The following is a 111519-nucleotide window of genomic DNA, read 5'->3' on the forward strand; positions in this document are numbered from 1 at the left end:
GGCGATGGCCAGCAACGCCGACAACGTCGAACCGGACGGCAGCACCGCCGACATCGCCTTGTCCATGCCGTTGACCATCACCGCCCGCACGACCACGCCCAGCGCGAGCACGAACACCAGGAACGACACGTGGGCCGACCGCGCGATGTCGATCACCGAGGTATGCCGACGGCTCAGACTGCGCACCGCCAGCACCGCCGCGCCGGCGAGAGCCACCCAGGCCGGGTCCACACCGACAGACTGGGCCACGGCGAAGCCGGCCAGTGTCAGCCCCACGACCACCAGCACGAGCACCGGCGGCCGCGGCGCGGGCCCCGGCTGCTCCGGATGGGGCTGCTCACGCAGGTCAGCTGCGAAGAACTGACGGAATACCGCGTACAACGTGACCACCGCGACCACCCACGGCAACGCCATCAGCAGGGTGAACCGGACGAACGAAAGGTTGGCGGTGTGAAAGGCGAGCAGGTTGGTCAGATTGGACACCGGCAGCAGTAGGGAGGCGCCGTTGGCCAGGTGCGCGGTGGCGTAGGCGTACGGCCGCACCGGCGTCCGCAGGCGGCGGACGGCGGCCAGCACCACCGGGGTCAGCAACACCACCGCGGTGTCCAGGCTCAGCACCGCGGTGATCAAGGAGGCGATGACGAACACCCGCAGCAGCAGGCCGCCCGACCCGACGCTCCCGCGTGTGATCGCCGCACCCGCCGCCTCGAACAGGCCCTCGTCATCGCACAGCTTGGCGAGCACCAGCACCGCGCCCAGGAACCCGACCACGCCCGAAAGCCCGCCCACCTCCTCGACCGCCTGACGCACCGATATCGCACCGACGGCGATCAGGATGAGGGCCGCGGGAACCGCAGCCACCGCCTCCGGCAAGCCCCGCGGGCGCACGACGGCGAAGGCGAGGACGGCAGCGAGCAGCAGCAGCGCAAGGGTCAACGTCAATGTATTGAAACCGTTTCAGGCCCAGGGGTTTTCGCGTCGCCATACCGTCGGCAGGTGCAGCGCCACACCGTCCTGTGCGGCCAACTCGTTGAGGATGCGGATGGAGAGGTCCAGGTCATCCGCCGCGTAGGGCAAGGCCCGCAGCGGTTTTGACAGCGGGCGGAAGAAATCGTCCCAGTGGATCAGGATCACCCGGCGTGCCCCCACCGCGCGCACGGTCTCGGTCCAGTAGTCGGTCAGGTATGACCTCGGCTGTAGTCCCAACTGCCCGACGGACAGGTAGGCGGCCTCGGCGCGGTGTCCGGCCAGCGCGCCCTTGACGAATCCGGCGCTGCCCTGGATCAGCAGCCGCCGGCCCGTCGGCCGGTGATGGATCAGCGTCGACCAGGACTCCCCGCAGCGGTAGGCGGACGCCCTGACCGGCGGGCTCAGCGGCGCCTCGATCGCGCCGGGAAACCGGTCCGGCGGGCAATGGTGGGATTCCACGAGCGTCACGTCGTACGCGCCCAACGTGATCGGCTGGCCGCTGGCCGTGATCACGAGCCGGTCCTCGGGCAGCCCGTAGCCGCGCCCGACATTGGCCGCCGACCGTCCGCCCACCAGTCGCGCGCCGGTGCGGTCGGCGACGAGCGCGGAATCCAGCGCGTGGTCGAAGTGGGTGTGCACCGGGACGACCGCCTCCAGCGCTGACACCTTGGCCCGCGCCAGGCAGCCGTCCACGTGGGCCGGCGACGGCGCGACCTTGCCGGCGGCCACCCGCGCCAGGCTCGGCCGGGAGAAGTAGCCGTCGGTCAGCAGCGCCGACGAGCCGTCGTCGATCAACAGCGTCGCCACGCCCATCCACGTCGCCGACAGGGCCCCGGCTTCGGCGGGGGGCGCATCGAACCGATCCGCGTACCGCGCGATGTCGGGTCGACCGGGCTTGAGCCGCATCAGCCGAACGCCCCGATCTCGACACCCGCGGCCGCGAGCCCGTCGCGCACGGCCGTCGCGGTCTGCACCGCGCCGGGCGAATCGCCATGCACGCACACCGATTCCGCGGTGACGGTGACCGGTGTGCCGTCGATGGCGCTGACCCGGCCGGAGGTCACCATGGCCACCACCCGGTCGGCGATCGCCGCCGGGTCTTCCAGCACCGCGCCGGGCTCGCGGCGGGAGACCAACCGGCCGTCCGCCCGGTATGCGCGGTCGGCGAACGCCTCTGCCACCGTGCGCAGGCCGCGTTGTGAGGCCTCGTCGAAGAACGCCGAACCCGCCATGCCCAGGACCGGCAGCGCCGGGTCCACCATGCGCACCGCCTCGGCGACCGCGGCCGCCTGGTCGCGGTTGGTCACAATCGTGTTGTAAAGCGCGCCATGGGGTTTGACGTAGGACACCGCGGAGCCGGCCGCGCCGGCGATCGCCTGCAGCGCGCCAATCTGATACACCACGTCGGCGATCAGGTCCTCGGCGGCGACGTCGATGAAGCGCCTGCCGAACCCGGCCAGGTCGCGATAGCTCACCTGCGCCCCGATGCGGACACCGCGCTCGGCGGCCGACCGGCAGACCCGCAACAGGACGGCGGGGTCCCCGGCGTGAAACCCGCACGCCACGTTGGCGCTGGTGACGATCCGCAGCATGGCGTCGTCGTCCCCCAGACGCCAGACACCGAAGCTCTCGCCCAGGTCGGCGTTGAGGTCGATGCGGGCCACCCGCCCAGCTTATGGGGCGGGGCGGGCGCCGTTGTTCAGAGGCGGTCGCCTTCGGCGTCGCTACCGGGTGACGATCGCGGCCGCGATCTGCTGGGCGACGTCTACCGCGGCCGCGCCGGGCAGGAAGGACCCGCAGGCGGCCACGTCGATGACGACGTTGTTGCGCGCGGTCAACGCGCGCTGGCATCGCCAGCCGTCTTCGCTGCCTTCCTGCTCTTCGGAGGTGCTGAGCGTGCCGCCGACCTTGTGGGAATCGGCCACCGACCACGCCGTCTCGGGCTGCCCCGGGGGATGGTCGACGAATCGGCGGTTGGCGCAGGCGGACCACCTGCGGACCGACGCTTCGTAGAAGGCGTTGGCCTGCCGGGCCGTCGGGTAGGCGATCACGGCCTGGTTGACCGAGTTGTTGCGCACGTTCGGGTTGTCATAACTGTCGTCGAGGCGCTCGCCGCGCACCGCGGTCCAGCCGGTGTCCGCATATACGGCCCGCTGGGCGGGCCCGGCCATGGCCAGGCAGCTCTTCTCGCTGAACGTCTGGCTGGAGTCCCACATGTCCTGCGTGCGGTACCGGATCCGCATTCCCGCACCCAGGATGTCGTTGATCTTCCTGTCGTCGAGCAGCAGCCCGTCCAGGGCGGTGCCGGCCACCGGGGCCTGCGACAGCGGGCCGCGAGTGTCCGCGGGCGCGGCGCTTCCGCCGACGATGGTGGTGCAGCCGGCCGTGAGGGCGCACACCGCCGCCTGCAGGACGATCGCGATTTGCCTCCGCACCAGAGCCTTTCGGACGCGGGCCCGTCTGTGCCGACCAGCTTAGGCGGCGAACTCGTGTCGGCGGCCCAGCAACCAGCAGACCAGGTAGATCAGGAAGGAAATTCCCGCAACGAAGACGGACACCGGCACGCCAGGCGCCAGCGACAGCACGATGCCACCGACGGCGGCAACCTCGGCGAAGGCGACCGAGGTCACCATCGCCGCCGCCGGCGAGGCCACCACTCGGGCGGCCGCCGCCGCGGGCGTGATCAGCAGGGACATCACCAGCAGGGCACCGACGATCTGCACGGCCTGCGCGGCCACCACGCCGACCAGCGCGGCGAACACGATGCCCAGCGCCCGAACCGGCACGCCGCGGGCCGCCGCGACGTCGGGGTCGACGGTGGCGAACAACAGCGGGCGATAGCACGCCGCGATGACGGCCATGACCAGCAGGCACACCAGCGCCAGCATGCCCAGCCCGTTGTAACCGACGCCGACGATCTGCCCGGTGAGCAAGGCGAAGCTGGTCGCGGTCCGGCCCGGGTAAAGGTAGATGAACAGCACCGCCAGGCCCAGCCCGAAGGCCAGCACCACACCGATGACCGAGTCGCGTTCGCGGGCCCGCCGGCCCAGCACGCCGAACAGCGCGGCCGCCAAAGCGCTGCCGACCAAGGCGCCCACCCCCACCTCGACGCCGACCAGCAGCGCGAAAGCCGCTCCGGTCAAAGACAATTCGCTGGAGCCGTGCACGGCGAACGACATCTGCCGCATCACGATGAACGGCCCGATGAGGCCGGCCACCAGGCCCAGCAGCGCGGCGGCGAGCAGGGCTTGCTGGACGAAGTCGTGGCGCAGTAGGTGGGCGGTGACGTCGAAGTCGAGCAGGTGGGCCAGCACGCCGGTGAGCCGGTGGTTCACTGGGGGACCCAGTCGGTCGGTTCGCCGACCACCACGTAGCGGTCTTTGACCTTCACCACCGCGATGTCGGCTTGGTAGAGCGTCGAGAGGGTCTCGGTGGTCATCACCTCCTCGACGGTGCCGATCCGGAATCGTCCGTCGACCAGATACACCAGCCGGTCCACATACGGCAGGATCGCGTTGAGGTCATGGGTGACGACGATGACGGCGGTCGCGGCATCCCGGCGGCGGCGGTCGATCAGCGCAGAGACCAGCTTGGCGTTCGCCGGGTCCAGGGCCAGCAGCGGCTCGTCGCACAGCAGCAGCATGGGGTCGCTGACCAGTGCCTGCGCGACGCGGATCCGCTGCAGCTCGCCGCCGGACATCACGCCCACGCGGACGTCCGCCAGATGTCCGGCGTTGACCTGTCGCAGGGCCTCGGCCACCAACGCCCGGCGGCGGGCGCGACCGGCGGGCCTGCGCGGCATGCCGCCCCAGCGGTGCCCGTCGACGCCCAGCCGAACCAGGTCGCGTCCCCGAAGCATCACGTCGTGGTCCATCGGCCGGTGTTGCGGCACGTAGCCGATGCGTCCGCTGCCGGAGTCCGTCGGCTGTCCGGCCACCAACGCGACGCCGGCGGACAGCGGCAACTGCCCCAGCAGCACCTTCAGCAACGACGTCTTGCCGCTGCCGTTGGGGCCGAGGACGGCGACGAATTCGCCGGGCGACACCGACAGGTCGAGATGGTCCCACAGCACCCGGTCACCGAACGCCAGCCGCGCACCGCGCAGCGAGACGGTGTCCGGTTGGCTGCCGACGGTGCGGACCGCGTCGAGGCTCACGGTTGCGCTGACCGACGCGACCGGAGCGCGGCCAACAGCTGGTTGACCGTGTTGCGTTGCCACGTCAGGTAATCCGTGCCGTCGGGCAGCGTCTCGCTCACTTCCGTCACCGGCACGCCCGCGCGCCGCGCGGCGTCCCGCACGCCGTTGATCGCGGGGGTGGACGTCTGCGGGTTGACCAGCACCGCGGACACCTGGTGGTGGTCGATCAGGTCGAGGACGAACGCCATGTCGGCGGGCGAGGGGTCCGTCTCGTTCTCGTTGGCCGCGGTGAAGGCGGCCGGGGTGCGGTTGACCAGACCGGACGCCGCCAGCAGGTAGTAGCCGACGGGTTCGGTCGCGATGACCGGGGTGCCGGGGAAGGCGGTGGCGATGGCGTGTTCGGAGATGGCGATCGCGTCGGCCCCGCGGCAGAACCCGGCGGCGTTGGCCCGGTAGTCGGCGGCGTGGGCGGGGTCGATGGCGGCGACCCGGTCCGCGACGGCGAAGGCGACCGATTTGGCGACGTCCAGGTCGTAGAAGACGTGCTCGTTGGCCGGCTGCTCCGCCGAGTCCTTGTGGAAGGAATAGGCGCCGATCGCCTTCACGCCGGGGTGGCCGGCCAGCACCTGGTCCACCCAGGGGTCGTAACCGCCGCCGTTGTACACCACCAGGGTGGCGTCGGTGATGGCCGCGGCGTCCGCGGGACTGGCTTGATAGGAGTGCGGGTCGGCGTCGGCCCTGGTGAGGATGGAGTCGACCGCGAGGTGGCTGCCGGTGACGGCGCCCGCCACGCTGCCCCAGACTCCGGTGGAGGCCACGACGGCGGCCGCCCGCGGGTGGGCCGGGGCGCCGCAGCCGGTCACGGCGGCCAGCAGGACCAGCACGGCGGGCAGCCAACGCGGCTCGCCGGTCACCGCGATTCGTCCCCGCGTCAGCGCCATGCGTACGTCCGATGTCCTCTCGCCGGCCGGTCGGCCGACCCATGATACTAATGAAAATCGTTTCCATTACAAAGTCGCGGGTGGAAGCCGCTTAGGCGCGCATGCGGATTCGCTGTAGCGTCACCGAGTGTGGGTCCCGCACCGCGCCGGCGTGCGACTCTGGCATCGTTGGCGGACGAACTGAAGGTTTCGCGCACCACGATCTCGAACGCCTTCAATAGGCCGGATCAACTGTCCGCCGACCTCCGCGAACGCGTGCTCGCTACCGCCAAGCGGCTGGGGTACGCGGGTCCCGACCCGGTGGCGCGCTCCCTGCGCACCCGCAAGGCCGGCGCGGTCGGCCTGGTGATGGCCGAGCCGCTGACCTATTTCTTCAGCGACCCGGCCGCGCGGGATTTCGTCGCCGGAGTCGCGCAGTCCTGCGAACAGCTTGGGCAGGGCCTGTTACTGGTGGCCGTCGGGCCGGGCCGCAGCATCCAGGACGGGACGGGCGCGGTGCTCGGCGCCGGTGTGGACGGCTTCGTCGTGTATTCGGTGTGCGACGACGACCCATACCTACAGGTCGTGCTGCAACGACGGTTGCCGGTCGTGGTCGTCGACCAGCCGAAGGGCCTCTCCGGTGTGTCCCGGGTGGGCATCGACGATCGGGCCGCGATGCGGGAGCTGGCCGATTACGTGCTCGGGCTGGGGCACCGCGAGATCGGGCTGCTGACGATGCGGCTGGGCCGGGACCGCCGGCAGGGACTGGTGGACGCCGAGCGCCTGCGGTCGCCGGCGTTCGACGTCCAACGCGAACGCATCATCGGCGTGTGGGAGGCGATGTCGGCCGCCGGAGTGGACCCCGATGCGCTGACCGTGGTGGAGAGCTACGAGCACCTCCCGGAGTCCGGCGGAACCGCCGCCAAGGTGGCCCTCGAGGCCAATCCCCGGATCACCGCGTTGATGTGCACGGCGGACATCTTGGCCCTGTCCGCCATGGATTACCTTCGCGCACATGGCATTTATGTGCCCGGTCAGATGACTGTCACCGGTTTCGACGGCGTGCCCGATGCGATCGGCCGGGGATTGACCACGGTGGCGCAGCCAAGCCTGCAAAAGGGCCGCCGGGCGGGGGAGTTGTTGCTGCGTCCGCCGCGGTCGGGCTTGCCGGTGGTCGAGGTGCTCGAGACCGAGCTGATCCGCGGCCGCACCGCCGGTCCGCCGGCTTAGTCCTGTCTTCGACTACGAGTCCTGGTCGCCGATCAGCAACCGCACCGCCAGGTCCAACCGCTTGCTGACGTCGGTGGCCGAGGCTCGCCGGGTGAGCCAGGCGAGCAGGTTGGACAGCCACACATCCGAGATCACCCGGGCGATGTGGTACTGGTCCTCGGTGGGTTCGCCGTCGGCCATCGCGCGGGCGAACATGGAGTCGATGAGCTTCTCGACCTGGTCGACCTCGCTGGCCGCCGACGCGTCGGCGAACACGTAGGCGCGCGTCATGGCCTCGGTCAGCAGGGGATTGCGCTGCATCGCGCGGTTGAGCTTGCTGACCATGAAGTTCAGCCGCTGAAACGGCGTGCCCCCGGCGACCGACGACCGGTCGGTCTTGGCGTCGATGCGGCTGAACTCACGGCCCAGCGCCGACACCAGCAGGTGCACTTTCGACGGGAAGTACCGATACAACGTGCCCACCGCCACGTCGGCGCGGTCCGCGACGGCGCGCATCTGGACCGCCTCGTAGCCGCCCTTGGACGCGATCGCCATGGTGGCGTCCAGGATGCGCTTGCGGCGTTCCCGCTGTGCTTCCGAGCCCAGTTCGGACTCCGCCAGTACAGCCACGTTCATCACCTCGCGCGGCTGCGAGTCTGAAGCGCGGCTCGCGTTGGCCCTCGAGTTGGCACTGGCTGGCATATGGCGGGTTGCTCCTGTTCCTGGCGGTTCGCTTGCAAACGATACGCATGCTGAGTGTGAATTTCCCACCTCCGTACCGCCGGGACAACCGTGTGTGCTGCTGTGATGGCGTTCGACTTGACGGTCGATCGCTGGCACTATTAGAACACGTTCTAGTCAGTGACGAGGCCGGTTGCGCAGCGACCCGAGCCGAGCAGGAGAATCGAGAGCTAGGGGTCGTAGGCCCCGAGTCACGTCGAGTCGAAGGACGCGGAGGTCCCGAGGGTGGTAGCGACCGTCACAGACGAGCAGTTCGCCGCGCGTGCCCTGGTGCGCGACTGGGCCCGCAATTCGGCGTCGGGGCCGGGCGGGACGACGGCAATCCGCGCGGTCGAGCAGGGGGACGCCGACGCGTGGCGCCCGGTCTTCGCCCGCCTCGCCGAGCTGGGCATCTTCGGCGTCGCGATCGCGGAGGAGCACGGGGGCGCCGGGGGCAGCGTGGAGGACCTGTGCGCCATGGTCGAGGAGGCGGCCAAGGCGCTGGTTCCCGGCCCGGTCGCGACCACCGCGCTGGCGACGCTCGTCGTCACCGATCCGGAACTGTTGGCGGCGCTGGCGGCCGGCGAACGCTTCGCCGGGTTGGCGCTGGAAGGCGACGCCCGGTTCGACGGTGAGCGGGCCTCCGGCACGCTGCCGCTCGCACTGGGCGCAGCCGACGGCGGTGTGGTGCTGGTGCCGGCGGACGGGAAGTGGCTGCTGGTCGACACCCAAGGCGACGGCGTGCAGTTGGAGCCGCTGGAGGCCACCGACTTCTCCCGCCCCTTGGCCAGGGTGGTGCTGACGTCGGCGCCGGCCACGGCCGTCTCCGATTCGCGGCGCGTCGACGAAGTGGCGGCCACCGTGCTGGCGGCCGAGGCGGCCGGCCTGACCCGCTGGGCACTGGACACCGCCGTCGACTACGCCAAGGTCCGCGAGCAGTTCGGCAAGCCGATCGGCAGCTTCCAGGCCGTCAAGCATTTGTGCGCCGAGATGCTGTGCCGCGCCGAGCAAACCGAGGTGGCCGCCGCCGACGCCGCCCGAGCCGCGGCCGAGCCCGATTCAGACCAGTTCTCCATCGCGGCCGCGTTGGCCGCGAGCATCGGCATCACGGCCGCCAAGGCCAACCTCAAGGACTGCATCCAGGTGCTCGGCGGCATCGGCTGCACCTGGGAGCACGACGCCCATCTGTACCTGCGGCGGGCGCACGCCATCGGCCGGTTCCTCGGCGGCGCCGAGCGCTGGTTGCGCCGGGTCACCGAACTGACCCAGGGCGGTGTGCGGCGCCGCCTCGGCATCGACCTCACCGACGTCGAGGGCCAGCGCGCGGAGATCGCCGCGACCGTAGCCGAAATCGCCGCGCTGCCGCGAGAGAAGCGGCAGGCGGCGCTCGCCGAGGCCGGACTGCAGGCGCCGCACTGGCCGGCGCCGCACGGGCGTGGCGCTGCACCGGCCGAACAGTTACTGATCGATCAGGAGCTGGCGGCCGCGGGCGTGGCCCGCCCGGATCTGGTCATCGGTTGGTGGGCGGCGCCGACCATCCTCGAGCACGGCACGCCAGAGCAGATCGAACGCTTCGTGCCAGGCACCCTGCGTGGTGAATTCCTTTGGTGCCAGCTGTTTTCCGAGCCGGGAGCAGGATCCGACCTGGCGTCGCTGCGCACCAAGGCGGTTCGTGGTGAGGGCGGCTGGCTGCTCACCGGGCAGAAGGTGTGGACCTCGGCGGCCCATAAGGCCCGCTGGGGCGTGTGCCTGGCGCGCACCGACCCCGACGCCCCCAAGCACAAGGGGATCACCTACTTCCTGGTGGACATGCGCTCGCCGGGCATTGAGATCCGCCCGCTGCGCGAGATCACCGGTGACTCACTGTTCAACGAGGTCTTCCTGGACAACGTGTTCGTGCCCGACGAGCTGGTGGTCGGCGCGGTGAACGACGGCTGGCGGCTGGCCCGGACCACGCTGGCCAACGAGCGGGTCGCGATGGCCACCGGCACCGCGCTGGGCAACCCGATGGAGGAGCTGCTCAAGGTCCTGGGCGAGCTCGACCTCGATGCAGCGCAGCAGGACCGGCTCGGGCGGTTGATCGTCATCGCCCAGACCGGCGCGCTGCTGGACCAGCGGATCGCCCAGCTCGCGGTTGGCGGGCAGGACCCGGGGGCCCAGTCGAGCGTCCGCAAGCTGATCGGCGTGCGCTACCGGCAGGCGCTGGCCGAGTACATGATGGACGTCTCCGAGGGCGGCGGGCTGGTCCGCAACCACGCGGTGTACGACTTCCTGAACACCCGCTGCCTCACCATCGCCGGCGGCACCGAGCAGATCCTGCTCACCGTGGCCGCCGAGCGGCTCCTCGGCCTGCCGCGCTGACTCACTTTCGTCGAGCCTGTAATTTTGCAGTCCCTTACCCGCACTTTGTCTGCAGATTTACAGGCTCGCACAGCTGTCGGTGCCCTAGGTCACCATTCACCCCATGGCTGGGATATTGATCGGTGCTGAAGCCGTCGCGCGGGGAGTCGTGACGCGGCACGAATTGCGCCGCTCGTATAGGACCGTCTTCCCCGGGGTGTATGCCCCTCGGAATCAACAGCTTTCGCTGCGGCACCGAACGGAAGGTGCCTGGTTGTGGTCCCGGCGCAGGGCGACGATAGCGGGCGTCGCGGCTTCGGCCTTGCACGGCGCCCGTTGGGTTGACGACGACGTCCCCATCGAGTTGGTCTGGTCAAATACGCGGCCGCCGCGCGGGGTGGTCGCACGCGCGCAGCTACTGGCCGACGACGAGACCACGTGTATCGCAGGGTTACCGGTGACCACGTCCACGCGAACGGCGTACGACCTGAGCCGGTATCTGCCGCGCGGGCAGGCGGTCGCCCGCCTCGACGCATTGATGCGGGCGAAACCGTACTCCAGCAACGATGTGCTGCTGCTCGCCGAGCGATATCCCGCTGCCCGTGGGTTGCGCCGGCTGCGCTCGGTCCTGCCCCTTGTCGACCGCGGTGCCGCCTCGCCGAAGGAGACCTGGCTGAGGCTCCTACTCAACGATGCCGGCTTGCCCGCCGTGATCACCCAAATACCGGTGGTGGACGGGTACCGTCCTCTGGCCGTGCTCGACATGGGCTGGCCCGAGTTCGGCGTGGCCGTCGAGTATGACGGCGACCACCACCGCAGCGATCGTCGTAAATACGTGAAGGATCAGTGGCGGCTACGAAAGCTTGCGGACATGGGCTGGGTCGTCATCCGGGTGATCGCCGAGGACACGCCACCGGACATCATCGCGCGCGTCAGGCGGGCGCTCATCGCTCGAGGCTGGCGGCTCGAAGGAGTGGCCCAAGCCCCGTTAGCGGGATGACCGCAGGTGGCCGATCATCGAGCCTGTAATTGCGGAGCCGCTTACTCGCACTTTGTCTGCAGATTTACAGGCTCGGCGTTCTGAGCGCCTCAGGAGAACGTCGTCTGCGCACAGGTGCTGGGCGAGGTGATGTTGACCCCGGGATAGACCACCTGGATGTGGGTGCAGACGATGACGTTGTTGTCCGTCTTGGGCTGACCGGTCTGCCAATCGGTGGAGTCGATGCGCCCGTTCGTCTGGTACTTCTCCGGCGGACCCTCGCCGAAGTAGACCGTGGTGATCTCGTCGGATCCCATCGACTTCATCACCCGCTCGTGCTCACCGTTGGCGTGCGCGTCCAGGTAGGCCAGGCGGTTGGACGACCGGATCTCGGTGGTCTGCCGGGCCCAGAGGCCGTTCGGGAAGCCGGTCACCCCGTCGGGCGTCAGCATGTCCGCCCCGGCGGTGAAATCGCAGTGGCCGTCGGCCTTGAAGCAGTTCAGGATGGTGCGCGTCTCGAGCTGGTTGGGCCCGTCGAGGGGGAACAACGTGGTGGCGGTGTTGCTGGCCGCGACCGCGGCCGGGTTCGGCAGGAACGTCAACGCCGATCCGATGACCGCAAACCCGGTGATCAGTCGCTTCATGCTGCTCCCCTTTCGGTTCGCCAACCCTGAAGGTGAACCTAACCCCGCGACTATTCGTCGTAGGTGACCTCTACCGAATCAGATTCCGGGTGAGATTGACAGGCCAGGATCAGCCCGTCGTCGAGGTCTTGCTGCTCGAGGACGTCGTTGACCTCCATGCTGACCTTGCCGCCCTTCAGCGTGCAGGCGCATGCGCCGCAGTGGCCCTCGCGGCAGGAGAACGGCGCGTCGAGGCCCTTCGCCAGCAGGACGTCCAGCAACTTGGCGTTGCGCGGCCACGACACGGTGTGGGTCTCACCGTCCAGCTGCACCACCGCGGTGGCCGGAGGCGAGTCGCCCGGGGCGGTGTCGTCGATCTTCACCGCCGCGAACGGGTCGGAGTCCAGCGACTTGAACACCTCGATATGCACCTGCGCCGCAGGCACTTTCAGCGATTCAAGCGCGTTGCGGGCCGCGTCCATGAAGGGTCCGGGCCCGCAGATGTACACCGGCCGGCCGGTATAGGGGGCGGCGAGGCGCGCCAGGGCGGCCACGCTCGGCATCCCCTGCAGCGATTCCAGCCAGTGCACCACGGTGAGCCGGTCGGGGTACTTGGCGGACAGTTCGCGCAGCGCGTCGGCGAAGATCACCGACTTGTCGTCACGGTTGGCGTAGAGCAGGGTCACCTGGCCGCCGCCCTCGGCGAGGGCCGACTTGGCGATCGACATGATCGGGGTGATACCGCTACCCGCGGCCATCAGCAGGAAGTCGTCGTCGAGCGTCTTGGGCACGAAGTTGCCCGACGGGGCCAGCACGTGGATGCGCATGCCCGCCCGCGCGTGCTCGCACAGCCAGTTGGACGCGTAGCCGTCGCTGGTCCGCTTGATCGTGACGGTCAGCGCGTCGTCGGTGAACGGCGAGCTGCACAGCGAGTAGCAGCGGGCCACCGACCCGGTGCGCTCGCTGGGAACCCGCAGCGTCAAGAACTGCCCGGGCGCGTAGCGCAGCCGTTCGGGCGGGATCTCGGGGTCGCCCGGCTCGTCGGGTACCGCGAACACCAGCGACCGCGCGTCATCCGTCTCGGCGACGACCTCGGCGATCTGCAGTTCAAGGACATGGTCACCGAGCGGCTCGTCGAGGTTGGCCTCGGCCAAGACCCCATCCTTCCTCTCGTTGCAACTAGAACATGTTATAGAAAAGCGGATTCGTATCGCTACCAGCCGCAGGAATACCCTGCTCGACACAAATCGGAACGTGTTCTAGTCTCTGGTGTAAGCCCGCTGAGTAAGTCTGGCCCAGGAGGCAAACTTAAGTGACGTCCATTCAACAACGCGACGCGCAGTCGGTGTTGGCCGGCATCGACGATCTGCTGCCGCGGATTCGGGAGCGTGCGCAGGCGACGGAGGATTTGCGGCGGCTGCCCGACGAGACCGTTCAGGAACTGCAGGACATCGGCTTCTTCACCCTGCTGCAGCCCGAGCAATGGGGCGGCCTGCAGTGCGATCCGGGCCTGTTCTACGAGGCGGTGCGGCGGCTGGCCAGCGCGTGCGGGTCCACCGGCTGGGTGAGCTCGATCATCGGCGTGCACAACTGGCATCTGGCGCTGTTCGACCAGCAGGCCCAGGAGGAAGTGTGGGGCGACGACCCGAACGTGCGGGTCTCGTCGTCCTACGCGCCGATGGGCGCAGGCGTGGTGACCGACGGCGGTTATCTGGTCAACGGTTCCTGGAACTGGTCATCGGGATGTGACCACGCCACGTGGGCCTTCCTCGGCGGTCCGGTGATCAAGGACGGCCGCCCGGTCGACTTCGGCAGCTTCTTGATCCCGCGCAGTGAGTACCGCATCGACGACGTGTGGCATGTCGTGGGCCTGCGCGGCACCGGCAGTAACACGGTGGTGGTCAAGGACGTCTTCGTGCCCCGGCACCGGTTCCTGTCCTACAAGGCGATGAACGACGGCACCGCCGGCGGGTACCAGACCAACACCGCGCCGGTCTACAAAATGCCTTGGGGCACAATGCATCCCACCACCATCTCCGCGCCGATCGTCGGCATGGCCTACGGCGCGTACGACGCGCACGTGGAGCACCAGGGCAAGCGGGTGCGCGCGGCGTTCGCCGGGGAGAAGGCCAAGGACGACCCGTTCGCCAAGGTGCGCATCGCCGAGGCGGCCAGCGACATCGACGCGGCGTGGCGCCAGCTGAGCGGCAACGTCGCCGACGAATACGCGTTGCTGTCGGCCGGCAAGGAGATCCCGTTCGAGCTGCGTGCCCGCGCCCGCCGCGACCAGGTGCGCGCCACCGGGCGGGCGATCGCTTCCATCGACCGGCTGTTCGAGGCGTCGGGCGCGACCGCGCTGGCCAACGACCAACCGGTGCAACGGTTCTGGCGGGACGCGCACGCGGGCCGGGTGCACGCGGCCAATGACCCCGAGCGGGCTTACCAGATCTTCGGAAACAACGAGTTCGGGTTGCCGCCGGGCGACACGATGGTCTGATGACCACTGCCACGGGGGAGCTGACGTTCGAGTCGACCTCGCGCTTCGCCGAAGTCGACGTCGACGGACCGCTGAAGCTGCATTATCACGAGGCCGGGGTCGGCAACGACCGGACCGTCGTCCTGCTGCACGGCGGGGGACCCGGCGCGGCTAGCTGGACGAACTTCGCGCGCAATATTCCGGTGCTGGCGCAGCGATTCCACGTGCTGGCCGTCGATCAGCCCGGCTACGGGCTCTCCGACAAGCGCGCCGAACACGGGCAGTTCAACCACTACGCCGCGCGGGCGCTCAAGGGGCTCTTCGACCAACTCGGGCTGGGACGCGTTCCGCTGGTGGGCAATTCGCTCGGCGGGGGCACCGCGGTCCGGTTCGCTCTCGACTACCCGGACCGGGCCGGCCGGCTGGTCTTGATGGGGCCCGGCGGGCTGAGCATCAACCTGTTCGCCCCCGACCCGACCGAGGGCGTCAAGCGGCTGGGCAAGTTCTCCGTCGAACCCACCCGGGAAAACCTCGAGGCGTTCCTGCGGGTCATGGTCTACGACCAAAAGCTGATCACCCCCGAGCTGATCGACGAGCGGTTCGCGCTGGCCAGCACGCCGGAGTCCCTGACCGCGACCCGGGCGATGGGAATGTCCTTCGCGGGGGCCGATTTCGAGCTCGGCATGATGTGGCGCGAGGTGCACCGGCTGCGCCAGCCCGTGCTGTTGATCTGGGGCCGCGAGGACCGGGTCAACCCGCTGGACGGCGCGTTGGTCGCGCTGAAGACCATTCCGCGTGCGCAGCTCCACGTTTTCGGGCAATGTGGGCACTGGGCGCAGGTGGAGAAGTTCGACGAGTTCAACAAGTTGACCGTTGATTTCCTGGGAGGCGCGTGATGAGCATCCGTTCGCTGGGCTATCTGCGCATCGAGGCCACCGACATGGCGGCCTGGCGCGACTACGGGCTGAAGGTGCTCGGCATGGTCGAGGGCAAAGGCGACACCGAGGGCGCGCTCTACCTGCGCATGGATGACTTCCCGGCCCGGCTGGTGATCGTGCCGGGCGAGCGGGACCACCTCATGGAGGCGGGCTGGGAATGCGCCAACGCCGAAGGGCTGCAAGAAATTAGGAAGCGGCTCGACGTCGAGGGCGTGCCCTACAAGGAGGCCACCGCCGCCGAGCTGGCGGACCGGCGGGTCGCCGAGATGATCCGGTTCGCCGACCCGTCCGGCAACTGCCTCGAGGTGTTCCACGGCGTCGCGCTGGAGCACCGGCGCGTGGTCAGCCCCTACGGGCACAAGTTCGTCACCGGCGAACAGGGCCTGGGACACGTGGTGCTGTCCACCCGCGACGACGACGAGGCGCTGCACTTCTACCGTAACGTGCTCGGCTTCAAGCTACGTGACTCGATGCGGATGCCGCCGCAGTTGGTGGGCCGGCCCGCGGATGGCGCGCCCGCGTGGCTGCGGTTCTTCGGCTGCAACCCGCGCCACCACAGCCTGGCGTTCCTGCCGCTGCCGACGCCCAGTGGCATCGTGCACCTGATGATGGAGGTCGAGAACGCCGACGACGTGGGTCTGTGCCTGGACCGGGCGCTGCGCCGCAAGGTGCCCATGTCGGCCACCCTGGGTCGCCACGTCAACGACCTGATGCTGTCCTTCTACATGAAGACACCCGGCGGGTTCGACGTCGAATTCGGTTGTGAGGGAAGGCAAGTGGAGGACGACGACTGGGTCGCCCGGGAAAGCACCGCCGTGAGTTTGTGGGGCCACGACTTCACGGTCGGCGCCGGCGGGTAATCATGTCGGCGCCGATCGATCCGCGGGCCTTCCGGCAGGTGCTGGGCCAGTTTTGCACCGGCATCACGATCATCACCACGGTGCACGACGAGGTCCCGATCGGCTTCGCCTGCCAGTCGTTCGCTGCCCTGTCGCTGGACCCGCCGCTGGTGCTGTTCTGCCCCACCAAGGTGTCGCGATCCTGGCAGGCCATCGAGGCCAGCGGCCGGTTCTGCGTCAACGTGCTGACCGAGAAACAGAAGCACGTTTCCGCGCGCTTCGGTTCGAAGGAACCGGACAAGTTCGCCGGAATTGACTGGCACGCTTCGGAACTCGGCTCGCCGATCATCGACGGGTCGCTGGCCTACATCGACTGCACGGTGGCATCCGTGCACGACGGGGGCGACCATTTCGTGGTGTTCGGCGCGGTGCGGTCGCTATCGGAGGCACCCAAGATCAAGCCGCGCCCGCTGCTGTTCTATCGCGGGGAGTACACCGGGATTGAACCGGACAAGACGACGCCGGCGCAGTGGCGCGACGACCTGGAGGCGTTTCTCACCGCCACCACTCAGGACACCTGGCTCTAGGGCGTCCCGCGGTACGTCTCGTGCCGTGTGGCTTGGGCGTCGGTCGCCGGTTCGTGCGCCTCCGAGGACCACGCCGTGTTGGGGTCGTCCTGCTCACCCGCCGGCTTCGCCTCGGCGTCGGGGTGCAGTTCGTCGGCGCGCTTCAACTGCTCCTGCAGTTGTTCGCGCGACGCGGCGACCTCGCTGTGGTGGTTGGCCGCCCGCTCCTGCAGCCGAGCGGCCTCCGCCGCTTTGGCCTCCGCCTCGGCCTGGGCGGCGCGGGCCTTGGCGGCCGTCTCTTGTGCGAGGGCTTCGCGGCGTTCGACCTTCGCGGTCTCCAGCCTGGCCTGTTCGCGAATCTCCTCGGCCTGCCGCTGCCGCCGCCGGCTTCTTGACCTGCTGACCGCGAAGAGCAGCGCGGCGATCACCAGGGCTGCCGCAATCACGGCGATCACGATCCAGATGGTGTTGTTGTTCATATCGGGCTCCGGTCATTTTCAGGGATGCTGCTGCAGCCGGGTCTGAATCGGATCCCCATATTCGACAGAGATAAAACAACTACGTCGAGCGGGCTTACCTGAAGTCCAGCGCCTCGACCGTCGCGATCGGCCCCTCGTGGGTCGGCCGGTTCGCGCCGCCGATGCAGTAGACGGTGTTGCCGACCGTCGCCACCACCTCGGCATGCCGCGCGGTGGGCATCGGGGCCAAGGTGCTCCACTTGGCGTCGGCGATGTCGTACATCTCGACCACGTTCAAGACCCTCGTCGGTTCCTCGCCGCCGGCCACCACGATGCGGCCGTCGATGTAGGTCGCGCCGTAGCTTCCGCGCGGGGTCGGCATGCCCACCAACTTGGTCCAGGTGCCCGACTGGGGATCGAACCGCTCGTTCGCCGCGGAGTTCTTGTCCGAGGACAGGAACCGGCCGCCGATCGCGTACACGTAGGTGCCGTCCGACGCCGCCGCCAGGTGCTCGCGGGGCGTCGGCATGTCGGCGGCGTCCGTCCACGAACTGCCGTCGAAGACCTCGGTCTGCGGGACGAGCTGTTTGGCGTTCTGCCCGCCCACCGCGACGAGTTTGTCGCCCACCACGGCGGCGGCCGGGGCGGCACGGGGATGGGTGAGATGCGGTAGCTCAACCCAGTTACCGCCGCGCAGCGCGAACACCTTGTCGGACGCGTCGGCGAGCTGATCGCTGGCCCCGCCGAGCACCACCACCTCGCCGCGGTAGGTCGCCGCGGCCGCGTGGTGCAGCGGGATGGGCAATGAGGGCCCGGTCTGCCATGCGCCGGTGTGCGGGTCGTAGCTCTCGACGGTCTGCAACGCGGTGCCGTTCCGCAGGCCCCCGAGAATCCAGATCTTGTCGTCCAGCACGGCCCAGGCCATCATCAGGCGCGGGGTCGGCGCGTCCGGCAGCGAGCGCCACTGCGACGCCGGCTGGATCCGGCGGGCGGGCAGCTTCAGCGCTTCCGCCGACGAGGTGAGCTGGCCGTCGCCGACGGCGGTCGACCCGCCGACGGCGTATACGGACTTCTCCACCGCGTCGACGGCCATGCCGTGCCGCGCGGTGGTCATGTCGGGCAATCCGGACCACACCTTGGTCATCAGGTCGAACGCCGAAACGCTCTTGAGCACCTGGCCCGCGGATACGCCGCCCGCGGCGACCAGGCGCCCGTCGACGATCGCCACGCCGAGGTCGCTGCGCGGCTGGCTCAGCGGGGGCAGCGGCGACCAGCTCTTCGCGGCCGGGTCGTAGGCCTCGACCGTCGGCAGGTCGGCGGTGCCGTTGGTGCCGCCGGCCGCGTACACCAGCTTCCCGTCCGAGGCGGCCGCCAGCATCTGCCGCGGGGTCGGGATCGGCACACCGAGGGTCCAGGTGTTGCCGTCGAACACCTCGGTGGTGTTCAGCAGCGCGCCGGACGCGTCGACGCCGCCCGTGACGATCAGCCGGTCACCGACCACGGCCGCCGCCGCGGCCGCGCGGGGCTGCAGCAGGTGCGGAAGCTCCACCCAGCGGCTGTTGATGACCCGCCAAACCTGGTCGGACGCAACGTTTTTGCCGCCTTCGGATTTCCACCCGCCGAGCACGACGGGGTTGCCCTGCCACGTCACCGCCATGGCGTGCGAGACCGGCACGGGGAGATCGTCGCCGCCCTTCCAGCTGTCGATGACGGGGTCGTAGCCCTCTTGCAGTCCGGTGAGGGCGCCGTCGCTGCGGATCCCGCCGAAGATCCAGATCGTGCCGTCGGCCTGCGTGGTGGCCGCGGCGTCCCGCGAAATCCGGGCGTTGGTGATCGGCTTCCACTGCATGGGCGGCTGCGCGGTCGGCTGGCCGGAGGCGCCGTTGGAACCGGCCTTGTTGTCGGGGGAAAGCGCGAACCAGACACCGCCGACGACCAACAGCAGGACCGCCGCCAGCGCGCCGGCCGTCAGCGCGATGCGGTTCCGCTTCTTACCCGGCTCCGCGAACCACCCGGCCGCCCGGGCCCGGGGGCCCCGCGGCGGCCCCTGGGCGCCGCCGTCCGGACCCGACGGCGCGGCTGCTTGCGGTGGCCGGGCCCTGGGCTGCCTCGACGACGATTGTGCGGCGCGCAGCAGGCTGGCCGCCTCCGGCAACTCGGCGGGGCCCGACTGCGGAAACGCCGCGGTTTCCAGCGCGTGTTCGCTCGCGATGGGGGCGCTGATCGCGGAGGTTGGGTCGTCGTGCCCGGCCGGTCCCCGCGTCGGTGCCGGCATGCTCGCGGTGTGCAGGCCGGACGGCCGCGCCACCTCGCTGTGCCCCCCGGGTGGCGCCGCGAACGGGGCGTCGGCCGCGACGGCCGACGGGCGCCCGGTGATGGCCATCGCGTCGGGTTTCAGACCGTTGGTGCGCTGGGCGGCCTGCAGTTCGCGGCCGAACTCCTCGGCCGAAGCGGGCCGCTCGGCCGGGTCGATCGACATCGCCCTCTCGATCGCCGTGCACACCGCATTTGGGATGCCGTCGGGACGCATGTCCGGAATCCCGGTGGTGCTGATCCGCAGATACTGCGCGATCAGGTCCTCGCCCTTCTTGCGCTCGTGGGCGGCGTTGCCGGCGATGAGCGCGTAGAGCGTGGCACCCAACGAGTACATGTCGGAGGCCACCGTGGCGGGGTTGCCCGTCATCACCTCGGGCGCGGTGAAGTCGATGGTGCCCGAGAAGAACCCGGTCGCCGTCTCGTATCCGCCTTCGATGTGGGCGATCCCGAAATCACTGAGCTGCGGCTCGCCGTAGTCGTTCACGAGGATGTTGGCGGGCTTGATGTCGCGGTGCAGCGTGCCGGTTCGATGCGCGGTTTCCAGTGCGCCGCAGAGCTTTACGCCGATACGCAACGCCTCGGGCCAGGCCACCGGGCCCTCCCGCCGCAGCCGGACCGCCAGCGAATCCGCTGAGTGGTAAGGCATCACGATGTACGGCTTGCCGCTCGGCGTGACGCCAACCCGCAGAATGTTGACGATGTTCGGATGCCCGGAAAGTCCGCCCATCGCATACCCCTCGCGAAGGAACCGTTCGCGGCTGTCGTCGTCGATGTGCGACGGCAACACCTTCACCGCAACACTGCGCCCCAGAGCCGTCTCGTAGCAACAGTAAATGACCCCGGCCCCGCCCCGGGCCACTTGCCGGGCGTCCTCGAATCCCGCGGCCGCCAGCTCCGCGGCGATGCCGCTCGGGACCGGTGCGACATGGTCGGGCCGGGGCTCTTCAGGCATTTGCTGGCGCTCAACCCTCCGCGAAATATGTTCTTGGCGAGCTCAACATTAGCGCTCAGCAACCTCACGGATGTGCTTTTCTGGCAACCTTGTGTTCGCCGCCGTGATCCGTGGCGATGGCCGTGGCTCAGGCCTCGATGGCCGGGGGGCCGTCATACGGTCGTTGCAGCGCGGAGAATTCGGGAATGGCGGCCATGGTGAGCACGGCGTCCAGCAGCCGAACGCCGTCCGGTGTCTTGAGCGTTCGGGTCAGGACCGGTCCGGAGAACGCACGGCCGTCGACCGCGATGATCGGGCTGCCGGCCTCGTCGCCCAGTGCGTCCTGGCTGGCTTGGTGCGCCTGCTTGACCGCCTCGTCCAAGCGGGGATCGTCCTGCGCTTCGGCGAGGCCTTCCGCCAGGCCGTTCTCGGCCAGGGCTGCGCGGATCGCGGGTGTGGTCAGGTCCTGCCCGTCGACGTGGATACGGCGGCCGATCGAGGCGTAGAGGCCCGCGAATGCCGCCGGTCCCCGCTCGTCGACGGCGGCGGCGAACAGGCGTCCCAGCCGCGTCGACCGCTCCATCATGTGTTGCTCTTTCCCATCGGTGTCCTTCCCCGCGTTGAGGACCGCCAGGCTCATCTGCCGCAGGGTGACCGGTGTGCCCGTCACCCGCCCGGCGTCCAGCAGCCAGCGCGCGGTCACCCAGGAGAACGGACAGACGGGGTCGAGATACAGGTCGACGTCGGCCATGGGTTTCTCCTTCGGTCCAAGGCTTGGGCTACCGGGCGGCATACCCGTTGCCGGCCGTCGCACGCCTGCCGATCACGTGGCAGCAGAATGGCCTCATGACGCTGAAGCTGGGCGACTACTTCGAACGGATCGGTTACGGCGGCGCCACGGCCCCCGGCCTCGAGGTCCTGCAGGCGTTGGTGAGCGCGCACACCAAGGCGATTCCCTTCGAGAACCTCGATCCGCTGATGGGCGTGCCGGTCGACGACCTGGGCCCGGAGGCCCTCGCCCGCAAGCTCGTTCGGCGGGGCCGCGGCGGCTTCTGCTACGAGCACAACGGGCTGATGGGCTACGCGCTCACCGAACTCGGCTTCCGGGTGCGGCGCCTGGCCGGCCGGGTCGTGTGGATGCGTCCGCCCGACGCGCCGTCACCGCCGCCGCAGACACACACGGCGTTGGCGGTGACGTTCCCCGGCTCCCACGGTTCCTACCTGGTCGACGTCGGCTTCGGCGGGCAGACACCCACCTCGCCGCTGCGGATCGAGACCGGCACCGTGCAGCAGACGACGCACGAGCCCTACCGGCTAGAGGACCGCGGCGACGGCCTGGTCCTGCAGGCCCAGATTCGCGGCGAGTGGCAGCCGCTCTACGAGTTCAGCACCCGGACCGCGCCGGACATCGACCTGGCGGTGGGCAGCTGGTACGTCTCGACGCACCCGTCGTCGCATTTCGTCACGGGGCTGACCGCCGCGCGCGTCACCGACGACGCCCGGTTGAACCTGGCCGGCCGGAACCTGGCCATTCACCGCGCCGACGGCAGCGAGAAGATCCGCCTCGACGGCGCCGCGGCGGTCGTGGACACCCTCAGGGACCGGTTCGGCATCAACGTGTCCGACGTCGGCGAGCGCGGCGCGCTCGAGGCTCGCCTCGACAAAATCCTGGACGCCTAGATCCAGGACCCGATCCGCCGCACGGCCTCTTCGATGTCACCCGTAGGCCCGGCGAACGACAGCCGGACGAACGAATTGCCGTGCGTGGTGTCGAAATCGATACCCGGCGCGATGGCAACGCCGGTGTCGCTCAACAGTTTCGCGCAGAACTCTGTCGAGTCCTTGGTGAGTTCGCAGACGTCGGCATACACGTAGAACGCTCCGTCGGTGGGCGCGAGCCGGTCGATGCCGATTCGGCGCAGCCCGTCGAGCAGCAGCGCCCGGTTGGTCGCGTAGTGGTGCAGGTTGCCGTCGGCCTCGGCCCTCGCCTCCGGCGTGAACGCCGCCACCGCGGCGAGCTGCGAGAGCACCGGCGGGCAGATGGTGAAGTTGCCGGTCAGGCGATCCACGGCGCGCAGCAGTGCGGGCGGCACCAGCATCCAGCCCAGCCGCCAGCCCGTCATCGCGTAGTACTTGGAAAAGCTGTTGACCACCACGGCGTCTCGCGATGTCTGCCAGGCGCAGCTGGTCTGCGGTGCCCCCTCGTAGACCAGGCCGTGGTAAACCTCGTCGCTGATCAGCCGCACCCCCGACGCCTCGCACCACGAGGCGATCGCGGCCAGCTCCGCCGGCGCTATCACGGTCCCGGTGGGATTGGCCGGGCTGGCGACGATCACGCCGTGGGGCGGCGGATCGAGTTCTTCGAGCATCCGCACGGTCGGCTGGAAGCGGGTCTGCGGGCCGCACGGGATCTCGACGACCTCACACCCCAAGGCCGACAGGATGTTTCGGTAGCACGGGTAACCGGGACTGGCCAGCGCCACCCGGTCGCCCGCGTCGAAGCACGCCAGGAACGCGAGCAGGAATCCGCCGGACGAGCCAGTGGTCAGCACCACGTCGTCGGGCTCGACCCGAAGCCCGTGCTGCCGTTGGTAATCGGCGGCGATCGCCGCGCGCAGCTCCGGAATGCCCAGCGTCACGGTGTAACCCAGCTCGTTGGAATGCAGGGCGGCGGCCGCCGCGGCGCGCACCGGCTCGGGTGCCCCGACGCTCGGCTGACCGGCCGACAGGTTCACCAGATCACCGTGGCTGCGCTGGCGCTCGGCGGCCGCCAGCCACACGTCCATCACATAGAACGGGGGGATGGCGGCGCGCCGCGCGACATGGTCGTTCACGACGGTTCGAGCACCTCGGATTCCAGTCGGGCGAGGACCTCCTGCGTTGTGCCGAGCAGGTGGGCGCTGCCGTGCGCGCGCTTGAAATACAGGTGCATGTCGTGCTCCCAGGTGATCGCGATTCCGCCGTGCAGTTGGATGCCTTCGGCGGCCGCGCTGCACAGCGCCTCGGTGGCGGCCAGCCGCGCGGTGCCCGCATTCGTCGGGATGGGGTCGGCGCAGGCCTCCGCCACCACCGCCTTTGCCGCGGCGATCATGACGTACAGATCAGCCATCCGGTGTTTGAGCGCCTGGAAGCTGCCGATTGGTCGGCCGAATTGCACTCTGTTCTTGGCGTATTCGACGGTCAACTCGAGGCAGCGTTCGGCGGCGCCGATCTGCTCGGCCGCGAGCAGGATGGCCGCGGTGTCGGCGAGGCCGGGGTCGGCGCCGATCGTCGCGGTGTCCCCGGGCGTGACCCGCGCGAGCCGACGGGTCGGGTCCATGGTGACGGCCGGCTCCGCGGTGAAGCGGGTCCACCGGGTCAGCCGACCGTCGGTGGCGGCGACGACGACGTCGGCGGTGTCGCCGTTGACCACGTAGTCGGGGTCGAAAACCAGCGCGCCGATCGAGGTGCCCTCGGCGAGGCCGCCCAGCGTCTCGGCATCGGGCTCGGGCGCACTCAGCAGCGCCAGCTCCGCCAGCGTGGTGCCCAGCAGCGGGGACGGCACCAACGCCCGGCCCAACTCCTGCAAAACCGTTGCGGCGTCGGCCAACTCGCCGCCCGCGCCGCCCAGCTCCTCGGGGATGACCAGAGCGGCGGCCCCCACCTGCTCACACAGCAGCTGCCACAGCGACTCGTCGTAGCCGCGCTCGGAGTCCATCGCGGCGCGCACCGCCGCCGGGTTGGCGTGCTTGGCCACCAGGGCCGCGACGGTCTCCCGCAGCATCTCCCGTTCTTCACTCATGAGCGCCGCTCCTGTTCATCACTGCGCGGCTCACAGCGCCTCCAGCACTCGCCGCCGATGCGCCTCGGGAGTACCCCAGGCCGAACGCAATGCTTGCACGCGCAGTAGCCAAAGCGACAAGTCATTTTCCTGGGTGAAGCCGATCGCGCCATGGGTCTGCAGCGCCGACCGCGCCGCCAGCAGGCCCGCCTCCGACGCCGCCGCCTTGGCCGCGCTGACGTCGCGGGGCTCCAGCGACAGCGCCGCGCCGTAGAGCAGCGGCCGGGCGAGTTCGATCGCGATGTGCACGTCGGCGAGCTTGTGCTTGATCGCCTGATAGGAACCGATCACCCGGCCGAACTGCGCGCGCTGCTTGGCGTAGTCGACGGTGTCGCGCAAAAGCGCCTCGGCGGCGCCGACCAACTGTGCGGCGGTGGCCAGCGCCCCGAACTCGAAGGCGCGCCGGAGGTCTGACTGCCATGGTTGGCCGGTGGCGGTCACGTCGTAGAGGGGTCGGCTCGGATCGACCGACTCGTGCCGGTCACCGGGCGCGGCCTCGCTCACCCCGTCGTCGGCGGCCAGCAGCACCAGCCCGGCCGAGTCGGCGTCCACCGCGCGCGGTGTGTGCGGCGGGAACGCGACGGTGGCGACCAGCTCACCGGAGGCCAGAGCCGCGCACCTCTCGTCGGAGGCGAGCAAAACCGGTGCGACGGCAATGGATTCGGCCACCGGTCCGGGCACACACCAGCGTCCCAGGCGTTCGATCGCGACCACCAGGTCGACCGGGTGCGCCTCGATGCCGTCAAACTTTTCGGGAACCGCCAGGGCGGTGACGCCGAGTTCGGCCAGCCGCTCCCACACCTTGCGGCCGGGCGCGGTGTCGCCGGCGGCCCAGGCGCGGATCGCGCCGGGCAGGTCGGCCGCGCCGAGCGCGGCGTCGATGCTGGCCGCGAAGTCGCGTTGCTGTTCGTCTAGCGCGAATTTCACTTCTTGCCCCCGGACTTCTCGCGGGGCAGGCCCAGCAACCGCTCCGAGATGATGTTGCGCTGAATCTCGTTGGTGCCGGCGTAGATCGGGCCACCCAGGGCGAACAGCAGGCCATCCGTCCAGCCGCCGGCGAGCTCGCCGTCGGCAGCCAGGATGTCCAGCGCGGTCTGGTGCAGGTCCACGTCGAGGTCGGACCAGAACACCTTGGTCACCGACGATTCGGCGCCCAGCTCACCGCCGTCGGCCAGCCGGGTCACCGTGCCGAAGGTTTGCAGCCGGTAGGCCTGCGCCTTGATCCAGCCATCGGCCACCCGGTCGGCAAACGCGGGCGGTGAGCCGCTGTCCTGCCACAGTCGCACCAGTCGCTCGGCGGTCGCCAGGAACCGCGCCGGGCTGCGCAGCGACATGCCCCGCTCGTTGCTCGATGTGCTCATGGCCGCCCGCCACCCCTCGTTCGGGGTGCCGATCACGTCGCGATCGGGCACGAACACGTCGTCGAGGAAGATCTCGCCGAAGCCGGTGTCGCCGCCCAACTGCACGATGGGCCGCACGGTGACGCCCTCGGCCTTCAGGTCGAACATGAAGTACGTCAGGCCGTTGTGCCGCTCGGCTTCCGGGTCCGAGCGGAACAGCCCGAAGCCCATCTCGGCGAACGGCGCCCGCGAACTCCAGATCTTCTGCCCGTTGAGCAGCCAGCCGCCGTCGGTCCTGGTCGCGGTGGAACGCAGTGATGCCAGGTCGCTGCCGGATTCGGGCTCCGACCAGGCCTGCGCCCAGATCTGTTCGCCGCTGGCCATTTTCGGCAGGATGCGGTCCAGCTGCTCTTCGGTGCCGTGCGCGAACAGCGTGGGCGCCAGCATCGAGGTGCCGTTGGCGCTGGCCCGGCCCGGGGCGCCGGCGCGGAAATACTCCTCCTCGAACACCACCCAGTGCAACAGCGGCGCGTCGCGACCACCGTATTTCTTCGGCCAGGTGATCACCGACAGCCCGGCGTCGAACAGCACACGGTCCCAGTGCCGGTGCTGCGCGAAACCTTCGGCGTTGTCGTAGGACTTCGTCGGGATCGACTCGGCGTTGGCGGACAAGAACTCACGGACCTCGGCCGCAAACGCCAGGGTCTCCTCGTCTAACTCCAGATCCATTCAGGCCAGCTCTCGCAGTTGTGGTTTGACCACCTTGCCGCCCGGGTTGCGCGGCAACGCGTCGACGAACCGCACCGAACGCGGCGCCTTGAAGTTCGCCAAATGTTCACGGGTGTAAGCGATCACGGATTGCTCGTCTATGTGGGCGCCGGGCCTGGCCACCACGAAGGCCCGCCCGACTTCACCGAGGCGCTCGTCGGGGACACCGATCACCGCGGCGTCGGCAATCCCCGTCATCCGGGCGAGCACCTGTTCGATTTCGGCGGGGTAGACATTGAAGCCGCCGCAGATGTACATGTCCTTGAGCCGGTCGGTGATGCGCAGGTTGCCGGCCGCGTCGACGGCGCCGATGTCGCCGGTGTGCAGCCAACCGTCGGCGTCGATGGCCGCCGCCGTGGCAGCCGGGTCGTCGAGGTAGCCCAGCATCACGTTCGGACCGCGCAGCAAGACCTCGCCCGCCTCGCCGGGAGCGCTTGAGTCGATACGCAATTCGAAGTCGGCGAACGGGCGCCCGCAGGTGGTGGCGACGGTGACCGCGTCGTCGTCGGCGCGGCACATCGTGCCCATCCCGTTGGCCTCGGTGAGCCCGTAGGCCGTCAGCACGATGTCGATGTCGAGCTCGGACTGCATGCGCTCCACCAGCACGACGGGCACGGTGGCCGCCCCGGTCACCGCGAACCGCAGCGAACTAAGGTCGTAGTCGTTGCGCCGCGGATGGTCCAGCAGGGTCTGGTAGATGGTGGGCGGCCCCGGCAACACGGTGATGCGGTGCCGCTCGATCGCCTCCAGTGCGCGCAACGGGTCGAACGTCAGGTGCGGGATCAGCGTCGCGCCGGTCTGTAGGCAGGCCAGGATGCCCGCCTTGTAGCCGAAGTTGTGGAAGAACGGGTTGATGCACAGGTAGCGGTCGTCGCTGGTGATCTTGCCGTTGGCCGCCCACGCCGCCGAGGCCGAGAGCGACTGCCGGTGCGCGCACAGCACCCCTTTGCTGCGACCGGTGGTGCCCGAGGTGAACAGGATGTCGCTGACGTCGTCGGGCGCGACGGCGGCGGCGCGGGTGGCGACCGCCTCGGGATCGGTGCCGCGCGCGACGAAGTCGTCCCACGTCCCGTCGTTGGCCTCGATCGGAATGCGGACGATGTGCCGCAGCGCGGGCAAGGCTGCCAGATCCAAATCGGCGACGCGATCGTGGCCCAGGAAGGTGCCCATCCCGAACAGCAGGGGCGCCGCGGTGCGGGCCAGGATGTCGCAGGCCTCCTCGGCGGTATAGCGGGTGTTCAGGGGCACCATCGCGGCGCCGGCGTGGTGGATGGCCAGGCAGGCGACCACCCAGTGCCAGGTGTTGGGCGACCAGATGGCCACCCGGTCTCCGGCCCGCACGCCGAGGCTGATCAAGGCAGCCGCCGCGCGGCGCACCTCGTCGCGCAGGGCGGCCGCCGTGAACGACCGGTCGTCGGTGATCAGGGCGTCATGGTCGGGAAACCGGCTCGCGAAACGGTCCAGCGCCGCGGGGATGGTGCGGACATCGCCGGTCATCGAGACTGCTCCTACCTGGATTGCTCGGTTCCTCCTGACGCCGCTGCGCGGCGCGCATCGTCACCGAGCCGACAAAGCAAGTGCTTGGTAGGTTAGCCTACAGGGCATGCAGGACGTCGAGGAGTTCCGGGCGGAGGTCCGGCAGTGGCTCGCCGACAATCTGGTCGGCGAATTCGCAGCTCTCAAGGGTCTTGGCGGGCCGGGTCGGGAGCACGAGGCGTTCGAAGAGCGCCGGGCGTGGAACCAGCATCTCGCCAAGGCCGGTCTGACCTGCCTGGGCTGGCCCGTCGAGCACGGCGGCCGCGGGCTCTCGACCGCGCACCGGGTGGCGTTCTACGAGGAGTACGCCAAAGCCGACGCGCCCGACAAGGTCAACCACTTCGGCGAGGAGCTGCTCGGCCCGACGCTGATCGCCTTCGGAACGCCCGAGCAGCAAGAGCGGTTCCTGCCCAAGATCCTCGACGTCAGCGAGCTGTGGTGCCAGGGCTATTCCGAGCCCGGGGCGGGCAGCGATTTGGCCAACGTGTCCACCACCGCCGAGCTGGACGGCGACCAGTGGGTGATCAACGGCCAGAAGGTGTGGACGTCGCTGGCGCACTGGGCGCAATGGTGCTTCGTGGTCGCTCGCACGGAGAAGGGTTCCAAGCGGCACGCCGGGCTGTCCTACCTCCTGGTGCCGCTGGATCAGCCCGGGGTGCAGGTCCGCCCGATCATCCAGCTGACCGGCGACTCGGAATTCAACGAGGTCTTCTTCGACGACGCCCGCACCGACGCCAATCTGGTGGTCGGCGCGCCCGGCGACGGCTGGCGGGTGGCCATGGGCACCCTGACGTTCGAACGCGGCGTGTCGACGCTGGGGCAGCAGATCCGCTACGCCCGTGAGCTTTCCAACCTCGCCGACCTGGCGCGCCGCAACGGCGCCGCCGACGACCCGTTCATCCGCGAGCGGCTGACCCGCGCGTGGGCCGGGTTGCGCGCGATGCGGAGCTACGCGCTGGCCACCATGGACGTCGAAGGAGGCGGCCAGGCCGCCGGGAAAGATAACGTGTCGAAGTTGTTGTGGGCCAATTGGCATCGCGCGTTGGGGGAGCTGGCGATGGATGTGGTCGGCAAGCCGGGGCTGACCCTGTCCGACGGCGAATTCGACCAGTGGCAGCGGTTGTTCCTGTTCACCCGCGCCGACACCATTTACGGCGGATCCAACGAGATTCAGCGCAACATCATCGCCGAGCGTGTGCTCGGCCTGCCCCGGGAGGTAAAGGGATGAGCCTGTCCGAAGCTCCGAAAGAGGTTGCCGGGCACGGGCTTTTGCAGGGAAAGGTGGTCGTCGTCACCGCGGCGGCGGGCACCGGAATCGGCTCGGCGACCGCCAAGCGCGCGCTGGCCGAGGGTGCTGACGTGGTGGTGTCCGACCACCACGAACGCCGGCTGGGGGAGACGGCCGAGGAGCTGTCCGCGCTGGGGTCGGGCCGGGTCGAGAGCGTGCTGTGCGACGTGACGTCCACCGCGCAGGTGGACGCGCTGATCGCGTCCACCACCGCACGGATGGGTCGGCTCGACGTGCTGGTCAACAACGCCGGCCTGGGCGGCCAGACCCCGGTGGTGGACATGACTGACGACGAGTGGGACCGCGTCCTGGACGTGACCTTGTCGTCGGTGTTCCGGGCCACCCGGGCGGCGCTGCGGTACTTCCGCGAGGCCGCCCATGGGGGCGTGATCGTCAATAACGCAAGCGTTTTGGGCTGGCGGGCACAGCACTCGCAGTCGCACTACGCTGCCGCCAAGGCGGGCGTGATGGCGTTAACCCGTTGCAGCGCAATGGAAGCGGTCGAATACGGGGTGCGGATCAACGCGGTGTCACCCAGCATCGCCCGGCACAAGTTCCTCGACAAGACCAGCTCGCCCGACCTGCTCGACCGGCTGTCCGCCGGCGAGGCGTTCGGGCGGGCCGCCGAGCCGTGGGAGGTGGCGGCCACCATCGCGTTCCTGGCCAGCGACTACTCCAGCTACCTGACCGGCGAGGTCATCTCGGTGTCCAGCCAGCACCCATGAGCGCACAGCTGGCCAAGCAAGCGCTTGGTTGATATCCTGGCCCGGTGGATCGAGTGGCCGGTCAGGCGAACAGCCGCCGCGACGAGTTGTTGGACCTCGCCGCGACGATGTTCGCGGAGCGCGGCCTGCGCGCCACCACCGTGCGCGACATCGCCGACAGTGCGGGCATCCTGTCCGGCAGCCTGTATCACCACTTCTCCTCCAAGGAGGAGATGGTCGACGAGCTGCTGCGCAGCTTCCTGGAGTGGTTGTTCGCCCGTTATCGCGAGATCGTGGACAGCGAGGCCAACCCGCTCGAGCGGCTCAAGGGATTGTTCATGGCGTCATTCGAGGCGATCGAGCACCGGCACGCGCAGGTCGTCATCTATCAGGACGAAGCCCAGCGGCTGTTGTCGCAGCCCCGGTTCTCCTACATCGAGGATATGAACCGGCAGCAGCGCAAGATGTGGGTCGAGGTGATCAACCAGGGCATCGACGAGGGCTACTTCCAGCCCGACCTCAATGTCGACCTCGTCTACCGTTTCATCCGTGACACCACCTGGGTGTCGGTGCGCTGGTATCAGCCCGGTGGACCGCTGACCGCTCATCAGGTGGGCCAGCAATATCTCGCCATCGTTCTCGGTGGGATTACCAAAGAAGGAGTCTGAAGATGGCTCGTGTCGGCGACGATGCAGTGCGGGTACCTCCCGCTTGCGGGGGAGAGGAGCGACACCATGGCTGAGGCGTACGTCATCGACGCTGTGCGCACGGCGGTTGGCAAGCGGGGCGGCGCGCTGTCCGGCATACACCCCGTGGACCTCGGCGCGCTGGGATGGCGCGGACTGCTGGACCGGGTCGACGTCGATCCCGCCGCCGTCGAGGACGTGATCGCGGGCTGCGTCGACGCGATCGGCGCGCAGGCGGGCAACATCGCCCGGCTCTCGTGGCTGGCCGCGGGCTATCCCGAGGAGGTTCCCGGCGTCACCGTGGACCGGCAGTGCGGGTCCAGCCAGCAGGCGATTTCCTTTGGCGCGCAGGCGATCATGGCCGGCACCGCCGACCTCATCGTGGCCGGCGGCGTGCAGAACATGAGCCAGATCCCGATCTCGTCGGCCATGACCGTGGGCGAGCAGTTCGGGTTCACTTCGCCGACCAACGAGTCCAAGCAGTGGCTGCACCGGTACGGCGACCAGGAGATCTCTCAGTTCCGCGGCTCGGAGTTGATCGCCGAGAAATGGAACCTGTCGCGCGAGGAGATGGAGCGCTACGCACTGACCAGCCACGAGCGCGCGTTCGCCGCGATCCACGCCGGTCACTTCGACAACGAAATCATCACCGTCGAAACGGAATCCGGACCGTTCCGGGTCGACGAGGGCCCGCGCGAGTCGTCGCTGGAGAAGATGGCCGGGCTCAAGACCCTCGTCGAGGGCGGCCGGTTGACGGCCGCGATGGCCAGCCAGATCTCCGACGGCGCCAGCGCGGTGCTGCTGGCGTCCGAGCAGGCCGTCAAGGACCACAACCTGACGCCTCGGGCCCGCATCCACCACATCAGCGCCCGCGCCGCCGACCCGGTGTTCATGTTGACCGGGCCCATCCCGGCCACCCGCTACGCCCTGGAGAAGACCGGGCTGTCCATCGACGACATCGACACCGTCGAGATCAACGAGGCGTTCGCGCCGGTGGTTTTGGCCTGGCTCAAGGAGATCAAGGCCGACCCGGAGAAGGTCAACCCCAACGGTGGTGCGATCGCGCTCGGTCACCCGCTGGGCGCCACCGGCGCCAAGCTGTTCGCGACGATGCTCAACGAGCTCGAGCGCGTCGGCGGCCGCTATGGCCTGCAGACGATGTGCGAGGGCGGCGGCACGGCCAACGTCACGATCATCGAGCGGCTGTAACCATTGCGCCGCCTGGCGCGACACTGAAACTACGCACAAGACGCGCCGATTCGGGTATGCGTAGCTGCAGTCTCGGCGCGGGATTAAGGGGTTGCCAGCACCAGGCCGATGCCGCCGAGGGCCAACAGCCAGCTGGTGAAACTGCCGACCAGGAAGTACTCGGTCACCTCGTCGATGCCGACCTCACCGTTGCGGCCCTTTTGGGCGGTCAGCTCCGGGAACCGGATGATGCCCTTGGCGGCGACGACCGCGCTGGCGGCGGCCACCTGACCGCCGACGCCCAGGCCCAGGATCAGCAGGCGTTCCATCGGGCCCAACAGCCGCCCGCCCTTGAGCCGATCCGACGGTTGCGGCTCACCGACGGGGCGTACCGCTCCAACCGATCCGAGCACCAGGCGCACGAGCTGGTTCGCGGTTGCGAACTGCACCAGCACCACACCGATGACCATGAGCAGCCGGGTTGGGGTGACATGGCCGAGCGGCAAGTGCACCCAGACCACCCACCGCGCGATGCCGCCGCCGACCGTCGACGACCAACCGGACAGCAGCGTCAACAGCGTCAGCGTCCCGGCGAACACCGTCAGCGGCGCAGCCTGGTGGCCGCCGCTGCGCTCGCTGCGCGCGCAGAGCCACTCCCATGCGGCGACCGACGCTGCGGCCAGGACGAGCAGCGCGATGTCGCCGGCATGCCATAGCGCGCCCAGCACCAAGGCGGCGGCCACCACAACCGGTCCCATCACCAGCGGCACCCACCCCGCACGGACCGCTCGCCGGCACAGGTCGGCGATGCCGAGCGCCGTGAGCAGGACGGCGACGGCGCTCACGGCAATTCCCGAAGGTATTGGCTGGCGACGACGATCAGATCCAGACCGTCACGGCTCGCGCGCTGTGAGACCGCCGACGGGCTGACGCCCTCGGCCGCGGCGAGTTCCTTTTTGGTCCGGCCGGTCATTAGTCCCCTCACAATCCGCAACGATCTCTCATCGAGCGATCCAAGCAGATGGTCCCGACAGATTAGGGCCGCGTTGATCGCGCCGACGTCGGTGCGCGTCTCCGCGGCCGCCCGAAATGTGGTGCGCACCAGCGCGAAGCCGGGCTGTCGCTGTGTCTCCGCGGTCTGCTGGATGGCCTCCCGGGCGGCCCACCATCCGGGCCCGTCCTGAATTCCCGCGTCGGCGTCGAGGACGGTCACCGCGCCCCACCCCAGCCCGAAGCGGACGTCGACATCGGGCGCCAGTAGCAGGCGCACGGTGAACGCGGCGTCGATGGCGCCGCCGAGAGTGGGGTAGCTGCCCTGAAACTCGTCCCCCACCGTGAAGGACGGCGGGTCAATCGCACCGTTTCCCACCTGGCTCAGGGCGGTGGCGACGCGTCGATGCAGGGCGGGACGGTCGCTGGCACGCCGGGAGCCGACCACGTCGCCGATCAGCGCGGCGCGAATTGAAGGCTCAGCCTTCACTCTGACCATATGAAGACTATAGCTTCATTTAGAAATTATTCAGAACATAGCTTCATCAGGTCGCGCGGTCGGGGTCCGCTGATGAGTCCTCAGTCCACCGCCGACGGTTCCTCCACGAGCGCCGACGCGGCCTTCAGGTGAGCGATCGCGTCCCGCACGACCGAGTCGATCAGCTCCGCGCACGACGGCAGGTCCTCGAGGATGCCGGCCACCTGGCCGGAGGCGAGCACTCCGGCCTCGGTGTTGCCTTCGACCAGCCCGGCCTTCAGCAACATCGGGGTGTTGGCCGCCATCACCACCTGGGACCAGGTCAGCTCCTTGCCGTGGCGCATCGCCAGGCCGTCGCGGATCATCGACCGCCAGGTCATCTGCGACATGTGCTTGAACTTCGCCGCGTTGCGCACCGCCGCGGTGAGACCCCTTACCGGTGAACCGCTTTCGAGTCTTTCGACCAGGCCGGTGCGCAGCACCCGGTGCGGCATGCCGTCGACGCGCGTGGTGACCACCGTGCCGTCGAGCGCCGCCTCCAAGTAGCGCCGCTTCACCGAGTCGGGCACGGTCGAGTCGGAGGTCAGCAGAAAGCGGGTGCCCATCGCCACGCCGGCGGCCCCGTAGCTCAGCGCGGCCGCAAGCCCGCGCCCGTCGAAGAAGCCCCCCGCCGCGATCACCGGGATCCCGGTGCCCTGCACGGCATCCAGCACCGACGGCAGCAGCAGCGTCGTTGCGACGGGTCCGGTGTGTCCGCCGCCCTCGCCGCCCTGCACGATCATCGCATCGGCGCCCCAGGCCGCCACCTTCTTTGCGTGCTTCGCAGCGCCGATTGACGGAATTACCACCGCGCCGGCCTCTTTCAGCCGCGCGATCAGGTCCTGCTTGGGCGCCAGGGCGAAGGACGCCACCTTCACGCCCTCGCGGATCATCAGATCGACGCGGTCACCGGCGTCCGCGGCGTCGGCGCGGATGTTCACTCCGAACGGCCTGTCGGTGGCCGCCTTGACCTTGCCGATGGCCGTCGCCAATTCGTCCAGCGTCATGGTGGCCGAGGCCAGGATGCCCAGCCCACCGGCGTTGGCCGTGGCGGCCACCAGTCGCGCGCCGGCGACCCAGCCCATTCCGGTTTGCACCACCGGATGCTCGACACCGACCAGCTCGGTCAGCGGCGTGCGCAGCTTCATCAGCGTATCTCTCTGTCCCGCAGCGCCTTCGGATCGATGACCTCACGGATCAGGCGCAACTCATCGTCGGTCGGCAGCCGAGTCTCGTCGGCCTCATCGAGACCATGCACATCGAACGACGTGGCCTCGCGCACGTCGGCAGGCGACACCCCGGGGTGCAGCGTCAGCGCACGCATGGTGCGCTCCGGACCGCCGAAGTCGAACACCCCGAGGTTTGACACGACGCGGTGGGTGTCGGCGAAGCGGAACGCCGGGTTATCCGGGTCCACCTTGTCCCAGCCGATGCCGCAGACCACGTCGACCGCCTCGCAGAACACCCGCTTCGAATGGTTGCCCACCCAATAACTGGTCGCGTGGTTGATCGCGTTGCCGGGCGCGCCCCGCAGGCCGAACATCTGCCGGGTCGGGTGTTGCAACGGACCGAACGCCGAGATGTTCTGGTTGCCGAAGCGGTCAACCTGATTGGCGCCCATCACCACGTGCCGCCGACCCCAGGCCAGCGTCTCGAACACCCGCCCGAACGGCATCCAGCCCTCGACGGGTCCGGTCTTGCCCAGGGCCGGGGTGTCCGCCAGCAGTTGCGCCTCGCCGTCGGTCAGCAGGATGTCCGGTGAAAAGGTCAACCGCGCCAGCCGTGCGCCGACCGAGGCCATGTTCGTCATCGGGCTGACCATGATTTCGCCCGCATCCCTGAACAACTCGGCGCACGCGACTGCGCACACTTCGGCGCGGGTGGCGCTCATTTGGCCGCCTCCTCTGCGAATGCGCGAACCGCCGCCTGGTAGTCGTCCTCGCTGCCCGACAGGTACGTCTGGACGAAGGCCTGCCACCCGTCTTCGGTGGAGGCGGCCTCGGCGTAATGCCGCTGGAATTTTTCGTCGCGACCGTAATCCGGTGCGGCGGTGGTGAAGTGGGCGCCGCCGGGCGCTTCCACCACCGAGTCGACCATCATCCGGTTCACCAGCAGGGCCTGCGGGGGGACGGCCTTTACCAGCTCCTCGGTGGAGACGATGCGCTCCACCGACAGGAAGCGCTTGTCGGCGGCCATCAGGAAGAGATCGTCGAAGTACGGGTCGATCCCGGTGTAGGCGGCATTGCCGCGGCTGTCACCGAGATTGAGGTGCACGAAGGCGGCGTCGAGGCGCAGCGCCGGCATGGCGATCAGCGTCTCGTGCCCGCCCCCCGGCGCGGGGTAGGGGCTGGTCACCGTCTGCAACTCGCCCTCCCAAAAGTCGGGGACCGAGCTGCCCAGCCCGGCCCGAATCGGCAGGAACGGCAGGCGTTGCGAGGCGGCTTGCAGGCCGCAGCGCAGCATGCCCTCGTCCATTTCCCGCGCCTCGATGGCGCCGCCGGTGCGGGCCTTGGCGAACCAGGGGTCGTAGAACGGCGGGGAGTCCAGGGAAACGAAGCCGTAGTAGACGCGCTTGACCTTGCCGGCCGAGCACAGCAACCCCAGGTCGGGTCCGCCGTAGGTGACCACCGTGAGGTCCGTGACGTCGGAACGCAACATCGCGCGCACGAACGCCATCGGCTTGCGCCGCGATCCCCAGCCACCGATGCCGATCGTCATGCCGCTGCGCAGCTGCGCGACGGCCTCGTCCAACGTGGTTCTCTTGTCGGTCATTCCTTCTTGCCCTTCGCCGTACCGGCGAACGCGTCGCGGTGCTCGTCGGCGACGCCGGCCAGATTGAGCTCGAACGTAAAGCCTTGTTCCATCCGGTAACTCGAGTTGACCCGCTGCACGTCGATCAGATTGAGCGCCTCCTTGGCCGCGCGGATGACCCGGGTGTCCTTGGCGGCGATGTCGCGAGCCACCTTCAGGGCTGCTTCGTCGAGTTGATCCCGGGGCACCACCTCGTGCACCGAACCGAAGTGGTGCAGGGTGGCGGCGTCCACGGTGGCCGCGGTGAAGAACAGCCGTCGCATCAGGTGTTGCGGCACCAGCCGGGACAGGTGGGTGGCCGCGCCGAGGGCGCCGCGCTCCACTTCCGGCAACCCGAAGGTGGCGTCCTCGGACGCCACGATCACGTCGGAGTTGCCGACCAGGCCGATACCGCCGCCAACGCAAAAGCCGTTCACGGCGGCGACGACGGGAACCGCGCACTCATAGACCGCCCGGAAGGCGGCAAAGCAACCGCGGTTGGCGTCGATCAGCGCGGTGAATCCCTCGGTGCGCTGCATCTCCTTGATGTCGACCCCGGCGTTGAAACCGCGACCCTCCGCCCGCAGGATGACCACGTGGGTAGCGGGGTCATGGCCGGCGGCGGTAATGACGTCGGCCAGTTCGAACCAGCCGCGGGACGGGATGGCGTTGACCGGGGGGAAGTCGACGGTGACCGCGACGATGCCCGGTTCGGTGGTCTTCGATGTGATGGGCAAGGTGCCACTTCCTTGTGGGATAACTACCTAAGCAAGCACTTGCTTGGTACGCTAGCACAGTGACTCGCGCCGAAGCACCCGACGCCGTGCACTTCGGGCTGGCCGGGCGGGTGGTTCTGGTCACCGGCGGGGTGCGGGGAGTGGGCGCCGGCATCAGCTCGGTGTTCGCCGGGCAGGGCGCGACCGTCGTCACCTGCGCACGGCGGCCCGTGGAGGGATCGCCCTATGAGTTCCATTCCTGCGACGTCCGCGATGACGACGCGGTGAAGGCGCTCATCGACGCCGTCACCGACAAGCACGGCCGGCTCGACGTCGTGGTCAACAATGCCGGCGGTTCGCCGTACGTGCTGACCGCCGAGTCCAGCGCGAAGTTCAACCGCAAGATCATCGAACTCAACCTCATTGGCGCGCTCTCGGTTTCGCAACACGCGAACGACAAGATGCAGCAGCAGGACCGCGGTGGGTCGATCATCAACATCTGCAGTCTGTCCGGTCGACGGCCGTCGCCCGGCACCGGCGCCTACGGGGCGGCGAAGGCCGGCCTGGAGAGCCTTACGCAGACCCTGGCGGTGGAGTGGGGGCCGAAGGTCCGGGTCAACGCCTGCGTGGTGGGCATGGTCGAGACCGAACAGGCCGATCTGTTCTACGGCGACGCCGAGTCCATCGCCGCCATCTCGAAGAACGTACCGCTGCGTCGACTCGCTAAGCCCGATGACATCGGCTGGGCCGCAGCGTTTCTGGCGTCGGATGCGGCGTCCTACATCAGTGGTGCTTCGCTCGAGGTGCACGGCGGCGGCGAGCCGCCGCACTATCTGGGCACAACGAACGCCAGCGCGATCAAGTAGAGGAGACACGAACAATGGGAGTGGTTGACGGCCGCGTCGTCATCGTCACCGGAGCGGGCGGCGGTATCGGTCGCGCACACGCGCTGGCCTTCGCGGCCGAAGGTGCGCGGGTGGTGGTCAACGACATCGGCGTGGGCCTGGACGGTTCGCCGGCCGGTGGCGGCAGCGCCGCCCAGGGCGTGGTCGACGAAATCACCGCCGCCGGTGGGGAAGCCGTTGCCAACGGATCCAACGTCGCGGACTGGAACCAAGCGGCCGAGCTGGTGCAGACCGCCGTCGACACCTTTGGTGGCCTGGACGTTCTGGTGAACAACGCGGGCATCGTCCGCGACAGGATGATGGCCAACACCAGCGAGGAGGAGTTCGACGCCGTCATCGCCGTGCACCTCAAGGGCCACTTCGCCACGATGCGGCACGCCGCGTCGTACTGGCGCGGGCTGTCCAAAGAGGGCAAGACCGTCGACGCGCGAATCATCAATACCAGTTCGGGTGCCGGCCTGCAGGGCAGCGTCGGCCAGGGCAATTACAGCGCGGCCAAAGCCGGCATCGCGGCGATGACGCTGGTCGGCGCCGCGGAAATGGGCCGCTACGGCGTCACCGTCAACGCCATCGCGCCATCGGCCCGCACCCGGATGACCGAGACGGTCTTCGCCGAGATGATGGCAACGCAGGACCAGGATTTCGACGCCATGGCGCCCGAGAACATCTCGCCGCTGGTGGTATGGCTGGGCAGTACCGAATCCCGCGACGTCACCGGGAAGGTGTTCGAGGTGGAGGGCGGCAAGATTCGGGTCGCGGAGGGCTGGGCCCACGGACCGCAGATCGACAAGGGCGCGCGGTGGGATCCCGCGGAACTGGGACCCGTCGTCGCCGACCTGCTCGCCAAGGCGCGCCCGCCGGTCCCCGTGTACGGGGCCTGATTCAGTTATCGGACAACCGGATCCGGAACGTTCCGGGGAAACGTTACGGGTCGCAGATGACGATGGGGATGACGCGGTCGGTCCAGGATCGGTAGTCGCCGAACGACGGGTACATGGCATCCAGCTTCGGCCAGTATTCCGCGCGCTCGGCCTCGGTGGCGTCACGGGCCTGCAGCTGCAGCACCTCGTCCTTGATCTGCACCGAGACCCTCGGATTGGCCTTGAGGTTGAGGTACCACAGTGGGTGCTTGTCGCTGCCGCCCTTCGATGCGACCAGTACCACCCGGTTCCCTTCCCGTAGATACAGCAGCGGGCTCACCCGCGGTTCACCGGTCTTGCGGCCCGTCGTGGTGAGCAACGCGACCGGCGCGTTGCCGAAGGTGCCGCCCAGTTTTCCGTTGCTGCGTCGGTAAATCCACGCGTTGCCCTTGGCCATCCACTTGATGATGAAGCCGACCCAAGGGGCGTTCAAAGAGCGGGGCTTCGGTTTGGGCATCATGCTCCTCTGTGCTGGATCTGGCTGCTGGATCTGGCCGGCGCCTCCGCACCCCGCTTCGCGGGCTGCGTCGTTACCGGCGCTGCTGGATGAACGGTTGGAAGCGAACCTTGATGTGGTGGATTTCGGCCGTGCCGCTTGAGCTTTCGGCGGGAATCACGAACGTCTCGTTGACTCGTGCGGCCAGCCGACGGGCGCCGAACGCCGCCTTCGTCAGCACGACGTACGCCGCGTGCACCCGGTCCCCGTCGATCCAGTAATCCGGTGTCGTCGTGTCCGCGAGGAATCGGTACTGCGGACCGCGGTTGATGCTGCGGCGCAGGTGGTTTCCGGAGAACCCGTTCTTGATTCCCTGCTCGATACGGATGCACCGGGCGGCGAATGGAACGGAGTCACCGTCATGGCTGATGAGCGCGTCGATATAGGACTGCGCCGCGGCGATGCGGCTCTCTTCGGAGACGAGCACCGAGAGGCTAGATGCGTTCGATGATGGTGCCGGTCGACAGGGCACCGCCCGCGCACATGGTGATCAGCGCGGTGCTCTGGTCGGTGCGCTCCAATTCGTGCAGCGCGGTGGTGATCAGCCGGCTGCCGGTGCTGCCGACCGGGTGGCCCAACGCGATCGCCCCACCGTTGACGTTCACCTTGTCCATGTCCGGGTTGTGCACCCGCGCCCAGGACAGCACCACCGACGCGAAGGCCTCGTTGATCTCGGTGATGTCGATGTCGCCCATCTTCATGCCGGCCTTCTCGAGCACCTTGGCGGTGGACTGCACCGGGCCGTCGAGGTGGTAGTACGGCTCGGCGCCGACCAGCGCCTGGCTGACGATGCGGGCCCGCGGCCGCAGCCCGAGCGCCTTGGCCTTGTCCTCGTCCATCCACAGCACGGCCGCGGCCCCGTCGGAGATCTGCGACGACGTTCCCGCCGTGTGGATTCCGCCCTCGAGGACCGGCTTCAGTGAGCTCAGTCCCGAGAGGGTGGTCTCGCGCAGGCCCTGGTCGCGGGAGATGGTGACCCGCTCGGACGTCGGTTGCTTGTTCTCGTCCAGCGCCGGCGCCTCGATCGGGGACACCTCGCGGTCGAAACGACCTTCCTCCCACGCCCGCTTGGCCTTGGCTTGCGACTGGTAGCCGAACTCGTCGATATCGTCGCGGGTGATGCCCCGCCGCTTGGCGATCCGCTCGGCCGCGGTGAACTGGTCGGGCAGGTCGATGTCCCACGATGCGGGCCGCAGGATGCTGCGATCGGGGCCGGCGTTGGCGCCGAGACCCACGCGGCTCATCGCCTCGATTCCGCAGGCGATCCCGATGTCGATTGCGCCCGCCGCGATCAACCCGGCCACCAGGCCGTTGGCCTGCTGGCCGCTGCCGCACTGGCAGTCCACGGTCATGGCGCCAACGTGCTCCGGCAACCCAGCCACCAGCCAGCTGACCCGCGTGATGTTGTTGGACTGTTCGCCGTACTGCGTCACGCAGCCGCCGATGACCTGTTCGACGTCACCGGCATCGATGCCAGACTTCTCAACCAGTGCCCTCTGCACCGCGCCAAGCAGCTCGGTGGCGTGCAGCCCTGACAGCCATCCATTGCGCTTGCCGATCGGGCTGCGGGTGGCTTCGACGATTACCGGGTTACCCATTCCGTCAGGCTAGAACACGTTTCATTAGTCTGACAAGCGACGATGGTGACCTGCCTTTTATCTGCGCAGGAGCCGTGTTTTACTGGCACTAGAACACGTTGCAATTGAGGAGCGCACACATCATGGCACCCCCCAACATCCCCGCCGACTTCGACTTTCTCGACCCCGACGTCAACCTCGCAGGTCTGCCCGTCGCGGAACTCGCCGAGCTACGCAAGGCGGAGCCCATCCACTGGGTCGACATCCCCGACGGCGCGGGTGGATTCGAGGACCACGGATATTGGCTCGTCACCAAGCACGCCGACGTCAAGGAGGTGTCCAAGCGCAGCGACATCTTCTCGAGCTGGATGAACGGCGCCATCCCCACATGGCCGCCGGAGATGAAGCGCGAGCAGGTCGAACTGCAGCGCAGCGTCATGCTCAACATGGACGCACCCCACCACACCCGGCTGCGCAAGATCATCTCGCGCGGGTTCACACCCCGGGCCATCGGACGGCTGGAGGCCGAGCTGGCCCAGCGCGCCCAGAACATCGCCAAGACCGCCGCTGCGGAGGGTAGCGGCGACTTCGTCGAACAGGTCTCGTGCGAGCTTCCGCTGCAGGCCATCGCGGGCCTGCTCGGCGTTCCCCAGGAGGATCGCGACAAGCTCTTCCGCTGGTCCAACGAGATGACCGGTGGGACCGACCCCGAGTACGCGCACGTCGACCCCGCGCAGTCGTCGATGGAGCTGATCACCTACGCCATGGCGATGGCCGCGGAGCGGAGCAAGAACCCCACCGACGACATCGTCACCACGCTCGTGCAGGCCGACATCGACGGCGAGAAGCTCTCCGACGACGAGTTCGGTTTCTTCGTGGTGATGCTCGCGGTGGCGGGCAACGAGACCACCCGCAACTCGATCACCCACGGCATGATCGCTTTTGCCAACAACCCCGAACAATGGGAGCTCTTCAAGAAGGAGCGCCCGGCGACCGCCGCCGACGAGATCATCCGGTGGGCCACCCCGGTCTCGGCGTTCCAGCGGACCGCCAACGAGGACACCGAGTTGTCCGGCGTGCGGATCAAGAAGGGGCAACGGGTGGTGATGTCCTACCGGTCGGCCAACTTCGACGAAGACGTCTTCGAGGATCCGCACAGCTTCAACATCTTGCGTGACCCGAACCCGCACGTCGGATTCGGCGGCACCGGGGCCCATTACTGCATCGGCGCGAACCTGGCCCGCATGACCATCAACCTGATCTTCAACGCGGTCGCCGATCACATGCCGGATCTCAAGCCGATCGGTGAGCCCGAGCGGCTGCGGTCAGGCTGGCTCAACGGAATCAAGCATTGGCAGGTGGACTACACCGGCAAGACCGCGGTGACGTCCTGATGGACTTCGATCTCACTGCGACGCAACAGGCCGTCGCGGATGTGGTGACGTCCGTTCTGGATCGTGACCTCGGCTGGGACGCGCTGGTCGGCGGCGGCGTGACGGCGCTGCCAGTGCCCGAGCGCCTCGGCGGCGACGGTGTGGGCCTGCCCGAGGTCGCCACGGTGCTCACCGAGATAGGCCGTCACGGCGCCATCACGCCGGCGCTGGCCACCCTCGGCTTCGGCGTGGTGCCGTTGCTTGACCTGGCGTCCGACGAACAGCAGGACCGGTTCCTGGCCGGCTTGATCAAAGGGGCCAAGGGCGGCGTGCTGACCGCCGCGCTCAACGAGCCCGGTACCGCCTTGCCCGACCGGCCGTCGACCACGTTCGCCAACGGCCGGCTATCGGGGACCAAAGTGGCTGTGCCGTATGCCGATTCGGCCGATTGGATGGTGGTGACCGCCGACAGCGCGGTGGTGGTGGTGTCGCCGAAGGCTGACGGCGTTGCGCTGGTCAAGACGCCGACATCCAACGGTGCGGACGAGTACACCGTCACGTTCGCCGACGTCGCCGTCGGCGACTCCGACGTGCTGACCGACGCCCGGGCGCATCGGGTCAACCAGCTTGCCTTGGCGGCCGTCGGCGCCTACGTGGACGGGCTGGTGGCCGGGGCGCTGCGCCTGACCGCGGACTACGTGGCCAACCGCAAGCAGTTCGGCAAGCCGCTGTCCACATTCCAGACGGTGGCCGCACAGCTGGCCGAGGTGTACATCGCCTCGCGCACCATCGATTTGGCGGCGAAGTCGGTGGTGTGGCGGCTTTCCGAAGGCCGCGACGCCGACGACGACCTCGACGTCCTCGGTTACTGGATCACTTCGCAGGCACCGCCGGTCATGCAGATCTGCCATCACCTACACGGCGGCATGGGGATGGACATCACCTACCCGATGCACCGGTACTACTCCACGATCAAGGACCTGTCCCGGCTACTGGGCGGTTCTTCTCATCGGCTCGACTTGGTGGGAGCGCAATGTTCATAGACCTGACTCCAGAGCAGCGCCAGCTGCAAGCGGAACTGCGGGAGTACTTTTCGAACCTGATCTCGTCGGACGAGATGAAGGCGATGGAGCAGGACCGGCACAACGAGGCCTACCGTGCGGTGATCCGGCGGATGGGCCGCGACGGCAAGCTCGGGGTGGGGTGGCCAAAGGAGTTCGGCGGCTTGGGCTTCGGGCCCATCGAGCAGTCGATCTTCGTCAACGAGGCGCATCGGGCCGACGTTCCGCTACCCGCGGTGACGCTGCAGACCGTCGGTCCGACGCTGCAGCAGTTCGGCAGCGAGGCGCAGAAGAAGAAGTTCCTGCCGGCGATCTTGGCGGGCGAGGTGCACTTCGCGATCGGTTACACCGAACCCGAGGCGGGGACAGACCTGGCATCGTTGCGGACCACCGCGGTGCGCCAGGGCGACGAGTACATCGTCAACGGCCAGAAGATCTTCACCACCGGGGCGCACGACGCCGACTACATCTGGCTGGCCTGCCGCACCGACCCCGAAGCCGTGAAGCACAAGGGGATTTCGATCCTGATCGTCGATACCAAGGACCCCGGCTACTCCTGGACGCCGATCATCCTGTCCGACGGCGCCCACCACACCAACGCCACCTACTACAACGACGTGCGGGTGCCTGCCGACATGCTGGTCGGCGAGGAGAACGGCGGCTGGCGGCTCATCACCACCCAGCTCAACAACGAACGCGTCATGCTCGGCCCCGCCGGCCGCACGGCGGGCATCTACGACCGCTTGCACGCCTGGGCGTCCAAGCCCGGCAGTGACGGGGTCACCCCGATCGACCACCAGGACGTCAAGCGGGCGCTCGGCGAGATCCACGCGATGTGGCGGATCAACGAGCTGCTCAACTGGCAGGTGGCCGCGGCCGGTGAAGACATCAATGTGGCCGATGCCGCCGCCACCAAAGTCTTTGGCACCGAGCGCATTCAGTACATCGGCCGGCTGGCCGAGGAGATCGTCGGCAAGTACGGCAACCCGGCCGACTCGGACACCGCCGACCTGCTCAACTGGCTGGACTCACAAACCAAGCGCAACCTGGTCATCACCTTCGGTGGAGGCGTCAACGAAGTCATGCGCGAAATGATCGCGGCGGCGGGCCTTAAAGTGCCGAGGGTGCCCCGATGACCGACATCCACGAAGCCGTCGCGGAGATCAAGGCGGCCGGTGGCCCCAAGCCGCGCGCCGGCCGCGACCCGGTGAACCAGCCGATGGTCAACAACTGGGTGGAGGCCATCGGCGACCGCAACCCCATCTACGTCGACGAGGCCGCCGCCAGGGCCGCCGGTCATCCGGGAATCGTGGCCCCGCCGGCCATGATTCAGGTGTGGACCATGTTCGGCCTGAACGGGGAGCGTCCGAAGGACGACCCGATGGGCCCCATCATGGAACTGTTCGACAACGCCGGCTACATCGGCGTCGTCGCCACCAACTGCGAACAGACCTATCACCGCTACCTGCGGCCCGGCGAGCAGGTCAGCATCACCTCGGAGATGGGTGACGTGGTCGGGCCCAAGCAGACCGGTTTGGGCGAGGGTTACTTCATCAACCAGCACATCATCTGGCGGGTCGGTGACGAGGATGTCGCCGAGATGAACTGGCGCATCCTGAAATTCAGGCCGCGGGAGGCGGCGTCCGGGCCCGCCGTGCCCGAGGACCTGGATCCCGACGCCATGATGCGCCCGGCCTCGTCGCGGGACACCGCCTTCTTCTGGGAGGGCGTCAAGGCGCACGAGCTGCGAATCCAGCGGCGGCCCGACGGCAGTCTGCAGCACCCGCCGGTGCCCGCGGTGTGGCAGGACAAAGCCGCGCCGATCGATTACGTGGTCGCCAGCGGCCGCGGTGAGGTGTTCAGCTTCGTCGTGCACCACGCGCCGAAGGTGCCCGGCCGCACGCTGCCCTTCGTCATCGCCCTGATCGAGCTCGAGGAGGGTGTGCGGATGCTGGGCGAGCTGCGAGGGGCGGACCCAGCCGAAGTGAGGATCGGAATGCCGGTCCGCACAACGTACATCGACTTCCCCGCCAGTGAAACGGGCCCGGAGTGGACCCTCTACGCCTGGGAGCCTGACGCATGACCGCCCCGACCGTGGAAGTGGGTACGACGCTGCCCGAGCTCAAGCTCTACGGCGACCCCACCTTCATCATCTCGACCGCCATCGCCACCCGCGACTTCCAAGATGTCCACCATGACCGCGACCTGGCGCAGGCCAAAGGGTCGAAGGACATCTTCGTCAACATCCTCACCGACACCGGTCTGGTGCAGCGCTACGTCACGGACTGGGCCGGACCGTCGGCGCTGATCAAGTCGATCGGCCTGCGCCTCGGCGTGCCGTGGTACGCGTATGACACCGTGACCTTCTCCGGTGAGGTGACCGCCGTGGAGGCCGGCCTGATCACCGTGAAGGTCTTCGGCCGCAACAGCCTTGGTGATCACGTCATCGCGACCGTGACGCTGACGATGGGAGACTCTTGATGTTGTCGGGTAAGGCTGCCATCGTCGGCATCGGTGCCACCGACTTCTCGAAGGACTCCGGTCGAAGCGAATTGCGGTTGGCGGCCGAGGCGGTGCTGGACGCGTTGGACGACGCGGGCCTCTCCCCGTCGGACGTCGACGGGCTGACCACCTTCACGATGGACACCAACAACGAAACCGCGGTGGCCCGAGCGGTCGGGATCGGCGATCTGAAGTTCTTCTCGCAGATCGGTTACGGCGGAGGCGCCGCGTGCGCGACCGTCCAGCAGGCGGCGATAGCCGTAGCCACCGGGGCGGCCGACGTCGTGGTGGCGTACCGGGCGTTCAACGAGCGGTCGGGCATGCGGTTCGGTCAGGTGCAGACCCGGTTGGCGGGAGACGCTCGCGCGCAAGCGGATTCGACGGCGGCCGACAATTCGTTCTCGTACCCGCACGGCCTCTCCACCCCGGCCGCGCAGGTCGCCATGATCGCCCAGCGGTACATGCACCTGTCCGGGGCGACTAGTCGCGACTTCGGCGTCATCTCGGTGGCCGACCGTAAACACGCCGCCAAGAATCCGAAGGCGTACTTCTACGAAAAGCCGATAACCATTGAGGACCATCAAAACTCGCGGTGGATCGCCGAGCCGCTGCGGCTGCTGGACTGCTGCCAGGAAACCGACGGCGCGGTGGCGATCGTGGTGACCTCGCCGGAGCGCGCGCGGGACCTCAAGCAGCGACCTGCTGTCATCGAGGCCGCGGCACAGGGTTCGAGCCCCGACCAGTACACGATGGTCAGCTACTACCGGCCGGAGTTGGGTCTGCCCGAGATGGGCGTGGTGGGGCAGCAGCTGTGGCAGCAGTCCGGCCTCTCGCCGTCGGATATCCAGACCGCCATCCTTTACGACCACTTCACGCCCTTTACGCTGATTCAGTTGGAGGAGTTGGGATTCTGCGGCAAGGGCGAGGCGAAGGACTTCATCGCCGACGGCGCGATCGAGGTCGGCGGTCGGCTGCCCATCAACACGCACGGCGGCCAGCTTGGTGAGGCCTACATCCACGGCATGAACGGCATCGCCGAGGGTGTGCGGCAATTGCGTGGGACCTCGGTCAACCCGGTCCCCGACGTCGAGCACGTTCTCGTCACCGCGGGAACCGGTGTCCCCACGTCGGGGCTCATCCTCGGCTAGCCTCTTCCGCCTTTCCCTCGCCCTCCCCTTCCCCCTTTCGGCCGAGTGTGCAGTTAGTTTCACGTTCGCGGTCGAGTGTGAAACTAACTTCACGCTCGACGAGTGAAGTGACGAGGCGGGCGAGCAGTGCGACGCTGCGGTGGTGAATGAGCCGTTCCTTGGTAGCGAGGCTATTGCTCGAGGCGCACTAACCAGGGGTCAGCTATCCAACGGCTATACGCGACTTTTCCGCGATGTGTATGTCAGTCGGGATGCTGACATCACTGCCGCGCTGCGCGCGCGAGCCGCATGGTTGTGGACCGGCCGCCAGGGTGTGGTCGCCGGATTCTCAGCGGCGGCGCTGCATGGCAGCAAATGGGTGGAGAGCGGGATGGTGGTCGACCTCATTCACGACAACCGCCATCGTCAACCCGGAATCCGAGCTCATGGCGACCGTATCGAGGACGACGAGATCATCGCCATCGACGGGATGGCCGTGACCTCGCCACCCAGGACTGCTCTGGACCTCGGCTGCTGGTATCCGATCACCGCCGCGGTTGCGGGGATCGACGCATTGGCTCGAGCAACACGAATCAAGGCCGCCGATGTCGAGCTGCTCGCCGGACGGTACTCGGGCCGCCGAGGCATCGCGCAGGCGAGGGAGGCTATAGCACTTTTCGATAGTGGGGCGCAGTCTCCGAAGGAATCTTGGCTGCGCATTGTGCTCGTACAGGCAGGATTACCGCCGCCTCAGACGCAGATCCCAGTTTTCGATCACTTCGGTGAGCCGGTGGCCTATCTGGATATGGGTTGGGAGGAGCTGAAGGTCGCCGTCGAGTACGACGGCGAACAACACCGCACCGACCGGCGGCAATACACCTGGGATGTCCGGCGATTGGAAACGCTCGAGCGTCTGGGGTGGATCATCGTCCGGGTGGTGGCCGGTGACCGCCCAGCCGATATCGTTCGGCGTGTTCGCGCCGCTCGTGCCCGTCGAGCGTGAAGCTAGTTTCACACTCGACCGCGAACGTGAAACTAACTTCACGCTGGAGGCCCCGAGACTGGAGGCCCCGAGGAGGGAGGCCCCGAGAAGAAGGACCCTAGGCCGGGACCAGTTCGACGCCGCTCAAGACCACGGCGTTGTCGCGCGACGGCGCGACCACGCCGGCCACGAAACGGCCGTCCTCTTTCCACACGTTGACGCGCAGCGTCTCGCCGGGGAACGCCACGCCCGCGAAGCGGGCGCCGTAGGCGGCCACCGCGCCGACGTCGCCGTCCAGCAGCGTGTCGACGATCGCCTTGCACGTCATGCCGTAGGTGCACAGGCCGTGCAGGATGGGCTGTGAAAAGCCTGCGGCCGCAGCGAATTCCGGGTCGGAGTGCAGCGGGTTGCGGTCGCCGCACAGTCGGTAGAGCAGCGCCTGCTGCGGCAGGATCGGCACCGCCACCTCGACGTCGGGCGCCCGGTCGGGCGCCGCGTCCGACGTCGAAGGCCCACGCTCACCGCCGAATCCGCCCTCGCCGCGGGCGAAGATCGACCGTCGCTGCGTCCACAGCAGTGTGCCGTCGGGCGCGCTGACGGTCGTCTCACTCCAGATCACCGCGGCCTTGCCCTTGTCCCAGATGTCGGTGAACCGGGTGACGGCGCGCGCCGCACCCGACGGCGGCAGCGGGCCGGGCACCTCCACCCGCTCGCTGGCGTGCAGTACCTTGCCCAGCTCGATGTCGATGCCGGGGAATTGCACGGTCGGCGGCTTGGTCATGTGAAAGGACGCCGCGACGTTGCCGAACGTCGGCAGCACCTGCGGGGTGTCGTCCACCAGGTAGCGCAATTCGCGCGGGTCCATCGGATCCTTGCCGGCGCCCAACGCCAAGTGGTAGAGCTGCACATCGCTGCTCGTCCAAGAGAAATCGATGGGCTCGAGCTCGGCGGCCAGCGCGACATCTACGTCGATGGGCATCAGCGGTCCCCCGCAATGTGCAGCGCGGCCAGGTAGCCGAAAGTCATCGCCGGGCCGATGGTGCCGCCCGGTCCCGGATAGGTGTGGCCCATCACCGGGGCACTGACATTGCCTGCGGCGTAAAGGCCTTCGATGATCGAGCCGTCGTCGCGCAGCGCACGACCGTGGACGTCGGTGCGGATACCGCCCTTGGTGCCCAGGTCGCCTGGCACCATCTTGGCCGCGTAGTACGGCGCGTGGGCGAGCTCGCCCAGGTTGGGATTGGGCTTGTTGGTCGGGTCGCCGTAGTAGCGGTCGTACGCGCTCTCGCCGCGGTGGAAATCCTCGTCGACGCCGGAGCGGGCGAAGCCGTTGAAGCGCGCCACCGTGGCGGTGAAATCGGCAACCGGCAGGCCGGCCTTCTGCGCCAGCTCCTCGAGTGTGTCGGCCTGAATGATGACCCCTGACTCCAGCCACTTGCGCGGAATGCGTTGTCCCGGCTGCAATCCCGCGAAGATGTAGCGGTCGCGGTATTGCTGGTCGAACACCAGCCACGCCGGAATGTTCTCGCCCGGACCGGGGCCCTGGCCGAATTCCCCACCGTACATGTGGTGGCAGGCTTCGACGTAAGGCATCGACTCGTTCATGAACCGCTTGCCCGACATGTTGACAATGATCGATCCCGGCGAATTGCGCTCCGAGAGCGCGAACCACGGCGAGCCCACCAGGGGCACCGTCGGGCCCCACCAGGCGTCTTCCATCAATTCGAGTGCGGCGCCGAGCTTTTCGGCGGCGACGATGCCATCGCCGGTGTTGGCCTTGGCGCCGACGGTCCACTCGGTGGTGATCGGCGCGCGCTGATACTTCACCCGCATCTGCTCGTTGTGCTCGAAACCGCCGGAGGCGAGGATCACACCGCGCCGGGCCCGGATCAGCCGCGGTTCGGACGATTCCGAGGCGCCGGTGTCGTGCACGTAGACACCGCGCACCACGCCGTCCTCGACGTACAGATCGGTGAGCGCGGTGTTCAGTAGCACCGGGACGCCGGCCTGCTGCAAACCGATCCGCAGCGGGCCGATCAACGCCCGGCCCATGCCGACGAGGTTCTTGCCGGTCGCCTTCGCCCACATGGTGCGGGCGCCGACCTTCAGGCTGCGCAGCACGCCGCGCGGGTGGCGTTTCAGCTGGTTCAGCCGCACGTAATCCTGTTGCATGACAACGACGTTGAGCGGCACCTTGCCGTATGCCGGCTCGAGCCCGGGCATGTCGGCGCCCAGCTTGCGCGCGTCGAACGGCTTCGGCTCGATCGAACGTCCTTCCGCGCGACCGCCGGGCGCCTCCGGGTAGTAGTCGGAGTAGCGCGGGACCCAGCACATCTTCAGCGGGGTGTGCTTCAGCACGAACGAGAGCATCTCGGGGCCACGCTCGAGGTAAGTGTCGATGCGTTCCGGCTCGACGACGTTGCCGATGATGCCGTGCAAGTAGGTCCGGGCCGCCTCGGGGTCGTCCCGGACGCCGTCGCGCTTGAGCACCTCGTTGTTCGGAATCCAGACGCCCCCGCCCGACCGTGCGGTCGAGCCGCCGAAGTGCGCAGCCTTCTCGATGACTACTGTGGAAAGTCCCCGGTGAGCGGCGGTAAGGGCAGCCACCATGCCGGCTCCGCCGCTGCCGACCACGACGACGTCGAGCTCCTGTGCTGTCATGTAGAACACGTTATAGAATTGGCCGGGCCGGGCGCTACTGGGCCGGTCACACGAACGAGGGGACTTCTGCAATGCTCAGTGTCGCGACACGTGACGAGCTTGCTGCCGACTTGGCGCAGGCTGAGCGGAGCCGCTCGCCGATCGCTCCGCTAACCGCCGCCCACCCGGACATCGACGTCGTCGACGCCTACGAGATCCAGCTGATCAACATCCGCCAGCGGGTGGCCGAGGGGGCCCGGGTGCTGGGCCACAAGGTTGGCCTGTCGTCGAAGGCGATCCAGCAGATGATGGGGGTCGACGAGCCGGACTACGGGCATTTGCTCGACGAGATGCAATTGTTCGAAGACACCCCGGTCAAGGCCAGCCGCTACCTGTGGCCGCGGGTCGAGGTCGAGGTCGGTTTCATCCTCAACGCCGACCTGCCGGGCGCCGAGTGCACGGAGGACGACGTGCTGGCGGCCACCGAGGCGCTGGTGCCGTCGATCGAGTTGATCGACACCCGGATCACCGACTGGAAGATCGAGTTGTGCGACACCATCGCCGACAACGCGTCGTCGGCGGGCTTCGTGCTGGGCAAGGCGCGCGTCTCCCCGAACGACGTCGACATCAAAGGGATCGATGCGGTGCTGAGCTGCAACGGTGAGGTCGTCGCCAAGGGTCGTACCGACGCGGTGCTGGGCAACCCCGTCACCGCGGTGGCCTGGCTGGCCCGCAAGGTCGAGGGCTTCGGCGTGCGGTTACGCAAAGGCGACGTGGTACTTCCGGGGTCCTGCACGCGCGCGATCGACGCGCACGCCGGCGACGAGTTTGTTGCCGACTTCACGGGCCTGGGATCTGTTCATTTGTCATTCGAATAGTCTCGAAATTAAATCGTCGGACTTAAATAGCGAGAGCTTCGCAAAGGAGCGTCACATGCCCGCTAAGGCGAGTGTGGCCATTGTCGGGTCGGGAAACATCAGTACTGACCTGCTCTACAAGTTGCTGCGGTCGGAGTGGTTGGAACCGCGCTGGATGGTGGGCATCGACCCGGAAAGCGAGGGCCTGGCGCGGGCCCGCAAGCTGGGTCTTCAGACCACACACGAGGGTGTGGACTGGTTGCTGGCCCAGTCGGAGAAGCCCGATCTGGTGTTCGAGGCCACCAGCGCCTACGTGCACCGGGACGCCGCGCCGAAATACGAAGCCGCCGGGATTCGGGCCATTGACCTGACCCCGGCCGCCGTCGGCCCGGCGGTCATCCCCCCGGCCAACCTGCGCGAGCACCTGGATGCCCCGAACGTCAACATGATCACCTGCGGCGGACAGGCCACCATCCCGATCGTCTACGCGGTGAGCCGCGTCGTGGAGGTGCCGTACGCGGAGATCGTCGCGTCGGTGGCCTCGGTTTCCGCGGGACCGGGCACCCGGGCCAACATCGATGAGTTCACCAAGACCACCAGCAAGGGTGTGCAGACCATCGGCGGCGCCAAGCGGGGCAAGGCGATTATCATCCTCAACCCGGCCGATCCGCCGATGATCATGCGCGACACCATCTTCTGCGCGATCCCCGAGGACGCCGACCGCGGCGCGATCGCAAAGTCCATTCACGACGTGGTGGCCGAGGTACAGACCTACGTGCCGGGCTACCGGCTGCTCAACGAGCCGCAGTTCGACGAGCCGTCGCTGCACTCCGGCGGTCAGGCGGTCGTTACCACGTTCGTCGAGGTGGAGGGCGCCGGCGATTACCTGCCGCCGTATGCGGGCAACCTGGACATCATGACCGCCGCGGCCACCAAGGTCGGCGAGGAGATCGCGAAGGAATCCCTATCCGCGACGGCGCCGGGAGCGCAAGCATGAGCACACAGGAGATCTTCTTCAACCCGATCTGGGACGTGCGGCTGACCGACACGTCGTTGCGGGACGGCTCGCATCACAAGCGCCACCAGTTCACCAAAGACGAGGTCGGCGCGATCGTGGCCGCCCTGGACACCGCCGGGGTGCCGGTCATCGAAGTCACCCACGGCGACGGCCTGGGCGGCTCGAGCTTCAACTACGGGTTCTCCAAGACGCCCGAGCAGGAGCTGATCAAGCTGGCGGCCCAGACGGCCAAGGAGGCCAAGATCGCCTTCTTGATGCTGCCCGGGGTGGGCACCAAGGAGGACATCAAGGAGGCCCAGAACAACGGCGGGTCGATCTGCCGGATCGCCACCCATTGCACCGAAGCCGATGTGTCCATTCAGCACTTCGGCCTGGCCCGCGAACTCGGCCTGGAGACCGTCGGGTTCTTGATGATGAGCCACACCATCTCCCCGGAGAAGCTGGCCGCCCAGGCCCGCATCATGGCCGACGCCGGCTGCCAGTGCGTCTACGTGGTCGATTCGGCCGGCGCGCTGGTCCTCGAGGGGGTGCGCGACCGGGTCGCGGCCCTGGTCGCCGAGCTCGGCGACGACGCCCAGGTGGGCTTCCACGGCCATGAGAACCTCGGCCTGGGGGTGGCCAACTCCGTGGAGGCCGTCCGCGCGGGGGCCAAGCAGATCGACGGCTCGTGTCGGCGGTTCGGCGCCGGAGCGGGCAACGCGCCCGTCGAGGCGCTGATCGGGGTGTTCGACAAGATCGGCGTCAAGACCGGCATCGACTTCTTCGACATCGCCGACGCCGCCGAAGAGGTGGTGGCCCCGACCATGCCCGCCGAGTGCCTGCTCGACCGCAACGCCCTGATCATGGGCTACTCCGGGGTGTACTCGAGCTTCCTCAAGCACGCCATCCGCCAATCCGAGCGCTACGGGGTGCCCGCCCACCAACTGCTGCACCGCGCCGGTCAACGCAAACTCATCGGCGGCCAAGAAGACCAACTCATCGACATCGCGCTCGAAATCAAACGCGAGCAAGAAAGCGGCGCCGCCGCCAAGTAGCCTGCGCGCGCACAGGCCACGCAAAGCTATCCGGAGTAACCTGGGCGCATGACCGTGACATCCAGGAAAACTCGGGACCGCGGACTGTACGGCGTCCTCGCCGGGAGTTTGCTGGCCGCCACCGCCGCGACGGTGATCGCGCTCCCGGTCGCCGACGCCGCGCCCCAGTGCAACCAGACCGTGGGTAACTCCATCGACCAGTACCTGCAGCGGCATCCCGACCTGCATGCGCAGCTGCAGGCCAAGTCGGAGGCGGAAGGCGGCGGCCCCAACGTCATCGACTACCTGAACCGGCATCCCGACGTGCGGCAGCATCTGATCGACCTGTCGCAGCAGTGCGCACCGTAGTGAGTCGGCCTCGTCGGTGAACGCCGCGGCGGACGCGCGGGGATGTTCGCCATTGACGAAAAAGTAGAACACGTTCTAGCGTCTAGGCGTGCTCGCAGAATCTTTTTCAGGCCCGCTCACCCAAGCGATCGCCGAAGCCGAGAAGCTGGTCGCCGACGCGCCCTTCATCGAGACCGAGGCAGACCTGCTCGAAGGGCTGCAATATCTGGCGGGCTGCGTTTCGGCCTGTATCCACCTGGCTTTCGACTACGAGCGGGACCACCCGTTCCTGCAATCGGGAACCGGGCCGTTCACCAAGATGGGCTTGGATAACCCCGACACCCTCTACTTCGGCACGCGGGTCCACGCCGATCACGACTACGTCGTCACCGGCAGGCGCGGCACCACCACCGACCTGAGCTTCCAGTTGCTCGGCGGTGAATACACCGACGACAACGTGCCCGCCAGCCAGGCGGCGTTCGACGACCGCGAACTCGAGATCGCGGCCGACGGCAGTTTCGAGTGGCGGCTGCGGCCCACCAGCAACGGGCAGCTGGTCATTCGCGAGGTCTACGGTGACTGGTCGGCACAACGTGGCACGCTGGCCATCTCCCGTTTGGACACCGCGGGTACCGCACCGCCGCCGCTGACCCGCGAGACCATCGAAAAGCGTTACGCCACAGCGGGAAAGCAGCTCGTCAACCGGGTGAAGACGTGGCTTCAGTTCCCGCAATGGTTCTATCTCGACCTTCCGGTGAACACCATGGTCGCGCCCCGCCTCACGCCGGGCGGACTGGCGACCCAGTATTCGTCGGTCGGCCACTACGACTTGGCGCCCGATCAGGCGCTGGTGATCACCATCCCGGCTTCCGACGCGCCCTACCTGGGCTTCCAGCTGGGCAGCCTCTGGTACATCTCGCTGGACTACATCAACCACCAGACATCGCTGAACAACACTCAGGCGCAAGCGGATCCGGACGGCAAGGTGCGCATAGTCGTCGCCGACCAGAACCCGGGAGTGACCAACTGGGTGGAGACGCTGGCGCATCGGCGGGGCTTCCTGCAGTTCCGTTGGCAACGGGTGTCGCGGCAACTCACCGAGGCGGACGGGCCCACCGTGGAGGTGGTCGCCTTCGACGCCGTGCCCGCCAGGTTGCCGTACTTCGAGCACAACAAGATCTCCGACGACGAATGGCGGGCGCGAATAGCGCTGCGCCAACAACAAATTGCGGCCAGGATGCTGGGGTGACGATGACAGGCTTACTCAACGAAAAGGTCGTGGTCATCAGCGGCGTCGGGCCGGGGCTCGGGACCACCCTGGCGCATCGGTGCTCACAGGACGGCGCCGACTTGGTGCTGGCGGCGCGGACGGTGGAGCGGCTGGAAAGCATCGCCAAGCAGGTCAACGACACCGGGCGCAAGGCGTTGGCGGTGCGTGCCGACATTACCGACGACGACGAGGTGAACTATGTCGTCGAGACCACCATGGCGACGTACGGCAAGGTTGACGTTCTGATCAACAACGCGTTCCGGGTGCCGTCCATGAAGCCGTTGGCCGCCACCAGCTTTCAGCACATCCGCGACGCGATCGAGCTCAGCGCGCTGGGCGCGTTGCGGCTCATCCAGGCCTTCACCCCCGCGCTGGAGAAGTCGCACGGATCGATCGTCAACGTCAACTCCATGGTGCTGCGGCACTCCCAGGCCAAATACGGCGCCTACAAGATGGCCAAGTCGGCGCTGCTGTCGATGTCACAGTCCCTGGCCACCGAGCTCGGTGAGAAGGGGATCCGCGTCAATTCCGTTGCCCCGGGCTATATCTGGGGCGACACCTTGCAGGCCTACTTCGAGCACCAGGCGGGCAAGTACGGCACCACGGTGGACCAGATCTACGCCGCGACCGCGGCGAACTCCGACCTCAAGCGCCTGCCCACCGAAGACGAGGTGGCCTCGGCGATCCTGTTCCTGGCCAGCGACCTGTCCAGCGGCATCACCGGACAGACGCTGGACGTCAACTGCGGGGAGTACCACACGTAATGCCGCCATCGACGATGCAGTGGGGGTACCGCCCGCTTGCGGGGGACGAAGCGATGAGGAGGAGATGGCGACATGGGAGCTGACCGCACCGATGTCGGCACCGTCGACGAGTTGCACGCCTCGGCGAGCAAGCTGACCGGGCTCGATGACTTCGGCGCCAACGACGACAACTATCTCGAAGCGCTGGAGGTGCTGCTGGACTCCTACCGGCGAGAAGCCGGCCTTACGGTGTTGGGCAGCAAGATGAATCGCTTCTTCCTGCGCGGTGCCCTGGTGGCCCGGCTGCTGTCGGAGGCGTCGTGGAAGCAGTATCCGCAGCACGCCGACGTCGCGATCGAGCGCCCGATCTTCGTCACCGGCCTGGTGCGCACCGGCACCACCGCGCTGCACCGGCTACTGGGCGCCGACCCGGCGCATCAGGGCCTGCACATGTGGCTGGCCGAGTTCCCGCAACCGCGCCCGCCGCGCGAAACCTGGGAATCGCACCCGCTTTATCGCCAGCTCGACGAGCAATTCAACCGGCACCACCAAGAGAATCCTGGCTACACCGGCCTGCACTTCATGGCCGCCTATGAGCTCGAGGAATGCTGGCAGCTGCTTCGGCAGTCGCTGCATTCGGTGTCCTACGAGACCTTGGCGCACCTGCCCAGTTACGCGCAGTGGCTTTCGGAGCAGGACTGGACGCCGTCCTACCGTCGGCACCGCAAGAACCTCCAGCTGATCGGGCTCAATGACGCTGAAAAGCGTTGGGTGCTAAAGAATCCCAGTCATCTGTTCGCGCTGGACGCCTTGATGGCGACCTACCCCGACGCGCTGGTGATTCAGACCCATCGGCCGGTCGAGACGATCATGGCCTCCATGTGTTCGCTGGCCCAACACACCGCCGAGGGATGGTCGACGACGTTCGACGGGGCCCAGATCGGCGCCGACGCGATGGATACCTGGTCGCGTGGCCTCGAGCGCTTCAACACCGCCCGCGCCAAGTATTCGCCGGCCCAGTTCTACGACGTCGACTACAAGGAACTGATCGCCGACCCGATCGGCACGGTGGGCGATATCTACCGGCATTTCGGGCTGACGCTGACCGAAGAGGCGAGGGCAGCCATGGAAAAGACGCACGCCGACAGCCAGTCCGGCGAGCGGGCGCCGAAACATCGTTACTCGCTGGCCGATTACGGGCTGACCGTCGAGACGGTCAAGGAGCGCTTCGCCGGGCTGTAGGTCAGTCGGAGTCCGGATCCTCGGGCTCGCCCAGGTAACCCTCCGCGACCGCGTGCTCGATGCTGTCGCTCAACTTCGGGCACGACCGGGTGCGCGCGGTATCACCGCCGGAGTTGCGCACCTCGGTGAAGTGGGCGCAGCGCTGCCACGCCTCGGTGTTCCATTGCACCGCGGTGTGACCCGGGCCCAGCCTGCGGACGGTGACCGTGACGTGGCAGAACCGGCAGTCCACCGGCAGCAGCCCCGAGCTGAGGTAGCGCTCCCGGTCGGCACGACTGGCCTCGGCAACGGCGGCGGCGTGCTGCGGGTCGTTGGCGAAATCCCTTGATTTCGACCAGGATCCCGAGCCGCCGTTGCGGGCGGGCGCGTCGTCGTGGTCGTGATGGTCACCGTGCAGCATCAGCATCGACCGGGCGAGCCGGTCGACGTCGGGAACCGCCGGTTGATCCTGGGTCATGGGGTCAGTGTTGCTCCGCGGGCACTTCGTCGTTGGCGTCGTTGGCCGCCTTGAGGTTCTGTTCGACCTCGGCGTTCCAGTACTCGTTGGCGCGGGTGGTGTCCACCTCGATCTCGAAGCGCTCCACCATTTCCGGCTGGATGTCGGCCACGTCGACGTAGAACTGCTGATACCAGCGGCGCAGCTGATAGACGGCGCCGTCCTCCTCGACCAGCAGCGGGTTGTCGATGCGGGTCTTGTGCTTCCAGATCTCGACGTCCTGCAGGAAGCCCTTGCTGACGCCCTCGGTGAAGACCTTCGACAGCTTCTCGGTCATCTTTTCGTCCATGCCCTTGGGCTTTTCGACGATGACGCCCCACTGCAGCACGAACGAGTTCTGCGTCACCGGGTAGTGGCAGTTGATCAGGATCGACTCGGCCTTGTAGCCGCCGTAGCTGTTGTGCAGCCAGTTGATCATGAACGACGGCCCGAAGTAGGACGCCTCCGAGTCGAGGTGCGCTTCACCGTACGAGGTACCCAGGTCGTTGACGTCCGGCCGGCCCACGTTGTGCAGGTACTGCGAGGCGATGTGCCCCTCGAAGACGTTCTTGAAGTAAGTCGGCAACCCGAAATGGATGTAGAAGAAGTGCGCCATGTCGGTGACGTTGTCGATGATGTCGCGGCAGTTCGAGCCCTCGATGAGGATGCGGTTCCACCGCCAGTCGGTCCACTCGTCACTGTGGGCTTCCGGGATCTCGGGGATCCGGACCGCGGGGTCGGGCGGGTTCTGTTCGTGGTCGTGCCAGACGAACAACAGGCCGCCGCGCACATCGGTCGTCCACGAACGGGTGCGCGCCGTCTTGGGTGTGCGCTTGGCGTATGGCACCAGCTTGCAGCGGCCGTCACCGCCCCAGCGCCAGTCGTGGAACGGGCAGGCCACCTCGTCGCCCTTGATGGTGCCCTCCGAAAGGTCGCCACCCATGTGCCGGCAGTAGCCGTCCAGGACCTTCAGGTCGCCCTGTGAGTCGGCAAAGACCACCAGCTTGGTGCCGAACGCCTCGATCGGGTGCGGCTTGCCGTCCTGGAAGTCCTTCGCGACGCCCAGGCAATGCCAGCCCCGGGCGTACCTCGTCGGCAAAGCACCGGGATCGATCTCCCGGATGCCGACCGCCTTGGCGTCGGTAGTCACCTGTCACCTCCAACTCACTGGCCCTCTAACTAGAACACGTTACAGTTTTGCGGTGGCGGCGCGCAACGACAGCGAGTCTGGCCACGGGAAATGCGCGGCCAATGCCCGCTCGGGGTATATCTAGACGATGCCGCTGTTTGCTTTCGAGGGTCGGGCGCCGCGGGTAGATCCCACCGCGTTTGTGGCCCCGACCGCCACCCTGATCGGCGACGTCGTCATCGAGGCCGGTGCATCGGTGTGGTTCAACACCGTGCTGCGCGGCGACTACGGACCGATCGTGGTGCGTGAGGGCGCGAACGTGCAGGACGGGTCGGTGCTGCACGCGCCGCCCGGCATCCCGGTAGACATCGGGCCCGGCGCCACCGTGGCGCACATGTGCTGCATCCACGGGGCGCACGTGGGGTCCGAGGCCCTGATCGCCAACCACGCCACCGTGCTCGACGGCGCGGTCATCGGTGCGCGCAGCCTGATTGCGGCCCACTCGCTGGTGACGGCAGGGACCCAGATTCCGGCGGGCATGCTGGCGGTCGGTGCGCCGGCGCAGATCAAGGGGCCGGTCGCCGGGACGGGCGCGGAGATGTGGGTCAAGGCGAATCCGCAGGCCTACCGCGAACTGGCTCAGCGGCATTTGGCCGGGCTCGAGCCGCTCTAGACTTTGCGGGCCGACGCGGCCGCGCGGTCCATCTCCCAATAGGCGCGCAGGGCGGTCATCTTGCCCTCGTCGTTCGCCTTGTACGTAAAGACGCCCTCCGCGGTCACCTGGTAGTCGCCATGGGTGATCAAGATGTGGCCGACGTTGGCTTCCTCGTTGCCGCATTGGTAGGTGTCGCGGAAGACGAACTCGATTTTGGCGGTGGGCGCGATGGCCTTGTCCCAGAAGGCCGAGATCGCGTCGCGCCCCCGGTGGCCCTTGCCTTCGGGGTCGAAGGCCGACGGCCCGATCGGATCCTCGACAATGGCGTCGTCGGCGAAGACCGCCAGCCACGCTTCTTTGTCCCTGGCGATGACCGCCTCGCGCGAGCGCCGGCCGGCCTCGTGGGCCGGGTTGTCGCTCACCCGCCCACCTTCGCCGGCCCGACCGGCTTTTCAGAGCCGACCACCCACATGGAGTAGTACTGCGAGCCGCCGCCGTAGGCGTGCCCCAACGCCCTACGCGCGTTGGGCACTTGGTGATCCCCGCCCTTGCCCATCACCTGGATCGCCGCCTCGGCGAACCGGATCAGGCCGGAGGCGCCGATCGGGTTCGACGACAACACGCCACCCGACGGGTTGACCGGAAGCCGCCCCCCGATCGCCGTCTCGCCGGCTTCGGTGAGCTTCCAGCCCTCGCCTTCGGGCGCAAAGCCGAGGTTTTCCAACCACATCGGCTCGAACCACGAGAACGGCACGTAGATCTCCGCGGCGTCGATCTCGTCGATCGGGCTCGTGATGCCGGCCGCCTTCCACAGCGCCGCGGCGGCGTCACGCCCGGCCTGGGGGCTGACCTGGTCGCGTCCCGAGAACTGCAGCGGCTCGGTGCGCAGCGCAGTCGCGTGGATCCACGCCACCGGTTGTCCCTGTGCCAGACGGGCTTCGGCGGCCTCCTCGTTGCCGATCACCACCGCGGCGGCACCGTCCGACGACGGGCAGGTTTCGTCGTAGCGGATCGGGTCCCACAACATGGGCGACTCCATCACCTTCTCGACGGTGATGTCGGGCTGATGCAGGTGCGCCAGCGGGTTCCGGGCTCCGTTGAGCCGGTCCTTGACGGCAACTATCGCGCCGATGTTCAACGGTGCTCCGGACCGGCGGATGTAGGACCGCACGTGGGGGGCGAAATAGCCGCCCGCGCCGGCGCCGACGGGCTTGATGAACGGGACCGGAATCGACAACGCCCACATGGCGTTTGATTCCGATTGCTTCTCCCAGGCCATCGCCAGCACGCGGCGGTACTTTCCGGACTGCACCAGACTCGCGGCGACGACCGCGGTGGACCCACCGACCGAACCCGCGGTGTGCACCCGGATCAGCGGCTTGCCGGTGGCGCCCACGGCGTCGGCCATGAACAGCTCGGGCATCATGACGCCCTCGAAGAAATCGGGCGCCTTACCGACGACGACGGCGTCGATGTCGTCGAACGTCGAACCGGAGTCTTCCAGCGCGCGGTCGATCGCCTCGCGCACCAGGCCGTTCATCGAAACGTCCTTGCGCTTGGCCACGTACTTGGTCTGCCCGGTGCCCAGTACCGCGGCCAGGTATGCTCCCGCTCCGGCCATCAGTTCTTTCCTTCCATGACCGCGACCAGGTTCTGTTGCAACGCGGGCCCGCTGGTGGCGTGCGCGAGCACCCGCTTGGCCGATCCGTTCCAGATGTGTTGTGCGGCAAAGCCGATTCGCTCGAGGCCGGCGACGAACATGGGGTTGGCGGCCAGCGCCCCACCGGAGGGGTTGACCTTGGTGGGCCCCGGTATCCGGATGGCTTGCTCGAGGATCAGGTGCTGATGGGTGAACGGCGCGCAGATCTCCGCGACGTCCAAGTTATCGGTCCGGCCGCCCGTGGCCACCTGGGCCGCCGCCTTGGTCGACGGGGACTCGGTGAGGTCGCGCGCGCCCAGGGCCGGGGTTTCGATGCGGTGCTCGATTCCCGTGATCCAGGCGGGGTTTTCGCGCAGCTCGCGCGCGCGGTCGTCGGCCGCAAGCACGATGGCGGCGGCACCGTCGGTGATGGGCGCGATGTCGTGGCGCCGCAAAGGTTCGGCGAAGAATGGCCGCTCCAGCAGTTCGGCCACGCTGATCGACCCCTCGACTTTGTCGACCCGGCGCGCGTTGGCGAAGGAGTCGAACGCGACGCGCGCCATTTGCTCTTCGGTCCACTTGCCGCTGTCGAGCCCCATGCGGGCTTGCAGCCCGGCCATCGAGATCGAGTCCGGCCACAGCGGCGCGACCGTGTAGGGATCGGTCTGCCGCGACAGGATCTGGCGCAGGATTCCGGCCGAGGACTTGCCGAACCCGTACACCAGCGCGGTGTCGACCTCGCCGGTCAGGATCTTGATGTAGGCCTCGTACAGCGCCCAGGCCGCGTCCATCTCGACGTGCGATTCGTTGATCGGCGGCACGGCGCCGATCGAGTCGATCGCCGAGATGAACGAAAATGCCCGTCCGGCAAGGTAATCGGACGATCCCGAGCACCAGAAGCCGATGTCGGCCTTCGTGATGCCGAGGTCGGAGTAGAGCTGGGCGAAGCACGGCATCAACATTTCGACGCCGTTGGTGGTGCCGTCGGTGCGGCGTACGTGTGGGGCGTGGGCGAAGCCGACGACCGCAACGTTGCGAGCGCTCATGTGGTAGGTGTGCCCTTTACAGGTGGTGCTTGTAGGTGTCGTAGTCGGCGTCGGGTTCCCCTGTCGGCCGGAAGTACTCGATGTTGTCGATGCCAAAGCCCCACTCCTCGCGGGGTTTCCACACCGCCTCGACGCGCATACCCATCCGCACCTCGTGCGCGTCGACGTCGGCGACCAGATGCAGGAAGGGAATGTCGGCGCCGTCGAGCAGTACGTAGGCCGCCACGTAGGGCGGTTTGATGCGCTGTCCCTGGAACGGAATGTTGATGATCGCGAACGTCGTGACCGTGCCCTTGTCGGGCAGCTCGACGAATTCGGTGGTGGGTTGGCCGGTGGCCGGGTCCGCGCCGTGCGGCGGGAAGTAGACCTTTCCTTCTTGCCCGTCTGCACTCCTGGTGCGCGCGCCCAGCAGCTTGCCCTGGGCGATGGCGCGCAGGTAGGCGCTCTCCTCGTGGGAGGCGGTGTGCTGAATCGTCAGCGAGATCGGCGTGACGATCATCGTCACCGGATCCTGTTCTCCCGCCGGGTGTTCGGACACCGGTTCGGCTTCCTCACCGAGCTCGAAGTAGGCGATGTCGGTGATCGCGCCCACCGGCTCGTCCGCCCAGTGCACGTGTACCCGGGAGCCGGTTTTGATGGCCTTGGGCTCGCCCGCATCCACCGCGTGCATCAGTGGGGTGTCGGCGCCGTCGAGCTTGATCAGCGCCCAGGCGAACGGACGGTCCAGCGGCTGACCCTCTACCGGATCCGGTTGCCACGTCCAGGAAACGACGGTGCCGACGCTGGAGACCGGTACCATCTCGCCGAGCGGCTCGTAGGTAACCGGGTCATATTCCGCCGGCGGCACGTGTACTCGGCCATCGGATCCGCGCACCCCCAGCAGGTGGCGCTCACGCAGTGCGGTGAAGAACTTGCTCAGCGTGGGGCCGACTGAACGGGTGTAGTCGAAAGACAACGTCAGCGGCGCGGAGAGCGGCGGCTCAGTGGGATCCGTCAAGGTCGGGCTGCTCGAACTGGCTGTCACGCCATCGAGTAGAACAGGTTCTAAGAACGGTTTCAACATCGGGTTCCTAGGAAAGGTTTGAGTGACGATGAAGCTGGGATTACAGCTCGGGTATTGGGGCGCTCAGCCGCCGGAGAACCACGCGCAGCTCGTCGCCGCCGCCGAGGAAAGCGGATTCGACGCCGTCTTCACCGCCGAGGCGTGGGGCTCGGACGCCTACACACCGCTGGCCTGGCTCGGCTCGTCGACGCACCGCTTGCGGCTGGGCACCTCGGTGATTCAGCTGTCCGCGCGCACACCGACGGCGACCGCGATGGCAGCACTGACCCTCGACCATCTGTCCGGGGGCCGGCACATCATCGGCCTCGGCGTATCCGGTCCGCAGGTGGTCGAGGGCTGGTACGGCCGGCCGTTCCCCAAGCCGCTGGCCCGCACCCGTGAGTACGTCGACATCATGAGGCAGGTGTGGGCCCGCGAGAAGCCGGTCACCAGCGACGGACCGCACTACCCCCTGCCGCTGACGGGCGAGCAGACGACCGGCCTGGGCAAGCCGCTCAAGCCCATCACCCACCCGCTGCGCCCCGACATCCCGATCATGTTGGGCGCCGAGGGGCCGAAGAACGTGGCGCTGGCCGCCGAGATCTGCGACGGTTGGCTGCCGATCTTCTACACGCCGCGGATGGCGGACACCTACAACGAATGGCTCGACGAGGGGTTCGCGCGGCCCGGGGCGCGGCGCAGCCGCGAGGACTTCGAAATCTGCGCGACCGCCAACATCGTCATCACCGACGACCGCGCCTCGGCTTTCGCAGCCATGAAGCCCTACATCGCCCTCTACATGGGCGGGATGGGCGCCGAAGACACCAATTTCCACGCCGACGTCTATCGACGGATGGGCTACGCCGAGGTGGTCGACGACGTCACCAGGCTGTTCCGCAGCAACCAGAAAGACAAGGCCGCCGAGATCATCCCCGACGAGGTGATCGACGACGCCGCGATCGTCGGCGACATCAACTACGTGCGTGAGCAGGTCAAGGTCTGGGAAGCCGCCGGCGTCACCATGATGGTGGTCAATGGACGCAATGAGGCGCAGATCAGGGAGCTCGCCACGCTGATCTGACGCGGTATTGCCCAACGAATAGAACGCGTTCTAATGTGGCGATCGCAAGCGCGGCAAAGCCGGGCGCGGCGGGTCGCCACGAGGACAGGAGACCGGTGGCGATCGCAAGCGCGGTGGGTCGCCACGAGGACAGGACACCGGATGACAGCATCGGAGCACACCATCGCGGGCACGGTGCTCACCATGCCGGTGAAGATCCGCAACGCGAATCAGCACATGGCGATGTTCTCCGTCGACGCGGATGCGGCGCAGCAGATGATCGACTACAGCGGCCTGCAGGTCTGCCGCTACCTTCCCGGCCGCGCCATCGTGGTCCTGATGCTGATGCACTACATCGACGGCGACCTGGGCCAGTATCACGAGTTCGGCACCAGCGTGATGGTGAATCCCCCCGGTGAGAAGGCGAGTGGACTCCGCGCCCTGCAGTCGGCCGGCGCGTTCATCCACCATCTCCCCGTCGACCAGGCGTTCACCTTGGAGGCGGGGACCAAGATCTGGGGTTATCCCAAGGTGATGGCCGACTTCACCGTCCGGGACGGGCGTCGGTTCGGGTTCGATCTCACCATCGACGGGCAATCGGTGATCGGCATGGAGTTTCGCCGCGGCCTGCCCTTCCGATTGACCCCGCGCCAGCAGTCGCAACGCACCTACTCGCACCGCGACGGAATCACCCGGGAAACCGCCTTTGAACACACGCTGGACGGCGTGCGCACCCGGTTCGGCGGGGTGAGCGTCCGGCTCGGCGATCACCCGTATTCGAAAGAACTTGCGTCGCTCGGCCTTCCGAAGCGCGCGTTAGTTTCCAGCTCTGTCGAGCACGTGCAAATGTCCTTCGGTGATGCCCAGGAGATCTCATGACGATGACCAGGCCCGATGTGGATCTGACCGACGGCGCCTTCTACGCCGGCGATTCGCGGTCCATTTACCGCTGGATGCGTGAGCACGAGCCAGTCTTCCGGGACCGCAACGGGTTGGCCGCCGCCTCCACGTATCAGGCGGTGATCGAGGCCGAACGCAACCCCGAGCTGTTCTCGAACGCCGGCGGCATCCGCCCCGATCAAGACGGCGTCGAGATGATGATCGAGATGGACGATCCGCAACATCTGTTGCGCCGCAAGCTCGTCAACTCCGGATTCACCCGCAAGCGTGTGAAAGACCTTGAGACCAAGATCGTTTCGCTGTGTGACACGCTGATCGACGCGGTGTGCGAACGCGGTGAGTGTGACTTCGTCTGGGATCTCGCGGCGCCCCTGCCGATGGCGGTGATCGGCGACATGCTCGGGGTGCGTCCCGAAGAGCGCAAGATGTTCCTCAAGTGGTCCGACGACCTGGTCAGCTTCTTGAGCAGCACCGCTGATCCCGCGCAGTTCCAGCTCACCATGGACGCCTTCGCCGCATACAGCCAATACATGATGGGCATGATCGAGGCCCGCAAGACCGAGCCGACCGACGACCTGGTCAGCGTCCTGGTGCACGCGGAGGTCGAGGGCTCGCGGCTCGAGGACCACCAGATCGTCACCGAGGTGCTGCTCCTGTTGATCGGCGGCGACGAGACCACGCGCCACACGCTGTCCGGCGGAACGCGGCAGCTGCTGCTTCATCCCGATCAGCACCGGCGCCTGGCGGCCGATCTGAGCCTGCTGCCCAACGCGATCGAGGAGATGCTGCGCTGGACGGCCCCGGTGAAGAACATGGCGCGCACCATCACCGCCGACACCGAGTTCCACGGCGCTCAGTTGCGCAAGGGCGAGAAGATGATCTTGCTGTTCGAGTCGGCGAACTTCGACGAGAAGGTCTTCGACGACCCGGAAACCTTCAACATCGAGCGCTACCCGAACAACCACCTGGCCTTCGGTTTCGGGACGCACTTCTGCCTCGGAAACCAGCTCGCCCGGCTGGAGCTGTCCATCATGCAGACCCGGCTGCTACAACGTCTGCCGGACATGCGGCTGGCGTCGGACGCCGATCTGCCGTTGCGGCCGGCCAACTTCGTCTCCGGCCTGGAGAAGATGCCGGTGGCGTTCACGCCGAGCGCACCGCTGGGGTAGGCGATAGGCGCCCTCGCGCGCCCACTCGCCGAGCGTGCACTCACCGCGAAAATCAGGCGGGTTTTTCGCGCTGAGTACACGTTCGGCGGGCCCAGGCTGCGGCGACGCGTCCCAGGATGCCGCCCTGAGTGTCTCCGGACGTGACCCGGATGGTTATCCACCCCAGATCTGGCAGTGCTTCGAAGCGAGCGATATCCCTGCGGAATTGCCCGCGATCGGTCCGATGGTGATCCCCTTCGTACTCGAGCGCGATTTTCACGTCCTCCCACCCCATGTCGAGGACGGCGACAAGCTCTCCGTAGTGGCCATAAACCGGGATCTGCGTTCGCGGTCGCGGATAGCCGGCGTCGATGAGCAGGAGCCGCAGCCACGTCTCCCGAGGCGATTCAGCGCCGGCGTCGACGAGGGCTAACGCGCGCCGCGCCCGCCGGATGTTGCGATGGCCTCCATAGCGTTGCGCCAGCAGTCGGGCTTCGGCCACCTCGAGCCCCGTTGCGCGCGCCAGCGCGTCGATGGCCGCTACCGCTTCGCCCACCGGGTAGCGGCAGGCCAGGTCGAAGGCGGTGCGTGCCGGGTTGGTTGCCGGTATCCCGCCGATCAGCTGGATCTCGTCGTCGGCAACCCGATCTGACCACGTACGGATGCCGCTCGGCGGACGTCGGTAGTCGTACAGCAATTCGGCCGGTGCACGATCTTCGACCCAGCTGGCGCCATGCAACGCCGACGCCGACTGCCCGGCGACGATGCCGCGGCGCCGCGACCACAGCCACGCGGCATGGGCGCGGGATCGAGCGGTGAGTTCTGCCCCCGAGGCGACGTACACGTCGGGGTGGATGGCGGAGAAGCGGCTGCGCAGCGCGTACGGCGTCAAACGGCCGGCCGCGACGGCCTCGCTGCCAATGAACGGCACCTGCATGGCAGGAGTGTGCCGTCGACATCCGACAGCCACGTCGAGCGTGCACTCAGCGCGAGAAATCCGCCGGAAACTCGCAAGGAGTGCACGTTCGGCGGAATGGAATCCTCAGCGGTTCTGGAAGTTGGGCTTGCGCTTCTCGGCGAACGCCCGGGGACCTTCCTTGGCGTCGTCGGACAGGAAGACCTTGATGCCGATCTGGGTGTCGATCTTGAAGGCCTCGTTCTCGTGCATGCCCTCGGTCTCGCGGATCGCCCGCAGGATCGCCTGCACGGCGAGCGGGCCGTTGTTCTCAATGATTTCGGCGACCTCGAGCGCCTTGGACAGCGCCTGCCCGTCGGGTACCACATGCCCGATCAGGCCCATCTCCTTGGCCTCGGCGGCGGTGATGTGCCGGCCGGTCAGCAGCAGGTCACACGCGACCGTGTAGGGAATCTGCCGCACCAGCCGCACGGCCGACCCGCCCATCGGGTACAGGCTCCACTTGGCCTCCGAGATGCCGAACTTGGCGCTCTCGCCGGCGATGCGGATGTCGGTGCCCTGCAGGATCTCGGTGCCGCCGGCGATCGCGGGGCCCTCGACGGCCGCGATGAGCGGCTTGGTCAGCCGGCGACCCTTCAGCAAAGCGTCGATTCGCGACGGGTCGTAGCTGCCGTCCTTGAACGACTCACCCGGCGGCTTCTTGGTTGCCGCCTTGAGGTCCATGCCGGCGCAGAAGTAGCCACCGGCCCCGGTCAGGATGCAGCACCGGATGTCGGGATCGTTGTCGACGCGGTCCCAGGCCTGCACCATGATTTCCATCATTTCGGTGCTCAGGGCGTTGCGGGCGTGCGGCCGGTTCAACGTGACGATCAGGGTGTGACCGCGCTGTTCCACCAGCGCGTCGTGCCCGGTTTCCTCGTTTGCTGGAGCCTCAGCCACGGCTACCGCCTCTCCCTCGAGAATGAGCATGAACTTGTCAGGAAATGTAACACGTTCTAATTTGGTGGCCGTGGCCCTGAATATTGCCGATCTCGCAGAGCACGCCATCGACGCTGTGCCGGACCGTGTCGCCCTGATCTGCGGTGACGAGAAGCTCACGTACGCGCAACTGGAGGAGAAGGCCAACCGCCTCGCCCACTACCTGATCGACCAGGGGGTGAAAAAGGACGACAAGGTCGGGCTGTACTGCCGCAACCGCATCGAGATCGTCATCGCGATGCTCGGCATCGTCAAGGCGGGCGCCATCCTGGTCAACGTCAACTACCGCTACGTCGAGGGCGAGCTTCGCTACCTGTTCGACAACTCCGACATGGTCGCCCTGGTGCACGAGCGCCAGTACTCCGACCGGGTGGCGAACGTGCTGCCGGACACGCCCAACGTCAAGACGATCCTGGTCATCGAGGACGGCTTCGACAACGACTACCAGCGCTACGGCGGGGTCGAGTTCTACTCGGCGATCGCGCAGGGTTCACCCGAGCGCGACTTCGGCGAGCGCAGCGCCGACGACATCTACTTGCTCTACACCGGCGGCACCACCGGATTCCCCAAGGGCGTGATGTGGCGCCACGAAGACATCTACCGGGTGCTGTTCGGCGGAACCGACTTCGCCACAGGCCAATTCGTCGAAGACGAGTACGACCTGGCCAAGGCCGCGGCCGCCAACCCGCCGATGGTCCGCTACCCGATCCCGCCGATGATCCACGGCGCCACCCAGTCGGCCACCTGGATGTCGATCTTCTCGGGTCAAACTACCGTGCTCGCACCGGAATTCAACGCCGACGAGGTTTGGCGCACGATCCACGAGCACAAGGTCAACCTGCTGTTCTTCACCGGCGACGCGATGGCACGGCCCCTGCTCGACGCGCTGCTCGCGCACCAGGAGCAGGGGAACCAATACGACCTGTCGTCGCTGTTCCTGCTCGCCAGCACGGCGGCCCTGTTCTCGCCGAGCATCAAGGAGAAGCTCCTCGAGTTGTTGCCCAACCGGGTCATCACCGGACTCCATCGGCTCCTCGGAGACCGGATTCGGCGGCACCAGCATCGTCGCGAAAGACGCCCCGCACAGCGGCGGCCCCCCGCGTGACCATCGACCACCGCACGGTCGTGCTCGACGAGGACGGCAACGAGGTCAAGCCGGGCTCGGGCGTGCGCGGGTTCATCGCCAAGAAGGGCAACATCCCGGTCGGCTACTACAAGGACGAGAAGAAGACTGCCGAGACGTTCAAGACACCGCCAGTCGGTCCACTCGTCACTGTGGGCTTCCGGGATCTCGGGGATCCGGACCGCGGGGTCGGGCGGGTTCTGTTCGTGGTCGTGCCAGACGAACAACAGGCCGCCGCGCACATCGGTCGTCCACGAACGGGTGCGCGCCGTCTTGGGTGTGCGCTTGGCGTATGGCACCAGCTTGCAGCGGCCGTCACCGCCCCAGCGCCAGTCGTGGAACGGGCAGGCCACCTCGTCGCCCTTGATGGTGCCCTCCGAAAGGTCGCCACCCATGTGCCGGCAGTAGCCGTCCAGGACCTTCAGGTCGCCCTGTGAGTCGGCAAAGACCACCAGCTTGGTGCCGAACGCCTCGATCGGGTGCGGCTTGCCGTCCTGGAAGTCCTTCGCGACGCCCAGGCAATGCCAGCCCCGGGCGTACCTCGTCGGCAAAGCACCGGGATCGATCTCCCGGATGCCGACCGCCTTGGCGTCGGTAGTCACCTGTCACCTCCAACTCACTGGCCCTCTAACTAGAACACGTTACAGTTTTGCGGTGGCGGCGCGCAACGACAGCGAGTCTGGCCACGGGAAATGCGCGGCCAATGCCCGCTCGGGGTATATCTAGACGATGCCGCTGTTTGCTTTCGAGGGTCGGGCGCCGCGGGTAGATCCCACCGCGTTTGTGGCCCCGACCGCCACCCTGATCGGCGACGTCGTCATCGAGGCCGGTGCATCGGTGTGGTTCAACACCGTGCTGCGCGGCGACTACGGACCGATCGTGGTGCGTGAGGGCGCGAACGTGCAGGACGGGTCGGTGCTGCACGCGCCGCCCGGCATCCCGGTAGACATCGGGCCCGGCGCCACCGTGGCGCACATGTGCTGCATCCACGGGGCGCACGTGGGGTCCGAGGCCCTGATCGCCAACCACGCCACCGTGCTCGACGGCGCGGTCATCGGTGCGCGCAGCCTGATTGCGGCCCACTCGCTGGTGACGGCAGGGACCCAGATTCCGGCGGGCATGCTGGCGGTCGGTGCGCCGGCGCAGATCAAGGGGCCGGTCGCCGGGACGGGCGCGGAGATGTGGGTCAAGGCGAATCCGCAGGCCTACCGCGAACTGGCTCAGCGGCATTTGGCCGGGCTCGAGCCGCTCTAGACTTTGCGGGCCGACGCGGCCGCGCGGTCCATCTCCCAATAGGCGCGCAGGGCGGTCATCTTGCCCTCGTCGTTCGCCTTGTACGTAAAGACGCCCTCCGCGGTCACCTGGTAGTCGCCATGGGTGATCAAGATGTGGCCGACGTTGGCTTCCTCGTTGCCGCATTGGTAGGTGTCGCGGAAGACGAACTCGATTTTGGCGGTGGGCGCGATGGCCTTGTCCCAGAAGGCCGAGATCGCGTCGCGCCCCCCGGTGGCCCTTGCCTTCGGGGTCGAAGGCCGACGGCCCGATCGGATCCTCGACAATGGCGTCGTCGGCGAAGACCGCCAGCCACGCTTCTTTGTCCCTGGCGATGACCGCCTCGCGCGAGCGCCGGCCGGCCTCGTGGGCCGGGTTGTCGCTCACCCGCCCACCTTCGCCGGCCCGACCGGCTTTTCAGAGCCGACCACCCACATGGAGTAGTACTGCGAGCCGCCGCCGTAGGCGTGCCCCAACGCCCTACGCGCGTTGGGCACTTGGTGATCCCCGCCCTTGCCCATCACCTGGATCGCCGCCTCGGCGAACCGGATCAGGCCGGAGGCGCCGATCGGGTTCGACGACAACACGCCACCCGACGGGTTGACCGGAAGCCGCCCCCCGATCGCCGTCTCGCCGGCTTCGGTGAGCTTCCAGCCCTCGCCTTCGGGCGCAAAGCCGAGGTTTTCCAACCACATCGGCTCGAACCACGAGAACGGCACGTAGATCTCCGCGGCGTCGATCTCGTCGATCGGGCTCGTGATGCCGGCCGCCTTCCACAGCGCCGCGGCGGCGTCACGCCCGGCCTGGGGGCTGACCTGGTCGCGTCCCGAGAACTGCAGCGGCTCGGTGCGCAGCGCAGTCGCGTGGATCCACGCCACCGGTTGTCCCTGTGCCAGACGGGCTTCGGCGGCCTCCTCGTTGCCGATCACCACCGCGGCGGCACCGTCCGACGACGGGCAGGTTTCGTCGTAGCGGATCGGGTCCCACAACATGGGCGACTCCATCACCTTCTCGACGGTGATGTCGGGCTGATGCAGGTGCGCCAGCGGGTTCCGGGCTCCGTTGAGCCGGTCCTTGACGGCAACTATCGCGCCGATGTTCAACGGTGCTCCGGACCGGCGGATGTAGGACCGCACGTGGGGGGCGAAATAGCCGCCCGCGCCGGCGCCGACGGGCTTGATGAACGGGACCGGAATCGACAACGCCCACATGGCGTTTGATTCCGATTGCTTCTCCCAGGCCATCGCCAGCACGCGGCGGTACTTTCCGGACTGCACCAGACTCGCGGCGACGACCGCGGTGGACCCACCGACCGAACCCGCGGTGTGCACCCGGATCAGCGGCTTGCCGGTGGCGCCCACGGCGTCGGCCATGAACAGCTCGGGCATCATGACGCCCTCGAAGAAATCGGGCGCCTTACCGACGACGACGGCGTCGATGTCGTCGAACGTCGAACCGGAGTCTTCCAGCGCGCGGTCGATCGCCTCGCGCACCAGGCCGTTCATCGAAACGTCCTTGCGCTTGGCCACGTACTTGGTCTGCCCGGTGCCCAGTACCGCGGCCAGGTATGCTCCCGCTCCGGCCATCAGTTCTTTCCTTCCATGACCGCGACCAGGTTCTGTTGCAACGCGGGCCCGCTGGTGGCGTGCGCGAGCACCCGCTTGGCCGATCCGTTCCAGATGTGTTGTGCGGCAAAGCCGATTCGCTCGAGGCCGGCGACGAACATGGGGTTGGCGGCCAGCGCCCCACCGGAGGGGTTGACCTTGGTGGGCCCCGGTATCCGGATGGCTTGCTCGAGGATCAGGTGCTGATGGGTGAACGGCGCGCAGATCTCCGCGACGTCCAAGTTATCGGTCCGGCCGCCCGTGGCCACCTGGGCCGCCGCCTTGGTCGACGGGGACTCGGTGAGGTCGCGCGCGCCCAGGGCCGGGGTTTCGATGCGGTGCTCGATTCCCGTGATCCAGGCGGGGTTTTCGCGCAGCTCGCGCGCGCGGTCGTCGGCCGCAAGCACGATGGCGGCGGCACCGTCGGTGATGGGCGCGATGTCGTGGCGCCGCAAAGGTTCGGCGAAGAATGGCCGCTCCAGCAGTTCGGCCACGCTGATCGACCCCTCGACTTTGTCGACCCGGCGCGCGTTGGCGAAGGAGTCGAACGCGACGCGCGCCATTTGCTCTTCGGTCCACTTGCCGCTGTCGAGCCCCATGCGGGCTTGCAGCCCGGCCATCGAGATCGAGTCCGGCCACAGCGGCGCGACCGTGTAGGGATCGGTCTGCCGCGACAGGATCTGGCGCAGGATTCCGGCCGAGGACTTGCCGAACCCGTACACCAGCGCGGTGTCGACCTCGCCGGTCAGGATCTTGATGTAGGCCTCGTACAGCGCCCAGGCCGCGTCCATCTCGACGTGCGATTCGTTGATCGGCGGCACGGCGCCGATCGAGTCGATCGCCGAGATGAACGAAAATGCCCGTCCGGCAAGGTAATCGGACGATCCCGAGCACCAGAAGCCGATGTCGGCCTTCGTGATGCCGAGGTCGGAGTAGAGCTGGGCGAAGCACGGCATCAACATTTCGACGCCGTTGGTGGTGCCGTCGGTGCGGCGTACGTGTGGGGCGTGGGCGAAGCCGACGACCGCAACGTTGCGAGCGCTCATGTGGTAGGTGTGCCCTTTACAGGTGGTGCTTGTAGGTGTCGTAGTCGGCGTCGGGTTCCCCTGTCGGCCGGAAGTACTCGATGTTGTCGATGCCAAAGCCCCACTCCTCGCGGGGTTTCCACACCGCCTCGACGCGCATACCCATCCGCACCTCGTGCGCGTCGACGTCGGCGACCAGATGCAGGAAGGGAATGTCGGCGCCGTCGAGCAGTACGTAGGCCGCCACGTAGGGCGGTTTGATGCGCTGTCCCTGGAACGGAATGTTGATGATCGCGAACGTCGTGACCGTGCCCTTGTCGGGCAGCTCGACGAATTCGGTGGTGGGTTGGCCGGTGGCCGGGTCCGCGCCGTGCGGCGGGAAGTAGACCTTTCCTTCTTGCCCGTCTGCACTCCTGGTGCGCGCGCCCAGCAGCTTGCCCTGGGCGATGGCGCGCAGGTAGGCGCTCTCCTCGTGGGAGGCGGTGTGCTGAATCGTCAGCGAGATCGGCGTGACGATCATCGTCACCGGATCCTGTTCTCCCGCCGGGTGTTCGGACACCGGTTCGGCTTCCTCACCGAGCTCGAAGTAGGCGATGTCGGTGATCGCGCCCACCGGCTCGTCCGCCCAGTGCACGTGTACCCGGGAGCCGGTTTTGATGGCCTTGGGCTCGCCCGCATCCACCGCGTGCATCAGTGGGGTGTCGGCGCCGTCGAGCTTGATCAGCGCCCAGGCGAACGGACGGTCCAGCGGCTGACCCTCTACCGGATCCGGTTGCCACGTCCAGGAAACGACGGTGCCGACGCTGGAGACCGGTACCATCTCGCCGAGCGGCTCGTAGGTAACCGGGTCATATTCCGCCGGCGGCACGTGTACTCGGCCATCGGATCCGCGCACCCCCAGCAGGTGGCGCTCACGCAGTGCGGTGAAGAACTTGCTCAGCGTGGGGCCGACTGAACGGGTGTAGTCGAAAGACAACGTCAGCGGCGCGGAGAGCGGCGGCTCAGTGGGATCCGTCAAGGTCGGGCTGCTCGAACTGGCTGTCACGCCATCGAGTAGAACAGGTTCTAAGAACGGTTTCAACATCGGGTTCCTAGGAAAGGTTTGAGTGACGATGAAGCTGGGATTACAGCTCGGGTATTGGGGCGCTCAGCCGCCGGAGAACCACGCGCAGCTCGTCGCCGCCGCCGAGGAAAGCGGATTCGACGCCGTCTTCACCGCCGAGGCGTGGGGCTCGGACGCCTACACACCGCTGGCCTGGCTCGGCTCGTCGACGCACCGCTTGCGGCTGGGCACCTCGGTGATTCAGCTGTCCGCGCGCACACCGACGGCGACCGCGATGGCAGCACTGACCCTCGACCATCTGTCCGGGGGCCGGCACATCATCGGCCTCGGCGTATCCGGTCCGCAGGTGGTCGAGGGCTGGTACGGCCGGCCGTTCCCCAAGCCGCTGGCCCGCACCCGTGAGTACGTCGACATCATGAGGCAGGTGTGGGCCCGCGAGAAGCCGGTCACCAGCGACGGACCGCACTACCCCCTGCCGCTGACGGGCGAGCAGACGACCGGCCTGGGCAAGCCGCTCAAGCCCATCACCCACCCGCTGCGCCCCGACATCCCGATCATGTTGGGCGCCGAGGGGCCGAAGAACGTGGCGCTGGCCGCCGAGATCTGCGACGGTTGGCTGCCGATCTTCTACACGCCGCGGATGGCGGACACCTACAACGAATGGCTCGACGAGGGGTTCGCGCGGCCCGGGGCGCGGCGCAGCCGCGAGGACTTCGAAATCTGCGCGACCGCCAACATCGTCATCACCGACGACCGCGCCTCGGCTTTCGCAGCCATGAAGCCCTACATCGCCCTCTACATGGGCGGGATGGGCGCCGAAGACACCAATTTCCACGCCGACGTCTATCGACGGATGGGCTACGCCGAGGTGGTCGACGACGTCACCAGGCTGTTCCGCAGCAACCAGAAAGACAAGGCCGCCGAGATCATCCCCGACGAGGTGATCGACGACGCCGCGATCGTCGGCGACATCAACTACGTGCGTGAGCAGGTCAAGGTCTGGGAAGCCGCCGGCGTCACCATGATGGTGGTCAATGGACGCAATGAGGCGCAGATCAGGGAGCTCGCCACGCTGATCTGACGCGGTATTGCCCAACGAATAGAACGCGTTCTAATGTGGCGATCGCAAGCGCGGCAAAGCCGGGCGCGGCGGGTCGCCACGAGGACAGGAGACCGGTGGCGATCGCAAGCGCGGTGGGTCGCCACGAGGACAGGACACCGGATGACAGCATCGGAGCACACCATCGCGGGCACGGTGCTCACCATGCCGGTGAAGATCCGCAACGCGAATCAGCACATGGCGATGTTCTCCGTCGACGCGGATGCGGCGCAGCAGATGATCGACTACAGCGGCCTGCAGGTCTGCCGCTACCTTCCCGGCCGCGCCATCGTGGTCCTGATGCTGATGCACTACATCGACGGCGACCTGGGCCAGTATCACGAGTTCGGCACCAGCGTGATGGTGAATCCCCCCGGTGAGAAGGCGAGTGGACTCCGCGCCCTGCAGTCGGCCGGCGCGTTCATCCACCATCTCCCCGTCGACCAGGCGTTCACCTTGGAGGCGGGGACCAAGATCTGGGGTTATCCCAAGGTGATGGCCGACTTCACCGTCCGGGACGGGCGTCGGTTCGGGTTCGATCTCACCATCGACGGGCAATCGGTGATCGGCATGGAGTTTCGCCGCGGCCTGCCCTTCCGATTGACCCCGCGCCAGCAGTCGCAACGCACCTACTCGCACCGCGACGGAATCACCCGGGAAACCGCCTTTGAACACACGCTGGACGGCGTGCGCACCCGGTTCGGCGGGGTGAGCGTCCGGCTCGGCGATCACCCGTATTCGAAAGAACTTGCGTCGCTCGGCCTTCCGAAGCGCGCGTTAGTTTCCAGCTCTGTCGAGCACGTGCAAATGTCCTTCGGTGATGCCCAGGAGATCTCATGACGATGACCAGGCCCGATGTGGATCTGACCGACGGCGCCTTCTACGCCGGCGATTCGCGGTCCATTTACCGCTGGATGCGTGAGCACGAGCCAGTCTTCCGGGACCGCAACGGGTTGGCCGCCGCCTCCACGTATCAGGCGGTGATCGAGGCCGAACGCAACCCCGAGCTGTTCTCGAACGCCGGCGGCATCCGCCCCGATCAAGACGGCGTCGAGATGATGATCGAGATGGACGATCCGCAACATCTGTTGCGCCGCAAGCTCGTCAACTCCGGATTCACCCGCAAGCGTGTGAAAGACCTTGAGACCAAGATCGTTTCGCTGTGTGACACGCTGATCGACGCGGTGTGCGAACGCGGTGAGTGTGACTTCGTCTGGGATCTCGCGGCGCCCCTGCCGATGGCGGTGATCGGCGACATGCTCGGGGTGCGTCCCGAAGAGCGCAAGATGTTCCTCAAGTGGTCCGACGACCTGGTCAGCTTCTTGAGCAGCACCGCTGATCCCGCGCAGTTCCAGCTCACCATGGACGCCTTCGCCGCATACAGCCAATACATGATGGGCATGATCGAGGCCCGCAAGACCGAGCCGACCGACGACCTGGTCAGCGTCCTGGTGCACGCGGAGGTCGAGGGCTCGCGGCTCGAGGACCACCAGATCGTCACCGAGGTGCTGCTCCTGTTGATCGGCGGCGACGAGACCACGCGCCACACGCTGTCCGGCGGAACGCGGCAGCTGCTGCTTCATCCCGATCAGCACCGGCGCCTGGCGGCCGATCTGAGCCTGCTGCCCAACGCGATCGAGGAGATGCTGCGCTGGACGGCCCCGGTGAAGAACATGGCGCGCACCATCACCGCCGACACCGAGTTCCACGGCGCTCAGTTGCGCAAGGGCGAGAAGATGATCTTGCTGTTCGAGTCGGCGAACTTCGACGAGAAGGTCTTCGACGACCCGGAAACCTTCAACATCGAGCGCTACCCGAACAACCACCTGGCCTTCGGTTTCGGGACGCACTTCTGCCTCGGAAACCAGCTCGCCCGGCTGGAGCTGTCCATCATGCAGACCCGGCTGCTACAACGTCTGCCGGACATGCGGCTGGCGTCGGACGCCGATCTGCCGTTGCGGCCGGCCAACTTCGTCTCCGGCCTGGAGAAGATGCCGGTGGCGTTCACGCCGAGCGCACCGCTGGGGTAGGCGATAGGCGCCCTCGCGCGCCCACTCGCCGAGCGTGCACTCACCGCGAAAATCAGGCGGGTTTTTCGCGCTGAGTACACGTTCGGCGGGCCCAGGCTGCGGCGACGCGTCCCAGGATGCCGCCCTGAGTGTCTCCGGACGTGACCCGGATGGTTATCCACCCCAGATCTGGCAGTGCTTCGAAGCGAGCGATATCCCTGCGGAATTGCCCGCGATCGGTCCGATGGTGATCCCCTTCGTACTCGAGCGCGATTTTCACGTCCTCCCACCCCATGTCGAGGACGGCGACAAGCTCTCCGTAGTGGCCATAAACCGGGATCTGCGTTCGCGGTCGCGGATAGCCGGCGTCGATGAGCAGGAGCCGCAGCCACGTCTCCCGAGGCGATTCAGCGCCGGCGTCGACGAGGGCTAACGCGCGCCGCGCCCGCCGGATGTTGCGATGGCCTCCATAGCGTTGCGCCAGCAGTCGGGCTTCGGCCACCTCGAGCCCCGTTGCGCGCGCCAGCGCGTCGATGGCCGCTACCGCTTCGCCCACCGGGTAGCGGCAGGCCAGGTCGAAGGCGGTGCGTGCCGGGTTGGTTGCCGGTATCCCGCCGATCAGCTGGATCTCGTCGTCGGCAACCCGATCTGACCACGTACGGATGCCGCTCGGCGGACGTCGGTAGTCGTACAGCAATTCGGCCGGTGCACGATCTTCGACCCAGCTGGCGCCATGCAACGCCGACGCCGACTGCCCGGCGACGATGCCGCGGCGCCGCGACCACAGCCACGCGGCATGGGCGCGGGATCGAGCGGTGAGTTCTGCCCCCGAGGCGACGTACACGTCGGGGTGGATGGCGGAGAAGCGGCTGCGCAGCGCGTACGGCGTCAAACGGCCGGCCGCGACGGCCTCGCTGCCAATGAACGGCACCTGCATGGCAGGAGTGTGCCGTCGACATCCGACAGCCACGTCGAGCGTGCACTCAGCGCGAGAAATCCGCCGGAAACTCGCAAGGAGTGCACGTTCGGCGGAATGGAATCCTCAGCGGTTCTGGAAGTTGGGCTTGCGCTTCTCGGCGAACGCCCGGGGACCTTCCTTGGCGTCGTCGGACAGGAAGACCTTGATGCCGATCTGGGTGTCGATCTTGAAGGCCTCGTTCTCGTGCATGCCCTCGGTCTCGCGGATCGCCCGCAGGATCGCCTGCACGGCGAGCGGGCCGTTGTTCTCAATGATTTCGGCGACCTCGAGCGCCTTGGACAGCGCCTGCCCGTCGGGTACCACATGCCCGATCAGGCCCATCTCCTTGGCCTCGGCGGCGGTGATGTGCCGGCCGGTCAGCAGCAGGTCACACGCGACCGTGTAGGGAATCTGCCGCACCAGCCGCACGGCCGACCCGCCCATCGGGTACAGGCTCCACTTGGCCTCCGAGATGCCGAACTTGGCGCTCTCGCCGGCGATGCGGATGTCGGTGCCCTGCAGGATCTCGGTGCCGCCGGCGATCGCGGGGCCCTCGACGGCCGCGATGAGCGGCTTGGTCAGCCGGCGACCCTTCAGCAAAGCGTCGATTCGCGACGGGTCGTAGCTGCCGTCCTTGAACGACTCACCCGGCGGCTTCTTGGTTGCCGCCTTGAGGTCCATGCCGGCGCAGAAGTAGCCACCGGCCCCGGTCAGGATGCAGCACCGGATGTCGGGATCGTTGTCGACGCGGTCCCAGGCCTGCACCATGATTTCCATCATTTCGGTGCTCAGGGCGTTGCGGGCGTGCGGCCGGTTCAACGTGACGATCAGGGTGTGACCGCGCTGTTCCACCAGCGCGTCGTGCCCGGTTTCCTCGTTTGCTGGAGCCTCAGCCACGGCTACCGCCTCTCCCTCGAGAATGAGCATGAACTTGTCAGGAAATGTAACACGTTCTAATTTGGTGGCCGTGGCCCTGAATATTGCCGATCTCGCAGAGCACGCCATCGACGCTGTGCCGGACCGTGTCGCCCTGATCTGCGGTGACGAGAAGCTCACGTACGCGCAACTGGAGGAGAAGGCCAACCGCCTCGCCCACTACCTGATCGACCAGGGGGTGAAAAAGGACGACAAGGTCGGGCTGTACTGCCGCAACCGCATCGAGATCGTCATCGCGATGCTCGGCATCGTCAAGGCGGGCGCCATCCTGGTCAACGTCAACTACCGCTACGTCGAGGGCGAGCTTCGCTACCTGTTCGACAACTCCGACATGGTCGCCCTGGTGCACGAGCGCCAGTACTCCGACCGGGTGGCGAACGTGCTGCCGGACACGCCCAACGTCAAGACGATCCTGGTCATCGAGGACGGCTTCGACAACGACTACCAGCGCTACGGCGGGGTCGAGTTCTACTCGGCGATCGCGCAGGGTTCACCCGAGCGCGACTTCGGCGAGCGCAGCGCCGACGACATCTACTTGCTCTACACCGGCGGCACCACCGGATTCCCCAAGGGCGTGATGTGGCGCCACGAAGACATCTACCGGGTGCTGTTCGGCGGAACCGACTTCGCCACAGGCCAATTCGTCGAAGACGAGTACGACCTGGCCAAGGCCGCGGCCGCCAACCCGCCGATGGTCCGCTACCCGATCCCGCCGATGATCCACGGCGCCACCCAGTCGGCCACCTGGATGTCGATCTTCTCGGGTCAAACTACCGTGCTCGCACCGGAATTCAACGCCGACGAGGTTTGGCGCACGATCCACGAGCACAAGGTCAACCTGCTGTTCTTCACCGGCGACGCGATGGCACGGCCCCTGCTCGACGCGCTGCTCGCGCACCAGGAGCAGGGGAACCAATACGACCTGTCGTCGCTGTTCCTGCTCGCCAGCACGGCGGCCCTGTTCTCGCCGAGCATCAAGGAGAAGCTCCTCGAGTTGTTGCCCAACCGGGTCATCACCGACTCCATCGGCTCCTCGGAGACCGGATTCGGCGGCACCAGCATCGTCGCGAAAGACGCCCCGCACAGCGGCGGCCCCCGCGTGACCATCGACCACCGCACGGTCGTGCTCGACGAGGACGGCAACGAGGTCAAGCCGGGCTCGGGCGTGCGCGGGTTCATCGCCAAGAAGGGCAACATCCCGGTCGGCTACTACAAGGACGAGAAGAAGACTGCCGAGACGTTCAAGACCATCAACGGCGTCCGCTACGCGATCCCGGGCGACTGGGCGCTCGTGGAGGAGGACGGCACCGTCACGATGCTGGGCCGCGGCTCCGTCTCGATCAACAGCGGCGGCGAAAAGATCTACCCCGAGGAGGTCGAGGCGGCGCTCAAGGGCCACCCCGACGTCTTCGACGCCCTGGTGGTCGGCGTGCCCGATCCCCGGTACGGGCAGCACGTGGCCGCCGTCGTGCAGGCACGGCCCGGTACCCGGCCGACGCTCGCCGAACTGGACCGCTTCGTGCGCTCCGAGATCGCGGGATACAAAGTGCCGCGCAGCCTTTGGCTGGTCGACGAGGTCAAGCGCTCGCCGGCCGGCAAACCCGACTACCGCTGGGCCAAGGAGCAAACGGAGGCGCGGCCCGCCGACGACGTGCACGCCGCGCACGTAACCGCTTGACCCACTTCGTCAAGCAACACCCCGCCGCTCCCAGCGGCTACTTCGGGTGGGAAGCCGCCGGGCTGCGCTGGCTGGCCGGCGTCGACGGCGGCGTGCCGTGTGCCCACGTGGTCTCCGTCGACGCGACGAGCCTGGTCCTGCGCAGGCTTGATTCGGTGACGCCGACGCCCGATGCGGCGCGGGCGTTCGGTGGCCGGTTGGCCGTCACGCACGATGCCGGCGCCCCCGCCTTTGGCGCTGGGCCGCAAGGATGGGATGGACCCGGGTTCTTCGGCCCGCTTTCCCAGCCGCTGCCGATGTCGCTACGCCCGCGCGAGCACTGGGGCGAGTTCTACGCCGAGGAGCGGCTGGCGCCGATGGCCGAACGGGCGGCGGCACGGCTCGACGCCGCCACCCGCGGCGCGGTCGACTCCGTCATCCAGCGGTGCCGCGCCGGCGACTTCGACGACGACGACGGGCCCGCCCGGCTGCACGGCGACCTGTGGGGCGGCAACGTGATGTGGACGCCCGACGGGGTGGTGCTGATCGACCCGGCCGCGCACGCCGGCCACCGCGAGAGCGACCTGGCGATGCTCGCGCTGTTCGGCTGCCCGCACTACGACACCATCGTCGACGCCTACCAGCAGGTGCGGCCCCTGCGGGCCGGCTGGCGCAACCGCATCGGGCTGCACCAGCTGTTCCCCCTGCTGGCGCACGTCGTGCTGTTCGGCGGCGGGCACGCCCAGCGGACGCACGCCTGCGCCCGCGCCGCGTTGGCCCTGTAGCCACGGCGTCTACTGTTGATCGCGATGACGGTCGATGTGTGGATGCAGCATCCCACTGCGCGGTTCCTGCGCAGCGACATGCTGGCATCCCTGCGGCGCTGGACCGGCGACTCCATACCGGACTCCGACGTCCCGATCGAGGCGAGTATCGCGACAATGGACGCCGCCGGCGTCCGCTTCGGGCTGCTCAGCGCGTGGCGCGGCCCCGGTGGGCAGGACCTGATCTCCAACGACGAGGTCGCCGCGTGGATCAACCTGCACCCGAAGCGGTTTGGCGGCCTGGCCGCGGTAGACCTCGACCGACCGATGGAAGCGGTGCGCGAACTGCGCCGACGCGTTCGGGACGGCTTCCTGGGCTTGCGGGTGGTGCCGTGGTTGTGGAACGCGCCGCCCACCGATCGCCGGTACTATCCGCTGTTCGCCGAATGTGTGGAGCTGGGGGTGCCGTTTTGCACCCAGGTGGGCCATACCGGTCCGCTGCGGCCCTCGGAGACCGGCCGCCCCATTCCCTATATCGACCAGGTCGCACTCGACTTCCCCGAGCTGGTGATCGTCTGCGGGCACGTCGGCTATCCGTGGACCGAGGAGATGGTCGCGGTCGCCCGCAAACACGAGAACGTCTACATCGACACGTCGGCGTACACGATCAAGCGGCTTCCGGACGAGCTGATCCGGTTCATGAAAACCGGTACCGGACAACGCAAAGTCCTGTTCGGTAGTAACTATCCGATGATGACCCACGCGCACGCCCTGGCTGGGCTGGCCGACCTCGACCTGGCCGACGAGGGCCGAGACTTCTTGCACGGCAACGCCGAGCGCGTTTTCAAATTGGAGGCGAACAGGTGAACGGTGCCCAGGCCCTGATCAACACCCTGGTCGACGGTGGCGTCGACGTGTGCTTCGCCAACCCGGGCACCTCCGAGATGCACTTTGTGGCAGCAATGGACACCGTCCCGCAAATGCGTGGCGTGCTGGCCCTGTTCGAGGGCGTCGCCACCGGGGCGGCCGACGGCTACGCCCGGATCGCCGGCCGGCCGGCGGCGGTGCTGCTGCATCTGGGCCCCGGCTTGGGTAACGGCCTGGCCAACCTGCACAACGCCCGCCGCGCTCAGGTGCCGATGGTGGTGGTCGTCGGCGACCACGCCACGTACCACAAAAAGTACGACGCCCCACTGGAATCCGACATCGACGCGCTCGCCGGAACCGTCTCGGGGTGGGTGCGCCGCACCGAACGCACCGCGAACGTCGCCTCCGACGCCGCGGAGGCGATCGCCGCGAGCCGCGCGGGCTCGCTGATTTCGACGCTGATCCTGCCCGCCGACACGTCATGGTCGGACGGGGCGCAACCCGTCGCGACGACACCCGCGGAGCCGGCGGGGGCAGAGCCGCGGTTGGCGTTCGAGGTGATCGAGGTGCTGCGGTCGGGGGAGCCGACGGTCGTCATGATCGGCGGCGACGCCACTCGCGGGCCGGGCCTTGCCGCCGCAGCCCGGATCGCGCAGGCGACCGGCGCGCGGCTGTTGTGCGAGACGTTCCCGACGCGGCTGGAGCGCGGCGCTGGCGTTCCCGCGGTCGAGCGGTTGGCCTATTTCGCGGAGGCGGCCGCCGCCCAGCTGGACGGCGCCAAGCATCTGGTGCTGGCGGGCGCCAAGTCGCCGGTGTCCTTCTTCGCCTACCCGGGTATGCCCAGTGACCTCGTCCCGGCCGGCTGTGAGGTGCATCTGCTCGCCGGGCACAGCGGTGCCGCCGAGGCGCTCGGCGCGGTGGCCGACGAGCTCGCGCCCGACACCGTTGCGCCCGTTGCCGTTGCGGCGCGGCCCCCGCTGCCGACGGGTGCCCTGACGTCCGCATCGGCGGCCGACGTGATCGGGGCGCTGCTGCCGGAGGACGCGATCGTCGTCGACGAGTCGAACACCTCCGGCGTGCTGCTCGCCCAGGCCACCGCGGGGGCGCCGGCCCATGATTGGCTGACGTTGACCGGCGGCGCGATCGGCTACGGCATCCCGGCCGCCGTGGGCGCCGCGGTCGCCGCCCCCGGTCGACCGGTGCTCTGCCTGGAATCCGACGGGTCCGCGATGTACACGATCTCCGGGTTGTGGACTCAGGCGCGGGAAAACCTCGACGTGACCACCGTGATCTACGACAACAGCGCTTACGACATCTTGCGGATCGAGTTGGCGCGGGTGGGAGCCGGATCGGCTCCCGGGCCCAAGGCGCTCGACCTACTCGACTTGTCCCGGCCCACCATGGATTTCGTCAAGATCAGCGAAGGGATGGGCGTGCCGGCCCGCCGCGTCACGACCGCCGAGGAACTTACCGACGCGCTGCGGCACGCTCTGAGCGAACCCGGGCCGCACCTGATCGACGCCGTGGTGCCATCAATAACGGGCTAACCCCGGAAGTCGGCTGAGGACCCACTCCGACATCGCGTTGAGGACATCGACGCCCGTCTCCAGCACCCCGTCATGAACCCTGGCGGCCAGGGCCACGCCCCACTGCCCCGACGGCGTGGGCACGATCCCGAATTGCCGCACCAGATAGTCGCCGTGCATTCCCGGCCCCCAACCGCCCTTGGCCGCAAAGCCTTTGGCGGCCAATCCCCAGCGATGACCGCTGCTGAGGCGCTGCATCAGGTTGATGACATCGGACGAATCGGGTATTGACGGCAACTCCGCCGCGAAGCGCGCTTGCCGCTGCAGGGTCCATTGCGTCTGACCGAACGCGGTATAGCCGTGCCGGAGCCGACGCGATTCCACGACCGTGGCGGTGTCACCACCCTCGGCGATCACGCCCTGCACGCGGCGCGCCGCTTCCTCGGGATCGCCCAAACCGGACCACAATCGCTCCGACGCGTGATTGTCGGACTCGGTGATGGCCTTGACGGCCAGGTCCTTCGCGAGCAACCAATCGCAGCGCAGCGCCGCAATCGCCAACGGCACCTTGATCGTCGACCACGCGACACCCGACCACCATCGCCCCAGCGAATAGGTGCGGTCCTGCCGGGCGATCGCGATGCCCACCTCCGCTGGCACCGCGGCGGACAACTGATCGAAGCTCGCTTCGAGCGCGGTCTCCAGGGGCCGGGAAGTCATGCGCTGATCGGACCAACCATCGCGTCTCCTTCGATCCCGACCTGTCTGTGCCGTCAAGCATTATCGTCGACGGTCCCATCGCACAGCGCGCCGCGGGGGACGGCGCGTCGCTAGCCCGGCGGCAGCGGCGGCAGCGGAAGTCCCGGTTCCTGCGGCGGCGGTTCCCAGGTGGAACGCTCCGGCTGCTCCAACACCAGCGGCGGCGGAGGCGGCAGGGGAGGGGGCGGTGGCACCGGATCGCCGGCGGCGCAGCCGGCGCCGAAACCGAGCGCCGCGCCGCCGAGCGACGCGAGGAGGGCCGACCCGGCGATCAAGTCACGAATTTTCGGCATGAGCCGACGTTCCCCTTCCCGTTAGCGGCTGGATCCGCACTACAGGATCGTCGCAGTCGACGCCCTGCGCCGCCAGCTGGCGCTTGAGCACCTTGAAGGTGACCGTGCGCGGGAGTTCCGCGCTGACCCGGACGTAGGACGGCCACTGTTTGGGTCCCAAGTCGGGCTGCTCGGCGAGGAAGGCGCGGAACTTCTCGGCGTCGAACTCGGCCCCGGGCGTCAGCACCAGCGCGGCCATCACTTGGTCCCCGACCACCGGGTCGGGCACCGCGTACACGGCCACCTCCGTCACGTCGGGGTGCCGCAGCAGCACCCGCTCGATCGGAGCGGCGCCGAGGTTTTCACCGTCGACGCGCATCCAGTCGCCCAGCCGCCCAGCGAAGTACGCATAGCCGGCGTCGTCGCGGTAGGCGAGGTCGCCGGTGTGGTAGACGCCGCCCGCCATCCGCTCGGCCTCGGCGGCCTCGTCTTTGTAGTAGCCCTCGAACCGGCCCGCGCCGGCGGTGTTGACCAGCTCGCCGACCACGCCCACGGGGCAGGGTTCACCGGTATCGGGGTCGACGATGTCGACGCCCTCGGGAAGCGGGCCCAACGCACCATCCGGGGTGTCCGGGGTGCGCGCGATCGCCACACCACCTTCGGTGGAGCCGAATCCGTCCTGCACGACGCACCCGAACCGGCGCGCGAAGCGTTCGACGTCGCGGGGCACGCCCTCGTTGCCGTACACCGCTCGCAGCGGGTTGTCCGCATCGTCGGGCTGCTCGGGCGTGGCCAGCACGTAGGACAGGGGCTTGCCGACATAGTTGGCGTAGGTGGCGCCGAAACGGCGGACGTCGACGAGGAAGTTGGAGGCCGAGAACTTGCGTCGCAACGCCAGTGAGCCCTGGCACGCGGCCGCCACCGCCCAGCCGACCAAGACCGCGTTGGAATGAAACAGCGGCATCGACACGTAACAGACGTCGTCACGGCCGAGGTCGAATCGCTGGCTCATCGTCACGCCCGCGATCGCGACCTTGCCGTGGCTGCACTTCACCGCCTTGGGTTCGCCGCTGGTGCCCGAGGTGAAGATCAGCATGAATAGGTCCGTGGCCGTTGCCGATTGGAAGTGCGGTTCGGCGTCGCGATGTGCGGCCACTTCGTCGGCCCACTCGGCGGAGTCCACGTTCACGTGGTCGAGGTCGCCCAGTGCGGCAGCCGAACCGGAGTCGGCCAGCACCACCTGGCAGTCGGCGTGCGCGATGTCGCGGGCCAGCGCGTCGCCGCGGCGCACCGGGTTGAGCCCCACCGGCACGATCCCCGACATGCCGGCCGCCGTCAGCATCGCCGAGAAGAACGGGGTGTTCTCCAACAGCACGCCCACGTGCGGCGGCTTCGCGGGGTCGAGACGGTCCCGCAGCGCGGCCGCGATGGCGGCGCCGTGACGCAGGTGATCCCGCCAGGTGGTGTACGTGTCTTCGAAGTAGACGCCCCGGTCGTCGATCTCTGCCAGCGGCGCCAGCAGCTTGGTGACCGTCGGGTCGGGAGGAAGCACGAAGGTCAATGCGCCGGCCCGCCCCCTCCCCGCTTCGCGGCGGGGGATGCCCCCACCTCAGTCCCTTGCACGGACTGCATCGTCGCCCGGGCGGTCAGGCGGGGGTTTCCGCCAGCTCGCGGCCGATCCGGCGCAGCTGGCCGGTGGCGCCCCCCAGCGCGAACTCGGCCTCCTTGGCCGCCAGGAAGTAGCGGTGCACCGGGTGATCGGTGTCGACGCCGACGCCGCCGTGCACGTGCACGATAGTGTGCGCCACCCGGTGTCCGGCGTCGGCGGCCCAGAACGCGGCGCTGGCCACGTCGATCTCGGCGGGAACATCCTCGGAGACGCGCCAGGCCGCCTGAGTGAGGGTGAGCCGCAAGCCCTTGATGTCGATGTAGCCGTCGGCCAGCCGCTGCGACACCGCCTGGAAGCTGCCGATCGGGCGGTCGAATTGCTCCCGCTCCCTGGCGTATTCGGCGGTGAGCTGCAACCCGCGTTCGAGCACGCCCAGCTGGAAAGCGCTGCGGCCCAACGCCGCGAGGGTGTCGAGCCAGACGACGACCTCGGCGCCGCCGACCAGCCGGGCGCCGTCCACCTGCGTGCCGTCCAGCGCCAGGTGTCCGACACTGCCCAGGCCCGTCGTCTCCAGCGCGGTCACCGAGACGCCGGGATCGCCGGCGGCGACCAGGAAAACGGCGGTGCCGGAATCAGTCTCGGCCGGGACGAGGACGGCGTCGGCCACCGGTCCGAACCCGACCTGGGTGCGGGTGCCGGTGAGGCGGTAGCCGTCACCGGCGCGGGTGGCCTGCACCGGTCCCTCACCCATCTCGCCGAGGAGCGCGACGGTGAGGATCTTCTCGCCGCTGACCGCGGGTGCACCCCAATCCTGTTGCAGCTCTTCGGTGCCGAACCGCGCCAAGGCTCCGGCGCCCAGCATCACCGATTCCAGGTACGGCACGGCCGCCAACTGGTGACCCAGCGCCACCAGGATGGCGACCTGCTCGAGCACCCCGAATCCGTCGCCGCCCACTGAGGTGGCCGAGGCGCTGGTCAGGATGCCGGCGTCGACGAGTTTGCCCCACAGCGCACGGTCGAACCGTTGGTCGAGCTTGTCGAGTTCACGGTGGTGTTCCGGTGTGCATACCGAGTCCACGATCGTGTCGACCAGTCCGCCGAGATCGGTGGCCGCTTCGGTTGTCGAAAAGTCCATCGTTGTTCGTCCTTCAGGGAAGTGGGGCTCAGCGGTTACGGGGCAGTCCCAGCGCGACCATGCCGATGATGTCGCGCTGCACTTCGTTGGTGCCGCCGCCGAAGGTCAGGATCAGGCACGCGCGGTGCATCCGCTCGACCCGGCCGCGCAGCAGCGCCCCCGGCGAATTCTGGCGAACCGTGGCCGCCGTCCCCAGCACCTCCATCAGCAGCCGGTAGGCCTCGGTGGCCAACTCGGTGCCGTACACCTTGGCCGCCGACGCGTCCGCCGGGTTGAGCGATTCGCCGTCCGACGACGCCAACTCCCAGTTGATCAGCTTGAGCACCTCGGCCTTGGCGTGCACCCGGGCCAGGTTGATCTGCACCCACTCCGAATCGATCAGCCGGGCGCCGCTGGAATCCTTGGTGTTCTGCGCCCACTCGCGAACCTCTTGCAGCGCGAGGAAGATCGGTTGCGCCGATACCAGGGCGACGCGTTCGTGGTTGAGCTGGTTGGTGACCAGCTTCCACCCGCCGTTCTCCTCACCGATCAGGTTGGTCACCGGGACCCGCACGTCGGAGTAATAGGTGGCGCTGGTGTCCACACCCGCCATGGTGTGCACCGGCGTCCACGAGAAACCTTCGGCCGTCGTCGGCACGGTCAGCATCGAGATGCCGCGGTGTTTCTTTGCCTCGGGGTTGGTGCGCACCGCGAGCCACACCCAGTCGGCGTACGCGATCAGGCTGGTCCACATCTTCTGGCCGTTGATCACATAGTCGTCGCCGTCGCGGACGGCGGTGGTGCGCAGATTGGCGAGGTCGGTGCCGGCGCCCGGCTCCGAGTAGCCGATGGAGAAGTGCAATTCGCCCGCGGCGATCCTGGGCAGGAAGAACTTCTTCTGTTCTTCGGTGCCGAACGCCATGATCGTCGGCGCGACGCTGTTGATGGTCAGGAACGGCACGGGCACGCCGGCGATCGCGGCCTCATCGGTGAAAATCAGCGAATCCATCGGGGAGCGGTCCTGGCCGCCGTACTCCTTGGGCCAGTTCAGCGTCAGCCAGCCGTCCTTGCCCATCTGCGCGACGGTGTCGCGGTACGCGGTGCCGGTCCCGACCTCGCCGCCGCCCGAGGAGGTCAGCGCCTCGCGGCGCTCCGGCGTCATGAGCCTGGTGAAGTACGACCGCAATTCGCGACGCAGCTCCTCCTGTTCAGGGGTGTAACTGATGCGCATCCCAGCCGTCCTTTGTTAACGTGATTCGCCTCGATTAGCCGACGTTACTCGGCCGACCACTACCCGTTCGTCTCCCCGGTTGTAACACGTTCTAGTCTGAGATTCCAGCGACCGTTTCCCTAGCGGTATCCGGGCCCTATGGTGGTCCTACATACTGATGGGGCCATGTCCTCGTGTGAAGGCCAGGTGCAAGGAGGGTGCTGTGCGGGTGATCGTCGACCACGACCGGTGTGAAGGTAACGCTGTGTGCTTGGGAATCGCGCCGGATATCTTCGACCTGGACGACGAGGACTATGCCGTCGTGAAGCTGGACCCGATCCCCGCCGATCAAGAGCAGCTGGCCGAGCAGGCGATCGCCGAATGCCCGCGGGCCGCGCTGTTGCGCGGCGACTAATTCGAGCCCCACTGCGGCCTGAGAAACTAGAGGTATTCATAAATTGACTAGCAGCGCGAACGCGACCGATCTATCCGGGAAGGTCGCGGTGGTGACCGGTGCCGCCGCGGGACTGGGTAGGGCGGAGGCACTGGGCCTGGCCCGGCTGGGCGCGACCGTCGTTGTCAACGACATCGCCACCGCCCTGGACGCCTCCGACGTGATCGACGAGATCAACTCGGCCGGCTCCAAGGCCGTCGCGGTGGCCGGCGACATCAGCCAACGCGCAACCGCCGACGAGTTGGTCGCCCAGGCCGACGGTCTCGGGGGGCTCGACATCGTCGTCAACAACGCGGGCATCACGCGCGACCGGATGCTGTTCAACATGTCCGACGAGGAGTGGGATCTGGTCATCGCGGTGCACCTGCGCGGCCACTTCCTGCTGACCCGCAACGCCGCCACCTACTGGCGGTCGAAGGCCAAGGACACGGGTGGAACTGTCTTCGGTCGCCTGGTCAACACCGCGTCCGAGGCGGGGTTGGTCGGCCCGGTGGGTCAGGCCAACTACGGGGCTGCCAAGGCCGGCATCATCTCGCTTACCCTGACGGCCGCGCGGGCGCTGGGTCGCTACGGCGTGTGCGCCAACGCCATCTGTCCTCGGGCCCGCACTGCGATGACGGCCGACGTCTTCGGTGCGGCGCCGGACGTGGAGGCCGGCGGGATCGACCCGCTGTCGCCGGAGCACGTCGTGAGCCTGGTCAAGTTCCTGTCATCTCCGGCGGCCGCGGAAGTCAATGGGCAGGTGTTCATCGTGTACGGGCCGCAGGTGACTCTGGTTGCCGCGCCGACGGCGGAGCATCGATTCAGCGCAGAGGGACCGGCCTGGGAGCCCGGGCAACTGAGCGCGACGCTGCAGAATTACTTTGCTGGGCGGGATCCCGAGCGCAATTTTTCGGCGGTCGCACTGATGGAACAATAACCGTGTGAGATTAGTTCCTGGGGGGGAATTAGCAGGTAGAACGTGTGTCAATTTTCAAAAATGTAACGGTGTCTGACCTGGGTAATTAACGTTCGAGATAAAGAAATTCTTTTCATTGACACCCTTATATTGTTCTGGGTTAATATGATCCGTCTCAAATCGAGCCGCATGCGACGGAAGACACCGCTAAAGGCGACGACCAGACTTCGCCGTGAGCAGCCGAGGGGGTAGCCAAGTTGAGGGAACAACTTGCGGTTCCCGCTCGCGCCGTCGGTGGGTTCTTCGAAATGATGATCGACACCGGCCGGCAGACTTTTCGCCGGCCGTTCCAACTGGGCGAGTTCTTGGAACAGACCTGGATGATCGCGCGGGTATCGCTCGTCCCCACGCTGCTGGTGTCCATCCCGTTCACCGTGTTGGTGGCGTTCACGCTCAACATCCTGCTGCGGGAGATCGGGGCCGCCGACTTGTCCGGCGCCGGAACGGCGTTCGGCACCATCACGCAGCTGGGTCCGGTGGTGACCGTGCTCGTCGTGGCCGGTGCGGGTGCCACCGCGATCTGCGCCGACCTCGGTGCGCGCACCATCCGCGAAGAGATCGACGCGATGCGGGTGCTGGGCATCGATCCGATTCAGCGGCTCGTCGTGCCCCGGGTGCTGGCGTCCACCGTCGTGGCCCTGCTGCTCAACGGCCTGGTGTGCGCCATCGGCCTCTCCGGCGGCTACGTGTTCTCCGTCTTCCTGCAGGGCGTCAACCCGGGTGCGTTCATCAACGGGTTGACGGTGTTGACCGGGCTGCGCGAGCTGGTTCTCGCCGAGGCCAAGGCGTTGCTGTTCGGCGTGATGGCCGGGCTTGTCGGCTGTTACCGCGGTCTGACCGTGAAGGGCGGACCCAAGGGCGTCGGCAATGCCGTCAACGAGACGGTCGTGTACGCGTTCATCTGTCTGTTCGTGATCAACGTGGTGATGACCGCCATCGGCGTCCGGATTTCGGCGAAGTGAGCACTCGATGAGCTACGACGTAACCTACCGGCTGCGCACCCTCGCCTCCCGGCTGCAGGAGCCGGTCGACGACTTCGGTGAGCAGGCCTTGTTCTACGGCCAGACGGTTCGTCACATCCCCCACGCGATCACCAAATACCGCAAAGAGACGGTTCGGCTGATCGCCGAAATGACGATGGGCGCCGGGGCCCTCGTCATGATCGGCGGCACGGTAGGTGTTGCCGCGTTCCTGACGCTGGCCTCTGGCGGTGTCATCGCGGTGCAGGGTTACTCGTCACTGGGGAACATCGGCATCGAAGCGCTGACCGGATTTCTGTCGGCCTTCCTCAATGTCCGCGTGGTTGCTCCGGTGATCGCCGGCATCGCGCTGGCGGCTACCATCGGCGCCGGCGCCACCGCGCAGCTGGGCGCCATGCGGGTGTCCGAGGAGATCGACGCCGTCGAATGCATGGCGGTGGAATCGGTGTCCTACCTGGTGTCCACCCGGCTGATCGCCGGGCTCATCGCGATCATTCCGCTATATTCACTGTCGGTACTCGCCGCGTTCTTCGCCGCCCGATTCACGACCGTGTACATCAACGGGCAGTCGAAGGGTCTCTATGACCACTATTTCAATACGTTCCTCATCCCGTCGGACCTGCTGTGGTCGTTCCTGCAGGCGGTCGTGATGTCCATCGCGGTGATGCTGGTCCATACCTATTACGGCTACAACGCGCGCGGCGGCCCGGTCGGCGTCGGCATCGCGGTCGGCCAGGCCGTGCGAACCTCACTGATCGTCGTTGTCGTCATCACCTTGTGCATCTCACTCGCCGTCTACGGCGCGTCCGGTAACTTCAACCTCTCCGGGTAAGAGGACCGCTTAAAGGGATATGGCAGAAACAGATACGCGACGTACCTCCGTGCGGGTGGCAGCCGCGGTGCTTGCCAGCCTGTTGGTGGCGTTCGCCCTTGTCACTTACCTGTCCTACTCGGCGGCATTCGCCTCGATCGACACGGTAACGGTCTCGGCGCCCCGGGCCGGGCTGGTGATGGAGAAGGGCGCCAAGGTGAAGTACCGCGGCATCCAGATCGGCAAGGTCGAGGCAATCGACTACGCCGACGACCAGGCGCGGTTGACGCTCGGCATCAACAGCGACGACATGCATTTCATCCCCTCCAACGCGATGGTGCACATCGCGGGGAACACGATCTTCGGTGCCAAGGCGGTGGAATTCCTTCCGCCGCAGAATCCTTCGCCGACGTCGCTGCGCCCGAACGCGCATGTCGCGGCGTCGGCGGTGCAGCTGGAAGTCAACACCCTGTTCCAGTCGCTGATCGACCTGCTGCACAAGATCGACCCGGTCGAACTCAACGGGACGCTGAGCGCGCTGTCCGAAGGTCTGCGCGGTCACGGAGACGACTTCGGCGGCATCTTGTCGGGCCTCAATACGCTGACGCGCCAAGCCAACCCGAAGCTGCCGGCACTGCAGGAGGACTTCCGCAAGGCCGCTGTGGTGGTCAACACCTACGCCGACGCCGCCCCGGATCTCAACACCGTCTTCGACAACCTGCCGACGATCAACAAAACCGTCGTCGACCAGCAGAACAATCTCAACGACACGTTGTTGGCCACGATCGGTCTGGCCAACAACGCCTACGAGACGTTGGCGCCGGCCGAACAGAACTTCATCGACGCGATCAACCGGCTGCGGGCCCCGCTGAAGGTCGCCGCCGACTATTCACCGGAGTTTGGCTGCCTGTTCGCCGGCATCGAGCGCGGCATCAAGGAATTCGCCCCGCTGATCGGTGTCCGCAAGGCGGGCCTCTTCACATCGTCGAGCTTCGTGCTCGGCGCGCCGGCGTACACCTTCCCGGAGTCCCTGCCCATCGTCAATGCGTCCGGAGGCCCCAACTGCCGCGGGCTGCCGGACATCCCGACCAAGCAGACCGGCGGGTCGTTCTACCGCGCCCCGTTCCTCGTCACCGACAACGCCAACATCCCGTACGAGCCGTTCACGGAACTGCAGTTCGACGCGCCCTCAACGCTGCAGTTCCTGTTCCACGGCGCCTTCGCGGAACGGGACGACTTCTAATGCCGGCCGGGGCCATGCCGACGCACCGCTCGATGATGATCAAGGTCAGCATCTTCGCGGTGGCCATGCTGCTCGTGTCCGCGGGACTTGTGGTGGTCTTCGGAGACTTCCGGTTCGGCCCCGAAAGCACCTACCACGCAACGTTCACCGATGTGTCGCGCCTGAAGGCGGGCCAGAAGGTGCGCATCGCCGGTGTTCCGGTGGGTGCCGTGTCCGGCGTGAAGCTCAACCAAGACAACACCATCGACGTGGCGTTCGGAATCGACAAGCGCTATACGCTCTATTCCTCCACGCGCGCGGTGATCCGTTACGAGAACCTGGTCGGTGACCGGTATTTGGAGATCACCTCCGGTCCCGGGGAGCTGCGCAAGCTGCCGCCGGGCGGGACGATCAACACCCAGCACACCCAGCCCGCGCTGGATCTCGACGCGCTGCTGGGCGGGCTGCGGCCCGTGCTCAAGGGGCTGGACGCTGACAAGGTCAACACGATCAGCAGCGCCGTCATCGAGCTGCTGCAGGGGCAGGGCGGCGCGTTGTCCAACGTGCTGGCCGACACCAGCGCGTTCTCTTCGGCGCTGGGCCAGCGCGACCAACTCATCGGAGACGTCATCGAGAACCTCAACACGGTCCTCAAGACGGTCGATCAGCGCAGCGCCCAATTTTCGGCCAGTGTCGACCAGTTGCAGCAGCTGATCAGCGGGCTGGCCAAGAACAAGGACGACATCGCGGGCGCCATCCCGCCGCTGGCGTCGACGACGACGGATTTGACCGAGCTGCTGAAGAATTCACGCCGGCCGCTGCAGGGCATCCTGGAGAACACCCGGCCGCTGGCGACCGAACTGGACAACCGCAAGGCCGAGGTCGACAACGACGTCGAGCAGTTGGGCGAGGACTATCTGCGGCTGGCGGCCCTGGGTTCCTACGGGTCGTTCTTCAACATCTACTTCTGCTCCGTGACGATCAAGATCAACGGCCCGGCCGGCAGCGACATCCTGCTGCCGCTGGGCGGCCAGGTGGATCCCAGCAAGGGGAGGTGCTCTTTTGCCAAGTAACGAAAAGCATGAGCGCGACCCGCTTCGCACCGGCATCTTCGGGGTGGTCCTGGTCGTGTGCGTGGTGCTCATCGCCTTCGGTTACGCGGGATTGCCGTTCTGGCCCCAGGGCAAGATCTACGACGCCTATTTCTCCGACGCCGGTGGCATCAACCCCGGCAACTCCGTGTACGTTTCCGGCTTCAAGGTGGGCAAGGTGACCTCGGTCGGCCTCGCCGGAGACAGCGCGAAGATCAGTTTCAGCGTGGATCGCCATGTCGCCGTTGGTGATCAGTCGCTGGCCGCCATCCGCACCGACACCATCCTCGGTGAGCGTTCCATCGCGGTGACCCCGGCCGGCAGCGGCAAGGCGACCACGATCCCGCTCAGCCGCACGACCACGCCGTATACCCTGGCCGGCGCGCTGGAGGACCTGGGCCAGAACGCCGACAACCTGAACAAGCCCCAGTTCGAGCAGGCGCTGAACGTGTTGACCGACACGCTGCACGACGCCACCCCCCAGCTGCGCGGCGCACTCGACGGTGTGACGACGCTGTCGCGCACCCTGAACCGCCGCGACGAGGCGCTGCAAAGCCTTCTGGCGCACGCGAAGTCGGTGACCGGCGTGCTGTCCCAGCGGGCCGACCAGGTCAATAAGCTGGTCGACGACGGCAACGCGTTGTTCGCCGCGCTCGACGAGCGCCGGGCAGCCCTCGGACAGCTCATCTCGGGGATCCAGGGGTTGTCGGCGCAGATCTCGGGGTTCGTCGCCGACAACCGCAAGGAGTTCGGCCCGGCATTGAGCAAGCTCAACGACGTGCTGAGCAACCTCAACGAGCGCCGCGACTACATCACCGAGGCCCTCAAACGGCTACCCACCTACGCCACCGAGCTGGGCGAGGTCGTGGGGTCCGGGCCGGGATTCAACGTCAACGTTTTCGGTGTGATCCCCGCGCCCCTGGTCGCGACGATGTTCGACTTCTTCTACCAGCCGGGCAAGATGCCGGCCAGCCTCGCCGACTACCTGCGCGGCCTCATCCAAGAGCGCTGGATCATTAGGCCGAAGTCGCCATGATCAAGCGCCTCGCCGGCAGCCGGGGGCTGCGCTACACCACCGCCATCGCGCTCATCGCGGTGTTGGTGGGTGGCGTGTACGTGCTGTCGTCGACCGGCAATACGCGAAGCATCGTCGGCTATTTCACGTCCGCGGTCGGGCTCTACCCGGGGGACCAGGTCCGCGTTCTCGGTGTCCCGGTGGGGCAGGTCGACACGATCGAACCGCGGCCCTCCGACGTCAAGATCACCATGTCGGTGTCCAAGGGCGTCAAGATCCCGAAGGACGCGCAGGCCATCATCATGTCGCCGAACCTGGTGTCGGCCCGTTTCATTCAGCTGACGCCGGCCTACACCGGCGGGGCGGTGCTGCCCGACGGCGGGAGCATCGGCCTGGATCGCACCGGGGTGCCGGTGGAATGGGACGAGGTCAAAGAGTCGCTGACCAAACTGGCCGTGCAACTCGGGCCCACCACCGGATCGATGCAAGGTCCGTTGGGCCGGGCGATCAACCAGGCCGCGGACACGTTCAACGGCAACGGTGAGTCCTTCCACAACGCCCTGCGTGAACTCTCGCAAGCCGCCGGGCGCCTGGGGGATTCGCGCAGCGACATCTTCGGGACGGTCAAGAATCTCCAGATTCTGGTCAACGCGCTATCGGCCAGCAACGAACAGATCGTGCAGTTCGCCGGAAACGTCGCCTCGGTCTCTCAGGTGCTCGCCGACAGCTCGCGTCACCTCGACACCACCCTGGGCACGCTCAACAAGGCGCTGTCCGACATCCGGGGGTTCCTGCACGAGAACAACTCCACCATCATCGATACGGTCAACAACCTCAACGACTTTGCCAAGACGCTGAGCGACCAGAGCGACAACATCGAGCAGGTGCTGCACGTCGCCGGCCCGGGCATCGCGAACTTCTACAACATCTACGACCCGGCGCAGGGCACGCTCAACGGGCTGTTGTCGATCCCGGAATTCGCCAACCCGGTGCAGTTCATCTGCGGTGGGTCCTTCGAAACGGCGGCCGGCCCGCGCGCTCCCGACTACTTCCGGCGCGCCGAGCTCTGCCGTGAGCGGCTCGGCCCGGTGCTGCGCCGGCTCACCGTGAACTACCCGCCTCTGATGTTCCACCCGCTCAACACCATCACCGCCTACAAGGGCCAGATCATCTATGACACCCCGCAAACCCAGGCTAAGTCAGCCACTCCGGTGCCGGAACTGACCTGGATCCCGGCCAACGGTGTCAAGACCCCTCCCGCCGCCCAGAACCCGGCGGACCTACAGGCCTTGCTGGTTCCGACGGCACCACAGACGGCGCCGGCCCCGGCCCCCCGCCCGGCCTTGGGCAACGCCGGACCCGCGCCCGGCCCCACTCCCGGGAGCGCCTTCGGGCCCCTTCCCGGACCGCCACCGAACCAGGCGCCGCCGCAGGGCGGCCAGGGGGGCGGCTAGATGAATCGAATGTGGTTGCGCTGCAGCGCTTTCGCGGTGGGCGGCACGCTGCTGGCCGGTTGCCAGTTCAACGGGTTGAACTCGGTGTCGATGCCCGGCACCGCCGGGCATGGCAGCGGCGCGTACTCGATCACCGTCGATCTGCCCGACGTGGCGACGCTGCCGCAGAACTCGCCGGTCATGGTCGACGACGTCACCGTCGGTAGTGTCTCCGGGATCCAGGCCGTGCAGCGACCGGACGGTTCCTTTTATGCGGCAGTGAAATTGGCGTTGGACAAAAATGTCGTGCTGCCGGCCAACTCGACGGCGACAATCGCGCAGACGTCGCTGTTGGGTTCGATGCACGTCGACCTGGCGCGCCCGAAGGACAAGCCGGCGCTCGGCCGACTGAAGGACGGATCCAAGATTTTCGAGTCCAACACCGGCCGCTACCCGACCACCGAAGAGGTGCTGTCGGCCCTGGGTGTGGTGGTGAACAAGGGCAATGTCGGTGCCTTGGAAGAGATCACCGACGAGACATATCAGGCCGTCGCGGGCAGGCAAGACCAATTCGTCGACCTGGTGCCCCGGCTGGCGGAACTGACCGCCGGGCTCAACCGGCAGGTCAATGACATCATCGACGCGGTCGACGGCCTGAACCGATTCTCGGCGAGCCTGGCCCGTGACAAGGACAACCTGGGCCGCGCGCTGGACACGTTGCCCGACGCGATCCGGGTGCTCAACAAGAACCGCGACCACATCGTCGAGGCGTTCTCCGCGCTCCACAAGTTGGCGAACGTCACCTCGCAGATACTCGCCAAGACCAAGGTGGACTTCGCCGCGGACCTCAAGGACCTGTACGCGGCCGCCAAGGCGCTCAACGACAACCGGAAGAACTTCGTCACCTCGCTGCAGCTCCTGCTGACGTTCCCGTTCCCCAACTTCGGCATCAAGAACGCGGTGCGCGGCGACTACCTCAACGTGTTCACCACCTTCGACCTCACGCTGCGCCGGCTCGGTGAAACGTTCTTCACCACGGCGTATTTCGACCCGAACATGGCCCACATGAACGAGATCCTCAATCCGCCCGACTTTTTGGTCGGCGAGATGGCCAACCTGTCCGGACAGGCGGCCGACCCGTTTAAGATTCCGCCCGGCACGGCTTCAGGACAGTAGGGGGCCGGACGCGATGCACGACAAACTGACCAGGATCCAGCTGTGGATCTTCGCGGTGATCACGGCCATCACGCTGACCGTGATGGCGGTGTTCTACCTGCGACTGCCGTCGACGTTCGGGCTCGGAACGTATGCGGGAACGGCCGATTTCATCGCCGGCGGCGGCCTGTACAAGAACGCCAACGTGACGTATCGCGGAGTCGCCGTCGGCCGGGTGGAGTCGGTGGGCCTCAACCCCAACGGCGTCACCGCCGGAATGCGGCTGAACAGCGGCACGCCCATCCCGTCGAATGTCACCGCCACCGTCAAGAGCGTGTCGGCGGTCGGTGAGCAGTACATCGACCTGGTGCCACCGGGCACACCGGCAACGACCAAACTGCGCAACGGCTTCCGCATCGAGCGGCAGAACACCCGGATCGGCCAGGACGTCGCCGACCTGCTCAAGCGCGCGGAGGCGCTGACCAACAGCCTGGGCGACACCCGGCTGCGCGAGTTGCTGCACGAGACGTTCACCGCGACCAACGGGTCGGGACCGGAGCTGGCGCGGCTGTTCGAGTCCGCCCGGTTGTTGGTCGACGAGGCGAACGCCAATTACCCGCAAGCGTCGCAGTTGATCGATCAGGCCGGCCCGTTCCTGGAAGCGCAGATTCGTGCCGGGGCCGACATCAAGTCGCTGTCCGACGGGCTGGCGCGCTTCACCTCGGAGGTGCGGCAGGCCGACCCGGAGCTGCGTTCGACGCTGGCCACCGCGCCGGGGGCGACCGACGAGGCCAGCACGGCGTTCTCCGGTATCCGGCCGTCGTTCCCGGCGTTGGCGGCCAGTCTGGCCAATCTGGGCCGGGTGGGCGTCATCTACCACAAGTCGATCGAGCAACTGCTGGTCGTGCTGCCGGCGTTGTTCGCCGCGATCACCACGGCCGCCGGCGGTGCGCCCCAGGACGAGGGCGCCAAGCTCGACTTCAAGCTCGACTTGAACGACCCGCCGCCGTGCGCCGTCGGCTTCCTCCCGCCCCCGCTGATGCGCACGCCGGCCGACGAAACGGTGCGCGAGCTGCCCAGGGACATGTACTGCAAGGTCGCCCAGAACGACCCGAGCACGGTGCGTGGCGCGCGCAACTACCCGTGCCAGGAGTTCCCGGGCAAGCGCGCGCCGACCGTGCAGCTCTGCCGCGACCCCAACGGCTATGTGCCCATCGGCCGCAACCCCTGGCGCGGTCCGCCGGTGCCGTACGACACCCCGGTGACCAACGGGCTGAACGTCTTGCCCCCCAACAAGTTCCCCTACATCCCGCCCGGCGCCGAGCCGGACCCCGGGACGCCCATCGTCGGGCCGCCCCCACCGGGTGTGGTGCCCGGGCCGGGGCCGTTGCCCAACAAACAACCGGCCTTCGATCCCCCACCGCCCAACGACAACGGGCCGCCCCCGCCCTTCACGTCGTGGCAGCCGCCCGGGGTGCCGCCCGTGCCGCCGCAGCTGCCGTATCCCAAGTGGCTGCCGCCGCCGGCCCCGCCGGAAGGGATCAACCCGCCGCCGGCGGGCCCGGGACCGGAGAAGCCGTGGGGGCCGCCGCCCGGCGGTCAACCGCAGGCCAGCGGGCCGGCGTATGCCACCTACGACGAAAAGACCGGCGCATTCAAGGACCCCGCCGGCGGCACTGGTATTTTCGCGGCCGGTGCTAGCGGCGCGTCCAGCGCCGAGAATTGGGTGGACTTGATGCTTGATCCGAGGCCGATGTAGTGGCAGACGAGCCAACGGCCACCGCGCGTGCGCGTCGTCGGGCGTCGCGCCCGGCAGGCCCCGCGAAAGCCGAGTCGACCGAGGCGGCGACGGTGCAGGTCGATGCGCCGCCGGCGCCGCCGGCCAAGCCGGTCAAGGTCCTCAAGTCCCTCAAGCCGCCACCGCGGCGGCAGTCGCACCGGTCGCTGGTGGCATGGATCTCGCTGGCGGCCGCGCTGTTGGCCATCGGCGCGCTGGCCGGTTGCCTGGCCGTGCTCGTCGTCCAGCAACGCCACGCCAACGCACAGCAGGCGCGCGATCAACGGTTCGTCGACACCGCGACGCAGACGGTGGTCAACATGTTCAGCTACAAGCAGGACAACATCGACGAGAGCGTGAACCGCTTCTACAACGGCACCAGTGGACCGCTGCGCGGGATGCTCGGCGCCAACAACAACATCGAGAATCTCAAGGGCATATTCCGCTCCACGAACGCGACGTCGGAGGCCGTCATCAACGGCGCGGCACTCGAGGGTATCGACAATGTCACCGACAACGCGTCGGTGCTGGTGTCGGTTCGGGTCACCGTGGCCGACATCGACGGCGTGAACAAGCCGTCCATGCCTTATCGACTGCGAGTCATCGTGCACGAGGACGAGCAGGGGCGGATGACGGGTTATGACCTGAAGTATCCCAACGGGGGCAATTGATGCGGTGGCGGCGCTGGCTGCTCGTCGTCGCGGGCTACCTCATGATCGTGGTGTTCGTCGGGTTGGCCGCGGCGGCCGGCTGGTTCTACTGGGGGCGGGTGCAGTCGCGCGGCGAGGAGGCGGCGCGGGCCGTGCTGCCCGGCTTGGCCACCAAGGAGATTCCGGAGGTCTTCGCCTACGACTATCAGACGGTGGAACGCAGTCTCAGCGACGCGTATCCGTTGCTTACCCCGGACTATCGCCAGGAATTCCGGAAAAGCGCCAACGCGCAGATCATTCCGGAGGCCAAGAAGCGTGAGGTGGTCGTCCAGGCCAACGTCGTGGGCGTGGGCGTCATGTCCGCCAAACGCGAATCGGCATCGCTGATGGTCTACATGAACCGCACGGTGACCGACAAAACACGGCAGCCGCTCTACGACGGCAGCCGGTTGCGAGTGGACTTCAAGAAGATCGGCAAGCAATGGCTGATCGCCTACATCACGCCGATCTAGTAGCACATCGCAATACCGTTGCAGTACAACGGATAACGTTCGATCGGGCTGGGCGGCGGACCGGCCAGGGCCAGTGAGAACGGCGTCTTCGTCATTCCCGGCTGCAGCCCACAGACGGCGCCATGCATGCTGGTGTGGGTGCCGCTCAGGTTCTCGTCGCTGAACGCATAGGTATCGGTGGACGGCGCGCTGCCGCCGCCCGGACACGAAACACCATCTGACTTCTCGACTTTGAATGTCCACAACATGCTGGCCATCCGGGCCCTGCCGCTGAAGTTCTGCAACTTGTCCGCGGCGCTGATCTGTTCGGCCGTCGAGCTGACGATGTTCAGCGCGCAGTTCATCGCAAACACGATGGGGTCTGAGTAGTCGTTCATGTTTCGGGTTCCGGACGGCTGATCGCACAACGCCGTGATCGTCCAGGTCACCCCGGACACCCCCGCCTCGTTGTAGTGGTAGCTACCATCCGGCGGCGGCCCCACCGCGTGGGCCGGGTCACCAGATTCCAGCGCGATGCCGACGGCGACTGCCGAGATGATGCCTGCACCGGCGGCCAGTCCCCGACGAAGCTTCACGATGCCCTCCCTTCCCGACCGTCCCTGCACCGATCCAACGAGTATCACAGCGTTTGCGCGGCGACACCATGTGTTCGCGCCGCTCACTCGGCGTCGCGCGGATCCGCCAACGCGTCGAGGAACGACCGCGCCCAGCGGTCCACGTCGTGGGCCAGCACCTGGCGCCGCATCGACCGCATGCGGCGCCTGCCCTCCTCGGCGTTCTGGTTGAGCGCCGCTTCGATCGCGTCCTTGACACCGTCGAGGTCGTGCGGGTTGACCAGATAGGCCTGGCGGAGCTCGGCCGCCGCGCCGGTGAACTCGGACAGCACCAGCGCACCGCCGAGGTCGCTGCGGCAGGCGACGTACTCCTTGGCCACCAGGTTCATGCCATCGCGCAAAGGCGTGACCAGCATGACGTCGGCGGCCACGAAGAAGGCGATCAACTCGCTCCGGGGGACCGGGCGGTGCAAGTAGTGCACCACCGGGTGGCCGACCTCCGCGTATTCGCCGTTGATGTGGCCCACCTGGCGTTCGATGTCGTTGCGCAGGATCTGGTAGCTCTCCACGCGTTCGCGGCTCGGCGTCGCAAGCTGGATCAGCACGGTGTCGTCGCGCTTCGCGCGGCCCTCCGCGAGCAGCTCGGAAAAGGCCTTGAGCCGCACATCGATGCCCTTGGTGTAGTCGAGCCGGTCGACCCCGAGCAGCACCTTGCGGGGGTTGCCCAGTTCGGCGCGGATCTCGCGGGCGCGGCGCCTGACGTCGCGGTCGCGGGCGGCCTGGTCGAGCGAGCCGGAATCGATCGAGATGGGGAAGGCGCCGACCCGGACGACGCGCGAACCGAGTTCGACCTCACCGAACCGCGATCGCACGCCGACCGAGCCGCGGGAGGTGTTGACCCCGATCAACCGCCGGGACAGAAACAGGAAGTTCTGGGCGCCGCCGGCCAGGTGGAAGCCCACCAGGTCGGCGCCGAGCAAGCCCTCGATGATCTCGGTGCGCCACGGCAACTGCATGAACAGCTCCACCGGCGGAAAGGGGATGTGCAGGAAGAAGCCGATGGTCAGGTCCGGCCGCAGCTGCCGCAGCATCTTGGGGACCAGTTGCAGCTGGTAGTCCTGCACCCAGACGGTCGCGCCCCGCGCGGCGGCGCGGGAGGTGGCTTCGGCGAAGCGCCGGTTGACCTCGACGTACCGTTCCCACCATTCCCGGTGGTAGATCGGCTTGACGATGACGTCGTGGTACAGCGGCCACAGCGTGGCGTTCGAGAACCCCTCGTAGTACTGCGCGATGTCGTCGGCGCTCAGCCGCACCGGGCGCAGCTCCAGATCCTCCTGGACGATGGGCTCGTCGTTGAAGTCGGTCTCTTCCTCGGCGACGCCCGCCCAGCCGACCCACGCGCCCCGCCTGCGGCGCAGGAGCGGCTCCAGCGCGGTCACCAGGCCGCCGGGGCTGCGCTTCCACGCCCGGGTGCCGTCGGGAAGCCGCTCCTGGTCTACCGGCAGCCGGTTGGCGACCACCACGAAGTCGGAATCCCCGAAGGTTGAGTCGTGCCCGTCCCCGGGAGCCATCTACGCGTCGAGTTTTGCGGGCCCAATGCCAAGCATGGACAGGAAGACGCGGCACTCGTCGGCGTCGTTCGCGTACGCCGCGACGACTCGCCTGGCCTGGCTGGCGGTGCTGTCGGCAACCGGTTCGACGTCGCCGATCTCGCCAGGGTCGGATTTCGTAGCCATGACTTAACTGTAGGTGATGGGAGGATGAGCAGGTGGGCGAGGACTTGATGTTCGGAGTGCCCAGCGCCCACCCAACCTGGGCGCACTTACACACTGGCCGTAATGTGTAACGACGTCGAACCTGACAACGAGTGAGGTGGGCCGAATGACACTCTCAGAGCAAGCCGGTTCCCAGACGGGCAACTCCGAAGCTGACGAGTTGGTGAGCTATGAAACCCTCGACGAGGGCCGCATCGCGCGGATCTGGCTCAACCGGCCCGAGGCGCACAACGCGCAAAGCCGCGGCCTGCTGATCCAACTCGACGAGGCGTTTCTGCGCGCCGAGGCCGACGACACCGTGCGCGTGGTGATCCTGGCGGCGCGCGGTCGCAACTTCTCCGCGGGCCACGACCTGGGCTCCGAGCTGGCGATCGCCGAGCGCGGCCAGCTGCCGAGCTTCCGCATCAACGGCGGGACGCGGGACCCGATCGTGGAGAAGATCTACCTGCAGGAGTGGCACTACTTCTTCCAGAACACCTGCCGCTGGCGCGACTTGCGCAAGATCACCATCGCCCAGGTGCAGGGCAATGCGATCTCCGCGGGCCTGATGCTGATCTGGGCGTGCGACCTGATCGTGGCCGCCGACAACGCCAAGTTCAGCGACGTCGTCGCGGTCCGGTTGGGGATGCCGGGCGTCGAATATTACGCCCACCCTTGGGAATTCGGGCCACGCAAGGCCAAAGAGCTGCTGTTGACCGGTGACTCGCTGGACGCCGACGAGGCCTACCGGCTCGGCATGGTCTCCAAGGTGTTCCCCGTCGACGAGTTGGCCGACAAGACACTGGAATTCGCCCGGCGCATCGCCGATCGGCCCACCATGGCGGCGCTGCTCGTCAAGGACTCGGTCAACGCGGCCTCCGACGCCATGGGATTCACCGAGGCGCTGCGGCACGCGTTCCACATCCACGAGCTAGGGCATGCGCACTGGGCGGCCCACAACGAGAACAGGTACGCGGTCGGCCTGCCGCCCGACGTCGAGGACTGGCGCAACGCCAAGCCGACGCAGGTCGCGCGCCGCGACACGCCGTAGCTTTCGTCGATCCGCCAAAGCACCCGGATGTCGCCCGAAGGCGGGCGCACCCGTCGCCGCGGCGAGTTTTCGGCGTGGTTCGATATCTAGAACCTGTTCCAGTTCGAGAGGGCGTCGCGTGCAGCTTTCATTCGAAAACCGGACGTATCTGGTCACCGGCGGTGGCAGTGGGATCGGCAAGGGCGTGGCCGCCGGACTGGTCGCGGCGGGCGCCTCGGTCATGATCGTCGGCCGCAACCCCGACCGGCTGGCGGGGGCCGTCAGCGAGATCGAGGCCCTTGAAGGCAGCGGTTCGATCCGCTACGAGCCGACCGACGTCACCAACGAGGAGGAGGCGGCCCGTGCGGTGGATGCCGCGACGGCCTGGCACGGTCAGCTACACGGTGCGGTGCATTGCGCGGGCGGCTCGGAGACGATCGGGCCGATCACCCAGATCGACTCGGAAGCCTGGCGGCGCACCGTCGACCTCAACGTCAACGGCACCATGTACGTGCTCAAGCACGTCGCGCGCGAGCTGGTTCGCGGTGGCGGCGGTTCGTTCGTCGGCATCTCGTCGATCGCGGCCAGCAACACGCACCGCTGGTTCGGCGCTTACGGGGTCAGCAAGTCGGCGGTGGACCACATGATGCAGTTGGCCGCCGACGAGCTCGGCCCGTCCTGGGTGCGGGTCAACAGCATCCGGCCGGGCCTGATCCGCACGGATCTGGTGGCGCCGGTGTTCGCCCTGCCGGAGGTGAGCGAGGACTACCGCGCGTGCACGCCGCTGCCCCGCCCCGGCGAGGTCGAGGACGTCGCCAACCTGGCGATGTTCCTGCTCAGCGATGCCGCCTGTTACATCACCGGGCAGGTCATCAACGTGGACGGGGGGCTGATGCTGCGCCGCGGCCCGGACTATTCCGCGATGCTCAAACCCGCGTTCGGGGCCGACGGGCTACGTGGGGTCGTCTGACACCAGCCCGGCGTCCCGTTCGGCGAGCGTGGCGAGCGCAGACCAGTCCAGGTGCCCGATGCCCGTCGCCACCAGCGTGAGGAAGCGGTCGCGCAGCAAGCTGGCCACCGGCAGGGGCACTTCCAGCTGCTCGGCGGCGGCCAGGGCCAGGCGAACGTCCTTGAGGCCCAGCTGGGCGGCGAAGCCGGCGGGTTCGAACTGCCGCCGCGCGATCAACCCGCCGTAGGTCTGGTAGGCGGGCGCGGAGAACAACGTCGACGTGAGGATGTCCACGTATTGCTGCCTGTCCACCCCGGCCTTGGCGACCAGCGCGACGGCTTCGCTGAGGCTCTCGATCACCGAAGCGATCAGGAAGTTGCCGCTCAGCTTCACCAAGTTGGCGGTGTGCGGCTGCTCGGACACCACGAAGGTGCGCTGCCCGATCGCGTCGAACAACGGGGCCAACGGCTGCAGGACCCGCGGCTCGCCCGCCGCGACCACGAAAAGCTTTGCGGCCGCGGCCGCCTCGGGCCGGCCGAACACCGGCGCCGCGGCATACCGCTGGCCGGCGTCGGCGTGCGCGGCGGCCAGGCGCTCCGAAAGGGCGACGCTGATGGTGCTCGACGAGACGTGCGTGGCGTCCGGTGCCAGCGACGCGATGATGCCGCCGTCGCCGAAGGCCACGTCCTCGACGGCGGAGTCGTCGGCCAGCATCGTGAAGACGACCTCGCCGTGGCATGCGTCGGCGACGGTGTGCGCCGCGGACGCGCCGGCCTGGACCAGCGCTTCGGCCTTTTCGGGGGAGCGGTTGTAGACCGTGACGCGGTGGCCGGCCTGCAAGAGGTTCGTGGCCATGCCTTGGCCCATCTTCCCCAGGCCGATGAATCCGGTGTCCATGCCTCCACTGTGCCCTTTCCGGGGAGCGGCGTGGCCCTCTCCCTACGATGATGGGCACGCCTAGTGACGGGAGCGGCAGATGAAGCGACTCGAGGGCAAGCGGGTCCTGGTGACCGGCGCCGCGTCGGGCATCGGGCAGGCGACCGTGTTGCGGCTGCTCGAGGAGGGGGCCACCGTGGCGGCCTCCGACGTCGCGGAGGCCGGACTGGAGGCCACCCGGTCCCGGGCGGACGAGGCCGCCACCGCCGGCCGCCTCACCACCCTGCCGATGGACGTGGGCAACGAGGACTCGGTGATCGACGGGGTGTGCCTGGCCGTAGAGACGCTCGGCGGCCTGGATTCGTTGGTCAACGCCGCCGGCATCCTGCGCGCGGCGCATACCCATGAGACCAGCCTGGATCTTTGGAACCAGATCATCGGTGTCAACCTGACCGGCACGTTTCTCGTTGTCCGCGAAGCGCTTCCGACGCTGCTGGCGAACCCGCGCAGCGCGATCGTCAACTTCAGTTCAACCTCGGCCTCGTTCGCTCACCCGTACATGGCGGCATACGCCGCGAGCAAGGGCGGAATCCAGGCCTTCACCCATTCACTGGCGCTCGAATACGCGCGCGACGGCCTGCGTGCGGTGTGCGTGGCACCGGGCAGCATCAAGTCGGGGATCACCGACGCGACCGGCGGGTACATCCCGAAAGACGCTGACTGGGCGCTCTTTTCGAGGCTGATGCCGATCCTGCCGACCACGGTCGAGTCCAGCGGCACCGGGATGGCCGATCCCGGCGTGGTCGCCGGGGTGATCGCCATGCTGGTGTCCGAGGACGGCGCGTTCATCACCGGAACCGAAATCCGCATCGACGGTGGGACCCACGCGTGAGCGACCGCGGCGCCCGGCTTCGCCGCGCTTGCGATCGCTGCTAGTTAACGCACGGCACGCCGCCGCCACCGATCGGCTTCCCCTGATCCGGCGTCGGGTAGGTCGTGGTGGTGCCGTTGTAGTAATACGGCTTGGCCTTGCTGGACGTCGTGGTGCTGGACGTTTCATCCGTCGTGCCGTCGTCCACCGTCGACACCGAAAAGTTGGTGTCGACCGTCACCCGGATGTGCCCGGGCGCAACATTGGGATCGGGCTGACTGGGCGCGTCGAGGCCCAACAGCTTGGCCACGTTGCGCGCGTCGGTCTCGGCGCCCGCGCCGTAGGCAACCGTGCTCGCGGTGGGTTCGCCCGAATTGCGGTCGCGGGTTTGACCGGTGGTGTAGCCGTGGTTCTGCAGCGCGTGGGACACCTCGGTCGCGAGGCCGCTCATGCTCCCGGCATTGATCACGTCGACGACGGTCGACGGGCTCGGCTTGGCGGCCGTGGTGGCGGGCGTCGTGGTGGGGGGCGAGGCGCCGATGGCCGTCGCCACCTCGGCCTTGATCGCGGCCGGGTCGATGATGTTGACGTCCTGGCCGTCGATGTTGTCGTAGCGCACCACCGGCAGCGTCCGAAACTCGACGTTGCCGCTGGAGGCAAGCGAGCCCAGCCGCTGGATCATGTCCTCGTCCCACCCGGCTGACAGCACCACATCCTTACGCGCCACCGCCATCAGGCTCTTGAGCTTGTCCAGGTTGGTGAAGGTGCCCGCGGCCTGCAGCTCCTGCATCACCGAGGAGATGAACGCCTGCTGGCGATGGGTGCGGTCCAGGTCCCCGTTCTCCAGGCCGTGGCGTTGCCGGACGAAGGACAGGGCCTGGGAGGCGTCCAACGTTTGCCGCCCCGCCGGGAAGTCGGCGCCGGAGTAGGAGTCGTAGACGGGATGGTTGAGGCAGACCTCCACCCCGCCGAGCGTCTGGGCCAGGTCGTAGAACCCGGCCAAGTTGACCTCGGCGAAGTAGTCGATCGGAACACCGGTCAGGCTGCGCACCGCGCGCAACGTCGCCGCCCGGCCGGCTTCGCGGCCCTTGGTCTCGAGTTCCTTTTGGCTACTGGTGCCCTGATTGGCGAGCTTGTTCGCGACGTACTGCTTGGTGAGGCCGTACGCCTCCTTGATCTTGATGTGGTTGTATCCGGGGACCCCGTTGAACGGCACCCAGTCGTCGCGGGGGATGGAGAAGGCGACGACTTTGTTGTCGGCGCTGACGTGCACCAGGATCAGCGTGTTGGTGTTGTAGCCGCCGTCGTCGGAATCGCCGGCGTGCAGGTGCTTCAAGATCGACCAGGGCAGGTCGTTGCCGTCCTGATCCTTGCGGGAGTCCAGCCCGATCAACAGGATGTTCATGTCGTCGCCGCTGGACCGCGGGTCGTCGGGCTGCAGGGCATTCGAAACGGTGATGCCGCCCAGGGCGCCGTGGGCGACGTAGTATCCCGCGCCGGTCAGCCCGACCGCCGCCACCGAGATCAGCGCGCCCAGGGTACGCGTCAGCCCTTTGCGGAAACGGGAGGGCTGACGGACGGCTCGGTGGCGGCGATGGGCGCCGCCCGAGCGAGCCATCACAAACCTCTGCCCACACCCAGCGCGTCGCCAGGGACCGCACCGGCGGTTTGCGGCGACGTCGTTTCAGGCATGGTGTCAAGTATGCGTTAGCTTGCTGTGAAGCCCCCAATCGAGAATGCCCCCGCGCCCGCCCGCCCCGGGCCGCCCGGACGTCGATTTCGGGCGCCGATCCGCGACTGAGCAGCACTTTCAGTTCCGAGCGTCGCGCGGTGGTCTCGACTAGGTCACACCCCCGCCCGAACCGACTCGAAGTCGTTACCGAGCCGGTAGGAGGGGGCTAGCCGGCTTTGACGAGGTCGTCGCCGGAGTCGTAGAAGATGGTGATGTTCCTGCCGGTCATGACCTCGGCGAGGTACACGCCCAGCGGCTCCACCTCGTAGTAGTAGTGGATGTTGCCTTGGGGGTCCACCGCCGTCGCGCACGAGAGGCCCGGCGCCCCGCATCGTTGTTTGACGGGTGCGGCCAGAACGGTGAGGACCACCAGCACGGCTAGCCCGAGCCTCACCGCGGCTTTGTTCAAACCTTGCTTCGCCGTGGGTGCCGGATGCATCACCGTTGGAGTCTAAGCGGCAGGCCCGCCCGGTTCGGCCACGCGCAGTAGGGTTTCTCAGCTATGGCCACCGCAAACCCCGATGGCGCGCCGTCGCCGCAGACCCGGGTCGAAGTACTGGGCAACATCGGGCCAAACTGGTTCGCCTCGGTGATGGGCACCGGCATCGTGGCCATCGCCGGCGCCACCCTGCCAGTCCACGTGGTCGCGTTGCGCGCATTCGCCCAAGTGGTCTGGGTGATCGCGGCCGTCCTGCTCGTGGGGTTGATCGTCCTGGTGGGCGGTCACTGGCTGCGGCACCCCACCGTCGCGCGCACCCACGCGCGCAACCCACAGATGGCGCACTTCTATGGCGCGGCGCCCATGGCGCTGATGACGGTCGGCGGGGGAGCGGTGCTGGTCGGAAGGGACCTGATTGGTGAGCGCGTAGCGGTCGACCTGGATTGGGTGCTCTGGACCGGGGGCACGCTGGGTGGGCTCTTCACCGCGGTGAGCATTCCCCCACACCCACCTGCCCGCGTTCCAGGTGGCCGCGGCCATTGCGTCCGCCGGGCTCCTGTTCACGTGGCTGCTGGTGGCAGTGCGCACCGCGCGAGGAAGTCTGCGTGGCAACCTGCTCAAACTGCCGCCCAGCACCATGCCGGTCAAAGCCAGGAAGGAACCGGTGTCCTGAACGACGGGTCGCACGCGTTTTGACTCCCCCAGTCGGCGGGTAGGCCTCCATGATTCGAACGGAGGGCTCGATGTTGGACACCAGCGAGCCGCCGGAGCGTGGGACACCCAGTGAGACGCCCGAGCGGTTCACGCCGACCGAAACACCTGAACGGCTCAAACCGGCCGAGCCGCCGGAACGTTTGACGCCGTCGGAACCGCCCGAGCGTCAGGGGCGGAAGACACAAAGCTTAGGACTGGAGGTTGAAGATGCGCGCTGAGGAAGGCGACGAAACCGTCAACGACTACGCCGCGGAAGGCAAACAGGCTCTCGGCAGGATCAAGGCTTCCCAACGGTCGGGCAACCGGCTTGGCGACGTGGCCAAGCGGTTCGCCAGGCTGTGGCGGGGCGATCGTGCGCCGGGAGACGGACCCGACACGTCGGGCTAGTCAGGCCGGCGCCGGATACCGGTGAGCCCACGGGCTCGCTTCTTCGAGTTGGGCTGCCAACCGCAGCAGTTCACCGTCCGCGCCGAGCCGTCCGACCAACTGCACACCGAGCGGGAGCCCGGCGTCCGTCCAATGCAGCGGAACGCTGATCGCGGGGCGCCCGGTGATGTTCGCGAGCTGCGTGTAGGGCACCCAGCCGAGGCTTTCCTGGATCAATTGATCGAGGATTCCGCTGTGCGCCATGACTTTTCCCGCGCGCAGCTTGCTCGCCGCCCGGGCCACCCGTTGCAGAAGGGGCGGCGTCGTCGTGGCCCCGACGCTCAGCGGCGGCGTGGCCAAGGTCGGGGTTAACAAGCAGTCGAAGCTCTCATGGAACGTGGCCAGGGAGCGGATGTGGTCGTTCCGATTTTCCAGCGCGAAGATCGGCGCCAAAACCCCGGTGGCCCTGGCGAGTTCGCTCACGGCCAAGGTGTCGGCCTCGAAATCGCGGTCACGTGCGCTGGTGCGTTTCCTGGCGTCCGCGACGTGGTGATAGAGCTGCGCGAACCAGATGGTGAGGAAGTCGCGGGCCAGGGCGGCGTCGTCGTACGGGGGTGCCACCTCCTCGACCGAATGCCCTAGATCGCTCATAAGGCTCGCCGCCCGTTCCACCGCCGCAACGGATTCCCGGTCGGGCTGCGGGTTGATCGCCGAGGACCAGCAGTACCCGATCCGCAGCGTGTCCGGGCGACGCTTGATGTGATCGGCGAAAGGGCCTTGCGGAAGGGCGACTTCGTATGCTGCGTGCGGATCACGGCCGACGATCGCGTCGCACAGCGCGGCGCTGTCACGTACGGTGCGCGAAACGACGCCCTGGGTCACCATCCCGAACATCGGCTCGCCCGTTTGTGGCCCGTAGGGCGACAGCCCCCGGCTGAGCTTGATGCCGACGAGCCCGTTGCAGGCGGCGGGGATGCGAATCGATCCGCCTCCGTCGTTGGCCCCCGCGGCCGGAACGATCCCGGCCGCGACCGCCGCCCCGGACCCACCCGAAGAGCCACCGGGGGTGTGCGCGGTGTTCCACGGGTTGCGCGCCGGGCCCCAATATTCGGATTCCGTCACGCCCTTGGCGCCGAACTCGGGGGTGTTGGTCATCGCGAAAATCACCAGTCCGGCGTCCAGGAACCGCTGGGTGACCAACGCGTGCCGGTCGGAAACGTCGTTGGCCAGCGACCGGGAACCGCTCGAGGTCGGAAAACCGCGGTACTCCTGCGCGAGGTCCTTGATCACGAAGGGCACCCCGGCGAACGGCCCGCTCAGGTCTGGATCGGCGGCTCGCCTGTCCGCGACATCGTCCAGCCGGCGGACGATCGCATTCAACCGCGGATTGACCGCGTCCGCTCGCTGCCGAGCCAACGCCAGAAGTTCGGGCGCGGTGACCTGCTTGGCCGCTACCAGTTCGGCCAGCGCGGTGGCGTCGAG

General features: G+C 67.7%; 111 protein-coding genes and 3 pseudogenes (2 of these 114 only partly in view). 58 read left to right on the forward strand and 56 right to left on the reverse strand.

Annotated elements, in window-relative coordinates:
- The 7 genes in view from ACEL92_RS02915 to ACEL92_RS02945 are tightly spaced (at most 60 nt apart) and all read right to left on the reverse strand, a layout consistent with a single transcriptional unit that may run on beyond the window.
- Nucleotides 1–942: the 5' portion of an SLC13 family permease gene (locus tag ACEL92_RS02915; protein ID WP_374024159.1), read on the reverse strand. Its footprint begins 300 nt before the window's first position; the window shows 942 of its 1242 coding nt (coding positions 1–942); the start codon lies at nt 940–942; its stop codon lies off the left edge, out of view.
- Between the two features lie 15 nt (nt 943–957).
- Nucleotides 958–1875 carry an MBL fold metallo-hydrolase gene (locus ACEL92_RS02920; protein WP_374024160.1) on the reverse strand — a complete coding sequence of 306 codons (918 nt, stop codon included), beginning with the start codon at nt 1873–1875 and terminating at the stop codon, nt 958–960.
- Nucleotides 1875–2633, reverse strand: a complete 759-nt coding sequence (locus ACEL92_RS02925) for a LamB/YcsF family protein (protein WP_374024161.1) — start codon at nt 2631–2633, stop codon at nt 1875–1877. The genes ACEL92_RS02920 and ACEL92_RS02925 overlap by 1 nt, the downstream gene beginning before the upstream one ends.
- A 60-nt stretch (nt 2634–2693) precedes the next feature.
- Complete coding sequence (locus ACEL92_RS02930) at nt 2694–3407, reverse strand: sensor domain-containing protein (protein WP_374026060.1); 714 nt, start codon at nt 3405–3407, stop codon at nt 2694–2696.
- Between the two features lie 36 nt (nt 3408–3443).
- On the reverse strand, nt 3444–4304 hold the full coding sequence (locus ACEL92_RS02935) for a metal ABC transporter permease (protein ID WP_374024162.1): 861 nt from the start codon (nt 4302–4304) through the stop codon (nt 3444–3446).
- Entirely contained in the window at nt 4301–5125 is an 825-nt protein-coding gene (locus tag ACEL92_RS02940; RefSeq protein WP_374024163.1) for a metal ABC transporter ATP-binding protein, read from the reverse strand. Before ACEL92_RS02940 ends, ACEL92_RS02935 begins: the two co-directional genes overlap by 4 nt.
- Nucleotides 5122–6048 (reverse strand): metal ABC transporter solute-binding protein, Zn/Mn family, encoded by a 927-nt coding sequence (locus tag ACEL92_RS02945; RefSeq protein WP_374024164.1) that lies wholly within the window; start codon nt 6046–6048, stop codon nt 5122–5124. Before ACEL92_RS02945 ends, ACEL92_RS02940 begins: the two co-directional genes overlap by 4 nt.
- Nucleotides 6049–6177: 129 nt before the next feature.
- Here ACEL92_RS02945 and ACEL92_RS02950 point away from each other — a divergent pair, with 129 nt between their 5' ends.
- On the forward strand, nt 6178–7257 hold the full coding sequence (locus ACEL92_RS02950) for a LacI family DNA-binding transcriptional regulator (RefSeq protein ID WP_374024165.1): 1080 nt from the start codon (nt 6178–6180) through the stop codon (nt 7255–7257).
- 12 nt (nt 7258–7269) lie between these two features.
- Here ACEL92_RS02950 and kstR read toward each other — a convergent pair whose 3' ends face one another.
- The gene (gene kstR, locus ACEL92_RS02955; RefSeq protein ID WP_374024166.1) at nt 7270–7866 is read right to left on the reverse strand and encodes a cholesterol catabolism transcriptional regulator KstR; all 597 of its coding nucleotides are present in this window, start codon (nt 7864–7866) and stop codon (nt 7270–7272) included.
- 336 nt (nt 7867–8202) lie between these two features.
- Between kstR and ACEL92_RS02960 the strand changes: the two genes are divergently transcribed.
- A complete protein-coding gene (locus tag ACEL92_RS02960) occupies nt 8203–10317 on the forward strand; it encodes an acyl-CoA dehydrogenase family protein (protein ID WP_374024167.1) in 2115 nt (704 codons plus the stop codon).
- Between the two features lie 103 nt (nt 10318–10420).
- Nucleotides 10421–11296 carry an endonuclease domain-containing protein gene (locus tag ACEL92_RS02965; protein ID WP_374024168.1) on the forward strand — a complete coding sequence of 292 codons (876 nt, stop codon included), beginning with the start codon at nt 10421–10423 and terminating at the stop codon, nt 11294–11296.
- 89 nt (nt 11297–11385) lie between these two features.
- On the opposite strand, the gene ACEL92_RS02970 is transcribed toward ACEL92_RS02965, so the two are convergent.
- Both ACEL92_RS02970 and ACEL92_RS02975 read right to left on the reverse strand, forming a co-directional pair.
- A complete protein-coding gene (locus ACEL92_RS02970) occupies nt 11386–11919 on the reverse strand; it encodes a hypothetical protein (protein WP_374024169.1) in 534 nt (177 codons plus the stop codon).
- A gap of 50 nt (nt 11920–11969) precedes the next feature.
- On the reverse strand, nt 11970–13052 hold the full coding sequence (locus ACEL92_RS02975; protein ID WP_374024170.1) for a 2Fe-2S iron-sulfur cluster-binding protein: 1083 nt from the start codon (nt 13050–13052) through the stop codon (nt 11970–11972).
- A 158-nt stretch (nt 13053–13210) separates the two neighbouring features.
- On the opposite strand from ACEL92_RS02975, the gene hsaA reads away from it, so the two are divergent.
- From hsaA to hsaB, 4 genes are read left to right on the forward strand one after another with little or no spacing between them, the layout of a single operon-like run.
- A complete protein-coding gene (gene hsaA, locus ACEL92_RS02980) occupies nt 13211–14395 on the forward strand; it encodes a 3-hydroxy-9,10-secoandrosta-1,3,5(10)-triene-9,17-dione monooxygenase oxygenase subunit (protein WP_374024171.1) in 1185 nt (394 codons plus the stop codon).
- Nucleotides 14395–15270, forward strand: coding sequence for a 4,5:9,10-diseco-3-hydroxy-5,9,17-trioxoandrosta-1(10),2-diene-4-oate hydrolase (gene hsaD / locus ACEL92_RS02985; RefSeq protein ID WP_374024172.1), 876 nt, complete (start codon nt 14395–14397; stop codon nt 15268–15270). The genes hsaA and hsaD overlap by 1 nt, the downstream gene beginning before the upstream one ends.
- The gene (gene hsaC, locus ACEL92_RS02990) at nt 15270–16172 is read left to right on the forward strand and encodes an iron-dependent extradiol dioxygenase HsaC (protein ID WP_374024173.1); all 903 of its coding nucleotides are present in this window, start codon (nt 15270–15272) and stop codon (nt 16170–16172) included. Before hsaD ends, hsaC begins: the two co-directional genes overlap by 1 nt.
- 2 nt (nt 16173–16174) lie before the next feature.
- Nucleotides 16175–16738 carry a 3-hydroxy-9,10-secoandrosta-1,3,5(10)-triene-9,17-dione monooxygenase reductase subunit gene (hsaB, locus tag ACEL92_RS02995; RefSeq protein ID WP_374024174.1) on the forward strand — a complete coding sequence of 188 codons (564 nt, stop codon included), beginning with the start codon at nt 16175–16177 and terminating at the stop codon, nt 16736–16738.
- Here the strand turns inward: hsaB and ACEL92_RS03000 are convergent.
- The 3 genes from ACEL92_RS03000 to ACEL92_RS03010 form a co-directional block, all read right to left on the reverse strand.
- Entirely contained in the window at nt 16735–17196 is a 462-nt protein-coding gene (locus ACEL92_RS03000; RefSeq protein ID WP_374024175.1) for a hypothetical protein, read from the reverse strand. The two genes, hsaB and ACEL92_RS03000, sit on opposite strands and share 4 nt — an antisense overlap.
- A gap of 94 nt (nt 17197–17290) precedes the next feature.
- A complete protein-coding gene (locus ACEL92_RS03005) occupies nt 17291–20443 on the reverse strand; it encodes a kelch repeat-containing protein (protein ID WP_374024176.1) in 3153 nt (1050 codons plus the stop codon).
- A gap of 127 nt (nt 20444–20570) precedes the next feature.
- On the reverse strand, nt 20571–21173 hold the full coding sequence (locus ACEL92_RS03010; protein ID WP_374024177.1) for a DsbA family protein: 603 nt from the start codon (nt 21171–21173) through the stop codon (nt 20571–20573).
- 95 nt (nt 21174–21268) lie between these two features.
- Between ACEL92_RS03010 and ACEL92_RS03015 the strand changes: the two genes are divergently transcribed.
- A complete protein-coding gene (locus ACEL92_RS03015) occupies nt 21269–22102 on the forward strand; it encodes an arylamine N-acetyltransferase (protein ID WP_374024178.1) in 834 nt (277 codons plus the stop codon).
- Here ACEL92_RS03015 and ACEL92_RS03020 read toward each other — a convergent pair.
- The 5 genes from ACEL92_RS03020 to fadD3 are packed head-to-tail and all read right to left on the reverse strand — an operon-like array spanning nt 22099 to nt 27847.
- The gene (locus ACEL92_RS03020; RefSeq protein ID WP_374024179.1) at nt 22099–23256 is read right to left on the reverse strand and encodes a pyridoxal phosphate-dependent aminotransferase; all 1158 of its coding nucleotides are present in this window, start codon (nt 23254–23256) and stop codon (nt 22099–22101) included. The two genes, ACEL92_RS03015 and ACEL92_RS03020, sit on opposite strands and share 4 nt — an antisense overlap.
- Nucleotides 23253–24203 (reverse strand): acyl-CoA dehydrogenase family protein, encoded by a 951-nt coding sequence (locus ACEL92_RS03025; protein ID WP_374024180.1) that lies wholly within the window; start codon nt 24201–24203, stop codon nt 23253–23255. The genes ACEL92_RS03020 and ACEL92_RS03025 overlap by 4 nt, the downstream gene beginning before the upstream one ends.
- A gap of 30 nt (nt 24204–24233) precedes the next feature.
- Complete coding sequence (locus tag ACEL92_RS03030) at nt 24234–25169, reverse strand: acyl-CoA dehydrogenase family protein (protein WP_374024181.1); 936 nt, start codon at nt 25167–25169, stop codon at nt 24234–24236.
- On the reverse strand, nt 25166–26311 hold the full coding sequence (locus tag ACEL92_RS03035; protein ID WP_374024182.1) for an acyl-CoA dehydrogenase family protein: 1146 nt from the start codon (nt 26309–26311) through the stop codon (nt 25166–25168). Before ACEL92_RS03035 ends, ACEL92_RS03030 begins: the two co-directional genes overlap by 4 nt.
- Complete coding sequence (fadD3, locus tag ACEL92_RS03040; RefSeq protein WP_374024183.1) at nt 26312–27847, reverse strand: 3-((3aS,4S,7aS)-7a-methyl-1,5-dioxo-octahydro-1H-inden-4-yl)propanoate--CoA ligase FadD3; 1536 nt, start codon at nt 27845–27847, stop codon at nt 26312–26314. It abuts the gene before it with no gap.
- Between the two features lie 106 nt (nt 27848–27953).
- On the opposite strand from fadD3, the gene ipdE1 reads away from it, so the two are divergent.
- The 4 genes from ipdE1 to fadA6 all read left to right on the forward strand — a co-directional run bounded on the left by ipdE1 (nt 27954) and on the right by fadA6 (nt 31773).
- Nucleotides 27954–29114, forward strand: a complete 1161-nt coding sequence (gene ipdE1, locus ACEL92_RS03045; RefSeq protein WP_374024184.1) for an acyl-CoA dehydrogenase IpdE1 — start codon at nt 27954–27956, stop codon at nt 29112–29114.
- Nucleotides 29111–29899 carry a (5R,7aS)-5-hydroxy-7a-methyl-1-oxo-2,3,5,6,7,7a-hexahydro-1H-indene-carboxyl-CoA reductase gene (gene ipdF, locus ACEL92_RS03050; RefSeq protein WP_374024185.1) on the forward strand — a complete coding sequence of 263 codons (789 nt, stop codon included), beginning with the start codon at nt 29111–29113 and terminating at the stop codon, nt 29897–29899. The genes ipdE1 and ipdF overlap by 4 nt, the downstream gene beginning before the upstream one ends.
- Before the next feature lie 44 nt (nt 29900–29943).
- Complete coding sequence (kstR2, locus tag ACEL92_RS03055) at nt 29944–30546, forward strand: TetR family transcriptional regulator KstR2 (RefSeq protein WP_374024186.1); 603 nt, start codon at nt 29944–29946, stop codon at nt 30544–30546.
- Nucleotides 30547–30612: 66 nt separating this feature from the next.
- Complete coding sequence (gene fadA6 / locus ACEL92_RS03060; RefSeq protein WP_374024187.1) at nt 30613–31773, forward strand: steroid 3-ketoacyl-CoA thiolase FadA6; 1161 nt, start codon at nt 30613–30615, stop codon at nt 31771–31773.
- Nucleotides 31774–31856: 83 nt separating this feature from the next.
- Here fadA6 and ACEL92_RS03065 read toward each other — a convergent pair whose 3' ends face one another.
- The 6 genes from ACEL92_RS03065 to echA20 all read right to left on the reverse strand — a co-directional run bounded on the left by ACEL92_RS03065 (nt 31857) and on the right by echA20 (nt 36786).
- Entirely contained in the window at nt 31857–32597 is a 741-nt protein-coding gene (locus ACEL92_RS03065) for a hypothetical protein (protein ID WP_374024188.1), read from the reverse strand.
- Entirely contained in the window at nt 32594–33241 is a 648-nt protein-coding gene (locus tag ACEL92_RS03070; protein ID WP_374024189.1) for a SatD family protein, read from the reverse strand. Before ACEL92_RS03070 ends, ACEL92_RS03065 begins: the two co-directional genes overlap by 4 nt.
- Before the next feature lie 80 nt (nt 33242–33321).
- Nucleotides 33322–34407, reverse strand: a complete 1086-nt coding sequence (ipdC, locus tag ACEL92_RS03075) for a (3aS,4S,5R,7aS)-5-hydroxy-7a-methyl-1-oxo-octahydro-1H-indene-4-carboxyl-CoA dehydrogenase (protein WP_374024190.1) — start codon at nt 34405–34407, stop codon at nt 33322–33324.
- Complete coding sequence (ipdB, locus tag ACEL92_RS03080) at nt 34407–35150, reverse strand: cholesterol ring-cleaving hydrolase subunit IpdB (protein WP_374024191.1); 744 nt, start codon at nt 35148–35150, stop codon at nt 34407–34409. The genes ipdC and ipdB overlap by 1 nt, the downstream gene beginning before the upstream one ends.
- Nucleotides 35147–36031 carry a cholesterol ring-cleaving hydrolase subunit IpdA gene (ipdA, locus tag ACEL92_RS03085; protein ID WP_374024192.1) on the reverse strand — a complete coding sequence of 295 codons (885 nt, stop codon included), beginning with the start codon at nt 36029–36031 and terminating at the stop codon, nt 35147–35149. The genes ipdB and ipdA overlap by 4 nt, the downstream gene beginning before the upstream one ends.
- The gene (gene echA20, locus ACEL92_RS03090) at nt 36028–36786 is read right to left on the reverse strand and encodes a (7aS)-7a-methyl-1,5-dioxo-2,3,5,6,7,7a-hexahydro-1H-indene-carboxyl-CoA hydrolase (protein WP_374024193.1); all 759 of its coding nucleotides are present in this window, start codon (nt 36784–36786) and stop codon (nt 36028–36030) included. Before echA20 ends, ipdA begins: the two co-directional genes overlap by 4 nt.
- A gap of 86 nt (nt 36787–36872) precedes the next feature.
- Between echA20 and ACEL92_RS03095 the strand changes: the two genes are divergently transcribed.
- Complete coding sequence (locus tag ACEL92_RS03095) at nt 36873–37631, forward strand: SDR family oxidoreductase (RefSeq protein WP_374026061.1); 759 nt, start codon at nt 36873–36875, stop codon at nt 37629–37631.
- A 14-nt stretch (nt 37632–37645) separates the two neighbouring features.
- On the forward strand, nt 37646–38551 hold the full coding sequence (locus ACEL92_RS03100; RefSeq protein WP_374024194.1) for an SDR family oxidoreductase: 906 nt from the start codon (nt 37646–37648) through the stop codon (nt 38549–38551).
- Between the two features lie 43 nt (nt 38552–38594).
- On the opposite strand, the gene ACEL92_RS03105 is transcribed toward ACEL92_RS03100, so the two are convergent.
- The 3 genes from ACEL92_RS03105 to ACEL92_RS03115 all read right to left on the reverse strand — a co-directional run bounded on the left by ACEL92_RS03105 (nt 38595) and on the right by ACEL92_RS03115 (nt 40684).
- Entirely contained in the window at nt 38595–39047 is a 453-nt protein-coding gene (locus ACEL92_RS03105) for a nitroreductase family deazaflavin-dependent oxidoreductase (protein ID WP_374024195.1), read from the reverse strand.
- Nucleotides 39048–39120: 73 nt separating this feature from the next.
- Nucleotides 39121–39513: a hypothetical protein gene (locus ACEL92_RS03110; RefSeq protein ID WP_374024196.1), complete on the reverse strand. Its 393-nt coding sequence runs from the start codon at nt 39511–39513 to the stop codon at nt 39121–39123.
- 7 nt (nt 39514–39520) lie between these two features.
- On the reverse strand, nt 39521–40684 hold the full coding sequence (locus ACEL92_RS03115; RefSeq protein WP_374024197.1) for a steroid 3-ketoacyl-CoA thiolase: 1164 nt from the start codon (nt 40682–40684) through the stop codon (nt 39521–39523).
- 122 nt (nt 40685–40806) lie between these two features.
- Between ACEL92_RS03115 and ACEL92_RS03120 the strand changes: the two genes are divergently transcribed.
- The 7 genes from ACEL92_RS03120 to ACEL92_RS03150 all read left to right on the forward strand — a co-directional run bounded on the left by ACEL92_RS03120 (nt 40807) and on the right by ACEL92_RS03150 (nt 47729).
- On the forward strand, nt 40807–42057 hold the full coding sequence (locus ACEL92_RS03120) for a cytochrome P450 (RefSeq protein WP_374024198.1): 1251 nt from the start codon (nt 40807–40809) through the stop codon (nt 42055–42057).
- The gene (locus tag ACEL92_RS03125; protein WP_374024199.1) at nt 42057–43079 is read left to right on the forward strand and encodes an acyl-CoA dehydrogenase family protein; all 1023 of its coding nucleotides are present in this window, start codon (nt 42057–42059) and stop codon (nt 43077–43079) included. Before ACEL92_RS03120 ends, ACEL92_RS03125 begins: the two co-directional genes overlap by 1 nt.
- Entirely contained in the window at nt 43070–44233 is a 1164-nt protein-coding gene (fadE29, locus tag ACEL92_RS03130) for an acyl-CoA dehydrogenase FadE29 (RefSeq protein WP_374024200.1), read from the forward strand. Before ACEL92_RS03125 ends, fadE29 begins: the two co-directional genes overlap by 10 nt.
- Nucleotides 44230–45180: a bifunctional MaoC family dehydratase N-terminal/OB-fold nucleic acid binding domain-containing protein gene (locus ACEL92_RS03135; RefSeq protein ID WP_374024201.1), complete on the forward strand. Its 951-nt coding sequence runs from the start codon at nt 44230–44232 to the stop codon at nt 45178–45180. The genes fadE29 and ACEL92_RS03135 overlap by 4 nt, the downstream gene beginning before the upstream one ends.
- Entirely contained in the window at nt 45177–45578 is a 402-nt protein-coding gene (locus ACEL92_RS03140) for a MaoC family dehydratase (protein WP_374024202.1), read from the forward strand. Before ACEL92_RS03135 ends, ACEL92_RS03140 begins: the two co-directional genes overlap by 4 nt.
- Nucleotides 45578–46747: a lipid-transfer protein gene (locus ACEL92_RS03145; protein ID WP_374024203.1), complete on the forward strand. Its 1170-nt coding sequence runs from the start codon at nt 45578–45580 to the stop codon at nt 46745–46747. Before ACEL92_RS03140 ends, ACEL92_RS03145 begins: the two co-directional genes overlap by 1 nt.
- 142 nt (nt 46748–46889) lie before the next feature.
- Nucleotides 46890–47729, forward strand: coding sequence for a hypothetical protein (locus tag ACEL92_RS03150; RefSeq protein WP_374024204.1), 840 nt, complete (start codon nt 46890–46892; stop codon nt 47727–47729).
- Between the two features lie 97 nt (nt 47730–47826).
- Here the strand turns inward: ACEL92_RS03150 and ACEL92_RS03155 are convergent, their stop codons facing one another.
- Together ACEL92_RS03155 and kstD are read right to left on the reverse strand one after the other, a co-directional pair.
- A complete protein-coding gene (locus ACEL92_RS03155; RefSeq protein ID WP_374024205.1) occupies nt 47827–48687 on the reverse strand; it encodes a MaoC/PaaZ C-terminal domain-containing protein in 861 nt (286 codons plus the stop codon).
- Nucleotides 48687–50369, reverse strand: a complete 1683-nt coding sequence (gene kstD / locus ACEL92_RS03160; protein WP_374024206.1) for a 3-oxosteroid 1-dehydrogenase — start codon at nt 50367–50369, stop codon at nt 48687–48689. Before kstD ends, ACEL92_RS03155 begins: the two co-directional genes overlap by 1 nt.
- A 71-nt stretch (nt 50370–50440) precedes the next feature.
- Between kstD and ACEL92_RS03165 the strand changes: the two genes are divergently transcribed.
- From ACEL92_RS03165 to ACEL92_RS03195, 7 genes are all read left to right on the forward strand, one after another.
- Nucleotides 50441–51226, forward strand: coding sequence for a 2-keto-4-pentenoate hydratase (locus ACEL92_RS03165; RefSeq protein ID WP_374024207.1), 786 nt, complete (start codon nt 50441–50443; stop codon nt 51224–51226).
- A gap of 55 nt (nt 51227–51281) precedes the next feature.
- On the forward strand, nt 51282–52202 hold the full coding sequence (locus ACEL92_RS03170; protein WP_374024208.1) for an acetaldehyde dehydrogenase (acetylating): 921 nt from the start codon (nt 51282–51284) through the stop codon (nt 52200–52202).
- Nucleotides 52199–53257: a 4-hydroxy-2-oxovalerate aldolase gene (gene dmpG, locus ACEL92_RS03175; RefSeq protein ID WP_374024209.1), complete on the forward strand. Its 1059-nt coding sequence runs from the start codon at nt 52199–52201 to the stop codon at nt 53255–53257. Before ACEL92_RS03170 ends, dmpG begins: the two co-directional genes overlap by 4 nt.
- A gap of 48 nt (nt 53258–53305) precedes the next feature.
- Entirely contained in the window at nt 53306–53605 is a 300-nt protein-coding gene (locus ACEL92_RS03180) for a hypothetical protein (protein ID WP_374024210.1), read from the forward strand.
- Nucleotides 53606–53693: 88 nt separating this feature from the next.
- Nucleotides 53694–54833 carry a hypothetical protein gene (locus ACEL92_RS03185; protein WP_374024211.1) on the forward strand — a complete coding sequence of 380 codons (1140 nt, stop codon included), beginning with the start codon at nt 53694–53696 and terminating at the stop codon, nt 54831–54833.
- A gap of 2 nt (nt 54834–54835) precedes the next feature.
- Entirely contained in the window at nt 54836–55618 is a 783-nt protein-coding gene (locus ACEL92_RS03190) for an SDR family oxidoreductase (protein ID WP_374026062.1), read from the forward strand.
- Nucleotides 55619–55690: 72 nt separating this feature from the next.
- The gene (locus ACEL92_RS03195; RefSeq protein ID WP_374024212.1) at nt 55691–56839 is read left to right on the forward strand and encodes a sulfotransferase; all 1149 of its coding nucleotides are present in this window, start codon (nt 55691–55693) and stop codon (nt 56837–56839) included.
- A gap of 1 nt (nt 56840) precedes the next feature.
- Here ACEL92_RS03195 and ACEL92_RS03200 read toward each other — a convergent pair whose 3' ends face one another.
- Together ACEL92_RS03200 and ACEL92_RS03205 are read right to left on the reverse strand one after the other, a co-directional pair.
- On the reverse strand, nt 56841–57296 hold the full coding sequence (locus ACEL92_RS03200) for a hypothetical protein (RefSeq protein ID WP_374024213.1): 456 nt from the start codon (nt 57294–57296) through the stop codon (nt 56841–56843).
- Nucleotides 57297–57300: 4 nt separating this feature from the next.
- Entirely contained in the window at nt 57301–58464 is a 1164-nt protein-coding gene (locus tag ACEL92_RS03205) for a Rieske 2Fe-2S domain-containing protein (RefSeq protein ID WP_374024214.1), read from the reverse strand.
- A 127-nt stretch (nt 58465–58591) separates the two neighbouring features.
- On the opposite strand from ACEL92_RS03205, the gene ACEL92_RS03210 reads away from it, so the two are divergent.
- On the forward strand, nt 58592–59116 hold the full coding sequence (locus ACEL92_RS03210; protein WP_374024215.1) for a gamma carbonic anhydrase family protein: 525 nt from the start codon (nt 58592–58594) through the stop codon (nt 59114–59116).
- Here ACEL92_RS03210 and ACEL92_RS03215 read toward each other — a convergent pair.
- Genes ACEL92_RS03215 through ACEL92_RS03230 form a run of 4 tightly spaced genes read right to left on the reverse strand, consistent with a single transcriptional unit; the run spans nt 59113 to nt 62807 of the window.
- Nucleotides 59113–59520: a nuclear transport factor 2 family protein gene (locus tag ACEL92_RS03215; protein WP_374024216.1), complete on the reverse strand. Its 408-nt coding sequence runs from the start codon at nt 59518–59520 to the stop codon at nt 59113–59115. The genes ACEL92_RS03210 and ACEL92_RS03215 overlap by 4 nt on opposite strands.
- On the reverse strand, nt 59517–60719 hold the full coding sequence (locus ACEL92_RS03220) for a thiolase domain-containing protein (RefSeq protein ID WP_374024217.1): 1203 nt from the start codon (nt 60717–60719) through the stop codon (nt 59517–59519). Before ACEL92_RS03220 ends, ACEL92_RS03215 begins: the two co-directional genes overlap by 4 nt.
- A complete protein-coding gene (locus tag ACEL92_RS03225) occupies nt 60719–61783 on the reverse strand; it encodes a thiolase domain-containing protein (protein ID WP_374024218.1) in 1065 nt (354 codons plus the stop codon). The genes ACEL92_RS03220 and ACEL92_RS03225 overlap by 1 nt, the downstream gene beginning before the upstream one ends.
- A 16-nt stretch (nt 61784–61799) precedes the next feature.
- Nucleotides 61800–62807, reverse strand: a complete 1008-nt coding sequence (locus tag ACEL92_RS03230) for a Zn-ribbon domain-containing OB-fold protein (RefSeq protein WP_374024219.1) — start codon at nt 62805–62807, stop codon at nt 61800–61802.
- Nucleotides 62808–62874: 67 nt separating this feature from the next.
- Here ACEL92_RS03230 and ACEL92_RS03235 point away from each other — a divergent pair, with 67 nt between their 5' ends.
- From ACEL92_RS03235 to ACEL92_RS03245, 3 genes are all read left to right on the forward strand, one after another.
- On the forward strand, nt 62875–63906 hold the full coding sequence (locus ACEL92_RS03235; RefSeq protein ID WP_374024220.1) for an LLM class F420-dependent oxidoreductase: 1032 nt from the start codon (nt 62875–62877) through the stop codon (nt 63904–63906).
- A gap of 141 nt (nt 63907–64047) precedes the next feature.
- A complete protein-coding gene (locus ACEL92_RS03240; RefSeq protein ID WP_374024221.1) occupies nt 64048–64764 on the forward strand; it encodes an acetoacetate decarboxylase family protein in 717 nt (238 codons plus the stop codon).
- Nucleotides 64761–65954 carry a cytochrome P450 gene (locus tag ACEL92_RS03245; protein ID WP_374024222.1) on the forward strand — a complete coding sequence of 398 codons (1194 nt, stop codon included), beginning with the start codon at nt 64761–64763 and terminating at the stop codon, nt 65952–65954. Before ACEL92_RS03240 ends, ACEL92_RS03245 begins: the two co-directional genes overlap by 4 nt.
- A 52-nt stretch (nt 65955–66006) precedes the next feature.
- Here the strand turns inward: ACEL92_RS03245 and ACEL92_RS03250 are convergent, their stop codons facing one another.
- The gene (locus tag ACEL92_RS03250; RefSeq protein WP_374024223.1) at nt 66007–66870 is read right to left on the reverse strand and encodes a hypothetical protein; all 864 of its coding nucleotides are present in this window, start codon (nt 66868–66870) and stop codon (nt 66007–66009) included.
- A gap of 105 nt (nt 66871–66975) precedes the next feature.
- Complete coding sequence (locus tag ACEL92_RS03255) at nt 66976–67818, reverse strand: crotonase/enoyl-CoA hydratase family protein (RefSeq protein WP_374024224.1); 843 nt, start codon at nt 67816–67818, stop codon at nt 66976–66978.
- Between the two features lie 34 nt (nt 67819–67852).
- On the opposite strand from ACEL92_RS03255, the pseudogene ACEL92_RS03260 reads away from it, so the two are divergent.
- Nucleotides 67853–69078, forward strand: a pseudogene (locus ACEL92_RS03260) (acyl-CoA synthetase); the annotation flags it as partial.
- On the opposite strand, the pseudogene ACEL92_RS03265 reads toward ACEL92_RS03260, so the two are convergent.
- Nucleotides 69079–69552: pseudogene (locus ACEL92_RS03265) on the reverse strand (Rieske 2Fe-2S domain-containing protein); the annotation flags it as partial. It lies immediately after the preceding pseudogene.
- A gap of 127 nt (nt 69553–69679) precedes the next feature.
- Here ACEL92_RS03265 and ACEL92_RS03270 point away from each other — a divergent pair.
- Nucleotides 69680–70204, forward strand: a complete 525-nt coding sequence (locus ACEL92_RS03270) for a gamma carbonic anhydrase family protein (RefSeq protein WP_374024215.1) — start codon at nt 69680–69682, stop codon at nt 70202–70204.
- Here the strand turns inward: ACEL92_RS03270 and ACEL92_RS03275 are convergent.
- The 4 genes and pseudogenes from ACEL92_RS03275 to ACEL92_RS03290 form a co-directional block, all read right to left on the reverse strand.
- Nucleotides 70201–70609 (reverse strand): annotated as a pseudogene (locus tag ACEL92_RS03275) (nuclear transport factor 2 family protein). The gene ACEL92_RS03270 and the pseudogene ACEL92_RS03275 overlap by 4 nt on opposite strands.
- A complete protein-coding gene (locus ACEL92_RS03280) occupies nt 70606–71808 on the reverse strand; it encodes a thiolase domain-containing protein (RefSeq protein ID WP_374024217.1) in 1203 nt (400 codons plus the stop codon). The pseudogene ACEL92_RS03275 and the gene ACEL92_RS03280 overlap by 4 nt, the downstream one beginning before the upstream one ends.
- On the reverse strand, nt 71808–72872 hold the full coding sequence (locus ACEL92_RS03285; RefSeq protein WP_374024218.1) for a thiolase domain-containing protein: 1065 nt from the start codon (nt 72870–72872) through the stop codon (nt 71808–71810). Before ACEL92_RS03285 ends, ACEL92_RS03280 begins: the two co-directional genes overlap by 1 nt.
- 16 nt (nt 72873–72888) lie before the next feature.
- Complete coding sequence (locus ACEL92_RS03290; protein WP_374024219.1) at nt 72889–73896, reverse strand: Zn-ribbon domain-containing OB-fold protein; 1008 nt, start codon at nt 73894–73896, stop codon at nt 72889–72891.
- A 67-nt stretch (nt 73897–73963) separates the two neighbouring features.
- On the opposite strand from ACEL92_RS03290, the gene ACEL92_RS03295 reads away from it, so the two are divergent.
- The 3 genes from ACEL92_RS03295 (at nt 73964) to ACEL92_RS03305 (ending at nt 77043) form a co-directional block, all read left to right on the forward strand.
- Entirely contained in the window at nt 73964–74995 is a 1032-nt protein-coding gene (locus ACEL92_RS03295; protein ID WP_374024220.1) for an LLM class F420-dependent oxidoreductase, read from the forward strand.
- Between the two features lie 141 nt (nt 74996–75136).
- Nucleotides 75137–75853, forward strand: coding sequence for an acetoacetate decarboxylase family protein (locus tag ACEL92_RS03300; protein WP_374024221.1), 717 nt, complete (start codon nt 75137–75139; stop codon nt 75851–75853).
- Nucleotides 75850–77043, forward strand: coding sequence for a cytochrome P450 (locus ACEL92_RS03305; protein ID WP_374024222.1), 1194 nt, complete (start codon nt 75850–75852; stop codon nt 77041–77043). Before ACEL92_RS03300 ends, ACEL92_RS03305 begins: the two co-directional genes overlap by 4 nt.
- 52 nt (nt 77044–77095) lie before the next feature.
- On the opposite strand, the gene ACEL92_RS03310 is transcribed toward ACEL92_RS03305, so the two are convergent.
- Nucleotides 77096–77959 carry a hypothetical protein gene (locus tag ACEL92_RS03310; protein ID WP_374024223.1) on the reverse strand — a complete coding sequence of 288 codons (864 nt, stop codon included), beginning with the start codon at nt 77957–77959 and terminating at the stop codon, nt 77096–77098.
- Nucleotides 77960–78064: 105 nt separating this feature from the next.
- Entirely contained in the window at nt 78065–78907 is an 843-nt protein-coding gene (locus tag ACEL92_RS03315) for a crotonase/enoyl-CoA hydratase family protein (protein WP_374024224.1), read from the reverse strand.
- A gap of 34 nt (nt 78908–78941) precedes the next feature.
- Here ACEL92_RS03315 and ACEL92_RS03320 point away from each other — a divergent pair, with 34 nt between their 5' ends.
- From ACEL92_RS03320 to ACEL92_RS03335, 4 genes are read left to right on the forward strand one after another with little or no spacing between them, the layout of a single operon-like run.
- Nucleotides 78942–80594: an acyl-CoA synthetase gene (locus ACEL92_RS03320; RefSeq protein WP_374024225.1), complete on the forward strand. Its 1653-nt coding sequence runs from the start codon at nt 78942–78944 to the stop codon at nt 80592–80594.
- The gene (locus ACEL92_RS03325) at nt 80591–81358 is read left to right on the forward strand and encodes a fructosamine kinase family protein (RefSeq protein WP_374024226.1); all 768 of its coding nucleotides are present in this window, start codon (nt 80591–80593) and stop codon (nt 81356–81358) included. Before ACEL92_RS03320 ends, ACEL92_RS03325 begins: the two co-directional genes overlap by 4 nt.
- A gap of 24 nt (nt 81359–81382) precedes the next feature.
- Entirely contained in the window at nt 81383–82204 is an 822-nt protein-coding gene (locus tag ACEL92_RS03330; RefSeq protein WP_374024227.1) for an amidohydrolase family protein, read from the forward strand.
- Nucleotides 82201–83751 (forward strand): acetolactate synthase large subunit, encoded by a 1551-nt coding sequence (locus ACEL92_RS03335; protein ID WP_374024228.1) that lies wholly within the window; start codon nt 82201–82203, stop codon nt 83749–83751. Before ACEL92_RS03330 ends, ACEL92_RS03335 begins: the two co-directional genes overlap by 4 nt.
- Here the strand turns inward: ACEL92_RS03335 and ACEL92_RS03340 are convergent.
- From ACEL92_RS03340 to ACEL92_RS03360, 5 genes are all read right to left on the reverse strand, one after another.
- Nucleotides 83737–84450, reverse strand: coding sequence for a hypothetical protein (locus ACEL92_RS03340; protein ID WP_374024229.1), 714 nt, complete (start codon nt 84448–84450; stop codon nt 83737–83739). The genes ACEL92_RS03335 and ACEL92_RS03340 overlap by 15 nt on opposite strands.
- A gap of 110 nt (nt 84451–84560) precedes the next feature.
- Nucleotides 84561–84782 (reverse strand): hypothetical protein, encoded by a 222-nt coding sequence (locus tag ACEL92_RS03345; protein ID WP_374024230.1) that lies wholly within the window; start codon nt 84780–84782, stop codon nt 84561–84563.
- Nucleotides 84766–86313 carry a long-chain-fatty-acid--CoA ligase FadD17 gene (gene fadD17, locus ACEL92_RS03350; protein WP_374024231.1) on the reverse strand — a complete coding sequence of 516 codons (1548 nt, stop codon included), beginning with the start codon at nt 86311–86313 and terminating at the stop codon, nt 84766–84768. Before fadD17 ends, ACEL92_RS03345 begins: the two co-directional genes overlap by 17 nt.
- A 94-nt stretch (nt 86314–86407) precedes the next feature.
- Nucleotides 86408–87505 carry an acyl-CoA dehydrogenase family protein gene (locus ACEL92_RS03355; RefSeq protein WP_374024232.1) on the reverse strand — a complete coding sequence of 366 codons (1098 nt, stop codon included), beginning with the start codon at nt 87503–87505 and terminating at the stop codon, nt 86408–86410.
- 28 nt (nt 87506–87533) lie between these two features.
- A complete protein-coding gene (locus ACEL92_RS03360; RefSeq protein WP_374024233.1) occupies nt 87534–88715 on the reverse strand; it encodes an acyl-CoA dehydrogenase in 1182 nt (393 codons plus the stop codon).
- Between the two features lie 202 nt (nt 88716–88917).
- On the opposite strand from ACEL92_RS03360, the gene ACEL92_RS03365 reads away from it, so the two are divergent.
- The 12 genes from ACEL92_RS03365 (at nt 88918) to ACEL92_RS03420 (ending at nt 100752) form a co-directional block, all read left to right on the forward strand.
- Nucleotides 88918–89109 carry a ferredoxin gene (locus ACEL92_RS03365; RefSeq protein ID WP_067280870.1) on the forward strand — a complete coding sequence of 64 codons (192 nt, stop codon included), beginning with the start codon at nt 88918–88920 and terminating at the stop codon, nt 89107–89109.
- A gap of 43 nt (nt 89110–89152) precedes the next feature.
- A complete protein-coding gene (locus ACEL92_RS03370) occupies nt 89153–90067 on the forward strand; it encodes a 3-oxoacyl-ACP reductase (RefSeq protein WP_374024234.1) in 915 nt (304 codons plus the stop codon).
- Nucleotides 90068–90303: 236 nt separating this feature from the next.
- Nucleotides 90304–91068, forward strand: coding sequence for an MlaE family ABC transporter permease (locus ACEL92_RS03375; RefSeq protein WP_374024235.1), 765 nt, complete (start codon nt 90304–90306; stop codon nt 91066–91068).
- 7 nt (nt 91069–91075) lie between these two features.
- Nucleotides 91076–91918: an MlaE family ABC transporter permease gene (locus ACEL92_RS03380; protein ID WP_374024236.1), complete on the forward strand. Its 843-nt coding sequence runs from the start codon at nt 91076–91078 to the stop codon at nt 91916–91918.
- A gap of 19 nt (nt 91919–91937) precedes the next feature.
- Complete coding sequence (locus tag ACEL92_RS03385; RefSeq protein WP_374024237.1) at nt 91938–93140, forward strand: virulence factor Mce family protein; 1203 nt, start codon at nt 91938–91940, stop codon at nt 93138–93140.
- The gene (locus ACEL92_RS03390; RefSeq protein ID WP_374024238.1) at nt 93140–94192 is read left to right on the forward strand and encodes a virulence factor Mce family protein; all 1053 of its coding nucleotides are present in this window, start codon (nt 93140–93142) and stop codon (nt 94190–94192) included. The genes ACEL92_RS03385 and ACEL92_RS03390 overlap by 1 nt, the downstream gene beginning before the upstream one ends.
- A complete protein-coding gene (locus tag ACEL92_RS03395) occupies nt 94182–95246 on the forward strand; it encodes a virulence factor Mce family protein (RefSeq protein ID WP_374024239.1) in 1065 nt (354 codons plus the stop codon). Before ACEL92_RS03390 ends, ACEL92_RS03395 begins: the two co-directional genes overlap by 11 nt.
- Nucleotides 95243–96679, forward strand: coding sequence for a virulence factor Mce family protein (locus tag ACEL92_RS03400; protein ID WP_374024240.1), 1437 nt, complete (start codon nt 95243–95245; stop codon nt 96677–96679). The genes ACEL92_RS03395 and ACEL92_RS03400 overlap by 4 nt, the downstream gene beginning before the upstream one ends.
- Nucleotides 96680–97834: a virulence factor Mce family protein gene (locus ACEL92_RS03405; protein WP_374024241.1), complete on the forward strand. Its 1155-nt coding sequence runs from the start codon at nt 96680–96682 to the stop codon at nt 97832–97834.
- Nucleotides 97835–97847: 13 nt separating this feature from the next.
- A complete protein-coding gene (locus ACEL92_RS03410; protein WP_374024242.1) occupies nt 97848–99572 on the forward strand; it encodes a virulence factor Mce family protein in 1725 nt (574 codons plus the stop codon).
- Nucleotides 99572–100261, forward strand: a complete 690-nt coding sequence (locus tag ACEL92_RS03415; protein ID WP_374024243.1) for a mammalian cell entry protein — start codon at nt 99572–99574, stop codon at nt 100259–100261. Before ACEL92_RS03410 ends, ACEL92_RS03415 begins: the two co-directional genes overlap by 1 nt.
- The gene (locus tag ACEL92_RS03420; RefSeq protein WP_374024244.1) at nt 100261–100752 is read left to right on the forward strand and encodes a mammalian cell entry protein; all 492 of its coding nucleotides are present in this window, start codon (nt 100261–100263) and stop codon (nt 100750–100752) included. Before ACEL92_RS03415 ends, ACEL92_RS03420 begins: the two co-directional genes overlap by 1 nt.
- Here the strand turns inward: ACEL92_RS03420 and ACEL92_RS03425 are convergent.
- The 3 genes from ACEL92_RS03425 to ACEL92_RS03435 form a co-directional block, all read right to left on the reverse strand.
- Entirely contained in the window at nt 100749–101327 is a 579-nt protein-coding gene (locus tag ACEL92_RS03425) for a hypothetical protein (RefSeq protein WP_374024245.1), read from the reverse strand. The two genes, ACEL92_RS03420 and ACEL92_RS03425, sit on opposite strands and share 4 nt — an antisense overlap.
- A gap of 83 nt (nt 101328–101410) precedes the next feature.
- Complete coding sequence (locus tag ACEL92_RS03430) at nt 101411–102877, reverse strand: trehalose-6-phosphate synthase (RefSeq protein WP_374024246.1); 1467 nt, start codon at nt 102875–102877, stop codon at nt 101411–101413.
- The gene (locus ACEL92_RS03435) at nt 102878–103042 is read right to left on the reverse strand and encodes a hypothetical protein (protein ID WP_102419489.1); all 165 of its coding nucleotides are present in this window, start codon (nt 103040–103042) and stop codon (nt 102878–102880) included.
- Nucleotides 103043–103187: 145 nt separating this feature from the next.
- Here ACEL92_RS03435 and ACEL92_RS03440 point away from each other — a divergent pair, with 145 nt between their 5' ends.
- The gene (locus tag ACEL92_RS03440) at nt 103188–104111 is read left to right on the forward strand and encodes an enoyl-CoA hydratase (RefSeq protein WP_374024247.1); all 924 of its coding nucleotides are present in this window, start codon (nt 103188–103190) and stop codon (nt 104109–104111) included.
- 118 nt (nt 104112–104229) lie between these two features.
- Nucleotides 104230–105060 carry an SDR family oxidoreductase gene (locus tag ACEL92_RS03445; RefSeq protein ID WP_374024248.1) on the forward strand — a complete coding sequence of 277 codons (831 nt, stop codon included), beginning with the start codon at nt 104230–104232 and terminating at the stop codon, nt 105058–105060.
- Here ACEL92_RS03445 and ACEL92_RS03450 read toward each other — a convergent pair.
- Nucleotides 105043–105936: an NAD(P)-dependent oxidoreductase gene (locus ACEL92_RS03450; protein WP_374024249.1), complete on the reverse strand. Its 894-nt coding sequence runs from the start codon at nt 105934–105936 to the stop codon at nt 105043–105045. The two genes, ACEL92_RS03445 and ACEL92_RS03450, sit on opposite strands and share 18 nt — an antisense overlap.
- A gap of 79 nt (nt 105937–106015) precedes the next feature.
- Here ACEL92_RS03450 and ACEL92_RS03455 point away from each other — a divergent pair, with 79 nt between their 5' ends.
- Nucleotides 106016–106807 carry an SDR family NAD(P)-dependent oxidoreductase gene (locus ACEL92_RS03455; protein WP_374024250.1) on the forward strand — a complete coding sequence of 264 codons (792 nt, stop codon included), beginning with the start codon at nt 106016–106018 and terminating at the stop codon, nt 106805–106807.
- 40 nt (nt 106808–106847) lie between these two features.
- Here the strand turns inward: ACEL92_RS03455 and ACEL92_RS03460 are convergent, their stop codons facing one another.
- Both ACEL92_RS03460 and ACEL92_RS03465 read right to left on the reverse strand, forming a co-directional pair.
- Nucleotides 106848–108404 carry an LCP family protein gene (locus ACEL92_RS03460; protein ID WP_374024251.1) on the reverse strand — a complete coding sequence of 519 codons (1557 nt, stop codon included), beginning with the start codon at nt 108402–108404 and terminating at the stop codon, nt 106848–106850.
- A 280-nt stretch (nt 108405–108684) separates the two neighbouring features.
- Nucleotides 108685–108957 carry a hypothetical protein gene (locus tag ACEL92_RS03465; RefSeq protein ID WP_374026063.1) on the reverse strand — a complete coding sequence of 91 codons (273 nt, stop codon included), beginning with the start codon at nt 108955–108957 and terminating at the stop codon, nt 108685–108687.
- Nucleotides 108958–109020: 63 nt separating this feature from the next.
- Here ACEL92_RS03465 and ACEL92_RS03470 point away from each other — a divergent pair, with 63 nt between their 5' ends.
- Together ACEL92_RS03470 and ACEL92_RS03475 are read left to right on the forward strand one after the other, a co-directional pair.
- A complete protein-coding gene (locus ACEL92_RS03470) occupies nt 109021–109653 on the forward strand; it encodes a hypothetical protein (RefSeq protein ID WP_374024252.1) in 633 nt (210 codons plus the stop codon).
- A gap of 225 nt (nt 109654–109878) precedes the next feature.
- Nucleotides 109879–110058: a hypothetical protein gene (locus ACEL92_RS03475; RefSeq protein ID WP_374024253.1), complete on the forward strand. Its 180-nt coding sequence runs from the start codon at nt 109879–109881 to the stop codon at nt 110056–110058.
- Here the strand turns inward: ACEL92_RS03475 and ACEL92_RS03480 are convergent, their stop codons facing one another.
- Nucleotides 110059–111519, reverse strand: partial view of an amidase gene (locus ACEL92_RS03480; RefSeq protein WP_374024254.1) — the 3' portion only. The gene runs 24 nt beyond the window's last position; the window shows 1461 of its 1485 coding nt (coding positions 25–1485); its start codon lies off the right edge, out of view; it ends in the stop codon at nt 110059–110061.

The sequence above is a fragment of the Mycobacterium hainanense genome (genome assembly GCF_041890355.1).
GTDB classification, from domain to species: domain Bacteria; phylum Actinomycetota; class Actinomycetes; order Mycobacteriales; family Mycobacteriaceae; genus Mycobacterium; species Mycobacterium hainanense.

Bases quoted from the DNA above. Each gene is read 5' to 3' on its own strand.
- ACEL92_RS02920 (WP_374024160.1), bottom strand. From the start codon at position 1,875: ATGCGGCTCAAGCCCGGTCGACCCGACATCGCGCGGTACGCGGATCGG.
- ACEL92_RS02945 (WP_374024164.1), bottom strand. From the start codon at position 6,048: ATGGCGCTGACGCGGGGACGAATCGCGGTGACCGGCGAGCCGCGTTGG.
- ACEL92_RS02965 (WP_374024168.1), top strand. From the start codon at position 10,421: ATGGCTGGGATATTGATCGGTGCTGAAGCCGTCGCGCGGGGAGTCGTG.
- ACEL92_RS02970 (WP_374024169.1), bottom strand. From the start codon at position 11,919: ATGAAGCGACTGATCACCGGGTTTGCGGTCATCGGATCGGCGTTGACG.
- hsaD (WP_374024172.1), top strand. From the start codon at position 14,395: ATGACCACTGCCACGGGGGAGCTGACGTTCGAGTCGACCTCGCGCTTC.
- hsaC (WP_374024173.1), top strand. From the start codon at position 15,270: ATGAGCATCCGTTCGCTGGGCTATCTGCGCATCGAGGCCACCGACATG.
- hsaB (WP_374024174.1), top strand. From the start codon at position 16,175: ATGTCGGCGCCGATCGATCCGCGGGCCTTCCGGCAGGTGCTGGGCCAG.
- ACEL92_RS03000 (WP_374024175.1), bottom strand. From the start codon at position 17,196: ATGAACAACAACACCATCTGGATCGTGATCGCCGTGATTGCGGCAGCC.
- ACEL92_RS03005 (WP_374024176.1), bottom strand. From the start codon at position 20,443: ATGCCTGAAGAGCCCCGGCCCGACCATGTCGCACCGGTCCCGAGCGGC.
- ACEL92_RS03010 (WP_374024177.1), bottom strand. From the start codon at position 21,173: ATGGCCGACGTCGACCTGTATCTCGACCCCGTCTGTCCGTTCTCCTGG.
- ACEL92_RS03015 (WP_374024178.1), top strand. From the start codon at position 21,269: ATGACGCTGAAGCTGGGCGACTACTTCGAACGGATCGGTTACGGCGGC.
- ACEL92_RS03025 (WP_374024180.1), bottom strand. From the start codon at position 24,203: ATGAGTGAAGAACGGGAGATGCTGCGGGAGACCGTCGCGGCCCTGGTG.
- ACEL92_RS03035 (WP_374024182.1), bottom strand. From the start codon at position 26,311: ATGGATCTGGAGTTAGACGAGGAGACCCTGGCGTTTGCGGCCGAGGTC.
- fadD3 (WP_374024183.1), bottom strand. From the start codon at position 27,847: ATGACCGGCGATGTCCGCACCATCCCCGCGGCGCTGGACCGTTTCGCG.
- ipdE1 (WP_374024184.1), top strand. From the start codon at position 27,954: ATGCAGGACGTCGAGGAGTTCCGGGCGGAGGTCCGGCAGTGGCTCGCC.
- ipdF (WP_374024185.1), top strand. From the start codon at position 29,111: ATGAGCCTGTCCGAAGCTCCGAAAGAGGTTGCCGGGCACGGGCTTTTG.
- fadA6 (WP_374024187.1), top strand. From the start codon at position 30,613: ATGGCTGAGGCGTACGTCATCGACGCTGTGCGCACGGCGGTTGGCAAG.
- ACEL92_RS03070 (WP_374024189.1), bottom strand. From the start codon at position 33,241: ATGGTCAGAGTGAAGGCTGAGCCTTCAATTCGCGCCGCGCTGATCGGC.
- ipdC (WP_374024190.1), bottom strand. From the start codon at position 34,407: ATGAAGCTGCGCACGCCGCTGACCGAGCTGGTCGGTGTCGAGCATCCG.
- ipdB (WP_374024191.1), bottom strand. From the start codon at position 35,150: ATGAGCGCCACCCGCGCCGAAGTGTGCGCAGTCGCGTGCGCCGAGTTG.
- ipdA (WP_374024192.1), bottom strand. From the start codon at position 36,031: ATGACCGACAAGAGAACCACGTTGGACGAGGCCGTCGCGCAGCTGCGC.
- ACEL92_RS03100 (WP_374024194.1), top strand. From the start codon at position 37,646: ATGGGAGTGGTTGACGGCCGCGTCGTCATCGTCACCGGAGCGGGCGGC.
- ACEL92_RS03105 (WP_374024195.1), bottom strand. From the start codon at position 39,047: ATGCCCAAACCGAAGCCCCGCTCTTTGAACGCCCCTTGGGTCGGCTTC.
- ACEL92_RS03115 (WP_374024197.1), bottom strand. From the start codon at position 40,684: ATGGGTAACCCGGTAATCGTCGAAGCCACCCGCAGCCCGATCGGCAAG.
- ACEL92_RS03120 (WP_374024198.1), top strand. From the start codon at position 40,807: ATGGCACCCCCCAACATCCCCGCCGACTTCGACTTTCTCGACCCCGAC.
- ACEL92_RS03125 (WP_374024199.1), top strand. From the start codon at position 42,057: ATGGACTTCGATCTCACTGCGACGCAACAGGCCGTCGCGGATGTGGTG.
- fadE29 (WP_374024200.1), top strand. From the start codon at position 43,070: ATGTTCATAGACCTGACTCCAGAGCAGCGCCAGCTGCAAGCGGAACTG.
- ACEL92_RS03135 (WP_374024201.1), top strand. From the start codon at position 44,230: ATGACCGACATCCACGAAGCCGTCGCGGAGATCAAGGCGGCCGGTGGC.
- ACEL92_RS03140 (WP_374024202.1), top strand. From the start codon at position 45,177: ATGACCGCCCCGACCGTGGAAGTGGGTACGACGCTGCCCGAGCTCAAG.
- ACEL92_RS03145 (WP_374024203.1), top strand. From the start codon at position 45,578: ATGTTGTCGGGTAAGGCTGCCATCGTCGGCATCGGTGCCACCGACTTC.
- ACEL92_RS03155 (WP_374024205.1), bottom strand. From the start codon at position 48,687: ATGCCCATCGACGTAGATGTCGCGCTGGCCGCCGAGCTCGAGCCCATC.
- kstD (WP_374024206.1), bottom strand. From the start codon at position 50,369: ATGACAGCACAGGAGCTCGACGTCGTCGTGGTCGGCAGCGGCGGAGCC.
- ACEL92_RS03165 (WP_374024207.1), top strand. From the start codon at position 50,441: ATGCTCAGTGTCGCGACACGTGACGAGCTTGCTGCCGACTTGGCGCAG.
- ACEL92_RS03170 (WP_374024208.1), top strand. From the start codon at position 51,282: ATGCCCGCTAAGGCGAGTGTGGCCATTGTCGGGTCGGGAAACATCAGT.
- dmpG (WP_374024209.1), top strand. From the start codon at position 52,199: ATGAGCACACAGGAGATCTTCTTCAACCCGATCTGGGACGTGCGGCTG.
- ACEL92_RS03180 (WP_374024210.1), top strand. From the start codon at position 53,306: ATGACCGTGACATCCAGGAAAACTCGGGACCGCGGACTGTACGGCGTC.
- ACEL92_RS03190 (WP_374026062.1), top strand. From the start codon at position 54,836: ATGACAGGCTTACTCAACGAAAAGGTCGTGGTCATCAGCGGCGTCGGG.
- ACEL92_RS03195 (WP_374024212.1), top strand. From the start codon at position 55,691: ATGGGAGCTGACCGCACCGATGTCGGCACCGTCGACGAGTTGCACGCC.
- ACEL92_RS03200 (WP_374024213.1), bottom strand. From the start codon at position 57,296: ATGACCCAGGATCAACCGGCGGTTCCCGACGTCGACCGGCTCGCCCGG.
- ACEL92_RS03210 (WP_374024215.1), top strand. From the start codon at position 58,592: ATGCCGCTGTTTGCTTTCGAGGGTCGGGCGCCGCGGGTAGATCCCACC.
- ACEL92_RS03220 (WP_374024217.1), bottom strand. From the start codon at position 60,719: ATGGCCGGAGCGGGAGCATACCTGGCCGCGGTACTGGGCACCGGGCAG.
- ACEL92_RS03225 (WP_374024218.1), bottom strand. From the start codon at position 61,783: ATGAGCGCTCGCAACGTTGCGGTCGTCGGCTTCGCCCACGCCCCACAC.
- ACEL92_RS03235 (WP_374024220.1), top strand. From the start codon at position 62,875: ATGAAGCTGGGATTACAGCTCGGGTATTGGGGCGCTCAGCCGCCGGAG.
- ACEL92_RS03240 (WP_374024221.1), top strand. From the start codon at position 64,048: ATGACAGCATCGGAGCACACCATCGCGGGCACGGTGCTCACCATGCCG.
- ACEL92_RS03245 (WP_374024222.1), top strand. From the start codon at position 64,761: ATGACGATGACCAGGCCCGATGTGGATCTGACCGACGGCGCCTTCTAC.
- ACEL92_RS03250 (WP_374024223.1), bottom strand. From the start codon at position 66,870: ATGCAGGTGCCGTTCATTGGCAGCGAGGCCGTCGCGGCCGGCCGTTTG.
- ACEL92_RS03255 (WP_374024224.1), bottom strand. From the start codon at position 67,818: ATGCTCATTCTCGAGGGAGAGGCGGTAGCCGTGGCTGAGGCTCCAGCA.
- ACEL92_RS03270 (WP_374024215.1), top strand. From the start codon at position 69,680: ATGCCGCTGTTTGCTTTCGAGGGTCGGGCGCCGCGGGTAGATCCCACC.
- ACEL92_RS03280 (WP_374024217.1), bottom strand. From the start codon at position 71,808: ATGGCCGGAGCGGGAGCATACCTGGCCGCGGTACTGGGCACCGGGCAG.
- ACEL92_RS03285 (WP_374024218.1), bottom strand. From the start codon at position 72,872: ATGAGCGCTCGCAACGTTGCGGTCGTCGGCTTCGCCCACGCCCCACAC.
- ACEL92_RS03295 (WP_374024220.1), top strand. From the start codon at position 73,964: ATGAAGCTGGGATTACAGCTCGGGTATTGGGGCGCTCAGCCGCCGGAG.
- ACEL92_RS03300 (WP_374024221.1), top strand. From the start codon at position 75,137: ATGACAGCATCGGAGCACACCATCGCGGGCACGGTGCTCACCATGCCG.
- ACEL92_RS03305 (WP_374024222.1), top strand. From the start codon at position 75,850: ATGACGATGACCAGGCCCGATGTGGATCTGACCGACGGCGCCTTCTAC.
- ACEL92_RS03310 (WP_374024223.1), bottom strand. From the start codon at position 77,959: ATGCAGGTGCCGTTCATTGGCAGCGAGGCCGTCGCGGCCGGCCGTTTG.
- ACEL92_RS03315 (WP_374024224.1), bottom strand. From the start codon at position 78,907: ATGCTCATTCTCGAGGGAGAGGCGGTAGCCGTGGCTGAGGCTCCAGCA.
- ACEL92_RS03330 (WP_374024227.1), top strand. From the start codon at position 81,383: ATGACGGTCGATGTGTGGATGCAGCATCCCACTGCGCGGTTCCTGCGC.
- ACEL92_RS03340 (WP_374024229.1), bottom strand. From the start codon at position 84,450: ATGACTTCCCGGCCCCTGGAGACCGCGCTCGAAGCGAGCTTCGATCAG.
- ACEL92_RS03345 (WP_374024230.1), bottom strand. From the start codon at position 84,782: ATGCCGAAAATTCGTGACTTGATCGCCGGGTCGGCCCTCCTCGCGTCG.
- ACEL92_RS03355 (WP_374024232.1), bottom strand. From the start codon at position 87,505: ATGGACTTTTCGACAACCGAAGCGGCCACCGATCTCGGCGGACTGGTC.
- ACEL92_RS03360 (WP_374024233.1), bottom strand. From the start codon at position 88,715: ATGCGCATCAGTTACACCCCTGAACAGGAGGAGCTGCGTCGCGAATTG.
- ACEL92_RS03380 (WP_374024236.1), top strand. From the start codon at position 91,076: ATGAGCTACGACGTAACCTACCGGCTGCGCACCCTCGCCTCCCGGCTG.
- ACEL92_RS03385 (WP_374024237.1), top strand. From the start codon at position 91,938: ATGGCAGAAACAGATACGCGACGTACCTCCGTGCGGGTGGCAGCCGCG.
- ACEL92_RS03390 (WP_374024238.1), top strand. From the start codon at position 93,140: ATGCCGGCCGGGGCCATGCCGACGCACCGCTCGATGATGATCAAGGTC.
- ACEL92_RS03400 (WP_374024240.1), top strand. From the start codon at position 95,243: ATGATCAAGCGCCTCGCCGGCAGCCGGGGGCTGCGCTACACCACCGCC.
- ACEL92_RS03405 (WP_374024241.1), top strand. From the start codon at position 96,680: ATGAATCGAATGTGGTTGCGCTGCAGCGCTTTCGCGGTGGGCGGCACG.
- ACEL92_RS03410 (WP_374024242.1), top strand. From the start codon at position 97,848: ATGCACGACAAACTGACCAGGATCCAGCTGTGGATCTTCGCGGTGATC.
- ACEL92_RS03420 (WP_374024244.1), top strand. From the start codon at position 100,261: ATGCGGTGGCGGCGCTGGCTGCTCGTCGTCGCGGGCTACCTCATGATC.
- ACEL92_RS03430 (WP_374024246.1), bottom strand. From the start codon at position 102,877: ATGGCTCCCGGGGACGGGCACGACTCAACCTTCGGGGATTCCGACTTC.
- ACEL92_RS03435 (WP_102419489.1), bottom strand. From the start codon at position 103,042: ATGGCTACGAAATCCGACCCTGGCGAGATCGGCGACGTCGAACCGGTT.
- ACEL92_RS03440 (WP_374024247.1), top strand. From the start codon at position 103,188: ATGACACTCTCAGAGCAAGCCGGTTCCCAGACGGGCAACTCCGAAGCT.
- ACEL92_RS03450 (WP_374024249.1), bottom strand. From the start codon at position 105,936: ATGGACACCGGATTCATCGGCCTGGGGAAGATGGGCCAAGGCATGGCC.
- ACEL92_RS03455 (WP_374024250.1), top strand. From the start codon at position 106,016: ATGAAGCGACTCGAGGGCAAGCGGGTCCTGGTGACCGGCGCCGCGTCG.
- ACEL92_RS03460 (WP_374024251.1), bottom strand. From the start codon at position 108,404: ATGGCTCGCTCGGGCGGCGCCCATCGCCGCCACCGAGCCGTCCGTCAG.
- ACEL92_RS03465 (WP_374026063.1), bottom strand. From the start codon at position 108,957: ATGCATCCGGCACCCACGGCGAAGCAAGGTTTGAACAAAGCCGCGGTG.
- ACEL92_RS03470 (WP_374024252.1), top strand. From the start codon at position 109,021: ATGGCCACCGCAAACCCCGATGGCGCGCCGTCGCCGCAGACCCGGGTC.
- ACEL92_RS03475 (WP_374024253.1), top strand. From the start codon at position 109,879: ATGCGCGCTGAGGAAGGCGACGAAACCGTCAACGACTACGCCGCGGAA.